Source organism: Mesorhizobium kamtschaticum (assembly GCF_056174585.1).
This window is the reverse complement of record NZ_CM149691.1, coordinates 1523030-1635434: the sequence shown is the minus strand read 5'-3', so window position 1 is coordinate 1635434 and position 112405 is coordinate 1523030. Positions and strand designations below refer to the sequence as shown.

The 112405-nt window shown below is 63.0% G+C and carries 105 protein-coding genes, 1 tRNA gene, 1 other RNA gene and 6 pseudogenes (1 of these 113 only partly in view); 39 read left to right on the top strand and 74 right to left on the bottom strand.

Translation table 11 applies throughout. From position 1 onward, the window contains the following. The first annotated feature begins 110 nt into the window (after positions 1-110). The 3 genes from AC0V7N_RS07975 to AC0V7N_RS07965 all read left to right on the top strand — a co-directional run bounded on the left by AC0V7N_RS07975 (position 111) and on the right by AC0V7N_RS07965 (position 2846). Complete coding sequence (locus tag AC0V7N_RS07975) at positions 111-1136, top strand: MotA/TolQ/ExbB proton channel family protein (protein WP_475456266.1); 1026 nt, start codon at positions 111-113, stop codon at positions 1134-1136. A 1-nt stretch (position 1137) separates the two neighbouring features. Further along, on the top strand, positions 1138-2169 hold the full coding sequence (locus tag AC0V7N_RS07970; protein ID WP_258588820.1) for a peptidoglycan -binding protein: 1032 nt from the start codon (positions 1138-1140) through the stop codon (positions 2167-2169). A 248-nt stretch (positions 2170-2417) separates the two neighbouring features. Continuing rightward, positions 2418-2846 (top strand): hypothetical protein, encoded by a 429-nt coding sequence (locus AC0V7N_RS07965; RefSeq protein WP_475456264.1) that lies wholly within the window; start codon positions 2418-2420, stop codon positions 2844-2846. A gap of 101 nt (positions 2847-2947) precedes the next feature. Here the strand turns inward: AC0V7N_RS07965 and AC0V7N_RS07960 are convergent. Then, positions 2948-3300: pseudogene (locus AC0V7N_RS07960) on the bottom strand (DUF1304 domain-containing protein). A 243-nt stretch (positions 3301-3543) separates the two neighbouring features. Here AC0V7N_RS07960 and AC0V7N_RS07955 point away from each other — a divergent pair. The 4 genes from AC0V7N_RS07955 (at position 3544) to AC0V7N_RS07940 (ending at position 8652) form a co-directional block, all read left to right on the top strand. Next, the gene (locus AC0V7N_RS07955) at positions 3544-5028 is read left to right on the top strand and encodes a carboxypeptidase M32 (protein ID WP_475456260.1); all 1485 of its coding nucleotides are present in this window, start codon (positions 3544-3546) and stop codon (positions 5026-5028) included. Positions 5029-5275: 247 nt separating this feature from the next. After that, positions 5276-7180 carry a DUF3857 domain-containing protein gene (locus AC0V7N_RS07950; RefSeq protein WP_475456258.1) on the top strand — a complete coding sequence of 635 codons (1905 nt, stop codon included), beginning with the start codon at positions 5276-5278 and terminating at the stop codon, positions 7178-7180. A 75-nt stretch (positions 7181-7255) separates the two neighbouring features. Continuing rightward, positions 7256-7834 carry a TetR/AcrR family transcriptional regulator gene (locus AC0V7N_RS07945; protein ID WP_475456256.1) on the top strand — a complete coding sequence of 193 codons (579 nt, stop codon included), beginning with the start codon at positions 7256-7258 and terminating at the stop codon, positions 7832-7834. A 74-nt stretch (positions 7835-7908) separates the two neighbouring features. Continuing rightward, positions 7909-8652: a 3-oxoacyl-ACP reductase family protein gene (locus AC0V7N_RS07940; protein ID WP_475456254.1), complete on the top strand. Its 744-nt coding sequence runs from the start codon at positions 7909-7911 to the stop codon at positions 8650-8652. 119 nt (positions 8653-8771) lie between these two features. On the opposite strand, the gene AC0V7N_RS07935 is transcribed toward AC0V7N_RS07940, so the two are convergent. Continuing rightward, positions 8772-10571, bottom strand: coding sequence for an ABC transporter transmembrane domain-containing protein (locus tag AC0V7N_RS07935; RefSeq protein WP_475456252.1), 1800 nt, complete (start codon positions 10569-10571; stop codon positions 8772-8774). Positions 10572-10776: 205 nt separating this feature from the next. Here AC0V7N_RS07935 and rpmE point away from each other — a divergent pair, with 205 nt between their 5' ends. Then, positions 10777-10998 carry a 50S ribosomal protein L31 gene (rpmE, locus tag AC0V7N_RS07930; protein ID WP_027031640.1) on the top strand — a complete coding sequence of 74 codons (222 nt, stop codon included), beginning with the start codon at positions 10777-10779 and terminating at the stop codon, positions 10996-10998. Positions 10999-11052: 54 nt separating this feature from the next. Here the strand turns inward: rpmE and AC0V7N_RS07925 are convergent, their stop codons facing one another. Beyond that, a complete protein-coding gene (locus AC0V7N_RS07925) occupies positions 11053-11760 on the bottom strand; it encodes a hypothetical protein (protein WP_475456250.1) in 708 nt (235 codons plus the stop codon). 160 nt (positions 11761-11920) lie between these two features. Between AC0V7N_RS07925 and AC0V7N_RS07920 the strand changes: the two genes are divergently transcribed. Then, the gene (locus AC0V7N_RS07920; protein ID WP_475456248.1) at positions 11921-13030 is read left to right on the top strand and encodes a helix-turn-helix domain-containing protein; all 1110 of its coding nucleotides are present in this window, start codon (positions 11921-11923) and stop codon (positions 13028-13030) included. 16 nt (positions 13031-13046) lie between these two features. On the opposite strand, the gene AC0V7N_RS07915 is transcribed toward AC0V7N_RS07920, so the two are convergent. Next, entirely contained in the window at positions 13047-13676 is a 630-nt protein-coding gene (locus AC0V7N_RS07915) for a TetR/AcrR family transcriptional regulator (RefSeq protein ID WP_475456246.1), read from the bottom strand. Between the two features lie 123 nt (positions 13677-13799). Here AC0V7N_RS07915 and AC0V7N_RS07910 point away from each other — a divergent pair, with 123 nt between their 5' ends. Both AC0V7N_RS07910 and AC0V7N_RS07905 read left to right on the top strand, forming a co-directional pair. After that, a complete protein-coding gene (locus tag AC0V7N_RS07910; RefSeq protein ID WP_475456244.1) occupies positions 13800-14633 on the top strand; it encodes an NAD(P)H-binding protein in 834 nt (277 codons plus the stop codon). 1 nt (position 14634) lies between these two features. Beyond that, a complete protein-coding gene (locus tag AC0V7N_RS07905) occupies positions 14635-15111 on the top strand; it encodes an anthrone oxygenase family protein (protein WP_475456242.1) in 477 nt (158 codons plus the stop codon). 86 nt (positions 15112-15197) lie between these two features. Here AC0V7N_RS07905 and AC0V7N_RS07900 read toward each other — a convergent pair whose 3' ends face one another. The 4 genes from AC0V7N_RS07900 to AC0V7N_RS07885 form a co-directional block, all read right to left on the bottom strand. Next, positions 15198-15503 (bottom strand): Rdx family protein, encoded by a 306-nt coding sequence (locus AC0V7N_RS07900; RefSeq protein WP_475456240.1) that lies wholly within the window; start codon positions 15501-15503, stop codon positions 15198-15200. Next, positions 15500-16300 (bottom strand): RDD family protein, encoded by an 801-nt coding sequence (locus AC0V7N_RS07895; RefSeq protein ID WP_475456238.1) that lies wholly within the window; start codon positions 16298-16300, stop codon positions 15500-15502. The genes AC0V7N_RS07900 and AC0V7N_RS07895 overlap by 4 nt, the downstream gene beginning before the upstream one ends. 83 nt (positions 16301-16383) lie before the next feature. Then, the gene (locus tag AC0V7N_RS07890; protein WP_475456236.1) at positions 16384-17133 is read right to left on the bottom strand and encodes a YebC/PmpR family DNA-binding transcriptional regulator; all 750 of its coding nucleotides are present in this window, start codon (positions 17131-17133) and stop codon (positions 16384-16386) included. 216 nt (positions 17134-17349) lie between these two features. Next, entirely contained in the window at positions 17350-17673 is a 324-nt protein-coding gene (locus AC0V7N_RS07885; RefSeq protein ID WP_475456234.1) for an ArsR/SmtB family transcription factor, read from the bottom strand. Between the two features lie 51 nt (positions 17674-17724). On the opposite strand from AC0V7N_RS07885, the gene AC0V7N_RS07880 reads away from it, so the two are divergent. Next, complete coding sequence (locus AC0V7N_RS07880; protein ID WP_475456232.1) at positions 17725-18207, top strand: SRPBCC domain-containing protein; 483 nt, start codon at positions 17725-17727, stop codon at positions 18205-18207. 7 nt (positions 18208-18214) lie between these two features. Beyond that, positions 18215-18682, top strand: coding sequence for an SRPBCC family protein (locus tag AC0V7N_RS07875; RefSeq protein ID WP_475456230.1), 468 nt, complete (start codon positions 18215-18217; stop codon positions 18680-18682). Here AC0V7N_RS07875 and AC0V7N_RS07870 read toward each other — a convergent pair. Further along, on the bottom strand, positions 18679-19572 hold the full coding sequence (locus AC0V7N_RS07870; RefSeq protein ID WP_475456228.1) for a LysR family transcriptional regulator: 894 nt from the start codon (positions 19570-19572) through the stop codon (positions 18679-18681). The genes AC0V7N_RS07875 and AC0V7N_RS07870 overlap by 4 nt on opposite strands. A gap of 100 nt (positions 19573-19672) precedes the next feature. On the opposite strand from AC0V7N_RS07870, the gene AC0V7N_RS07865 reads away from it, so the two are divergent. After that, positions 19673-20524: an oxidoreductase gene (locus tag AC0V7N_RS07865; protein ID WP_475456226.1), complete on the top strand. Its 852-nt coding sequence runs from the start codon at positions 19673-19675 to the stop codon at positions 20522-20524. Between the two features lie 45 nt (positions 20525-20569). On the opposite strand, the gene AC0V7N_RS07860 is transcribed toward AC0V7N_RS07865, so the two are convergent. From AC0V7N_RS07860 to AC0V7N_RS07830, 7 genes are all read right to left on the bottom strand, one after another. After that, complete coding sequence (locus AC0V7N_RS07860) at positions 20570-21337, bottom strand: TerC family protein (protein WP_475456224.1); 768 nt, start codon at positions 21335-21337, stop codon at positions 20570-20572. A 68-nt stretch (positions 21338-21405) separates the two neighbouring features. Then, positions 21406-22230: a TIGR00282 family metallophosphoesterase gene (locus AC0V7N_RS07855; RefSeq protein WP_475456222.1), complete on the bottom strand. Its 825-nt coding sequence runs from the start codon at positions 22228-22230 to the stop codon at positions 21406-21408. Positions 22231-22283: 53 nt separating this feature from the next. Then, the gene (locus AC0V7N_RS07850) at positions 22284-22814 is read right to left on the bottom strand and encodes a DUF3592 domain-containing protein (protein ID WP_496627779.1); all 531 of its coding nucleotides are present in this window, start codon (positions 22812-22814) and stop codon (positions 22284-22286) included. Between the two features lie 78 nt (positions 22815-22892). Then, positions 22893-23477 carry a 5-formyltetrahydrofolate cyclo-ligase gene (locus AC0V7N_RS07845; protein WP_475456219.1) on the bottom strand — a complete coding sequence of 195 codons (585 nt, stop codon included), beginning with the start codon at positions 23475-23477 and terminating at the stop codon, positions 22893-22895. A gap of 97 nt (positions 23478-23574) precedes the next feature. Then, positions 23575-23730, bottom strand: a non-coding RNA gene (ssrS, locus tag AC0V7N_RS07840) — 6S RNA. 25 nt (positions 23731-23755) lie between these two features. Continuing rightward, a complete protein-coding gene (locus AC0V7N_RS07835; RefSeq protein ID WP_496628003.1) occupies positions 23756-23968 on the bottom strand; it encodes a DUF4345 family protein in 213 nt (70 codons plus the stop codon). Then, the gene (locus tag AC0V7N_RS07830; RefSeq protein ID WP_496628052.1) at positions 23890-24234 is read right to left on the bottom strand and encodes a hypothetical protein; all 345 of its coding nucleotides are present in this window, start codon (positions 24232-24234) and stop codon (positions 23890-23892) included. Before AC0V7N_RS07830 ends, AC0V7N_RS07835 begins: the two co-directional genes overlap by 79 nt. A 91-nt stretch (positions 24235-24325) precedes the next feature. Between AC0V7N_RS07830 and AC0V7N_RS07825 the strand changes: the two genes are divergently transcribed. From AC0V7N_RS07825 to msrB, 5 genes are all read left to right on the top strand, one after another. Next, positions 24326-25165, top strand: a complete 840-nt coding sequence (locus AC0V7N_RS07825) for an AAA family ATPase (RefSeq protein ID WP_475456213.1) — start codon at positions 24326-24328, stop codon at positions 25163-25165. A 92-nt stretch (positions 25166-25257) separates the two neighbouring features. Next, positions 25258-25704 (top strand): GNAT family N-acetyltransferase, encoded by a 447-nt coding sequence (locus tag AC0V7N_RS07820; protein ID WP_475456211.1) that lies wholly within the window; start codon positions 25258-25260, stop codon positions 25702-25704. Positions 25705-25712: 8 nt separating this feature from the next. Then, entirely contained in the window at positions 25713-26903 is a 1191-nt protein-coding gene (locus AC0V7N_RS07815; RefSeq protein WP_475456209.1) for a vWA domain-containing protein, read from the top strand. 18 nt (positions 26904-26921) lie between these two features. Next, positions 26922-27719: an MBL fold metallo-hydrolase gene (locus tag AC0V7N_RS07810; RefSeq protein WP_475456207.1), complete on the top strand. Its 798-nt coding sequence runs from the start codon at positions 26922-26924 to the stop codon at positions 27717-27719. Positions 27720-27826: 107 nt separating this feature from the next. Beyond that, positions 27827-28231: a peptide-methionine (R)-S-oxide reductase MsrB gene (gene msrB, locus AC0V7N_RS07805; protein WP_013892492.1), complete on the top strand. Its 405-nt coding sequence runs from the start codon at positions 27827-27829 to the stop codon at positions 28229-28231. 75 nt (positions 28232-28306) lie between these two features. On the opposite strand, the gene AC0V7N_RS07800 is transcribed toward msrB, so the two are convergent. Continuing rightward, positions 28307-28651 carry a hypothetical protein gene (locus AC0V7N_RS07800; RefSeq protein WP_475456205.1) on the bottom strand — a complete coding sequence of 115 codons (345 nt, stop codon included), beginning with the start codon at positions 28649-28651 and terminating at the stop codon, positions 28307-28309. A 136-nt stretch (positions 28652-28787) separates the two neighbouring features. Here AC0V7N_RS07800 and AC0V7N_RS07795 point away from each other — a divergent pair, with 136 nt between their 5' ends. Continuing rightward, entirely contained in the window at positions 28788-29297 is a 510-nt protein-coding gene (locus AC0V7N_RS07795) for an arsenate reductase ArsC (protein WP_475456203.1), read from the top strand. A 270-nt stretch (positions 29298-29567) separates the two neighbouring features. Here AC0V7N_RS07795 and AC0V7N_RS07790 read toward each other — a convergent pair whose 3' ends face one another. From AC0V7N_RS07790 to AC0V7N_RS07740, 11 genes are all read right to left on the bottom strand, one after another. Then, positions 29568-32609, bottom strand: a complete 3042-nt coding sequence (locus AC0V7N_RS07790) for a phospholipase D-like domain-containing protein (protein ID WP_475456201.1) — start codon at positions 32607-32609, stop codon at positions 29568-29570. 326 nt (positions 32610-32935) lie between these two features. Then, positions 32936-33391 (bottom strand): hypothetical protein, encoded by a 456-nt coding sequence (locus tag AC0V7N_RS07785; protein ID WP_475456199.1) that lies wholly within the window; start codon positions 33389-33391, stop codon positions 32936-32938. Between the two features lie 194 nt (positions 33392-33585). Next, positions 33586-33846 (bottom strand): DUF2312 domain-containing protein, encoded by a 261-nt coding sequence (locus tag AC0V7N_RS07780; protein ID WP_010912082.1) that lies wholly within the window; start codon positions 33844-33846, stop codon positions 33586-33588. A gap of 327 nt (positions 33847-34173) precedes the next feature. Continuing rightward, positions 34174-37632 (bottom strand): pyruvate carboxylase, encoded by a 3459-nt coding sequence (gene pyc / locus AC0V7N_RS07775; RefSeq protein ID WP_496627778.1) that lies wholly within the window; start codon positions 37630-37632, stop codon positions 34174-34176. Between the two features lie 300 nt (positions 37633-37932). Next, complete coding sequence (locus AC0V7N_RS07770; RefSeq protein ID WP_475456195.1) at positions 37933-39051, bottom strand: branched-chain amino acid ABC transporter substrate-binding protein; 1119 nt, start codon at positions 39049-39051, stop codon at positions 37933-37935. A 138-nt stretch (positions 39052-39189) separates the two neighbouring features. After that, complete coding sequence (locus AC0V7N_RS07765; protein ID WP_475456193.1) at positions 39190-39537, bottom strand: DUF6867 family protein; 348 nt, start codon at positions 39535-39537, stop codon at positions 39190-39192. Positions 39538-39646: 109 nt separating this feature from the next. Further along, positions 39647-40375, bottom strand: a complete 729-nt coding sequence (locus AC0V7N_RS07760; RefSeq protein WP_475456191.1) for an ABC transporter ATP-binding protein — start codon at positions 40373-40375, stop codon at positions 39647-39649. Next, the gene (locus AC0V7N_RS07755) at positions 40375-41973 is read right to left on the bottom strand and encodes an ATP-binding cassette domain-containing protein (RefSeq protein WP_475456189.1); all 1599 of its coding nucleotides are present in this window, start codon (positions 41971-41973) and stop codon (positions 40375-40377) included. The genes AC0V7N_RS07760 and AC0V7N_RS07755 overlap by 1 nt, the downstream gene beginning before the upstream one ends. Continuing rightward, positions 41973-43568 carry a high-affinity branched-chain amino acid ABC transporter permease LivM gene (gene livM / locus AC0V7N_RS07750; protein ID WP_475456187.1) on the bottom strand — a complete coding sequence of 532 codons (1596 nt, stop codon included), beginning with the start codon at positions 43566-43568 and terminating at the stop codon, positions 41973-41975. Before livM ends, AC0V7N_RS07755 begins: the two co-directional genes overlap by 1 nt. A 4-nt stretch (positions 43569-43572) precedes the next feature. Continuing rightward, entirely contained in the window at positions 43573-44475 is a 903-nt protein-coding gene (locus tag AC0V7N_RS07745) for a branched-chain amino acid ABC transporter permease (RefSeq protein ID WP_172222691.1), read from the bottom strand. 446 nt (positions 44476-44921) lie between these two features. After that, positions 44922-45308 (bottom strand): ectoine synthase, encoded by a 387-nt coding sequence (locus AC0V7N_RS07740; protein ID WP_475460243.1) that lies wholly within the window; start codon positions 45306-45308, stop codon positions 44922-44924. 162 nt (positions 45309-45470) lie between these two features. Here AC0V7N_RS07740 and AC0V7N_RS07735 point away from each other — a divergent pair, with 162 nt between their 5' ends. Next, on the top strand, positions 45471-46373 hold the full coding sequence (locus AC0V7N_RS07735; protein WP_475456185.1) for a LysR substrate-binding domain-containing protein: 903 nt from the start codon (positions 45471-45473) through the stop codon (positions 46371-46373). Here the strand turns inward: AC0V7N_RS07735 and AC0V7N_RS07730 are convergent. Genes AC0V7N_RS07730 through AC0V7N_RS07720 form a run of 3 tightly spaced genes read right to left on the bottom strand, consistent with a single transcriptional unit; the run spans position 46366 to position 49665 of the window. Continuing rightward, positions 46366-47367 (bottom strand): 4-hydroxyproline epimerase, encoded by a 1002-nt coding sequence (locus AC0V7N_RS07730; RefSeq protein WP_475456183.1) that lies wholly within the window; start codon positions 47365-47367, stop codon positions 46366-46368. The two genes, AC0V7N_RS07735 and AC0V7N_RS07730, sit on opposite strands and share 8 nt — an antisense overlap. A gap of 34 nt (positions 47368-47401) precedes the next feature. Beyond that, a complete protein-coding gene (locus AC0V7N_RS07725; RefSeq protein WP_475456181.1) occupies positions 47402-48715 on the bottom strand; it encodes an NAD(P)/FAD-dependent oxidoreductase in 1314 nt (437 codons plus the stop codon). 14 nt (positions 48716-48729) lie between these two features. Continuing rightward, positions 48730-49665 carry a dihydrodipicolinate synthase family protein gene (locus AC0V7N_RS07720; RefSeq protein WP_475456179.1) on the bottom strand — a complete coding sequence of 312 codons (936 nt, stop codon included), beginning with the start codon at positions 49663-49665 and terminating at the stop codon, positions 48730-48732. A gap of 69 nt (positions 49666-49734) precedes the next feature. On the opposite strand from AC0V7N_RS07720, the gene AC0V7N_RS07715 reads away from it, so the two are divergent. Then, positions 49735-50427, top strand: a complete 693-nt coding sequence (locus AC0V7N_RS07715) for a GntR family transcriptional regulator (protein ID WP_475456177.1) — start codon at positions 49735-49737, stop codon at positions 50425-50427. A gap of 8 nt (positions 50428-50435) precedes the next feature. On the opposite strand, the gene AC0V7N_RS07710 is transcribed toward AC0V7N_RS07715, so the two are convergent. Continuing rightward, positions 50436-50747 (bottom strand): hypothetical protein, encoded by a 312-nt coding sequence (locus tag AC0V7N_RS07710; protein ID WP_475456175.1) that lies wholly within the window; start codon positions 50745-50747, stop codon positions 50436-50438. 228 nt (positions 50748-50975) lie between these two features. Beyond that, positions 50976-51299: a winged helix-turn-helix transcriptional regulator gene (locus tag AC0V7N_RS07705; protein WP_475460241.1), complete on the bottom strand. Its 324-nt coding sequence runs from the start codon at positions 51297-51299 to the stop codon at positions 50976-50978. 154 nt (positions 51300-51453) lie between these two features. Here AC0V7N_RS07705 and AC0V7N_RS07700 point away from each other — a divergent pair, with 154 nt between their 5' ends. Next, a complete protein-coding gene (locus AC0V7N_RS07700) occupies positions 51454-51783 on the top strand; it encodes a nuclear transport factor 2 family protein (protein ID WP_475456173.1) in 330 nt (109 codons plus the stop codon). Next, entirely contained in the window at positions 51780-52580 is an 801-nt protein-coding gene (locus AC0V7N_RS07695) for an SDR family oxidoreductase (RefSeq protein WP_475456171.1), read from the top strand. The genes AC0V7N_RS07700 and AC0V7N_RS07695 overlap by 4 nt, the downstream gene beginning before the upstream one ends. Before the next feature lie 68 nt (positions 52581-52648). Here AC0V7N_RS07695 and AC0V7N_RS07690 read toward each other — a convergent pair. After that, positions 52649-54144 (bottom strand): annotated as a pseudogene (locus AC0V7N_RS07690) (CoA-acylating methylmalonate-semialdehyde dehydrogenase). Between the two features lie 159 nt (positions 54145-54303). Here AC0V7N_RS07690 and AC0V7N_RS07685 point away from each other — a divergent pair. Then, positions 54304-55185: a LysR family transcriptional regulator gene (locus tag AC0V7N_RS07685; RefSeq protein ID WP_475456169.1), complete on the top strand. Its 882-nt coding sequence runs from the start codon at positions 54304-54306 to the stop codon at positions 55183-55185. A gap of 30 nt (positions 55186-55215) precedes the next feature. Here AC0V7N_RS07685 and AC0V7N_RS07680 read toward each other — a convergent pair whose 3' ends face one another. Continuing rightward, positions 55216-55686 carry a hypothetical protein gene (locus AC0V7N_RS07680; RefSeq protein WP_475456167.1) on the bottom strand — a complete coding sequence of 157 codons (471 nt, stop codon included), beginning with the start codon at positions 55684-55686 and terminating at the stop codon, positions 55216-55218. A 299-nt stretch (positions 55687-55985) separates the two neighbouring features. On the opposite strand from AC0V7N_RS07680, the gene AC0V7N_RS07675 reads away from it, so the two are divergent. Both AC0V7N_RS07675 and AC0V7N_RS07670 read left to right on the top strand, forming a co-directional pair. Then, positions 55986-56429 carry a phospholipase A2 family protein gene (locus tag AC0V7N_RS07675; protein WP_475456165.1) on the top strand — a complete coding sequence of 148 codons (444 nt, stop codon included), beginning with the start codon at positions 55986-55988 and terminating at the stop codon, positions 56427-56429. After that, entirely contained in the window at positions 56426-58585 is a 2160-nt protein-coding gene (locus AC0V7N_RS07670; RefSeq protein WP_475456163.1) for a phospholipase D-like domain-containing protein, read from the top strand. Before AC0V7N_RS07675 ends, AC0V7N_RS07670 begins: the two co-directional genes overlap by 4 nt. Before the next feature lie 12 nt (positions 58586-58597). Here AC0V7N_RS07670 and AC0V7N_RS07665 read toward each other — a convergent pair whose 3' ends face one another. The 3 genes from AC0V7N_RS07665 to AC0V7N_RS07655 all read right to left on the bottom strand — a co-directional run bounded on the left by AC0V7N_RS07665 (position 58598) and on the right by AC0V7N_RS07655 (position 61778). Then, positions 58598-59854: a D-amino acid dehydrogenase gene (locus AC0V7N_RS07665; protein WP_475460239.1), complete on the bottom strand. Its 1257-nt coding sequence runs from the start codon at positions 59852-59854 to the stop codon at positions 58598-58600. 94 nt (positions 59855-59948) lie between these two features. Further along, positions 59949-61085, bottom strand: a complete 1137-nt coding sequence (alr, locus tag AC0V7N_RS07660) for an alanine racemase (protein ID WP_475456162.1) — start codon at positions 61083-61085, stop codon at positions 59949-59951. Positions 61086-61259: 174 nt separating this feature from the next. Beyond that, the gene (locus tag AC0V7N_RS07655) at positions 61260-61778 is read right to left on the bottom strand and encodes an RNA pyrophosphohydrolase (RefSeq protein WP_475456160.1); all 519 of its coding nucleotides are present in this window, start codon (positions 61776-61778) and stop codon (positions 61260-61262) included. On the opposite strand from AC0V7N_RS07655, the gene AC0V7N_RS07650 reads away from it, so the two are divergent. After that, a complete protein-coding gene (locus AC0V7N_RS07650; protein ID WP_475456158.1) occupies positions 61771-62289 on the top strand; it encodes a DUF8220 family protein in 519 nt (172 codons plus the stop codon). The genes AC0V7N_RS07655 and AC0V7N_RS07650 overlap by 8 nt on opposite strands. 29 nt (positions 62290-62318) lie before the next feature. Here the strand turns inward: AC0V7N_RS07650 and AC0V7N_RS07645 are convergent, their stop codons facing one another. From AC0V7N_RS07645 to rsfS, 5 genes and pseudogenes are all read right to left on the bottom strand, one after another. Further along, entirely contained in the window at positions 62319-63506 is a 1188-nt protein-coding gene (locus AC0V7N_RS07645; RefSeq protein ID WP_475456156.1) for a divergent polysaccharide deacetylase family protein, read from the bottom strand. Positions 63507-63701: 195 nt separating this feature from the next. Next, positions 63702-65033, bottom strand: a complete 1332-nt coding sequence (locus tag AC0V7N_RS07640; RefSeq protein WP_475456154.1) for a S41 family peptidase — start codon at positions 65031-65033, stop codon at positions 63702-63704. Position 65034: 1 nt separating this feature from the next. Next, positions 65035-66392, bottom strand: a pseudogene (locus tag AC0V7N_RS07635) (murein hydrolase activator EnvC family protein). A gap of 206 nt (positions 66393-66598) precedes the next feature. Further along, complete coding sequence (rlmH, locus tag AC0V7N_RS07630) at positions 66599-67081, bottom strand: 23S rRNA (pseudouridine(1915)-N(3))-methyltransferase RlmH (RefSeq protein WP_475456152.1); 483 nt, start codon at positions 67079-67081, stop codon at positions 66599-66601. 73 nt (positions 67082-67154) lie between these two features. Continuing rightward, on the bottom strand, positions 67155-67532 hold the full coding sequence (gene rsfS / locus AC0V7N_RS07625; protein ID WP_023777607.1) for a ribosome silencing factor: 378 nt from the start codon (positions 67530-67532) through the stop codon (positions 67155-67157). A 242-nt stretch (positions 67533-67774) separates the two neighbouring features. Here rsfS and AC0V7N_RS07620 point away from each other — a divergent pair, with 242 nt between their 5' ends. Beyond that, complete coding sequence (locus AC0V7N_RS07620) at positions 67775-68626, top strand: mechanosensitive ion channel family protein (RefSeq protein WP_475456150.1); 852 nt, start codon at positions 67775-67777, stop codon at positions 68624-68626. On the opposite strand, the gene AC0V7N_RS07615 is transcribed toward AC0V7N_RS07620, so the two are convergent. The 5 genes from AC0V7N_RS07615 to obgE form a co-directional block, all read right to left on the bottom strand. After that, positions 68627-69925 carry an MFS transporter gene (locus tag AC0V7N_RS07615; protein ID WP_475456148.1) on the bottom strand — a complete coding sequence of 433 codons (1299 nt, stop codon included), beginning with the start codon at positions 69923-69925 and terminating at the stop codon, positions 68627-68629. It abuts the gene before it with no gap. A 96-nt stretch (positions 69926-70021) separates the two neighbouring features. Continuing rightward, positions 70022-70609, bottom strand: a complete 588-nt coding sequence (locus AC0V7N_RS07610) for a nicotinate-nucleotide adenylyltransferase (protein WP_475438585.1) — start codon at positions 70607-70609, stop codon at positions 70022-70024. A gap of 251 nt (positions 70610-70860) precedes the next feature. Then, positions 70861-72147, bottom strand: coding sequence for a glutamate-5-semialdehyde dehydrogenase (locus tag AC0V7N_RS07605; RefSeq protein ID WP_475456146.1), 1287 nt, complete (start codon positions 72145-72147; stop codon positions 70861-70863). Between the two features lie 3 nt (positions 72148-72150). Beyond that, positions 72151-73305, bottom strand: a complete 1155-nt coding sequence (gene proB, locus AC0V7N_RS07600) for a glutamate 5-kinase (protein WP_475456144.1) — start codon at positions 73303-73305, stop codon at positions 72151-72153. A 4-nt stretch (positions 73306-73309) separates the two neighbouring features. Then, a complete protein-coding gene (gene obgE, locus AC0V7N_RS07595) occupies positions 73310-74341 on the bottom strand; it encodes a GTPase ObgE (RefSeq protein WP_475456142.1) in 1032 nt (343 codons plus the stop codon). A gap of 132 nt (positions 74342-74473) precedes the next feature. Here obgE and AC0V7N_RS07590 point away from each other — a divergent pair, with 132 nt between their 5' ends. Continuing rightward, the gene (locus AC0V7N_RS07590) at positions 74474-75343 is read left to right on the top strand and encodes an endonuclease/exonuclease/phosphatase family protein (RefSeq protein WP_475456140.1); all 870 of its coding nucleotides are present in this window, start codon (positions 74474-74476) and stop codon (positions 75341-75343) included. Positions 75344-75350: 7 nt separating this feature from the next. Here the strand turns inward: AC0V7N_RS07590 and AC0V7N_RS07585 are convergent. The 4 genes and pseudogenes from AC0V7N_RS07585 to AC0V7N_RS07570 form a co-directional block, all read right to left on the bottom strand. Further along, a pseudogene (locus AC0V7N_RS07585) lies at positions 75351-75901 on the bottom strand (GNAT family N-acetyltransferase). Positions 75902-75904: 3 nt separating this feature from the next. Then, positions 75905-76492 (bottom strand): GNAT family N-acetyltransferase, encoded by a 588-nt coding sequence (locus AC0V7N_RS07580; protein ID WP_475456138.1) that lies wholly within the window; start codon positions 76490-76492, stop codon positions 75905-75907. Between the two features lie 117 nt (positions 76493-76609). Continuing rightward, a complete protein-coding gene (gene rpmA / locus AC0V7N_RS07575) occupies positions 76610-76879 on the bottom strand; it encodes a 50S ribosomal protein L27 (RefSeq protein ID WP_010912120.1) in 270 nt (89 codons plus the stop codon). 98 nt (positions 76880-76977) lie between these two features. Then, positions 76978-77661 carry a 50S ribosomal protein L21 gene (locus tag AC0V7N_RS07570; RefSeq protein ID WP_475456136.1) on the bottom strand — a complete coding sequence of 228 codons (684 nt, stop codon included), beginning with the start codon at positions 77659-77661 and terminating at the stop codon, positions 76978-76980. A 415-nt stretch (positions 77662-78076) separates the two neighbouring features. On the opposite strand from AC0V7N_RS07570, the gene AC0V7N_RS07565 reads away from it, so the two are divergent. From AC0V7N_RS07565 to AC0V7N_RS07555, 3 genes are all read left to right on the top strand, one after another. Next, positions 78077-78166: transfer RNA gene (locus AC0V7N_RS07565), tRNA-Ser, on the top strand. 628 nt (positions 78167-78794) lie between these two features. Beyond that, on the top strand, positions 78795-79118 hold the full coding sequence (locus AC0V7N_RS07560) for a hypothetical protein (RefSeq protein WP_475456134.1): 324 nt from the start codon (positions 78795-78797) through the stop codon (positions 79116-79118). Positions 79119-79353: 235 nt separating this feature from the next. Further along, positions 79354-79809, top strand: coding sequence for a hypothetical protein (locus AC0V7N_RS07555; RefSeq protein WP_475456132.1), 456 nt, complete (start codon positions 79354-79356; stop codon positions 79807-79809). A gap of 151 nt (positions 79810-79960) precedes the next feature. Here AC0V7N_RS07555 and AC0V7N_RS07550 read toward each other — a convergent pair whose 3' ends face one another. Both AC0V7N_RS07550 and AC0V7N_RS07545 read right to left on the bottom strand, forming a co-directional pair. After that, positions 79961-80563, bottom strand: coding sequence for a hypothetical protein (locus AC0V7N_RS07550; RefSeq protein ID WP_496627776.1), 603 nt, complete (start codon positions 80561-80563; stop codon positions 79961-79963). A gap of 478 nt (positions 80564-81041) precedes the next feature. Next, on the bottom strand, positions 81042-81305 hold the full coding sequence (locus AC0V7N_RS07545) for a PilZ domain-containing protein (protein ID WP_475456129.1): 264 nt from the start codon (positions 81303-81305) through the stop codon (positions 81042-81044). 239 nt (positions 81306-81544) lie between these two features. On the opposite strand from AC0V7N_RS07545, the gene AC0V7N_RS07540 reads away from it, so the two are divergent. Both AC0V7N_RS07540 and AC0V7N_RS07535 read left to right on the top strand, forming a co-directional pair. Next, positions 81545-81919, top strand: coding sequence for a hypothetical protein (locus AC0V7N_RS07540; protein WP_475456127.1), 375 nt, complete (start codon positions 81545-81547; stop codon positions 81917-81919). 178 nt (positions 81920-82097) lie between these two features. Next, on the top strand, positions 82098-82868 hold the full coding sequence (locus tag AC0V7N_RS07535; protein ID WP_475456125.1) for an SDR family oxidoreductase: 771 nt from the start codon (positions 82098-82100) through the stop codon (positions 82866-82868). 18 nt (positions 82869-82886) lie between these two features. On the opposite strand, the gene recQ is transcribed toward AC0V7N_RS07535, so the two are convergent. Continuing rightward, on the bottom strand, positions 82887-84722 hold the full coding sequence (recQ, locus tag AC0V7N_RS07530; RefSeq protein WP_475456123.1) for a DNA helicase RecQ: 1836 nt from the start codon (positions 84720-84722) through the stop codon (positions 82887-82889). A gap of 267 nt (positions 84723-84989) precedes the next feature. Between recQ and AC0V7N_RS07525 the strand changes: the two genes are divergently transcribed. Together AC0V7N_RS07525 and AC0V7N_RS07520 are read left to right on the top strand one after the other, a co-directional pair. After that, positions 84990-86411 carry a coniferyl aldehyde dehydrogenase gene (locus tag AC0V7N_RS07525; RefSeq protein ID WP_475456121.1) on the top strand — a complete coding sequence of 474 codons (1422 nt, stop codon included), beginning with the start codon at positions 84990-84992 and terminating at the stop codon, positions 86409-86411. A gap of 186 nt (positions 86412-86597) precedes the next feature. Next, positions 86598-87629, top strand: a complete 1032-nt coding sequence (locus AC0V7N_RS07520) for a glycosyltransferase family 9 protein (protein ID WP_475456119.1) — start codon at positions 86598-86600, stop codon at positions 87627-87629. Positions 87630-87766: 137 nt separating this feature from the next. Here AC0V7N_RS07520 and AC0V7N_RS07515 read toward each other — a convergent pair whose 3' ends face one another. The 8 genes and pseudogenes from AC0V7N_RS07515 to uxaC form a co-directional block, all read right to left on the bottom strand. Beyond that, positions 87767-88111 (bottom strand): cupin domain-containing protein, encoded by a 345-nt coding sequence (locus tag AC0V7N_RS07515; RefSeq protein WP_475456117.1) that lies wholly within the window; start codon positions 88109-88111, stop codon positions 87767-87769. 112 nt (positions 88112-88223) lie between these two features. Further along, positions 88224-88988, bottom strand: a complete 765-nt coding sequence (gene kduD, locus AC0V7N_RS07510) for a 2-dehydro-3-deoxy-D-gluconate 5-dehydrogenase KduD (protein ID WP_475456115.1) — start codon at positions 88986-88988, stop codon at positions 88224-88226. Continuing rightward, positions 88985-89836 (bottom strand): 5-dehydro-4-deoxy-D-glucuronate isomerase, encoded by an 852-nt coding sequence (gene kduI, locus AC0V7N_RS07505; RefSeq protein ID WP_475456113.1) that lies wholly within the window; start codon positions 89834-89836, stop codon positions 88985-88987. Before kduI ends, kduD begins: the two co-directional genes overlap by 4 nt. A 23-nt stretch (positions 89837-89859) precedes the next feature. Next, positions 89860-90633, bottom strand: coding sequence for a FadR/GntR family transcriptional regulator (locus AC0V7N_RS07500; RefSeq protein WP_475456111.1), 774 nt, complete (start codon positions 90631-90633; stop codon positions 89860-89862). A 24-nt stretch (positions 90634-90657) separates the two neighbouring features. Then, positions 90658-91937 (bottom strand): annotated as a pseudogene (locus AC0V7N_RS07495) (TRAP transporter large permease). Continuing rightward, entirely contained in the window at positions 91938-92522 is a 585-nt protein-coding gene (locus AC0V7N_RS07490; protein WP_475456109.1) for a TRAP transporter small permease, read from the bottom strand. A gap of 71 nt (positions 92523-92593) precedes the next feature. After that, positions 92594-93570: pseudogene (locus tag AC0V7N_RS07485) on the bottom strand (TRAP transporter substrate-binding protein). A gap of 32 nt (positions 93571-93602) precedes the next feature. Next, positions 93603-95063, bottom strand: coding sequence for a glucuronate isomerase (gene uxaC / locus AC0V7N_RS07480; protein WP_475456107.1), 1461 nt, complete (start codon positions 95061-95063; stop codon positions 93603-93605). Between the two features lie 121 nt (positions 95064-95184). On the opposite strand from uxaC, the gene AC0V7N_RS07475 reads away from it, so the two are divergent. Next, complete coding sequence (locus AC0V7N_RS07475; RefSeq protein ID WP_475456105.1) at positions 95185-96678, top strand: mannitol dehydrogenase family protein; 1494 nt, start codon at positions 95185-95187, stop codon at positions 96676-96678. 52 nt (positions 96679-96730) lie between these two features. Here AC0V7N_RS07475 and AC0V7N_RS07470 read toward each other — a convergent pair whose 3' ends face one another. From AC0V7N_RS07470 to AC0V7N_RS07435, 8 genes are all read right to left on the bottom strand, one after another. Continuing rightward, on the bottom strand, positions 96731-97138 hold the full coding sequence (locus tag AC0V7N_RS07470; protein ID WP_475456103.1) for a F0F1 ATP synthase subunit epsilon: 408 nt from the start codon (positions 97136-97138) through the stop codon (positions 96731-96733). A 60-nt stretch (positions 97139-97198) separates the two neighbouring features. Next, positions 97199-98779, bottom strand: coding sequence for a F0F1 ATP synthase subunit beta (gene atpD, locus AC0V7N_RS07465; protein WP_475456101.1), 1581 nt, complete (start codon positions 98777-98779; stop codon positions 97199-97201). 70 nt (positions 98780-98849) lie between these two features. Then, positions 98850-99734 (bottom strand): F0F1 ATP synthase subunit gamma, encoded by an 885-nt coding sequence (locus AC0V7N_RS07460; protein ID WP_475456099.1) that lies wholly within the window; start codon positions 99732-99734, stop codon positions 98850-98852. A gap of 32 nt (positions 99735-99766) precedes the next feature. After that, positions 99767-101296: a F0F1 ATP synthase subunit alpha gene (gene atpA / locus AC0V7N_RS07455; RefSeq protein ID WP_172222567.1), complete on the bottom strand. Its 1530-nt coding sequence runs from the start codon at positions 101294-101296 to the stop codon at positions 99767-99769. Then, on the bottom strand, positions 101296-101856 hold the full coding sequence (locus tag AC0V7N_RS07450; RefSeq protein WP_475456097.1) for a F0F1 ATP synthase subunit delta: 561 nt from the start codon (positions 101854-101856) through the stop codon (positions 101296-101298). Before AC0V7N_RS07450 ends, atpA begins: the two co-directional genes overlap by 1 nt. A gap of 246 nt (positions 101857-102102) precedes the next feature. Then, complete coding sequence (locus AC0V7N_RS07445; protein ID WP_069090425.1) at positions 102103-102498, bottom strand: AGROH133_08824 family phage infection protein; 396 nt, start codon at positions 102496-102498, stop codon at positions 102103-102105. A 96-nt stretch (positions 102499-102594) separates the two neighbouring features. Then, complete coding sequence (locus tag AC0V7N_RS07440) at positions 102595-103290, bottom strand: aspartate/glutamate racemase family protein (protein ID WP_475456095.1); 696 nt, start codon at positions 103288-103290, stop codon at positions 102595-102597. A gap of 50 nt (positions 103291-103340) precedes the next feature. Next, positions 103341-105524 (bottom strand): primosomal protein N', encoded by a 2184-nt coding sequence (locus tag AC0V7N_RS07435; RefSeq protein WP_475456093.1) that lies wholly within the window; start codon positions 105522-105524, stop codon positions 103341-103343. A 91-nt stretch (positions 105525-105615) separates the two neighbouring features. Here AC0V7N_RS07435 and fsa point away from each other — a divergent pair, with 91 nt between their 5' ends. Then, positions 105616-106272 (top strand): fructose-6-phosphate aldolase, encoded by a 657-nt coding sequence (fsa, locus tag AC0V7N_RS07430; protein WP_475456091.1) that lies wholly within the window; start codon positions 105616-105618, stop codon positions 106270-106272. Between the two features lie 88 nt (positions 106273-106360). Here the strand turns inward: fsa and AC0V7N_RS07425 are convergent, their stop codons facing one another. From AC0V7N_RS07425 to leuS, 3 genes are all read right to left on the bottom strand, one after another. Further along, positions 106361-108943 carry a DNA translocase FtsK gene (locus AC0V7N_RS07425; protein ID WP_475456089.1) on the bottom strand — a complete coding sequence of 861 codons (2583 nt, stop codon included), beginning with the start codon at positions 108941-108943 and terminating at the stop codon, positions 106361-106363. 254 nt (positions 108944-109197) lie between these two features. Then, the gene (locus AC0V7N_RS07420; protein WP_475456087.1) at positions 109198-109782 is read right to left on the bottom strand and encodes an LPS assembly lipoprotein LptE; all 585 of its coding nucleotides are present in this window, start codon (positions 109780-109782) and stop codon (positions 109198-109200) included. Next, on the bottom strand, positions 109769-112405 hold the 3' portion of the coding sequence (gene leuS / locus AC0V7N_RS07415; protein WP_496627775.1) for a leucine--tRNA ligase. Its footprint extends 3 nt past the window's final position; 2637 of the gene's 2640 nt are visible here — the last part of the coding sequence; its start codon lies off the right edge, out of view; the stop codon is at positions 109769-109771. The genes AC0V7N_RS07420 and leuS overlap by 14 nt, the downstream gene beginning before the upstream one ends.

Genomic DNA, 112405 nt, shown 5'->3' with positions numbered 1-112405 from the left:
GAGTCGCCAACTGCGTGATCGGCGGCGCTGGAGCAATTCCAGGGAAAGTGTGAGCGGTTTCCCGTTCGGAATTGCGTAAAGGCAAATAGAGCATCGGAAACGGGGCACGGATGGCTTTTCTCAGATCCTTCGGCATAGGCAGGCGCTCCGACGTCCTGATCTACGATCCGCATAAACTGTCGAGTCCGCAGGTCTTCCTGCTGACCATGGTTATCTTCCTGGCCATCGTCGCCTTCATTGCCGCCATCCTGACCCGCCAGATCTCGACCGCCTTTGGCAGCAATCCCGGGCTCAACGGCCTGATCGTCGGCGTGCTCGGCGTCGGTATCCTGCTTGCCTTTGCCCAGGTCGGGCGGCTGTTTCGCGAGGTGCGCTGGGTCAACTCCTTCCGTGCCGGCTCGGAGACAACAGAGCCGGTTCTGCTGGCGCCGATGAAGGCGATGATCGGCCGCTCCTCCGCGACGGCCTTTTCGACCAGTTCGATGCGCACCATGCTCGATTCCATCGCCACGCGCCTCGACGAAAGCCGCGACACCTCGCGCTACCTCGTCGGCCTGCTGGTGTTCCTCGGCCTGCTCGGCACCTTCTGGGGCCTGTTGAACACGATCGGCTCGATCCGCGAGACCATTGAATCGCTCGACCCCGGCACGGGCGACGCGGCGGCGGTGCTCGATTCGCTCAAACAAGGGCTTTCCGCGCCGCTGGCCGGCATGGGCACGGCCTTCTCGTCCTCGCTGTTCGGCCTGTCGGGCTCGCTCGTGCTCGGCTTCCTCGACCTGCAGGCGGGCCGCGCCCAGACCCGCTTCTACACCGAACTTGAGAACTGGCTGTCCTCGGTCACGGATCTGTCGTCCGACATCGTCGTCTCCGACCCGGCCAAGACCGAATCCTCCGACGAGATCCGTGTGCTGTCGGAACGGCTGCGCAGCATGCAGGAGAATGGCGGCGGCTCCAATCCGCGTGTCGCCACCGCCATGGCCAATCTCGCCGACGGCATTTCCGGCCTGGTCAAGAACATGCGCTCCGAGCAGCAGATCATGCGCGACTGGGTCGAGGCCCAGTCCGATGAACAGAAGGCGATGCGCAACACGCTGGAAAAGATCGCCGACGCCCTGAAGAAGCCCGGGGTGCATTGACATGGCGCTTGCCAGGGGCCGGCGTACCGATCGCCGCATCGACTACTGGCCGGGCTTTGTCGACGCGCTGTCGACGCTGCTGCTCGCCATCATGTTCCTGCTCACCGTCTTCGTGCTGGCGCAATTCCTGCTCGGCCGCGAACTCTCCGGCAAGGATACGGCGCTCACACGCCTCAACTCGCAGATCAATGAACTGACGCAGCTTCTGGCGCTGGAACGCTCGACGGCGCAGGACAAGGACGATTCGCTCGCCAATTTGCAGGCGTCGCTATCGGCGGCGGAGGCGGAGAAGAGCCGGCTCGAACAGTTGCTGGCGCAAGGCGCCGGTGCCGGCGATGCCGCCAACCAGCGGGCCGCGGAACTGGGCGGCGAACTCGACAGCCAGCGCCAGATCAGCCAGCAGGCGCTGAGCCAGGTCGAGATCCTCAACCAGCAGATCGCGGCCCTTCGCAAGCAGATCGGCGCGCTCGAGGATGCGCTCAACGTATCGGAAACCCGCGACCGCGATTCCAACACCAAGATCGCCGATCTCGGCCGCCGGCTGAACGTGGCGCTGGCGCAGCGCGTGCAGGAATTGAATCGCTACCGCTCCGACTTCTTCGGACGCTTGCGCGAGATCCTTGCCGACCGCGAAAACATCCGCATCGTCGGCGACCGCTTCGTCTTCCAGTCGGAAGTGCTGTTCCCGACCGGGTCCGAAGTGATCAATGATGCCGGCAAGGTCGAGATGAAGAAGCTCGCCGACGCCATCATCGAACTGCAGAAGGAAATTCCGCCCGAGATCAACTGGGTGCTGCGCGTCGACGGCCACACCGACAACAAGCCGTTGTCCGGCAATGGCCGTTACCGCGACAATTGGGAACTGTCGACGGCGCGTTCGACCTCGGTGGTGAAGTTCCTGATCGAGAACGGCGTGCCGGCCAACCGGCTGGTCGCCGCCGGCTTCGGCGAGTTCCAGCCGCTCGACCCCGCCGATACGGATGAGGCGCGCAACAAGAACCGCCGCATTGAACTGAAGCTCACCGAACGGTGATTCATCATCACGGAAAAGTCACGCGAACTTGTTCGCCGGCTCAACTCTAGGGCGCAGGCCGAGGCCGGCAAGGCCTGAAAAGATTATCTTTTTTTAATTACACTTCGCCCCGAAGCGCTCCTAGCTTGCCGCGCAGGGCCGAGAACCGCCGGCGATGCCTCCCATCGCGACGCGACGGAACCCGACGGCCCACGGCTGGAAGGCAGACGAAAGAACCGCTGCCTTCCTCTTCTGGAGGAGACGCGACGATGCGCTCTTTTAACCCCACGCTCAGAACTGCAGCATTGACCGCATTCTTTATCGCCATTCCGCTCGCCGGCGCCTATGCCGCGGGTCATCACAGGGGCGCTCTCGACGCCTCCGACCCGACCGACTTGACGGGTCCGCGTGTCGAAGCCCTCATTGAACAGGCTCAAGGCGTCCGCCAGGGCATCGTCGACGCACGGCAGGCCAACAACATCACCCCGGCCGTGGCGGAACACCTGGAAATGCGCACCAACCAGATCAGCCAGGCCGCCGAGAAGATTGCCGCGTCGGATCACGGCAGGATACCGGCGCCGCAGTATCACGACCTGCTGGCTCATCTCGACCGTGTCGACCAGCGCTTGAGGATCGATATCGGTAGCGGTTTCCTGATGGGTGACGGCGCCGACGGCGGAAACTACCCGAACGGCTGAAACTTCTGGAAAGCCTAAGGGACACCTGGCGCCTTCGGGACCCCAATCCCGCGGGCGTCCTTTTTCCTCACCAGCCCAGCCTGCCTACCAACCAAGCCTGCCTACCAACCTATCCAGACCGCGATCAGGGCGACCACCGCCGGCACGGTCTGGATGAACAGGATCTTGCGGCCGACCGTTGCCGCGCCGTAGAGGCCGGCAATCGCCACGCACAACAGGAAGAAAACCTTGACCTGAAAACCAGCGGCGCCGAATAAAGCCCCCAGATCAGGCCGGCGGCGAGAAATCCGTTGTAGAGGCCCTGATTGGCGGCCAGCACCTTCGAGGCGTTGGCGAATTCCGGCGTCAGGCGGAATGTCTTGTGCCCGCGCGGCGTGTCCCAGAGCACCATCTCGAGATAGACGATGTAGACATGGATCAAGGCCACCAGCCCGACCAGGATGTTGCCGATCATTTGCTCCCCCTTCACGCGTTGCCGGCAGCATTTCATGTGTGGCATCGCCTGCGCAAGGTGCATCCTGCCGGACGGTATCTGGAGCAATTCCAGGAAAAGTGTGAAACGGTTTTCCGTCCGGAATTGCGTCAAGCAAGGAGTCAGAGCGGTTTGCCGCTTCCGTGAAACGGTGAACCGCTCTGAGGGTTGCCAACGCTTTTGCGTTGGTGTCTTTTCGCGCCGTCCTCAATCACGGAAGCCGCCATGTCCTTTCAGAAACTCGACGACTTCGGCCACAAGCTCGAAGCACTTGAGCATGCGCTGGCCATCCTCGGCGCCGATGAAGCGACGCATATGGCCGTCGGCGGCGGCGAGAAGCGTGCCGAGGCGATGGCGGCACTGGCCGGCATGTACCACACCAGGGCAACCGCACCGGAAATCGCCGACTGGATCGCCGCCGCTGAAGGCGAGGCGCTCGACGACGAGCAGCGCGCGGCTCTCACCGAACTGCGGCGGCAGTACACCAACCTGACCTGCCTGCCGGTCGAATTCGTCGAACGCCAGACGACGGCGCGCATGCGTTGCGAGCAGCTGTGGCGCGACCTGCGCGCCAAGAACGATTGGGCGGGCTTCCAGCCGGCGCTCGAGGGCGTGGTGGCGCTGGTGCGCGAAGAGGCGGCTCTGCGCTCCGACGTGCTCGGCCTCGCCCCCTACGACGCGCTGATGGAGCAATTCGACCCCGGCAACCGCACCGCCGACATCACCCCCGTCTTCGCCGACCTGAAAGCCTTCCTCAAAGGCTTCGTGCCGGAAGCGCTGGCGATCCAGGAAGCGCGGCTGCGCAAGCATCCGCTGAAGCCGCTTTCGGGCACCTATGCGATCGACAAGCAGCGCGAGCTTGGCCTTGCCATGATGGCGGCGGTCGGTTTCGACCTGACGCACGGCTCGCTGTCGGTCTCGCACCATCCCTTCTGCGGCGGCGTGCCCAGCGACGTGCGCATCACCACCCGCTACAAGACATCGGATTTCCTGTCGGCGCTGATGGGCGTGCTGCACGAGACCGGCCATGCGCTCTACGAGCAGAACCTGCCGAAAGCATGGTCGCACTGGCCGCTCGGCAAGGCGCGCGGCATGGCCGTGCATGAAAGCCAGAGCCTGTTCGTCGAAAAGCAGATCGGCCGCAATCCCGCCTTCTGGCGCTGGGCGCTGCCGGTGGTGGAAAAGCATCTCGGCGAGGCCTGGTCGCTCGACGATCTCCTGCCGCATGTGCATCGCGTCGAACGCGGCCTGATCCGGGTCGACGCCGACGAGGTGACCTATCCGCTGCATGTCATCCTGCGCTACGAGCTGGAGCAGGAACTGGTCTCGGGCAGGCTGGAGGTGGCCGATCTCCCCGAAGCCTGGGACGCCAAGATGCGCGACTATCTCGGCCTCTCAACCATCGACAATCCGGCCGATGGCCCGATGCAGGACGTGCATTGGCCGGGCGCCGCCTTCGGCTACTTCCCGTCCTATACGCTGGGCGCGATGATGGCGGCGCAGCAATGGGCCGCGCTGACGCGTGAGCATCCTGCCGCCGACGACGAACTGGCGAAAGGGAATTTCGCTGCAATCAATGACTGGCGCCGCAAGAAGATATGGTCGCAGGGGTCGCGCTGGTCGACGCCGGACCTGCTCGAACGCGCCACCGGCGAAAAACTCAACGCCGTGTATTTCGTCAATCACCTGAAGCAACGCTACGGCGCGTGAGATCGGCCGTCATGCCATCCCGATTTCGCTGACCGTCGAGCCGCAAACAAGGCGATGACGCGGCTTGATCGGACGACGACCGAATTCCGATGTCTTGCGGGATCGCCTCTACTTTTCTATCACTGGTGGTATCCGCCGGTATCTGTCGAAGCGTGCGGATCATAAGGGCGGGTACTTTCCGGTGACATTGTCTGCGATCACACGGCTTGTCGTCTTGATTGCCTTCGCGATTTTCTGCGCGCCGGCCATGGCCGACACAGAAATCCACAAAGGCAGCCCAGGCGCCTGGATCGACCGGATCGAACTCCCCAAGGCAGACCCGCGTTTCGACAGCCAGATCAAGAACGGCATCTCCAATCTTGTCTCGGAATATCAGATCCGGCAGCAGCCCGGCGGCATCGAGGCCTTCGACCACTACGCCTACAAGATAGTCGACCGCACCGGCCTCGAGCGCGGCGCCGCCATAAATTTCGAGTTCGACCCGGCGACGTCGCAGGTGACGATGAACTGGCTGAACATCATCCGCGACGGCGTGGTCATCGACCGGCTGCCCGGAGCCACTTTCGACGTGTTCCGGCGCGAAAAGGACGCCGAGAAGGGCCTGTTCGACGGCTGGCTCACGGCCTATGTGAATGTCGACGATGTCCGTGTCGGCGACATCATCGACTATGGCCGGACCACCGTCAGGACACCGATCGTCGGTGCCGATCTGTTTTTCCATTCGGTCGCCATGGCCTGGGGCGAACCCATCGCGCTCATCCGCGAGAAGGTGACCTGGCCGGCAAACCAGCCCTTGAACATCCGCCAGGTCCGCACCGACATCCAGCCGGATGTCAAAACCGACGGCGCGTCGAAATCCTACACCTGGCAAAGCGTCAACCCTGCCCCGGTCAAATCAGAGGAAAACCTGCCGGCGGATTTCCTGACCTATCCGACGATCCAGATCTCCTCGACAGCCAAGTGGCAGGACGTCGTCGATGCGATGTTGCCCTACTATCGGCTCGACCAGGAATTGCCGGCCGCCTTCGCATCGAAGCTCGATGACATTGCCGCCAGATACGTCAGGCCGGAAGACCGGATGATCGAGGCAATGCGGCTGGTCCAGGACACCATCCGCTATGTAAGCCTGTCGATGGGCCGCGGCTCCTACATTCCCCGCAGCCCCGGCACCGTGATCGCCTCAGGCCTCGGCGACTGCAAGGACAAGGCACTGCTTCTTGCCTCCAGTCTGCGCCGGCTCGGCGTTCAGGCCGATCCGGCCCTGACCGACCTCGACGACGGACTGGCGCTTGGCGACATGCTGCCGACGATCCGCGCCTTCGACCACGTCATCGTCAAGGCAACGATCAAAAGTCAGACCTACTGGATCGATGCGACCAATTATCTGCAAGGCGGCCGGGCCGAAAACCTTGTTCCGCCCGACTATGGCTTTGCCTTGCCTGTTATCGCCGGCAAAGCGCAGATGGAGAGGATGGAGCGCAAGGAGCTTTTCCAGCCGACCACTTTCGTCAGCGAAGCGTTCGACTTTCCCAAACTCAAGGGCGAGGTGCTCAAACTGACCGTCAGCACGACCTATCGGGACGCCGATGCCGACAGCATGCGCTACAGGCTGGTTTCGCAATCGGCCACCAAGCTCGCCGACGACTATCTCCAGTATTACAACCGGCAGTATCCGGGGATGACAAGCCTGGCGCCGTTGTCGACACATGACGATCGCGACGGCAACGTCGTCACCACGGTCGAATCCTACGCGCTTCCGGCCGAGGATCTCGACGCCGATGATCTCATCAAGAATTTTCCGTTGAAGGCTGATGTCGGCATCAGCAATTTGCCGGAGCCGGACATGGTCGGCCGGGCCGGGCCGATCTGGCTCGGCAGCCCGATGTTCAAGCGCCATCAGTGCATCGTCAAAAACCTGAAGGCGGCGTTTGTCGGCCCCGAAAAGTCCGACGACGTGATCACGCCCTATGTCGCCTTCAAGGCGCGCTGGTCGAGCACGCCGACCGAATTCCAGGTCGACTGGTTTCTCAAGACGATCGCCGATCAGGTCCCCGCCAAGGATATCGGCTCGTATCTGAGGTCGCGCAGGAAGATGAGCGACAACGCCTCCTGGAGCTACAATTTCGGCTATGCCGAAACCGAGGCGAACTGAGGCCATCGCCGCCTTGCGACCGGTGGCAAAAAATAATTCTGGACAATACAGTCCGGAATACCTAAACCACTTTTCATGGCACGCCCCAAGGAATTTGACCGCGACACAGCGCTTCAGCAGGCCATCGGCGTCTTTTCGGACCATGGTTACGAAGGAACGTCGACGGACACACTGCTGGAGGCCATGCGGATCAGTCGCCAGAGCCTGTACGACACGTTTGGCGATAAGCGGCGGCTCTATCTCGAGGCCTTGCAGCGTTACAATGCCGATAGCGTCTCCGAATTGATCGGCGTCATGAGCGCGTCTTCCTCGCCCCTGGCGGGGCTGGAAGCCGCATTGCTTGCGCTTGCGGCAAGACCCCTTCCGCAAGGCGGAATCGGTTGTCTCGGCGTCAGCGCGATCTGCGAATTCGGGGTCGCGGACCGGGACGTCGCGCTGCTGGGCGAGGCGGCGGGCAGGACCTTGCTGTCGGCGCTCGAACGCCTGATCGCGCAGGCCAAGGCGGCCGGCGAGGTCGACGCGGAACTCGATACCAATGCCGCCGCGCAGTTCATCGCCGCCACCCTCTCCGGCATCAAGGTGTCGGCGCGCAGCGGTGCCTCCCCCGACACGCTGCGCGGCATCGCGCGAATGGCCATCCGCAGCTTGCGCTAGCAGGATACCGCGACAGTGCCTGTTTTCAGCTTGCTCAATTATAGACTCATCAGTCCAAAACAAGGAAACCCATCATGACGAAATCACTCTTCGGCAAGGTAGCGCTGGTCACCGGCGGTTCGCGTGGCATCGGCGCGGCCATCGTGCGCCGGCTTCATGCCGAAGGCGCGGCCGTGGCCTTCACCTATGTCAGTTCGGATGCCAAGGCTGCGGAGCTTGTCAAATCGCTTGCGACTCCCGAAGCGCGGCCGCTTGCGATCAAGGCCGACAGCGGCGATCCCGAAGCGGTCCGGCAGGCTGTCGAAAAGACAGTCAAACAGTTCGGCGGGCTGGACATACTGGTCAACAATGCCGGCATCCTGATCCACGGGATGGTCAATGACGTATCGGTCGCCGACTTCGACAGGATGGTCGCGGTCAATATGCGTTCCGTATTCTTCGCCATACAGGCCGCCGCGAAGTCCATGGGCGAAGGCGGACGCATCATCACCATTGGCAGCGTCGTTGCCGAGCGTACCGGATTTCCTGGCTCTTCGATCTATTCGATGACCAAGGCCGCGATTACCGGACTGACGCGCGGTCTTGCCCGCGATCTTGGCCCGCGTGGCATCACCGTCAACAATGTCCAACCGGGGCCGACCGCCACCGACATGACGCCAGCCGACGCGCCGGTCGCCGACATGGTCCGCTCGCTGATCGCGCTTGGACGCCTGGGTGAAGATCGTGAGATCGCCGGATTGGTCGCCTATCTTGCCGGCCCAGAATCGAGCTTCATCACCGGGTCAAGCCTGACCATCGACGGCGGTTACCTGGCCTAGAGCAATTCCAGGAAAAGTGTGAACGGTTTTCCGCCCGGAATTGCTCCAAAACAAAGAGTTAGAGCGGTTCGCCGTTTCCGTAAAACGGTGAACTGCTCTAGGCCGGACGAAGCGGCGCTCTACTCCGCCGCGCCCCTGAAGGCGCTGGCGCCGGTCTCGAACTGCAGCTTGGCCAGCCTGGCATAGATGCCGCCCTTGGCGACCAGGCTCTGATGCGTGCCTTCCTCGACGATGCGGCCGCCATCCATCACCAGGATCCGGTCGGCCTTCAGCACCGTCGCCAGCCGATGGGCGATGACGATTGTGGTGCGGCCTTGCATCAGCCGTTCCAGCGCCATCTGCACCAGCGTCTCGCTTTCGGCGTCGAGTGCCGAAGTGGCTTCGTCGAGCAGCAGGATCGGCGCGTCGCGCAGGATGGCGCGGGCGATCGCCACACGCTGGCGCTGGCCGCCGGACAGCGTCACGCCGCGCTCGCCGACCTGGCTGTCGTAGCCATTCTCGAGTTTGAGGATGAATTCGTCGGCCAGCGCATCCTTCGCCGCCGTCTCGATCTCGGCATTGCCGGCACCCGGCCGGCCAAAGCCGATATTGTCGCGTGCGCTCGCCGCGAAGATGGTGACGTCCTGCGGCACGATGGCGATGCGCTCGCGCACCGAGACAGGATCGGCCTCGCGCACGTCGACGCCATCGATCAGGATCTTGCCGGTTTCGGGGTCGTAGAAGCGCAGGATCAGCGAAAAGACCGTGCTCTTGCCGGCCCCCGAGGGGCCGACAATGGCCACCGTCTCGCCGGGCATGACCTGAAAACTCAAGCCGTGGACGGCGGCGCGGTCGGGCCTGGCCGGATAGGAGAAGGAGACATCGTCGAAGACGATCGCGCCCTTGGCGACCGCCGGCAGCGGCTTCGGGTCGGCCGGCGCCTGGATCGCCGGCTTCTCGGCCAGGATCTCGGTCAGCCGCTCGGCCGCACCTGCCGCTTGCGCAAGTTCGCCCCAGACTTCCGACAGCGCGCCGAGCGCGCCGGCGGCAAACACCGAATAGAGCAGGAACTGGCCAAGCGTGCCCGGCGATATCGCGCCTTCGAGGACGTCGCGCGAGCCGAACCACAGCACGGCGACGACGGACGAGAAGATGGTGAAAATGGCAAAGAAGGTGAGGAAGGAGCGCGCGAAGATCGAGAAGCGCGCCGCCTCGAAGGCAGCCTCCACCGCGCCCGAAAAATGACTGGTGACCAGCTTCTCGTTGGTGAAGGCCTGCAGCGTGCGTACCGCGCCGATCTGCTCGCTGGCATAGGCTGTGGCATCGGCAAGCGTGTCTTGCGCCTGCCTTGACTTGCGCCGCACCGAACGGCCGAAGGCGACCAGCGGCAGCACGATGACGGGGATGGCTGCTATGACCAGGCTGGACAGTTTCGGGCTGGTGATGACCATCATGCCCACCGCGCCGAGGCCAAGGATGACGTTGCGCAGCGCGACCGAAGCCGTGGCGCCTACAGCCGACTTGACCTGTGTGGTATCGGCGGCGAGCCGAGACACGATCTCGCCCGACTGGGCGGTGTCGAAGAAGGCAGGCGACAGCGTCGTCACATGGGCAAAGACGTCGCGCCTGATATCGGCAACGACGCGTTCGCCGAGCGTAATGACGAAATAGTAGCGGCCGGCCGATGCCGCCGCCAGCACGGCGGCCATTGCCACCAGGGCGGCGAAATATTCGGCGATGAAGGTGGTGCTGGACGATGAGAAACCATGGTCGATCATGCGCCGCACGGCCAGCGGCAGCGCCAATGTCGTTGCCGCCGCGATGGCCAGCGAGATAAGCGCGCCGACGACCAGCGTGCGATATCCGGTGATATACGGAAACAGGCGCCTGAGCGGCTTGAGCGAGCGTCGGCGCTCGTCTGCGCTGCTTGATTGCGCCATCTCGGTGTTTCCTCTAGCCGCTTCGGCGTCATGCGCCTCAATATGCGCTTGCCGCGGCCTTGTGATTCAATTCCGCCTGATGTATAGGCTCGCCGACCGTTTTAGAAGCCGTGGCTCCTCAATAGCTGCGGCTTCGAGTTTTAAAAGAGGCGCATCGACGCAGGCTTATGCCCGTCAGCCGCGCCGGCAAGCCAGGAACCGAGCCATGAAGAGCGCTATTCACCCCGACTACCACACCATCAAGGTCGTCATGACCGACGGCACCGAATACACGACCCGTTCGACCTGGGGCAAGGAAGGCGATACGATGAACCTCGATATCGACCCGAGCACCCACCCGGCCTGGACCGGCGGCCACCAGACCCTGCTCGACCGCGGCGGCCGCCTGTCGAAGTTCAAGAAGCGTTTCGAAGGTTTCGGCCTCTAAGCCATTTCGGCATTGCCGCAGATCAAAAACCCGCCTTCGAGGCGGGTTTTTTGTTCAACGAATGGTGGCACGAACAAAGTCGCCCTTGATGACAACCGAGGGCTTGGCGCCGGCAGTGCTGGCAAGCGCGCTGTCGACCAAGGACGCCGTCGCGGTGACCGAATAGCTGATCGCAACACCGCGGCCGAAGGACAGCGTGGCATCCAGCGCCTTGCCGGTGATGGCGATGTTTTCGTCCTGCCTGACGCTGCCAAAGGCGAGATTGGCTTTCAGCGCGTCACCTTTGAGGTCGACGGTCGAGGCGTGCCCGTCCAGCGAGACATCGGCCGCCTTGCTGGTTATGGCGATGGTGGAGAAATTCCCCGCCATGTCGGCCTGCAGCGCCGCCTGGTCGATCGACACCGAACTTTCGGGCTGAATGTTGGCGTTGATCTCGACCCTGCAGTCGGAGGGATCCAGCCATGAGGACGGGGAAACGTCGATACGCAATGTCGAGGCCTCCAGCTTCATGTCGCTGGCAAGGCTGCAGTCATTGGCGAACCAGCTCGAATACCAGCGCGCGAACCAGCCTTCGCGGCGGCTGCTGATCGTCGCCTGGTAAGGCGTCGAAGCCAAAGTGGTGAGCCTGACGGAACTGGCTTCGCCCGATATGACGACGGCGCTCACGCCGGCGAGATCGAGTGTCTTGCCGGCATCCCCGCTTGCCGGTGACGCAAGCACGACGCTGCCGAATGACAGCAAGGCAAGAATTGCGGATTTCATTGATATCTCCGATCATGTGTGGCGGTCCCGGTTGGACCGTGGCGCTGTCGGAATGACCCGGGACGTCGATTTCCGCGACCTCGATCGCGATCCGGGACGACCGTGAACGCAATCCGGGTCATTGTCGGTCGCTGCCAGCCTTAGAACCACGCTTGCGATCATGATCTTCATTCCCCTGCCGTTCGTCGTCGCCCTGCTGCTCGTGATCCTGCTCGTGCAGATGATCCGCGCAAACGAGGCCGATCTGCGCGAGCACATCGCCTTCATGCTGCTGATGGCGGCGTATGCCTTGCAGTCGGTGCTGATTGGCATCCGCTGGGGTTATGATGTCAGGGCCATGATGCCGGTCCAGTCGGTGCTGGCGACGCTGATCGCACCGCTTGCCTGGATCGCCTTCAGCGGCTTGACGAAGGAACGCTCGGAGCATCGCCTGGCACGGCTGTGGCCGCATCTGCTGCCGGCCTTCCTGGTTGCCTTGCTGCTGGTCTTCTGGCGCGAGCCGGTCGGCCCGGTGATCATCCTTGTGTTCCTGTCATATGGGCTCGCGCTTCTTTGGCTTGCGCTGGCTGGCCCCGATGTCCTTGTCGAATCGCGCCTCGACGGCGTCTTGCGGTCCTACCGGTCGCTGTGGGTGACGGCGTTGGCGATCCTCGCGTCGCCGGTCACCGACATCATCATCAGTTTCGACATGCAATGGACCGGCGGTGCTCATTCCGGTGCGGTGATTGCCGGCGGCAACGTGCTGGCGCTGTTGCTTCTCGGCGGTGCTGCCGCGGTCGCCAGCGAAGCCACCGCTCCGGACGAAGACGAGGAAGAAGAGGTTGAGCCTCAGCTGCAAACCGCACCGCGGATAACCAGCGAAGACTCCGCGATCGCGGCGGCGGTCGACGCGCTGATGCAGTCGAAGGAGCTCTACAAGGATGTCGATCTCAACCTTGGGCGCATCGCCAGGCGGCTCGGCCTGCCGGCACGGCAAGTGTCGTCGGCGATCAATCGCATCCACGGATCGAGCGTGTCGCAATATGTCAACAACCAGCGGATCGACGAAGCGCGCCGCCTGCTGGCGACGACGGACGAGCCGATCACCCGCATCATGTTCGACGCCGGTTTCCTCAGCAAATCGAACTTCAACCGCGAGTTCCTGCGCATCACCGGCCTGAGCCCGAAAGCCTGGCGGCTCGAGCACCAGCCGCCAGGCGGTGCGATGTCGGCCACATCCTTGTCGGGCACATCCTTGCCGGCCATATCTTTGCTGGAGGGCGGAAAATGAACACGCGCAGTGCCACTCAGTCTCCGGTCAGTTCCCGCAGCGCCATGCGCTTGTAGGCGGCGACCAGCCTGTCGCCTTCCTGCCGGTCGACCGAGATGGCCAGCCGCATGACGGCCTCGCCCATCTGCCAGACGAGAAATGCGGTCGTCTCCAGGGAGACCGGGTCGGCGCCCGGATGTAGCCGCTTCAGCACCGCCACGAGGAATTCAGCGTTAGCCCGGCTGTCGGCGAGTTCGAGCTGGCGCAGCGCCTTGTCGGCCTGGGTGCCCGACCAGATGTCGCGCATCACCGGCTCGGCCAGGAACAGCCGATAATAGATATCGACAAGTTCCGAGAAAGCCCGCCGCAGGCCTTCGGCATCGCTGACATCCTTGAGTTCGGCCGAGATGCAGGCCTGGCTCTCGGCGGTATGGCGCTCTGCCAATGCCCAGATGATCGCCCGCTTGTCGGGAAAGAACTGGTAGAGCGAGCCGATCGACACCCCTGCCCGTTCGGCGACTTCGCCCATGCGCATGGCATCACTGCCTTGCTCGGTGATCAGTGCCGAGGCGGCCGCCAGCATGCGCTCCACCCGCTCGCGACTGCGCTGCTGGCTTGGCGCCCGCCGTGGTGAAGCCATCTGCTCATTGGCCGGCGTGCCTTCCATGGACTGTCTCCAACAACGCATTCAGCAAATCGCCGAGGAAATGGCTTGACTCGCAAAATACGAGAGTTTATCACGTTTTGCAAATGTGAGGATTACTCATGTTTTAAAACAAGGAAACCAGAGATGACCAACACGACAATCAAACCAATCCTGATCCTCGGCGGCACCGGCAAGACCGGCCGCCGTCTCGCCGAGCGGCTGACGGCGCGCGGCATTCCGGTACGGATCGGTTCCCGTTCCGCCGCGCCTCGTTTCGACTGGGAAGCTCCCGCAAGCTGGGCTCCCGCACTCGAGGACGTCAGCGCGGTCTACATCAGCTACTATCCCGACATCGCCGTGCCGGGCGCCGCCGAAGTGATCGGTGCCTTCGCCCGCCTTGCCGTGCGGCATGGCGTTCGCCGGCTCGTGCTCTTATCGGGCCGCGGCGAACACGAGGCGCAGCGCGCCGAGGAGATGTTGAAGGCTTCGGGGGCCGACTGGACGATCCTGCGCTGCGCATGGTTCTCGCAGAATTTCAGCGAGGGCTTTCTCATCGAGCCGCTGCTGGCGGGCGAGGTGGCACTGCCGGTCGGACCGGTCGGCGAACCCTTTGTCGATGTCGACGACATCGCTGACGCCGCCGAAGCGGTGCTGACTGAGCCCGGTCATGTCGGCCAGCTCTATGAGCTCACGGGGCCGCGGCTGTTGAGCTTCACTGATGCGGTCGCCGAAATTGCCAAGGCGGCAGGACGCGACATCCGCTTTGTCAGAATTTCGCACGACGAGTTCACTGCCTCTGTCACGTCGCACGAACTGCCACCCGAATTCGCCTGGCTGCTCAACGAGCTGTTCACCCAGGTGCTCGACGGCCGCAACGAGTCGCTCACCGACGGCGTCCAGCGCGTGCTTGGCCGTGCGCCGAAAGACTTTTCCGCCTACGCAACCGAAACCGCCGCAACCGGCATCTGGAGTGACTGAGATGACCAAGCTTGTTCCCGCCCTCACCATCATTGCCGCAATCGGCTCGGGCGTCGTCGGCGGCGTGTTCTTCGCCTTTTCCAACTTCGTCATGGCAGCACTTGCCCGGCTGCCCGTCCCGAGCGGCATCGCCGCGATGAATTCGATCAACATAACGGTGATCACGCCGACTTTCATGACGGCGCTTTTCGGCACCGGCCTGCTCTGTCTGGTGCTTATCGCCGCCGCCATCATGGGCTGGAGCCAGTCCGGCTCGTACTGGCTGCTTGCCGGCGCGGTGATCTACCTGATCGGCAACCCGATCGTGACCATGGTCTTCAACGTGCCGCTCAACGATGCGCTTGCCGCCGTCGACCCGGCCAGCAGCAACGGCGCCGCCGTGTGGGCGAACCATCTGAGCCAATGGGTGATGTGGAACCACGTCCGCACCATCACCGCCGTCGTGGCGATGGCCTGCTTTATCTTCGCATTGCTCTAGAAAGCGGTTTTCCCGGGAAAAGCGCGTAGCGCTTTCCCTTGGGAATTGCGTCGAACAAGCAGTCGACGAAACGCAAGGGACTCCGCTCAGGCGGGGTCTTTTTGCGTGTGGCCCTTGCGGTCGGAATGACCGAGATCGCGATCCGGGTCGATCACGTCGCGCACCAGCTGCTTGAGCTTTGCCGCATCCGGAAAGCCACCGTCGCGCTTGCGGTCCCAGACCAGCACGTCGTTGCAGGAGATGGTGAAGATGCCGCCGGTGCCGGGTACCAGCGTCACTTCGCCGAGATCGGTGCCGAAGGTGGAGAGCAGCTCCTGCGCCATCCAGCCGGCGCGCAGCAGCCACTGGCACTGCGTGCAATAGGTGATGCGGATGGTGGGCAACGCTGTCATTTTACCACTACGGTCGTTTTTGCCAGCCGGTCGTAAATGGGATCGTGCTTTCTCGCAAGCGAGACCATGACCCAGATCGCCCAGGCCAGGCCCGCAAGACCGGCTATGATCATCAGCAGAAAGTAGGATTGTGAGGTCATGGTCTCGAGCCGGGCGGCGTCGCTGATGAACAGGAGTGTGCCAAACTCGAGGACCAGGAGCGGCAGAAGGCCGCCATAGGTGGCGGCCTGACGCAGCAAGGCCCGACCGAAAGGAATGCTTGCGCGGGCAGGATTCTTTGTGTCGACAACACGGATTCCTGTCGCGCGTTTGCCGAAAGTCTCTCCCGACCGCCACTCCATTCCGGCCATGTAGAGAAGCAGCGACAGGATCGCGATCCAGGTCACATCGAACACCCCATCCCTCGGCCTGCCGCTCGCATCAAGCCAATAGCCGCGAAAGACAGATGTCTTGGAGTTGCCGTCTACGGTCGTCTTCGCGACGACCAGCTCGCGCTCGGTGACAAGGCCGAAAAGGGACATCCGGCAATCCTGGATCGAATTGAAGCCTTCCGGCGGCGCGGGCTGGAGACCCTCTGGCAGCACATCGAGTGAGCTGCAGACAGTGGTCTTGAACCCAAAGCTTCCCTGGATCGCGCCGTTCGTCAGACCAAACAGGATTGCGACGACGACCTGCAGGGGAATGAGGATCAACGCGGCGTCGCACAGCAACGCACCAAGTCGCCGCCAGAACCCGGCACGCGGGCGCGCCAAAATACTGTCCCGCGGCACCCCGGCCCCAGTTTCATCAGGTGTCATCAATATCCCCCCGGTCAAGCCGAGGCGATGCTGGACAATTCAAACAAGGTTTTCAATCGCGCAAGGCGATAATGTTTCGAAACTTAGGCCGCGCTGAGCTTGGCCAAGGTCTCGTCGTCGACTTCGAAGTTGGCGTAGACGCTTTGCACGTCATCGTCGTCCTCGAGCGTGGCGACCAGCTTCATCAGCGACTGGGCCCGCTCCTCGTCGACCGGAACATTGTTCTGCGGCCGCCAGATCAGCTTCACCGACTCTGCCTCGCCGAGCGAGGCTTCCAATGCCTTCGACACCTCGCCGAGATTCTCGAAGGCGCAATAGATCGTGTGGCCTTCCTCGTCGGTTTCCACGTCGTCGGCGCCGGCTTCGATCGCCGCGTCCATCACCTTGTCGGCACCGCCGACCGATACCGGATAATAGATCTCGCCAACACGGTCCCACATGAAGGATACCGAGCCGGTTTCGCCCATCGCGCCGCCGGCCTTGGTGAAGGCAGCGCGCACATTCGACGCCGAGCGGTTGCGGTTGTCGGTCAAGGCCTCGACGATGACGGCGACGCCGCCTGGACCATAGCCTTCATAGCGCACCGCCTCGTAGTTTTCGGCATCGCCCATCGAGGCCTTGTTGACGGCGCGCTGGATGTTGTCCTTCGGCATCGACACCGCCTTGGCGTTCTGGATCGCCAGCCGCAGGCGTGGGTTCATCGATGGGTCGGGCGTGCCGCTCTTGGCGGCGACGGTGATTTCGCGCGCCAGCTTGGAAAACATTTTCGACCGCACCGCGTCCTGGCGGCCCTTGCGGTGCATGATGTTCTTGAACTGTGAATGGCCAGCCATGGCACCCCTGTCGTGTTCTCGGCTAGAACATTTTGCAGCCAGGTGGATCACCTCGCCTTGGCAAAAATGCTCGAATTCAAAATTTCAGAGCCGTCCCAGGTGCAACCCGCGGAAGCACGGCGTTCTCTGTCGGAATGGCCGGCTTATAGATAAATCAGCTCAATTCGTCCAGCCGCGCCGTGCTGCGGGACGACCAACAAGGACAGCCGCGATCACTTACGCCTCCAGATCCGACTTCAGCCGGTCGATGATGCTGAGCGCATGGCCGGCATACTGGCTGATCCAGCGGTCGTGGATCTGCTTGATCGGCAGCGAATTGAGATGGTTCCAGCGCTCGCGTCCGTCGCGGCGCGCCACGATCAGCTCCGCCTCCTCCAGCACCTTGAGATGCAGCATGACGGTGCAACGATCGATGTCGGGAAAGGCATCGCACAGCATGCCGGTGGTCTTCGGCTCGTCCTTCAGCTGATCGAGCATTTCGCGCCGGCGCGGATGCGCCAGCGCCTTGAAAACATTGTCGTCCTGGGTTCGACTTGACATGTTATATTTATATAACATATCGTTGGACCGATCAAGCAAGGAGCTGTGGATATGTCTCTTGGATTCAGGGTTTCCGGCCGCATCGGCAAACCGGTCGCCGAAGTCTTCGACGCCGTCGTCAATCCGAAAAAGCTGAGCGGCTATTTCACCACCATCGGCGGCGCCAGCGCGCCGCTGCGGACCGGGGTTGGCGTCGTCTGGTGGGGCAAGGTGCCGGTCGAGGTCGACGAAGTGGTCAAGGACAGCCGCATCGTGCTGCGCTGGGACGCCACCGACGCCGACGGCAAGCCGGCCTACAAGACCCGCATCGAGATGAATTTCGAACCGCTCGACGATGGCGGCACCTTCGTCACCATCGCCGAGAGCGGCTGGCAGGAAGGCGCGGTCGGCCTGAAGAAATCCTACCTCAATTGCGAGGGCTGGTCGCAGATGCTGGCCTGCATGAAGGCCTATGTCGAATACGGCATCAATCTGCGCGACGGCTATTACCGCAGCGAGATGAAGGGCGAACCCGCCAACGAGTCCAATGTTTGAGCATCCCATGGAAATCCGCGAAACGCCCACAGCCGAAGCCGGCATGCTGATCCGGCGGCCGGTCGCCGAAGTGTTCGAAGCTATCGTCGATCCGGCCATCACCACCAAATTCTGGTTCACCCACGGTAGCGACCGGCTGGACAGCGGCAAGGCGGTTCGCTGGGAGTGGCGCGTGTATGGCGTCTCGACGACTGCCACGGTCAGCGAGATCGTCAGCAACGAAAGGATCGTCCTGCAATGGAGCGATCCGCCGACCACGGTGGTCTGGACCTTCACCGAAATGCCAGGCGATGCGACTTTCCTCGAGGTCCGGAACTTCGGCTTCGCCGGTAATGGCGACGAGCAGGTCAGGCAAGCCATCGGTTCGACCGACGGCTTCGCGTTGGTGCTGGCGGGAGCCAAGGCCTGGCTGGAGCAGGGTCTGACGCTGGGGCTGATCGGCGACCGTTACCCGAAGGGCATCTCACCTCGTTAGAAGCGGCCGCGCACCGCCTGGATGAATGCCGCCAACACCGGACGCATCTGCCGCCGCGACGAATAGTAAAGGTGGAAGCCTGGAAAGGTTGGTGTCCACTCGGACAGCAGCCGGACAAGTCGGTCGTTCTCCAGGTAAGGCGCGACTTCGTGGGTGAGGAGATATCCGATGCCTAACCCGTCCAGCACGGCTTCGAGCATCAGTTCGGGTTCATCGAATGTGAGCGGGCCGGACACGCGCACGTCCAGGGCCTGTCCGTCGCGTTCAAATTCCCAGGCATAGATCGTCCCGGCCGTGACCATCCGGTAATTTATGCACCGGTGCTGCGTCAGATCGCTCGGGTGAGTGATAGGGGCTGAGTGGACCAGGTGATCGGGCGTCGCCACCACCGCCATGCTGAGTTCGGGCCCGACCTTGAGCGCGATCATATCCCGCTCCAGCTTTTCGCCCAAGCGGATGCCCGCATCGAACCGGTCGGCGACGATGTCACGGTAGGCGTAGTCGATCAGGACCTCGACCGTTGCGTGCGGGTGTGCGGCCGTGAAGGCGGGCAGCACCGGCCGGACCACTGCCTCATAGGCCTGCCGTGTTGTTGTGAGGCGCAGCGTTCCCGAGACGCTGTTTCGTCCCAGCTCCAACGCATCCAGCGCCCCGTCGATGCTTTCCAGCGCTGGCCCCAGCGTCCCCAGCAGCGTCTCGCCCGCTTCAGTCACAGACACGCTTCGACTGTTGCGCTGGAGCAGACGGTAACCGAGCCTCGCCTCGAGCCGGCGGATCGTATGGCTGAGATTTGAGGTGGATGTCGCAAGCATCACTGCGGCGCGCGTAAAGCTTCGGGCGCGGGCGACGGTTGCGAAGGCGGCAAGATCGTCCAGGCTGGCGCGCGTCATCATGCAATCCTGTTCAACGACCCTTGCAACCAATTCAGTCTAATCGAACGTTGTGCCGATCGCTATATCCGCCGGTATCAACGGATAGTGGAGATTGATCATGATAACGAAAGACGCCGTCTGGCTCATCACGGGCTGCTCCAAGGGCCTCGGCCGGGCGCTGGCGGAACAGGCTTTAGCCGCTGGCTACCGCGTCGTCGTCACCGCGCGGCACACCGCCGACATCGCCGACCTTGTGGCCGCCCACGGCGACGCGGCGCTCGCGGTCGAGCTCGACGTCACCGCCGCGGACCAGATCGCTGCCGCGGTCGCGGCGGCGCAGGATCGCTTCGGCGGCATCGACGTGCTCGTCAACAATGCCGGCTACGGCTATCTCGCCGCGATCGAGGAAGGCGAGGACGCCGATATCCGCGCCTTGTTCGAGACCGATCTGTTCGGGCCGGTCAATCTGGTGAAGGCGGTGCTGCCGGGAATGCGGGCGCGCCGGCGTGGGCATATCGTCAACATCAGTTCGATCGGCGGCTTGGTTACCTACCCGGGCGTTGGCTATTACCACATGGTGAAGTTCGGCATCGAGGCGATGTCGGATACGTTGGCCAAGGAACTGGCGCCGCTGGGTATCGGGGTCACGGTGGTCGCGCCGGGCGCTTTTCGCACCGACTTCCGCGGCCCCGCCTCAATCAAGCAATCGGCGACGCGCATCGACGACTATGCCGACACCGCGGGCAAAGCACGAGACGGGACATTGGCCGGCCACCGCAAGCAGGCAGGCGATCCCTCGCGCGGCGCCCGTGCGATCCTTGATGCCGTCGAGGCAGAGCGTCCTCCCGTCCATCTTCTGATCGGCGGCGATGCGTTGGATCAATTCCGCGGCAGGCTCGACGCGCTGCGACAGGAGACCGACGCCTGGGAGACGGTGAGCCGCGGCACTGACTTCGCCCCCGACAAGTGAGCCTGACAACATGCCGTGGCGGCTTCTCAAGAGGGCGCCGATGGCTCAATGCCCGTCGCCGGGCTTCGCCTTCTTGCGCCGCCGCGCCAGCATGTTGAGCCCCTCGACCAGCGCCGAAAAGCCCATCGCCGCGTAGATGTAGCCCTTGGGCACGTGGTAGCCCATGCCGTCGGCGATCAGCGTCATGCCGATCATCAACAGGAAGCCCAGCGCCAACATGACGATGCTGGGGTTCTTGGCGATGAAATTCGCCAGCGGCCCCGCCGCCAGCATCATCACGGTGACGGCCACGATCACGGCGATGTACATGATGGCGATTTCGTCGGTCATGCCGACGGCGGTGATGATGGAATCGATCGAGAAGACGAGGTCGAGCAGCAGGATCTGGAAGATTGCGCCGGCGAGGCTGATCTGCAGCGTCCCGCCCAGCATCGTGTCCTGGTGGTCGTCGGGATCGACTGTGTGATGGATTTCCTTGGTCGCCTTCCAGACCAGGAACAGGCCGCCGGCGATCAGGATCAGGTCGCGCCAGGAGAAACCGTGGCCGAAGGCGGTGAAGACCGGCGTCGTCAGCTGGACGATGATCGAGATGGTGGCGAGCAGCACCAGCCGCATGATCAGCGCCGCCGAGATGCCGAGCCGGCGGGCGCGGGCCCGCTGCGCTTCCGGCAGCTTGTTGGTCAGGATCGAGATGAAGATCAGATTGTCGATGCCGAGCACAATCTCGAGCACTATCAGCGTCAGCAAAGCGACCCATGCGGTTGGATCGGAAACAAAGTGAAAATGCGGCGCCAGAAACTCAATGAGCTGCATGGAGGTCGTCCCCTACGATCTAGAGCAGTGTCGCCGGCAATTAGGTACTGCGAACCCCTATATCAATGTCATGACCAGAAGGACGGAGCCGTTTCTTCCAATCGAGGCCCGCGACGAAACGGCGCGATCTTCTCGGTCAGTCCGGTACGATCGGAAATATCGACACCGACCCCACACAATGTCGCCGGTCCGGTCGCCGCCTCGAAGCGTCCTTTCGGCACTTTCGACAGGAACCGGTTGAGTGGTTCCTCCTTGTCCATGCCGAGCGAAGAATCGTAGTCGCCGCACATGCCGGCATCGGACAGATAGCCGGTGCCGCCATTGAGGATCTGGTGGTCGGCGGTCGGCTGGTGGGTGTGGGTGCCGACGACCAGGCTGGCGCGGCCATCGACGAAATGCGCGAAGCACATCTTTTCCGAGGTCGCCTCGGCGTGGAAGTCGATCACCACCGCATCCGCCTGTTCGCCGAGCGGACAGGCGGCGAGCTCGCGCTCGCCGGCCTGGAACGGATCGTCGAGCTCGGGATGCATGAACACCCGGCCCATGATGTTGGCGACCAGCACGCGCGCGCCGCCCCTGGAGATGTAGACCCCGGAGCCGCGCCCCGGCGTACCCTTCGGAAAATTCGACGGGCGCAGAAAACGCTCTTCGCGCGGCGCGAAGGCCAGCGCGTCGCGCTGGTCCCAGACATGGTTGCCGGTGGTGACAACATCGGCGCCGGCCGCGATGGTCTCGCGAAATATCTCTTCGGTGATGCCGAAGCCGCCGGCAGCATTCTCGCCGTTGACGATAACGAAATCGAGTTTGAAATCCGAGATCAGGCCAGGCAGTTGTTCCCAAACCGCCGTGCGTCCCGTCTTGCCAACCATGTCGCCGAGGAAAAGAAGTCTCATATCCACTTCTATCCAGAGCCATGGACGCTAGGCAAGCGGTACTACGGCTGGCCCTAACGCCGGCCGAAAGTGGCGCGCGGCGGCTGGGGCGGTTTTGCGCTCGCACCCACTGCGCCAACGGACGACGGCGTCATGGGCAATGTCGGCGGCGCGTTCCGTCGGCGTAGCCAGAAGAACCAGATGTAGAAGACGATGAAACCGCCGGTAGCGGCAAGGAGCAGCAATCCGCCGCGCCAGCCTTTCATCGCGGCTGTATCGAGCTTCGATGGATCGGCAGGGTTGTAATACATCTCTACCTTGTCGCCCACGGATGCCTTGTAAAGACCGATGATCTTTCCCTTGCCGGACCAGCTCATCGGCGCGTCGTTGGCGACATAGGTGACGGTGACATCGATGCCGTTCGTGGTGAGGCCGCTTTCCTGCTTTTCACTGTAGGGTCTGACGGAAATTACGGTTGCAACGGTCTGATGCCAGGCGGCTTGGTGATGCAGGGAGGTTCCGATGACGTGCAATGCCATCGCCAACAGCACTACCGCGATCAGGACGAACGGCATCAGCAGGAAGCGTGCAAAGACAAAAGCCATGGTTGCCATCAGCCCGGACTGTATTATGGGAATACTATCCGATATGTCTTGGAAACGCGTTAAGCAGATCGCGATATTTTAAGCGATGCCGAAGCGGCGCAACCCGCTCTCGGTGAGTATTTCCGGAATGACCACGTCGTGGTTTTCGTCTGGAACCTGCGGAACTTCCTGGCAGTCGAAGGCGATGCCGATCAATCGAGGCGCATGCCCCTTGTCGACAAGCTTCGCGATCGCGCGGTCGTAATAGCCGGCGCCATAGCCGATGCGATGACCGCGCGCATCGAAGGCGGCGAGCGGCACCAGCATCACCTCTGGATCAAGCACCTCCGCCTCTTCATGCGGCCCGACCGTGCCAAAGCCCATCTCCACCATCGGCGCGCCGCGCACCAGCTCGCGAAAGACTATGGTGGTCTTGTCGAGAATGGCGGGCAGGCAAAGCCTGGCACCCTTTTCGCGCAAGGCAAACATCAATGGCCTGACGTCGACTTCCGAACGCATCGGCCAGAAACCCGATACGATCTGACCGGGCTCGATGGTGAGATGATCGCGCGCCGTCTCGGCCATTTCGAGCGCTATTTCGACCCGCCAGAATTCATCAAGCGCGTCGCGGCGTCCAAGCGCTTCGAGCCGCAGCCGTTTTTTCAGGTCTTTGAGAGAGCTCATGCGGCCAGGATAGAAAAGGTCAGATTTGGATGGCGTTTTGGGAGCGACGTTTTCTACCACGTGATCCACCGAAATGCGTGGATACAGGGGCAAGAAGTGACGATCCACACAACCGGTGGAGAGAGCGATCCCGGGAACCTACAAAGTAGGTGGGCGCCGTATGAGAAAACCCACGGGTCTTCCCAGGGACAGCTCCCTAAGGATCGTTAAGGCCCCGGGGAAAATGTTCTCCTGCCGGGAAGCACAGACCGTCCTCTCCAATATAGGCCGCTGGTCGGCTAAGCGCCAGTGAGCCGGGCACACTCAGTGGCTTTATTCGCGACACGCCCCTGCCACCAGGCCAGCGCCGGCACCGCCAGCAGCTCGACGCAGAGGCCGGCGATGTGTCCCGCCGATGGCGCGCCGACCAGAATCAGCGAGGCAAGCCGCGCCAGTCCGCCGGTGAACGTGCAGGCGGCAAGCAGCCGGAACCGCTCGGTCTTCGTCTCGATGCCGGGAATGCAGCTGTACCAAGCAATGCCGATGGCCAGAAAAACCCGGACAGGAAGCGGAAATGGCTGTCGAGATCGACCGGCCATGGACGGATGACGTGCAGGAATTCCGGTCCGGACAGGATACCCTCGATGCCAACGAGGACCGGCGTGGCCGCCAGCACCGCGACAACGATCTGCAGTGCCGTCTTGCCTGATATCTTTTCATTCATGCCGCCGCCCTTCGGCCTGCCCAGCGGCCTCGTGTCAGCAACGGATATTTCCATGTCGGGTTTCAAGCCCATTCGTCGCAGCCGGCTCACCCTTGCACAGGCTGACCGGCGTCCTTACGCTCATGGCGTGAACCAAGGAGCAAAAATGCGTTTCGAAGGCACGGCGGCCTATGTCGCCGACAAGGATCTGATGGTGGCCGTCAACGCGGCGATCGCGCTCGAGCGGCCCTTGCTGGTCAAGGGCGAGCCCGGCACCGGCAAGACCGAACTTGCCCGCCAGGTGGCATCAGCGCTCGGCCTCGATCTCATCGAATGGCACGTCAAATCGACCACCAGGGCGCAACAGGGCCTCTATGAATACGACGCCGTGTCGCGGCTGCGCGACAGCCAGCTCGGCGACAGCAGGTTCAACGACATCAAGAACTACATCAAGCGCGGCAAGCTCTGGGAGGCCTTCGCGGCGGGCAGGAAGGTCGTGCTCCTCATCGACGAGATCGACAAGGCCGACATCGAATTCCCCAATGACCTGTTGCAGGAGCTCGATCGGATGGAGTTCTTCGTCTACGAGACCGGCGAGACCATCCGCGCTGCTATCAGGCCCATCGTCATCATCACCTCCAACAACGAGAAGGAGCTGCCGGACGCCTTCCTGCGCCGCTGCTTCTTCCACTACATCCGCTTTCCCGATGTCGACACGCTGCACAGAATTGTCGACGTCCACTATCCCGGCATCAAACAGAATTTGGTGCGGGCGGCGCTCACCCAGTTTTACGAGATCCGCGAGGTGCCGGGGCTGAAGAAGAAGCCGTCGACCTCCGAAGCGCTCGATTGGATAAGGTTGCTGGTCGCCGACGACATCGCGCCCGAGGATTTGCGCGCCGACCCGACGAACGCGCTGCCCAAACTGCATGGCGCGCTGCTGAAGAACGAACAGGATGTGCATCTGTTCGAGCGGCTGGCCTTCATGGCCAGAAGGCAGCAATAGCCAGGCAGCAATAGCGCTTTCCCCGGCTGTGGACCGTTGCTGCCGGCCGGCCAGGAAGGCAGCTTCGGCCGCAACCCTTCGGAGGAGATGAAATGTCTGAGATTATTGTCCGCCCGCTCGCGCAGTCCGACCACGCCGACTGGCGCCGGCTGTGGACCGACTATCTGACCTTCTACGAGACCAAGCTGCCGGAAGAGGTCTACGCCGTCACCTGGAAGCGGCTGTTCACGGCGGGTGAGTTCGAGCCGAAGGGTTTTATTGCCACGCTCGACGGCAAGGCGGTCGGCCTCACTCACTATCTCTACCACCGCTCAGGCTGGTCGGAGAAAAACAACTGCTATCTCCAAGACCTGTTCGCCGACCCGGACGTGCGCGGCAAGGGCATCGGTGCGGCATTGATCAAGGCGGTGAAGGACGCCGCGGAAAAAATCGGCGTCAAGAACGTTTACTGGATGACGCACGAGACCAACACAACGGCGCGCAAGCTCTATGACCACGTGGCGCGCCGCACCGGCTTCATCGAGTATGATCTGCTGTAGATAGCAAAATGTTCATCCCCTTCTTCCTCGAACTGAAGGCAGCGCGGGTTCCCGTTTCGCTCAGGGAATATCTGTCGCTGCTGGAGGGGTTGGAAGCCGGGCTGGTCGACTACGACGTCGAGGGTTTTTATTACCTTGCCCGCGCCGCTCTGGTGAAGGACGAACGCCATATCGACCGCTTCGACCAGGTGTTCGCGCATGTCTTCAAGGGCATTGAAGCGCTCGGCGGGCCGGATGCCGTTGATGTCGCCAACATCCCGGAAGAGTGGCTGCGCCGGCTCGCCGAAAAGCACCTGACCGAGGAAGAGAAAAAGCTGGTCGAGGCGCTCGGCGGTTTCGAGAAGCTGATGGAGACCTTGAAGCAGCGGCTCCAGGAGCAGAAGGGCCGACACCAGGGCGGTTCGAAATGGATCGGCACCGGCGGTACCTCGCCCTTCGGTGCTTATGGCTACAATCCCGAAGGCGTGCGCATCGGCCAGCACGAAAGCCGCAACCGCCGGGCGGTAAAGGTCTGGGACAAGCGCGAGTTCCGCAATTTCGATGATGCCGTCGAGCTCGGCACCCGCAACATCAAGATCGCGTTGAAGCGGCTGCGCCGCTGGGTACGCGAGGGCGCCGAGGAGGAGTTCGACCTGCCGGGCACCATCCACGCCACCGCCGAACACGGCTATCTCGACGTGCAGACGCGGCCCGAACGGCGCAACGCCGTGAAGCTGCTGATGTTCTTCGACGTCGGCGGCTCGATGGACGATCACATCAAGAGTGTCGAGGAGCTGTTTTCAGCGGCGCGCGCCGAATTCCGCCAGCTCGAATATTTCTATTTCCACAACTGCCTCTACGAGGGCGTGTGGAAGGACAACCGGCGCCGCCATGCCGAGACCATCCCGACCTTCGACCTCCTCCACAAATACGGCCCGGACTACAAGGTGATCGTCGTCGGTGACGCCTCGATGAGCCCTTACGAGATTGCGCACCCCGGCGGATCGGTCGAGCACTGGAATCCGGAGGCCGGCGCCGTCTGGCTCGGCCGCCTGCTGCAGCAATGGCCGAACGCCGTGTGGCTCAATCCCGAGAGCGAAAAGAACTGGGGTTATACGCATTCGATCGCGATGATCCGCGATATTTTCGGCGACCGCATGTTCCCGCTGACGCTGGCCGGGCTGGAGGCCGCGACGAAGCAGCTTTCTAGAAAACACTGAGCGATTTCCGGAGCGACCATGACCTGCTTCCTCTGCCTGCAGTGCGGCGTCCAGTTCGCGGCGACGGAGACGCCGCCGCAACACTGCCCGATCTGCGAGGACGAGCGGCAGTTTGTGCGCTGGGAGGGCCAGGCCTGGATCACACAGCAAGAGCTCTCTACCGGGCATAGACTTGTGATGAGGGACGATGCCGGCGTGCTGGCCTTCGGCATCGAGCCGCGCTTCGCCATCGGCCAGCGGGCGCAATTGGTGCAGACGCCGCACGGCAACGTGCTGTGGGACTGCGTCTCGATGGTCAGCGACGAGGCGGTGGCCGAGATCAACCGCCGCGGCGGCCTGGTGGCCATCGCCATTTCGCACTGCCATTTCTATTCGGCGATGGCCGAATGGAGTGAGGCCTTCGGCGGCGTGCCGATCTACCTCCATGCCGACGACCGCAGCTGGATCATGCGGCCGCATCCCTCGATCGTCAGTTGGGAGGGCGAAACGTTCGCCATCAATCCGTCGCTGACACTCATCCGTTGCGGCGGCCATTTTCCCGGCAGCCAGGTGCTGCACTGGCAGCGCGATGGCGGCAACGCCCTGCTGACCGGCGACACCGTGCAGGTGACGCCGACACGCCGCCATGTCAGTTTCATGTACAGCTATCCCAACCAGATACCGCTCAACTCGGCGGCCGTGCGCTGCATCGCGGCAGCACTCGAACCATTCGACTTTGACGACATCCGCGGCGCATGGTGGGACCTGAACATCATCGGCGGCGGAAAGAAGTCGTTCGCCACTTCGGTCGCCCGCTATCTCGCGGCGATCGCCTGAGGAAGACGGCACGATTGAAAATGTGGGCAAATCCCGTAACAAATGCCTATGTTGGTGCGAATATCCGGTTGCAATCAACAACGAGCCGCCAAGGCTGAGGAGATCAAATGGACACCCACACCTACCCCGTCACCCGCACCGACGCCGAATGGCGCGCCCGGCTGACGCCGGAGCAATATGCGGTCATGCGCGGCCACGGCACCGAGCGGCCGGGAAGCTGCGCCCTGCTCTACGAGAAGCGCGCCGGCACATTTTCCTGCGTCGGCTGCGACCAGCCGCTGTTCGAATCCAAGCTGAAGTTCGAGAGCGGCACCGGCTGGCCGAGCTTCAACGACCCGGTGCCCGGTTCGGTCGAGAACACCATCGACCGCAGCTACGGCATGGTCCGCACCGAATGCCACTGCGCCCGCTGCGGCAGTCATCTCGGCCACGTCTTCGAGGACGGCCCGCCACCGACCGGCCTGCGCTACTGCATCAACGGCGTGGCGCTGAAATTCGAGCCGGCGGCCTGAACGGGCCCCGATAATCGGATCATACAAAGGGCGGCTTCGGCCGCCCTTTTTCATATGCGCACGCTGAGCACCGCCTCAGGCAACAACCGTCACGATCAGCCAGAGCGCCGAACCCAGCATCATCAGCGAGGCCTTGGCGCCGCCGGATTTCTCGGCTGTCCGCCAGACAGCAATGGTGAGAAAGATGTTGTAGGGCACCGGCAGAAAATGCACGGCCAGCACCACCCATAGCGGCAGCTTCAGCCCGAGCAGCATCAAGGCCAGCGCCGAAGACGCGACGCTGAGGGCCGTGCCGACCAGCAGCATGTCACGCCAGAACAGCCGGTCGAGCGGCACCTCGCCTTGCCAGCGCGCGCGCAAAAAGCTGGCGTCGCGTTTGGCCCTATCGGGCGCCGCGCCCGTCGCATCGAGATCGTCCATAGATCGAGCCTTCGCTAACTCAACATGTAAAAAAGCACCTCGGATGGCGCAGAAATCTGCCGCCAAACCATGTATGATCACGGACCTGTGATCCGTATCGCATTCTGCCGTTTGCGCAAACATGGAGGGGTTTGGAATGAGCGATCATGTCTACAACGTTCTCTTTCTTTGCAACGCCAACTCCGCCCGCTCGATCCTGGGCGAAGCCATTTTGAACCGGATCGGGGCCGGCCGCTTCAAGGCCTATTCCGCCGGCGCGAACCCGAAGGGGACCGTCAATCCCTATGCGCTTCAGTTGCTGGAAAGCCTGAGCCACGACACATCCTTTGCCCGCTCGAAGAGCTGGGATGAGTTCTCCGGGCCCGACGCACCGCAGATGGATTTCGTCTTCACTGTTTGTGACAGCGCGGCCAATGAGAGCTGCCCCATTTGGCCGGGTCATCCGATGACCGCGCTCTGGGCGGTGCCGGATCCCGGCAAAGCGACTGGAACGGAGGCCGAGCAGCATTTCGCTTTCGCCGATGTCTATCGCATGCTCAACAACCGCATCGCATTGTTCGTCAATCTGCCGGTAGGGTCGATCGACAGGCTGGCCTTGCAGAAACATCTGGATGAAATCGGACAGGGCGAGGCGCTGCCGAACTAGACTAGACTAGGCCGTCGCGGTACCTCGCAGTCTCACCGACCGCCTAGGCACCGAGGCAACGGAAGCGTTCGTCGACTACGTGGTTTCCGGTCCCGTTTAGTCTCTGGCTGGGCTGACACTTGCACGGTCCGCTAGAATACCTACATTTCTTGCCAGCATTCCAAAGGAGGATGCTACCATGAGCTACTCGATGCTCCGTATCTCTATTGCTCTGACCATGTTTCTGATGGCGGATGGCGTTGCTCTCGCCAGCAAGATCATCGGCAACGGTTAATGCCATAAGGTGCAGGCAACGGCAGCCGCGTTTCCTGCACCAGACGCGTCCCTCACAATAGCTGGCGGCTTCAGCCTTCGCTCTTCGACGCCGACAACACGGCTGGCAGCAAGACTTCGTTCCAAGTAGGACCCTTGGAATGGCTTGCATTGCCGATCAACGCCCAGGATTTCGGAAAGCGGAACTGCGACGTAGCCAGGATGTGGCGTTGTGTCATTAGCCGCGGTCACGATGATCGGCATCGGCAGGGACTCGTCGATCTTGGCCGGACCGATTCGATTCCAGTCGTAGAGGAAGATGTCCTGATAGAACTTCGCGATGTCGCGGTCATAAAAAATCAGGCTAGCGTCGCGGTTGTATCCGGTCCCTGCGGTGGTCCAGTTGTGGCTTCCGACCAGCACCGCCTCCCCATCGACGATGATGCCTTTGGTGTGACAATTATTCTGCTTGCGAACCCTGGTCGTGTCGAAGCCGTAGTCCTTGGCGTTGCTGATAGTTTCGCGATCGTCCGGACCGAATGAACGGAAGATGATGCGGACATCGCGACCAGCCTTCTGCTGCGCCAAAAGCGCGTCGAGAAGCCTCCGGTAGTTGTCGCCCACGGTCTTGGTATTAAAGCTCTGGTTCTGAAAGAAGATCGTGCTTTTTGCGGACTGGATGAACGGCAGCACCACGTCGATGTAATTGTCGGGTGTAAGGATCGGCTGGACGTCTATCTCGCGGGTGTCCGTCAGCGGTTGGAAGTAGCGCGGCTGTGCGGTCGCTTCGTCGACAGCCAGGTCTGTGGGCACCCACACCAGCGGCTCGCCGCCTACTGCCTCCGGCGCTCCCTTCGCCTCCTCCAGATCGCGCAGGATATGCGCTTCGAAGAGTTGGCTTATCTCCTGATCCTCTAACACCACGTGCCATTCGCGGTTGTAGAGTCTGAGCGCGTTCGCATCCGCCGGGTTGGTGAGAGGCGCCACGTCGGGCTGATTTGAGCTCTGCCAGTTGCCGCTCGACAGCCACATCGCCGCGCGGTCGCGAACCGCGACCTTGATGTGGTAGGCAGAATCGAAAATGCCTGTCTTGCCTACGCTGGCGGCTGCGAAGTTGAACTTGCTGCCCTTCTCCTCTCGTATCTTGTCCACGGCCTCATAGTCGGTGAAATCACCGGTGTGCACCTTGCCGCCCATCTGCAACACGAGAGACATCGTCTCAGCTTTGTTCTTCACCGCTTCGAGAACGCCGTTCAGCACGTTGACGGCACCAAAATCGTACATCGCCACCACCAGCGACTTAGTCGTTGCAGCCAAAAATGGCCCTAGAACTGGCCAGCTTGCGTCAGGCCCGGTGTGCACCGTGAATTTTGTCGACATCTTGCGCCGCGTAAGGGGCAGATCTGGCCGTGGCTCGTAGCTGGTGTGCCAAGCGGGAGGGGCCTCGTCGCCGATACTGAGGCCCATAAGGTCCGAGGTGGAGGCAACGGTAATGTCCGTCCGAACGCCGTCGATGTAGGAAGGCAGCGGCACGACACCACGGGACTCTAGCGCGCCAAGGTCGACCTTGCGCTTGACGGCGATAACCACTGCATGCTCGTCGGTAATCTCGCCGTTCTCGAAGCGATAGCCAGGTTTGACCGCTACGACATCTTCCCGATTTGCGAGAAGTGCGCGAGCCGTGCGTACGGCCGCGAGCGTCATTTCCTTGGTCGGAGGAGGGCTGCCTGGTAGTGGCACCGAGGTGGTGGGAGCGGGCCCGGAGCCTTGCGGCGGGACCCAGAAAGATGAGCCAAAGCCGGAGCTAGGCGTTGGGCCTACCACCGGGGCGGCAGCGAATGTCGGCAACGCGGCACCGTCGATCTCGATCGTGATTCTGAGCGGCACCGTGAAGGTAACCCCAGCTCGCCCTGAATTTTGATTGCGGGCCCCGCCGTTATTGTCCGCCATGACGATTCCTCCCGTGTTTTCCATTAGGCCGCGCGCGCGGCCAAGGCAGCGCTTGAGCTGTTCCATGGGCACTGCGTCGTTCTCAATGAATTCAATCCCGCGGTAATGCAGCGCCACCACCTTCCCGGTACCGATGTCTATGACGGGCGAGCCGGAATTTCCGCCCAGCGTGGAGCACGAGTGGGTAATGTTGGCATCCCCAACGCCGAGCAGGTTGCCCACCGCTACCCGCTTCTTGTCGTAGATCCCTCCGAAAATCTTATTGGCGAGTTGCTGGTCCGAGAACCGGATGTCGCTTGCCGGATATCCGACCACAGCTACAGGCAGCTTCGCAGGAGGCGGGTCACTGGCGAGTTCCAGTTTCACCCGGCCGACAGCCGAAGAGTTCTGCGCTAGCTTTAGGAAGGCGATGTCTGGCAGGCCGTCAGGAGCCACCCAGACGATACGCTCAACCGTGACAGGGTCCGTAGCAGCGTTCCCGTATTCGTGTAGGAAGTCGATGTCGGCTCCGATCGGCGTGCGCGCGTCGAATCCCAGTTTGAAGGTGAAGCCTGCCCCGCTGGTCTGGGCAAACAGATTGGCAACATGTCGGTTCGTTACCACTAATCCGTCGTCGATGACCCAAGCGGTCCCCACGAATGGATTGTCGAAATTGCTCACGTCGACGCGGCCGATCGAGACCATGCTCCGATTGAGAAGCGGTGCGTTGGCCGTCAGGATCTGGCGCCAGGCTGTCGCCTCGGCACGGGCGCTGTTGATATCGATCGTGTTGTTCTGAACGAGAAAGACCGGCGTACCCACCGCGAACACGATCGTTTCGTCATTGGTGACCGATGGCGGGGGCTGTGTTGGTCCGCCCGCCCCGAAAGGCGGCGGTGCGCCGGGCGGGGGCGCTCCTCCGTTCGGCTTCACGCCCTCCTCGACAGGTTGAGGTGCCGTCGGTGACAAGGCCCCAAAGCGCGCGTTTATCGCTTTGGTGGCATCGGCCACCCATTGGGGGTGCTCCGCTTCTCTCTGTATTTGGCTGATATTTGCCAGCACTTCCGGCGCACTTGCATCTGTTATTTGCTTAGCTACGCTGCGCAGGCGTTGTGAGTCGGCTACGGTCATTCCTTGCTCCCCTCCCCCGATTCGATAGGGAATTGCCAAGAAATCTAAAGAAAAATACAAAATTTCTGCGCAGTTAGTCGGCGCAACTTTCCATCGGTCTTTCGTCCACAATAAGCCGTCGCTCCTGGACAGAAAAACAACTCAGACGATACATCATTTTTTTTTAAATACTAGGACGCATCATGCCGTACTGGGTGCTTCTGGAGCGCATCGAGGATGGGCTGCTGTACAGGTGGCAACCTCTCATCGGTCAAAGGAAGCACTGACCATCGTGCTAAGCTCTGACCAGAGCTAATGGCTTGATTCGCTGCGGGCGTTCGAGGCCATCAGGCCGGCGGACGGGCTTCTTCCCCGAGCACCGCGACAACAGCCTGCTCGACGCGCGAGCATTCCGTCACCAGCCAGTCGGTCATCGCGGGCCAGTTGTCCTCGGCATAACAGTTGACCCGCCACATCGAATTGATGCCGAGACCCTCGCAGCTTTGCTCAGGCCTGAGCTTCAGCCTGTCTTCGATGGCTGGCTGGAACGGCTTCAGCCGCGACCAGCTTTCCGTGGCGCCGAACTTCTCGTTGCGGCCGAAGAAGACGCCGACATGGTTCTGCGCCGGCGCGACATACATGGAAAGGACCAAGGCGAAGTCGGGCAGCCCGCGCTGCCAGAACCAGGGTCCGCGCCGCGCCAGCCGGGCTCTTTCTTCCGGATGCCGCTCAGCGAACAGCGACCAGAAGCCGCGATGGCGGAATTCCGAGGCGCGGCGACCGCCGAAGTCGAATTCGCTCATGGTTCGATGCCGCTCCAGCATCACCCAGGTTTAGATCGTTGCCGGGCCCTTAGAGGCTGTTTCGAAATTCGCTCTGGCGAGTCATATGGTGGTGGTTTCGAGAACCGGAGCGGAGCGGACATTCGGGTCCGTGAGCACCGGAAGCGCAGAAACCGCCATCAGATGGCCGCCAGAGTAGAATTTCCAAACAGTCTCTACACCATGCCGAGCGCGGCCATATACAGATCGAGGATGGCGTCCTCTTCCTGGCGCTCGGCCTGATCCTTCTTGCGCAGGCGGATGATGGTGCGGATCGCCTTGGTGTCGAAGCCGGTACCCTTGGCCTCGGCGAAGACTTCCTTGATGTCGTCGGCGATCGTCTTCTTTTCTTCCTCGAGCCGCTCGATGCGCTCGATGAGGGCACGCAGCTGGCCGGCGGCAACAGTCTGGCTCGTCTCGGTGATATCGTCGGCCATGTTTTTCTCCAAAGATTGGTTCTGTGCCGCGACTCGCGGAAAGGCAGCGGCAAATTTGAGCCGGTTCGATGCCCGACCGGCGGCGGCGGGTCAAGCTGTTATCGAACAGCTTGCCAAGGGCTGCCGACAGAAGCCGACAGCCATCTCGCCCAGATGGACCTGGGCATGTCGAGATTCAGGTCAGGCCGAGCCGAGAATGGTGGCTTCCGAGACCCGGAGCGGAGCGTACTTAAAGTACGTGAGCACAGTTCTACTGCGGCGCGGTAGAACGGGGAAGCGCAGGAAGCCGCTATTCGCAGGCCGGCATCACCTGAATATCGATATGCCCTAAGCGAACGCTATAAGCAGATCCTTCGCATCGATCTGGTCGCCGGCCTTGACCAGCACCTCGGCGACGGTGCCGTCGCGCTCGGCATGCAGCGCCGTCTCCATCTTCATCGCTTCGATGGAGAGCAGCACGTCACCGGCCTTGACCGCCTGGCCGGCGGCGACCGAAAGTGCCGAGACCACGCCCGGCATCGGTGCGCCGACATGCGCCTCGTTGCCAGGCTCGGCCTTGCGGCGGGCCTTGGCGGCGGATGCGCCATGCGCCCGGTCCGGCACCTTCACGCGACGCGGCTGGCCGTTGAGCTCGAAGAACACGGTGACCATGCCCTTGTCGTCGACATCGCCGATGGCCAGGCATCGCACCACCAGGGTCTTGCCCTTCTCGATGTCGACGAAGATCTCGTCCTCGGACTTCATGCCGTAGAAATAGGTCGGCGTCGGCAACACGCTGACCGGGCCGTAGGTCTCCTGCGCGCCGGCGAAGTCGGTAAACACCTTCGGATACATCAGCCACGAGGCGAATTCGTATTCCGAGAGCTTGCGTTCCAGCTTCTCCTCGATCTCCTTGCGGCTGGCCTTAAGATCGGCCGGCTTCAAGAGCGAGCCGGGCCGCGCCGTGATCGGCTTGTCGCCCTTCAGCGCCTTCTTCTGCAACGCCTCTGGCCACCCTCCCGGTGACTGGCCGAGATCGCCGCGCAGCATCGAGACGACCGAGTCCGGGAAGGCGATGTCCCTGGCCGGATTCTCGACATCGGCGACGGTCAGGTCCTGGCTCACCATCATCAGCGCCATGTCGCCGACGACCTTGGACGACGGCGTCACCTTGACGATGTCGCCGAACATCAGATTGACGTCGTGATAGGTCTGCGCGACCTCGTGCCAGCGTGTCTCCAGCCCGAGCGAGCGCGCCTGTTCCTTGAGATTGGTGAACTGTCCGCCGGGCATTTCGTGCAGGTAGACTTCCGAGGCCGGCCCCTTGAGATCGCTTTCGAAGGCGGCGTACTGGTTGCGCACCGCTTCCCAGTAGAACGAGATTTTGCGGATCCATTGCGGGTCGAGGCCGGGGTCGCGCTCGGTGCCCTTCAGCGCCTCGACGATCGAGCCCAGGCAAGGCTGCGACGTGTTGCCGGAGAAGGCGTCCATCGCCGCGTCGATGGCGTCGACGCCGCTCTCCACCGCCGCCAGCACGGTCGCCGCCGACAGGCCGGACGTGTCGTGGGTGTGGAAATGGATCGGCAGGTCGGTCGCCTCGCGCAGCGCCTTGAACAGCACGCGCGCCGCCGCCGGCTTCAAAAGGCCGGCCATGTCCTTGACGGCGATGATGTGGGCGCCTGCGGCCTGCAATTCGCCGGCCAGCCCGACATAATATTTCAAATCGTACTTGGCACGCGCCGGATCGAGAATGTCGCCGGTGTAGCACATCGCCGCCTCACACAGCTTGCCCTCGGCGCCGACCGCGTCCATGGCGACGCGCATGTTCTCGACCCAGTTCAGGCAGTCGAAAACGCGGAACAGATCGATGCCGCCGCTCGCCGCCTGCTTGACGAAATGCTGCACGACATTGTCGGGATAATTGGTGTAGCCGACGCCGTTGGCGCCGCGCAGCAGCATCTGCAGCAACAAATTGGGAGCCGCCTCGCGCACCAGTGACAGCCGCTCCCACGGATCCTCGGTAAGGAAGCGCATGGCGACGTCGAAGGTCGCGCCGCCCCAGCATTCAAGCGACAGAAGCTGCGGCAGGGCGCGCGCATAAGTGCCGGCAATATTGGCAATGTCGTGCGTGCGCATACGTGTCGCCAGCAGCGACTGGTGGCCGTCGCGCATCGTCGTGTCGGTGACCAGCACTTGCTTTTGCTCGCGCATCCAGCCGGCGAATTTTTCCGGGCCGAGCACGTCGAGCTTCTGCTTTCTGCCGCCGGGCACGTTGCCGTTGAGATAGGGCACGACGGGTGCGGCCGCGTCGGCCTTCGGCGTCGGCCGGCCGCGCGTCTCGGGATGGCCGTTGACGCTGACGTCGGCCAGATAGTTGATGAGCTTGGTGGCGCGGTCCTGCCGCTTGACCTGCTGGAACAGCTCCGGCGTCGTGTCGATGAACTTGGTCGTGTAGGAATTGTCGGCGAAGCTCGGGTGGTTGATGATCGCTTCGAGGAAGGTGAGGTTGGTGGCAACGCCGCGGATGCGGAACTCGCGCAGCGCCCGGTTCATGCGGGCGATGGTCTCGGCCGGCGTCGGCGCCCACGCCGTCACCTTCTCCAGCAGCGGATCGTAGAAGCGGGTGATGACGGCGCCGGAATAGGCCGTGCCGCCATCCAGCCGGATACCGAAGCCGGTGGCGCCGCGATAGGCGGTGATGCGGCCGTAATCCGGAATGAAATTGTGCTCGGGATCCTCGGTGGTGATGCGGCACTGCAAGGCATGGCCGTTCAGCCTGATGTCCTTCTGCGCCGGCACACCCGATTCAGGCGTGCCGATGGCGAAGCCGTCGAGGATGTGGATCTGCGCCTTGACGATGTCGATCCCCGTCACCTGCTCGGTAACCGTATGCTCGACCTGGATGCGCGGATTGACCTCGATGAAATAGAATTTTCCGCTGTCGGCATCCTGCAGGAACTCGACGGTGCCGGCACCGATATAATTGGTTTCACGGGCAAGCTTCAGCGCATGGCCGCAAAGCTCCTCGCGCTGCGCCATTTCAAGGTACGGCGCCGGCGCCCGTTCGACGACCTTCTGGTTGCGGCGCTGAATCGAGCAGTCGCGCTCGAACAGGTGCACGACATTGCCATGCGTGTCGCCAAGCACCTGCACCTCGACGTGGCGGGCGCGCTCGATCAGCTTTTCGAGATAGACCTCGTCCTTGCCGAAGGCGGCTTTCGCCTCGCGCTTGCCTTCCGTGACTTCGCGGGCGAGATCGGCCTCGGCGCGGATGGCGCGCATGCCGCGCCCACCACCGCCCCACGAGGCCTTCAGCATCACCGGATAGCCGACCTGCTTGGCCAGTTTCTTCACCGCCTCCATATCGTCCGGCAATGGATCGGTGGCGGGAATGACAGGCACGCCGACCTCGATGGCGAGGTTGCGCGCCGCAACCTTGTTGCCGAGGCGGCGCATCGTGTCCGGCTTCGGGCCGATGAAGGTGATGCCGGCTTGCGCACAGGCCTCGGCGAATTCGGGGCTTTCCGACAGCAGCCCGTAGCCCGGATGGATGGCATCGGCGCCCGAAAGCCTGGCGACGCGGATCACTTCCTCGATCGACAGATAACTCTCGATCGGCCCCATATCCTTGCTGAGATGCGGACCGCGCCCGACCTGGTAGCTTTCGTCGGCCTTGAAGCGGTGCAACGAATATTTGTCTTCCTCGGCCCAGATCGCCACGGTTTTGAGGCCCAGTTCGTTGGCCGCGCGAAAGACGCGGATGGCGATTTCTGACCGGTTGGCGACGAGGATCTTCGTGATGGCCAAGGACTGGGCTCCAGTAGCGGAAGGAACGGGAAATCGGTGCAATGATTAGCGTGAAAATGCTGCAGTGCAAACAAAATTGACAGATGATTCAATCGATTTAAATCGAATCTTTGCGACAAAGCCGGTCGCATTCATTCGAACGTGCAAAAAACAGCCGGTGCTGCCGTTCCAGGCGTGATCATTTTCCGGCTAAGCTACATGTCGTTCCGCCAACCTGGCGCGCTTTAGGCGACATGCATTGAAACGAAAAATGCCCGGCGCGAGGCGCCGGGCATTCCATAGTGATCGATGTCGACAGGCTTACATCTTCTGGATGTAGGTGTACTTGCCGTCGGCGCCCTTTTTCCACTCGTACATGACGTAGCCGGGCAGCGTCGGATCGCCCTTGGCGTCATAGGACAGATCGCCGAGCACGGTCTTGAACGGGCCGTTCGCATGCAGCGCCTTGGCAACTTCCTGCGGGTCGTTCGACTTGGCAGCAGTTGCTGCTTCAACAAGCGCCTGCACGGCAGCGTAGGCGTAGAGCGTATAGGCTTCCGGCTCGAAGCCCTGCGCGCGGAACTTCTCGACGAGTTCCTTGTTGGCCGGGATCAGCCGCGGATCCGGGCCGAACGTGTTGAGCGTGCCCGCAACCGCGTCGCCCGCGATCGAAGCCAGTTCGTTCGACACGATGCCGTCGCCGGAAATCAGCGTCGCCTTGAGGCCCTGGTCAGCCGCCTGGCGGATGATCAGGCCGGCTTCGGTGTGCAGACCGCCCCAATAGATGATGGTAACGCCGGCTTCCTTCATCTTGGCGATCAGCGCCGAGAAGTCCTTGTCGCCGACATTGATGCCTTCATACATGACTTCCGTCAGGCCCTTGGCGTTCATCGCCTTCTTGGTTTCGTCGGCAAGGCCCTGGCCGTAGGTGGTCTTGTCGTGCACGACGGCGATCTTGGCGTCCTTGAAGTTCGCGGCGAGATAGGCGCCGGCAATGCTACCCTGCTGGTCATCGCGTCCGCAGGTGCGGAACACGTTCCACAGGCCGCGCTCGGTGAACTTCGGGTTGGTCGCGGCCGGCGTGATCTCGACGATGTTGTTTTCAGCGTAGACTTCCGAGGCCGGGATCGACACGCCCGAGTTGAAGTGGCCGACCACGAACTTGACGCCGTCGCCGACGAACTTGTTGGCAACCGAGATGCCTTGCTTCGGATCGGAGACGTCGTCACCAACCTCGAGCTTGATCTGCTCGCCGTTGACGCCGCCCTTCGCATTGATATCGGCGACAGCCGCTTCCGCACCCTTCTGAAGCTGTGCGCCGAAGGCTGCGTTCGGACCGGTGATCGGGCCGGCGACGCCGACCAGGACGTCAGCCCACGCGGCGCCGCCAAACGCGACGAGCGCGCCCAGGGCGACAGCGGACAACAGTGATTTTCTCATGTAAAACGCTCCCATTTACGGAGTGGGCGTGGATGAAGCTTTCATGCGATGCCCACCCTTATCGCAGAAAGCATAGTTTGCCGATTTTCAGGCACTTGTCACGCCGATTCATCCCCGAAGCGGCGTTAATGATGAACGTCAACCTTTCGGTTTCCAGCTCAAGATTGAAGCTCTTTCGTAGAGCCAATTATACTGTGTGACCATCTGGTTTGTTCGTGTGTATTGATAGCCGACGAAGCCCAGTATCATCAGCACGATGGTATCTATGATATAGTAGTGCAGCGAGAACATCGTGCCGCCGAACAGCGCATGGTGGATGAAGCGGATGCCGATGCCAAGGCCCAGCAGATAGGCGAACAGGTGGATGAAGCTGCGCCAGGTCTGGGCGCTGGCCTTGCCCGTCATCCAGGCCGCCCAACCGCCAAGCAGACAGGTGACGAAGAAGAACTGCCAGATCGAGGGTTCCTCATAGAGAATGCCCTGCATGATGAAGTCTCCCTAGCACGATCCCGAAAAGTTGCAGACTTTTCGGACAAAGATCATGCGACAAACAAACTTGGAGCGGAATATCGGATGCACACGTTCCGCTCCAAACTCAGTGGTGTCCGCCTTCGAGATAGGCGGCGCGCACTTCCGGATTGGCGAGCAGTTCCTTGCCGGTGCCGCTCATCGTCACATTGCCGTTGACCATGACATAGCCGCGCGTGGCGAGTTTCAGCGCACCAAAGGCGTTCTGCTCGACCAGGAACACGGTCAGCCCCTGCGTGCGGTTCAGTTCGCGGATGGCATCGAAGATCTGCTTGACGATCAGCGGCGCCAGACCCAGCGACGGCTCGTCGAGCAAAAGCAGCTTTGGCCGCGCCATCAGCGCGCGTCCGATCGACAGCATCTGCTGCTCGCCGCCCGACAGCGTGCCGCCGCGCTGGGCGATGCGCTCCTTGAGCCGCGGGAACAGCGTGAACACCTTCTCGACGTCCTCGTCATAGTGCTTGAGGTTGTCGAGGCTGGCGCCCATCTGCAGGTTTTCCATCACTGTCATGCGCGGGAAGATACGGCGACCTTCCGGCGACTGGGCAATGCGCATGCGGGCGATCTCGTGCGTCGGCATCTGGGTGATGTCGGTGCCGGCGAAGGTGATGCTTCCCGCGCGGGCGCGCGGTGCCCCGAAAATGGTCATCATCAGCGTCGACTTGCCGGCGCCGTTGGCGCCGATCAGTGCCACGATCTCACCCTGGTTGACGGTGACATCGACGCCGTTCAGCGCCCGGATGTTACCGTAGTAGGTCTGCACGCCCTTGATATCGAGCAGCGTTGTCCCGGCCATCACTTGCCCCCTCCACGCTTGCCCGACACAGGCTTGGCCGTGCTGGCGGTCTTTGCGGAAGCATGGCTGGTCGCCACCTTGCCGGCATCGACGCGGCGCGAGAATTCCGTGTCCTTGCCCTGGCCGAGCAGCTTGGCCTGCTTGACCCACTCTTCACGCGCGATGCGTCCATCAAAGGCCAGGTAAGCTTCAGCAGCCTCGACATCGGCCTTTTTCCAGGCGCCGATCTGGTCGAAGTGGAAGATGCCGTGATCGTTGAGCTTCTTCTCGTTGACCGTACCGATGCCCTTGATGCGGGTCAGATTGTCGGCCTTGCCACCGCGGGGCGCCGCCAGCCTGTTGGAGATTTCCCCAGCCTTGCCCGCAGCAGTCTTGCCCGTCGCAGTCTTGGCCACTGGAGCCTTGGCTGCCGGTTTGGCCGGTGCAGGCGCCGCAGTCGACTTCACTGCCGTCCCGGTTGCCGCTTTTGACGCCGCTTTCGGAGCAGGCTTTGCTTTCACCGCAGGAGCGGGCTTTGCAGCCGATGCCGCCGTCAGCGCGGCCGCCTTGTTTGCCTCGGCGAGCGACCTGGCATCGACCTGGCCGGCCTTTGATGCGCCCTTGGCCACGGTAACCCGCTCTCCCGAACTGTGACCGACCGTGTCTGTTACCGGTCCGGCCAGGTATGAGGACGATGTCCCCGGGCCATGCGCGGCATCCGGCCCTATGTCGAGCTGTTCGATGACGTCCTCGTCGCCGACTTCGGTGAGGACCTGCTCGACCTCCTCGTCGTCGACGCCGAGATAGGCGGCGATGACGCGCGGATCGGTACGCACCGATTGCGGACTGCCGTCCGAGATCTTGCGGCCATATTCCAGCACCACGACATGGTCGGAGATCTGCATGACCACGGACATGTCATGCTCGATCAACAGGATCGAGGTGCCTGATGTGTTCTTGATGTCGATCAGCAGTTCGTTGAGCGCCGCCGATTCCTTTGGATTGAGGCCGGCTGCCGGCTCGTCCAGGCACAGAAGCTCCGGGCCTGTGCACATGGCACGTGCGATCTCGAGACGCCGCTGCGCGCCATAGGGCAAGTCACCGGCCGGATCGTCGGCACGGTCGACAAGGTCGGCCTTCTCCAGCCAGTGCCTGGCAAGCTCGACCGATTCGGCCGAGGCCTTGCGGTAGCCGCTGAAGCCGAACAGGCCAAGAACCGTATAGCCCGACGCCTTCATCAGCTTGTTGTGCTGGGCGACCAGCAGGTTCTCCAAGAGCGTCATACCCGAGAACAGGCGAATGTTCTGGAAGGTACGCGCCACCTTGGCGCGCGCCGGGATCTCATGGTTGGGCAGCCGTTCGAGCAGGAAGCTCGTGCCGTCGGCCCGGTTGAGGGTGATCATGCCTTCCGACGGCTTGTAGAAGCCGGTGATGCAATTGAACACGGTGGTCTTGCCGGCGCCGTTGGGGCCGATCAGCGCGGTGATCTCGCCGCGCCTGGCAGCGAAGGACAGGTCGCCGATGGCGACCAGGCCGCCGAACTTCATCGACAGATGTTCGACCTGCAGGATGGCGTCGTTCATGCCCGGATTGGTCTTCTGAATCGGGTTCGCGTTCATCAGCCGTGGCCCTCCTTGGTGAAGGAACTGGAGACAGCCCTTCGCTCCTTGAGGAAGGCCGTCGGTTCACGACTGCCGACGAAGCCGCGCGGCTTCCACAGCATGACGATGACCATGGCCATGCCGAACAGCAGCATGCGGTAGAGTTCTGGGGTGAAGTCAGGCCCGAAGATCTGCTTGAGGAAGTCGAGCTCGCGCAGCGCCTCGGTGCCGCCGATCATCACAAGTGCCGCCACCGCGATGCCGACCAGCGAGCCCATGCCGCCGAGAACGACGATGGCCAGGATGATGGCCGATTCCAGGAAGACGAAGGATTCCGGGCTGACGAAGCCTTGCCGCGCGGCGAAGAACGAGCCGGCGAAGCCGCCGAACATGGCACCCGTGGCAAAGGCGGTCAGCTTGGTTGTCGTCGTGTTGATGCCCAGGGACCGGCACGCGATCTCGTCCTCACGCAAGGCTTCCCAAGCGCGGCCGACCGGCAGACGGCGCAGCCGGATGGTGACGAAGGCGGTGAGCAGGCACAGGCCCAGGATCAGATAGTAGAGGAAAATCTTGTAGTAGGCGCCTGACTGGGCGATGTGCAGAACCTTGGCGATGTAGTTGGGGTCCGACACGTTGAACGACATCAGGCCGAAGAAGCTGACCTTGGGAATGCCGGAAATGCCGGCCGATCCGTTGGTGACCTCGCGCCAGTTGATCAGCACCAGGCGGATGATCTCACCGAAAGCCAGCGTTACGATCGCCAGGTAATCGCCACGCAGGCGCAGCACGGGGAAGCCGAGCAGCACGCCCCACAGCGCCGCCATGGCGCCGGCGGCCGGCAACAGGATCCAGAACGACAGGCCGAAATGCGTCGCAAGAAGCGCGTACGCATAGGCGCCAAGTGCATAGAAGGCGACGTAGCCGAGGTCGAGCAGGCCGGCGAGGCCGACGACGATGTTCAGGCCCCAGGCCAGCATCACATAGATCAGGATCTGGATGCCGAAATTATCGACCCATTTCAACGAACCCTGCAGCCCGCCAGTGATGGACCAGGCGTTCAGCGACAGTACCGCGACCACGAGGATCGGGTACAGCACCAGCGCCGTGATGCCCAATTTGGTGAAGTTGGCATGGATGAAGGCGCGGAAGTGGTAGATCACGCAAGCCAGCACATAGATAATCGCCAGGGCGCGCAGGAATTGCAGATAGCCGGCCGGTTCTTCTCCCACCCACCCGGCGAGAGAGCTGTTCAACACGAACAGCAGCACCGCCGCGACAACAGCCGCGATGAACCACGGCAACTGGAAGAACCGTGACGCCACGCTGGCCGGCAACAGGCCGGTGGCAACATTGGTTATCTTCTGGCTGGCCATGAAGGGCTGGCCATAGGCGACATAAAGGAAGCGTCCGACGGCCGTGGCGATCACCACGGCGGCAAGCAGGCCCCAGCGCGTCGTCACGACCAGTTCGTTGGAAATGTTCTGACCGGTCTTCAGCCCGATGAACAGCACGAACAGGCCGAGCGAAATGGCGCCGGCATAGAGCGCTTCCTTGAACGCGCGCTGCACGGGGGTGGCGACGGTGTCGCTCTCCGGAGATACGGTAACGGCCATGATCTCAGACCTTTTCGACTTCTGGCCGGCCCAGAATGCCGGAAGGCAGGAAGATCAGCACGATGGCCAGGATCGAGAACGCCGCGACGTCCTTGTAGTCGATCGAGAAATAGGCCGACCACATGCTTTCGATGAAGCCGATCATCAGCCCGCCGAGCACCGCGCCCGGCAGCGAACCGATGCCACCGAGCACCGCGGCGGTGAACGCTTTCACACCCGGCGTGAAGCCGTCGGAGAAGGCGATGACGCCGTAGTACATCAGGAACAGCGTGCCGGCGACGGCGGCAAGGGCAGCACCCATGATGAAGGTGATCGAGATGGTGCGGTCGACATCGATGCCGAGCAGCGCCGCCATCTTGCGATCCTGTTCGCAGGCGCGCTGGGCGCGGCCAAGCGAGGTCTTGTTGACCAGGTACCAGAACAGCGCCAGCAGCAGCGCGGTGACGACGACGATGATAATCTGCTTCAACGACACGCTGATGCCGCCGATGTCGTAGACTTTCGACACCATTGGCGGGATCGGCTTGTTGCGCGGCCCTTGCGTCACCTGGACGAAGTTCGACAGCGCGATCGACATGCCGATGGCGGTGATCAGCGGCGCCAGCCTGAACGAGCCGCGCAGCGGCCGGTAGGCCACCTTCTCGATCGTCCAGTTGTAGAGGCTGGTAAGCAGCATCGCCACGATCATCATGACCAGGAGAGCTACGACCACGGGCACCGAATAAAACAGAGCGCCGAGGACGAGGAAAACGATCAGCGCGGTGAAGGCGCCCACCATGAAGATGTCGCCATGGGCGAAGTTGATCATGCCGATGATGCCGTAGACCATCGTGTAGCCGATCGCGATCAGCCCATAGATCGATCCCAGCGTCAGCCCGTTGATAAGCTGCTGGACAAAGTACTGCATGTGTACATGGCTCCCCTGGAATGTCGCCCATGCAGACGCATTCCTTTTCGTATTTCCCCTAGTCGTAAAGTTTCGAGCCCGGATTGCAACGTCATTTTTCAATCGTCATGCGTGTTTTGTCGGCACGCCGTCCGATTGCCCGTTTTCTCCCATCCGACCCCTGGACTATCGCGGACCCTACCATTGGCATAACGCAATGTCTTTGACGATTCGGCCGTATCATGCGCCCCGTTTCGAAGAAATCGCCGTCAAAATTAGGTGATAAGAGGAATCGTTGCGTTCCTGACACTGTTCGTTTTTTCGCCACACTCCTTTCCGCAGGGTCAGGATTCTTCCTGCTTGACCACAAACCGTGTGTGAACGGGCTGCGGTCGTGGTCGACGATGCCATTCAATGCGGTTGTACTTGTCCGGCTACCGATCGAGGAACGATTGCCTTGCTCCGGATCAGTATGCTGAGCCGCCGTCCCCGCTCAGCGCATGCCGCTCGGTGCCCTGAAGGGGAGGGTTGAAGACACTGACCAGGATCATGTCGCTTGCAGCATCGGCCCGCAGATAATGCTCGTCATGGTCGTCGAGCACATAGATCGTGCCCGGCTCGATGCGATGCACCGCACCGGACATGTCTTCGACCTCACCAGCACCGGCGATGCAGTAGCAAGCCTCGAAATGCCGCCGGTAATGCAGGCGCGATTCGCTGCCGGCGCGCACGACGGTGTGGCAGACGGTGAACCCCACGCCGTCCTGCTGTGTCAGCAGGCGATGGCTGGTGCCATTGCCCCAATCCACGAAGAAGTCAGATTTTTCTACATCAGCCAATTGTCTGGTGAACATGCTTTCTTTCCCTGCCAATACCGTAGCGGCAAGAGAGTTCAGAGAAATAGCCGAGTTTGGCGGCATTTCCGCTGGAAACTTCCAACCGGCCACAGCAATGCCGCAGGATTTCCAGACGTTCAAATGATTGCTTCTCATCTCATATGTTAGTAAATTTGACAGATGGACTATATCCCGCTGAACGCGATACGCGCTTTCGAGGCCGCTGCACGCCATTTGAGTTTTTCGGCTGCCGGCGAAGAACTGCATGTGACGCATCCGGCCATAAGCCACCAGATCAGACGGCTGGAAGAGTGGTTGGGCGTGCCTCTGTTCCACCGGGACGCACGCAAGGTACGGCTGACGGATGCCGGCGTGATCCTGCAGGCGTCGGCGAGCGGCGCCCTTGCCGAGCTTGGCGCCACATGCCGGCGCATCCGCCGCAATGCGGCATCAGTGACACTGTCCGTAGGCTGCATACCGTCTATCGCCAGCCGCTGGCTGGTTCCTCGCCTGCCGGATTTTACATCAAGCCATCCCGGTATCGGCATGCGGGTCGCGTATGCCAAGGCCGAGGACAGGCTCGGAGATGATGAGAACGATGTGCTGATCACGCTCGGAGCCGATCCGACGCCTGGCGTCACCAGCCTCAAACTGTTTTCACGCCTCAACCGGCCGGTGTGCAGCCCGCATTATCTGGCTGGCAAAGAGCTGCGCACCCCTTCGGGGATCGCCGGCGCGGACCTGTTGCATGACGAGAACCGGCAGGGCTGGAGTGAGTGGTTCTCCGCGGCCGGACTGGCCAATGTGGATGTCGGCAACGGCCCCGTCTTCGCCGATTTCAATATCCTCGCAACCGCGGTCATCGCCGGCCATGGCGTGGCGCTTTGTCCGGTCGACGTCTTTCGTGACGAACTGAAGCGCGGCGACCTGCTGGTTCTGTCCGATCTCTCGACCAACCGCGACAAGAGCTATTTTCTGACGATGTCGGTGGATGCCTCGCCCGCCGCGCTCACCTTCGCCGACTGGTTTCGCCGTGCGGTCTCGGTCGATGCTGATGATCAGCAGCCTGCCAATATCACTTGACGACGAAACCATGCGCGAACGGATCGCGGTCGTCGATGAAGATCGTGTTCAGTCCGGTCATGCGCGCCCAGCCGCCGATCGAGGGAATGATCGCCGGCTTGCCCGCTACGGTGACCTCCTTTTCGACCTTGCCCTTGAACAGCGAACCGATGATCGATTCATGCACGAAGGCGTCGCCGGCCTTGAGCTTGCCCTTGGCATGGAGCTGCGCCATGCGCGCCGAGGTGCCGGTGCCGCATGGTGAGCGGTCGATGGCCTTGTCGCCGTAGAAGACGGCGTTGCGGGCGTCGGCCCCCTCCACCGTCGGCTTGCCGGTCCACAGCATGTGCGACAGCCTGTTGATGCCAGGATTTTCGGGATGCACGAAAGTGTATTTCTCGTTCAGCCGCTGGCGCACCACCGGGCTCAAGGCGATGAGGTCGCCGGCGGAATGATCCGCCATGTCGCGATAATTCGCCTGCGGCTCGACGATAGCGTAGAAATTGCCGCCATAGGCGACGTCGACGGTGATCTCGCCGAGCCCGGGACATTCGACCGTCAGCCCCTCGGCATGGAGGAAGGACGGCACGTTGGTGATGCGCACCTCCTCGACATACTCGCCGACCTGTTTGTACTCGGCGATGACCAGGCCGGCCGGCGTGTCGAGCCTCAGCACACCCGGCGTCTTCGGCTTGATCAGACCGTGCTCGATGGCCATCGTCACCGTGCCGATGGTGCCGTGGCCGCACATCGGCAGGCAGCCGGAGGTTTCGATGAACAGGATGGCGATGTCGCAATCCTCGCGCGTCGGCGGGTAGAGGATCGAACCCGACATCACGTCATGGCCGCGCGGCTCGAACATCAGACCGGTGCGGATCCAGTCATACTCGGCGAGGAAATGCGCACGCCGCTCCATCATTGTCGAGCCCTCAAGCAGCGGGCCGCCGCCGGCAACCAGCCGCACCGGATTGCCGCACGTGTGGCCGTCGATGCAGAAGAAGGATTTCTTGGCCATGTCGTTCCTCGAAAAATTCAAAACCGCGATGAACTCAAAAACGTTGTGGACTGAAAGGGGCGAGATCAACAGGCAGAGTCTGCCCCAGGACGATTTCCCGGATCAACCGCCCGGTTGCGGCCGCCTGGGTCAGGCCGAGATGGCCGTGGCCGAAAGCATAGACCACCGGCCGGCTTCCCGACGCCTTGCCGATGACAGGAACCGAATCCGGCAGCGAAGGCCTATACCCCATCCATTCGCGCCCGCCCGAGGGGTTGAGCCCCGGCAGGAATTTCTGCGCCTTCTGCAGCAGCGCCTTCGACCTGGCATAATTGGGCGGCCGCTCGATGCCGCCGAGTTCGACGGCACCGCCGACGCGCAGGCTCGTCTCGAGCGGCGTGATGACGAAGCCATGGCCGGAAAAGATCAGCTGCCGCTTAACGTCGAAGGCGCTCTTGGGCAAGGTCGTGTTGTAGCCGCGCTCGGTTTCCAGCGGAATGCGATCGCCAAGCTGCCGCGCCAGGAGGTGTGACCAGGCGCCGGCGGCGACGACGAGTTGCCTCGCCTGCCTGGTCGTGCCATCGGCGAGCGTCAATGTCGCGCCATGCTGGTCCGCCGCGACGCGATCGATGCGGGCCATTTCAAAGCGGGCGCCCTTGGCCTCGGCGTAAGCCCAGACCGCCTTGCCGAGCAGCTTTGGATCGGCGACCGTCTTCCAGCCCGGCACGAAGGTGCCCTTGACGAAGCGCGGAGACAGGCCCGGCTGTAACGTCGCAAGGTCCCCGCCCTCGACATGGCGAAAGCCGATGCCGAAACGTTCTCGCGCCGCCCAGCCGGACAACCCAGCCTGAAACTCTGCCTCGCTTTCGTAAAGTTCGAGCGAGCCATCTTCGCGCAGCATCGGCCGCGTGCCGGAGCGATCGAGCAGGCCCATCCATTCCGCCTCGGCAAGCTTCATCATGCCGGCCTGGGCGGCGAGGCTGGCCTCGTATTTTTCCGGCGCGCCGGCTCGCCAGAAGCGGATCAGCCAGGGCACGAGCTTCGGCAGGTAGGCCGGTGGAATGCTGAGCGGGCCGAGCGGATCGGCCAGCCATTTCGGCAGGTTCTTGATCATGCCCTTGTGCGCCAGCGGCAGCACGTCGGAGAAGGCGAAGGCGGCGGCATTGCCGGAACTCGTCTCCTCGCAGATGCCGGTGCGATCGAAGACTGTCACGCTGCGCCCTGCCTCGGCAAGGAAGGCGGCCGCGCAGATGCCGATGATGCCACCGCCGATGATGGCGATGTCCTCGCCTTCCCCCCGCGAACGGGGAGAAGGTGCCCCAGTGGCGGAGCGTTGCTCCTGTTCCGGGGATCTGGAATTTCCTGGCACGTCAGTGCTGTCCCTTACTCGGCTGCCACCAGTCTGTCCGCCGATAGAGGAGACGTCTGGAGCGACGGCAGCTTCGGCCGCACCGCCAGCGCATCCCCTATGATCTTCTCCACCGCCTTGCGGCGCTCGCCCGACAGGGGCTGGCGCGGCATGCGCACGCGGTCATTGGTATCGATTGCCAGCACTTCAGCAAGCTTGATGTTCTGTACCAGATAGGTCGAGACGTCGAGATCGAGCAGCGGCCGGAACCAGCGGTAGATGGCGAGCGCCTCCTCGCGGCGGCCCTGCTTCATCAGCTGGTAGATGGCGACGGTTTCGCGCGGGAAGGCGGTGACCAGGCCGGCCACCCAGCCAATGGCGCCGACCGACAGCGCCTCGAAGGCGAGATTGTCGACGCCGGTGAAGAGATCGTAGCGGTCGCCCAGCCGGTTGATGATCTCGGTCGAGCGCCTGATATCGTCGGAGGATTCCTTGATGGCGACGAAGCGCTTGTCCGATGCCAGCTCCTCCATCTGGTCGACGGTGACGTCGACGCGGTAGGCGAGCCGGTTGGAGTAGATCATCACCGGCAGGTCGCCGGCCTCGGCGACCGCGCGAAGTGCGGCGACCGTCTCTTCCGCGTTGGTGTGGTAGATCGGGCTCGGCACCACCATCAGGCCATCGGCGCCTTCCCTGGCGGCGCGCTTGGCGATGCTGGCGGCCTCGCGGGTGCCCGCCTCGTTGACCGTCATCAGCACCGGCTTCCCGCCGGCGACTTTCTGCGCGGTCTTCAGCACTTCGATCTTCTCGTCAGGCGACAGCATCGGCCCTTCGCCGAGCGAGCCGCAAACGATGATGCCGTCGCAACCGGCCTCCATCTGAAGATTGAAACAGCGCTCCATCTCGGCATGGTCGAGCTGGTCGTCGGCGGTGAATTTGGTCGTGACGGCGGGGAAAACTCCGGTCCACATGGTCATTTCTCCATCTGATATATCAGTCGTATATCTGTTAAGAAACGTGCTGTCAATGCGGAATCTGTTATGATATATGCAAGATATATCAGGAGATCGCCTTTGATATCCATGGAAGCAACCGCGATGTCCGAGCCGGCAGCGGCCAAGGCTTACCGCGTGCTCGAGCATATGATCGTCACGCTGGAGCTGGCGCCGTCGAGCTTTGTCACCGAAGGGGCGCTCATCGAAAAGCTGGCGCTCGGCCGCACGCCGGTGCGCGAGGCGATCCAGCGGCTGGCCTGGGAAGGGCTGCTGGATGTACGGCCACGCGCCGGCATCGCGATCGCGCCGCTGCATCCCGGCGACTGGCTGCGCGTGCTCGACGCCCGGCGCGGTGTCGAGGTGGTGCTTGCCCGTTCGGCCGCCCGCTTCGTCACTCGCGAGGCCGCCGACCTGTTTCACGAGGCCGCCCTTGCCATGCAGAAGGCGGTCATCTCGGGCAATGTGCTTGCCTTCATCCAGGCCGACAAGGCGCTCGACGAGGCCCTGGCGATGGCCGCAGACAACCCTTTCGCCGCGCGGCTGGCCGCCCCGTTGCAGACCCACAGCCGCCGCTTCTGGTTTCGCTATAAGGCCGACACCGGCCTCGCCGAATCAGCCGAGCATCACGTCGCGCTGATCCGCTCGATCCTCGACGGCGACGAGGAGGCGGCCGCCAAGGACGCCAAGCGTTTGATGGCGCTGCTGCGCGGCCACGCCGAGGTGGCCGCGACGCGCTGACCCGGCGATCAGATCCCTTGCGCCGCGGCGATGGCGGTATTCTCCCACCCGTCACCGGTCGCGAAAATGCAGCTTCGGCCCTGCACATCGGTCACCAGCATCGACCAGGTCCCACTTGCCGAAACATAGACCTCGACAATGGCGGCCTGACCAACCACACCGTAGCCGATCTGCTTTTGTTGCAGGGCCTTTGCCAATGCCGCAACAAGGTCACTGTGGCCGCCGCAGATGAACTGCGCCTGTGCCGATAGCGTCGACAGCGCCAGCGCTGCGCCGATCGCGGCTATCCTGATCCATCGAAACGAAAATTTGTGTGCCATTTGGCACCTCCTTCGCCTTCGCATTCCGGCAAAGGGAGGCACATGGGCAGCCTCAATATACCGAAACGCTCCAGGCCGGGTTCGACGTCGTCATCACGTCACTCCTTCTGGTTTCCGGTCTGTCGTCAGGGAACTTTATCATTCCCTGGAATCGATATGGTGAGGCCTCGATCTGAAAACAAGCGCCATTTCGGCTCTTGCGGTGCGTTGCCGGAACGACGATCGGCGTCAGGTTTTCGAGGGTTCCCGAAGTGCCGCCCATTTCAGCAGGGCGTCGAGGGCCGGGCACAGCGCCTGGCCCCAATCGGTCAGGCAGTACTCGACCTTGGGCGGCACCTGATGATGCACGATACGGCGCACGATGCCGTCGGCTTCCATCTGCCTGAGCTGCTGGATCAGCATCTTCTGCGAGATCGCCGGGATCGCCCGTTCGAGATCGGAAAAGCGCAGCACCTTGCCGCCGAACAGGTGAAACAGGATCACCAGTTTCCAGCGCCCTTCGAGGATGCGCAGCACATTCTCGACGCCGCTCGCCGCGGACAATGGCGTCAGCATATCGGGCTTACTTTCGGGCCGGCCCTTACCTTCAGGTAAGTACCTTACTTTTTCGTCGGTTTTTGTCATTTCACCAGCATATCGCATTTTAGAAACCGGACAAGCGCCGCCGGCTTCGACGGGCGGCGGCAACCCGCATCGGAGACAAACCATGACCGTAGAACTTCCTCAGCCGCTGGCGGACTATTTTGCCGCCAAGAACCGCCACGACATCGACGGTATGCTCGCCCCTTTCGCCTCGGACGCCAAGGTCCGGGACGAAGGCGAGACGCATCAGGGATCAGCCGCCATCCGCGACTGGATGGAGGCAACGACGCGCAAATACCGGGTGACGGTCGAAGTCGCCGACGCGACCGCCAATAGCGATACATGGCGGATCGCCGGCATCGTGTCGGGGAATTTCCCGGGCAGCCCCGCGACGCTCCACTACGTCTTCACCCTGGCCGACAACAGGATCACGCGGCTGGAGATCGGCGCATGACCATCGTTCAGAAATTTGCGGTCGACGACCGGGAATTCGCCGGCAAGCGCGTTCTGGTCACCGGCGGCACCAAGGGCGCCGGCGAAGCCATTGTTGCCAGGCTTTCGGCGGCAGGGGCGGTGGTTGCAACCACCGCTCGCTCGGCGACCGAAGCATGTCAGTCGAAGCTGTTCGTGCAGGCCGATATCAGCACTCTGGCAGGCGCCGAAAGAGTGGCGGCAGCCACCATGGACAGTCTCGGCGGCATCGACATCATCGTTCACAGCGTCGGCGGGTCGAAAAGTCCAGGCGGAGGGTTTGCCGGACTGACCGATCAGCTCTGGCAGGACGAGCTCAGCCTCAATCTGCTGGCGGCGGTGCGGCTCGATCGCCTGCTTGTCCCGCATATGATCGAGCAGTGCGCCGGCGCGATCGTCCACATCTCGTCGATCCAGCGCCGCCTGCCACTGCACGAATCCACCATCGCCTATGCCGCGGCGAAGGCCGCTCTTTCGACCTACAGCAAGGCGCTGTCCAAGGAGCTCGGGCCGAAAGGCATCCGCGTCAACACCGTGGCGCCGGGTTGGATCCACACCAGCGCATCGGAGGCCATGGTGAAGCGGCTGGCCGCCCATTCCGGTTCGGACGAGGAAACCGCCCGCCAGGGCATCATGGATGCGCTGGGCGGCATTCCCATCGGCCGGCCGGCATGGCCGCAGGAGGTTGCGGAACTTGTGGCATTCCTTGTCTCGGACCGCGCCTCGGCGATCCACGGCACCGAATACGTCATCGATGGCGGCACGATTCCGACGGTGTGAACGATGACCGTAAGAAACGAAGAAAGGCGGGTTGCCCCGCCTCTCTTGTCTCGTATGCTCTTCCGAATTCAGTTCATCGTCGGGATGACGAATTCCGCACCGTCCTTGATGCCGGACGGCCAGCGCGAGGTCACCGTCTTGGTCTTGGTGTAGAAGCGGAAGGCGTCCGGGCCGTGTTGGTTGAGGTCGCCGAAGGACGACGCTTTCCAGCCGCCGAAGGTGTAATAGGCGATCGGCACCGGGATCGGCACGTTGATGCCGACCATGCCGACCTGGACACGGCTTGCGAAGTCGCGCGCGGCGTCGCCGTCGCGGGTGAAGATGGCGACGCCATTGCCCATTTCGTGGTCGTTGGCGAGCTTGATGGCGCTCTCATAGGTCGGCGCGCGCACCACCGAGAGCACCGGCCCAAGATCTCTTCCTTGTAGATGCGCATGTCGGCCGTCACATTGTCGAACAGGCAGCCGCCCATATAGTAGCCATCCTCATAGCCCTGCATGGAGAAGCCGCGGCCGTCGACGACGAGCTTGGCGCCTTCCTTGACGCCGGTGTCGACGTAACCCTTGACGCGCTCCAGCGCCTGCGCCGTCACCAGCGGACCGAAATCGGCCGAGGAATCCGTCGACGGGCCGACCTTCAGGCTCTCGACGCGCGGGATCAGCTTTTCCATCAGCCGGTTGGCGGTGTCGTTACCGACCGGGACGGCGACCGAGATCGCCATGCAGCGCTCGCCGGCCGAGCCGTAGCCGGCGCCGATCAGCGCATCGACGGTCTGGTCCATGTCGGCGTCGGGCATGATGATCATGTGGTTCTTCGCGCCGCCGAAGCACTGCACGCGCTTGCCCGCCGCGGTGCCGCGCGAATAGATGTAGTGGGCGATCGGCGTCGAACCGACAAAGCCGATGGCCTTGATGTCGGGATCGTCCAGGATCGCATCGACCACATCCTTGTCGCCATTGACGACATTGAGGATGCCCGCCGGCAGGCCGGCCTCAAGAAACAGCTCGGCGATGCGCTTCGGTACGCCAGGGTCACGCTCCGACGGCTTCAGGATGAAAGCATTGCCGCAAGCGATCGCCGGCGCGATCTTCCACAGCGGGATCATCGCCGGGAAGTTGAACGGCGTGATGCCGGCGACGACGCCGAGCGGCTGGCGCATCGAATAGACGTCGATGCCGGGGCCGGCGCCATCGGTGAACTCGCCCTTCATCATATGCGGCGCGCCGATGCAGACTTCGACCACTTCGAGGCCGCGCTGGATGTCGCCCTTGGCGTCGGCGATCGTCTTGCCGTGCTCGCGCGCCAGGATGTCGGCCAGTTCGTCATAGTCGCGGGCGACCAGTTCGAGGAATTTCATCAGCACGCGCACGCGGCGCTGCGGGTTGGTGGCAGCCCATTTCGGCTGCGCCGCCTTGGCGTTCTCGACGGCCGCGCGCAGTTCCGCCTGCGAGGCCAGCGCCACCGTGCCGCGCACCGAGCCGTCCATCGGCTGCATGACGTCCTGCTTGCGGCCGCTGGTGCCGGCGACATGCTTGCCGCCGATGAAATGACCGTATTCGATCATGATGTCTCTCCCTTGTTTGTGATGCTGCATTGTCCGCCTTTGCAGGGGCGATGGCAACGCGAGGGAGAACGCAACCGTTGTGCGCAGAATGGATATCGATTGACGGGCGCGCATCAATTCTCGCAAATGGTGGTCACAAGCTATCTCCTGGGGATGCCCATGAACTGGGATGACGTCCGCATCTTTCTCGCCGTCGCGCGCGCCGGCCAGATCCTCGGCGCCGCCAAAAGGCTGGAGCTCAATCACGCAACCGTCTCGCGCCGCATCGCCGCGCTCGAGGACGCGCTGCGCACGAAACTCTTTCGCCGGCTGACCACCGGCAGCGAGTTGACGCCGGCCGGCGAGCGCTTCCTTGACATTGCCGAGCGCATGGAGGGCGACATGATCGCCGCGCGTTCGACCATATCGGGCGAAGGCGACGATATCTCCGGCACCGTGCGCATCGGCGCCCCGGACGGTTTTGGCGTCGCCTTCCTGGCCAGGCGTCTCGGCGAGCTGACCGCGCTGCATCGCGAGCTGACGATCCAGCTGGTGCCGGTGCCGCGTTCCTTCTCCCTGTCCCGTCGCGAAGCCGACATCGCCATCACCGTCGAGCAGCCGACAGAAGGCCGGCTGGTGGCGGGAAAGCTGGTCGATTACTCGCTCGGTCTGTTCGCCTCACGCGCCTATGCCGAGGCGCATGGCTTGCCCAAAACGGCGGCCGAACTCGGCCAACACACCCTCATCGGCTATGTGCCTGACCTGATCGTCAGCCCCTCGCTCGACTATGCCGCCGAATTCAGCGCCGACTGGCGCACCAGCTTCGCCATTTCCTCCGCGCTCGGTCAAGCCGAAGCGGTGCGCTCCGGCGCCGGCATCGGCATCCTGCACACCTTCGTCGCCCGCTCGATGCCCGAACTGGTGCCCGTCGATGTCATCGCGCCCATCCGCCGCGCCTACTGGCTGGTCTATCACGAATCGGTCAGGCCGCTGCGCCGTGTCCAGATCGTCGCCAGCTTCATCACCAAGGCGGTGGAGCGGGAGCGGGGCCTCTTTACCTGATTTCGCAAACCGGCAGCCGCAATGCGCCGTTCAAGGCGGGTCGAGAACGAATGAATTCACCACACGCTCGACCGTGTCCGCCAATGGTGCCCATCTCTGCGCGACCTCCTCTGCGCTCCCGGCCATCAACGAGCAGTTGACATAACCGTAGCGCGCACCCCGGATTGAAAACGCAATCCTGGAATGGCCGTGCAGGCTGACATTCTCGTCGCTAACGGTGAAATCCAAGTCAGCATGGCGCACTGGGTAGCCGTCTGGAAACCTTGCAAGCCGGTCATTGCTGAAATCGGCCGTGCTGAACGATTTGCCCATCATCCTCGTCCAGGTGTCCATAGACCAGTCCTCGATGAACTTGCGCGGATCGGACGGCGAACCCGGTGCGAGGGGGTTGTAGAGCGAGCCAGACACCATGCAGTCAAGGCCCTCATCAGTGGATTTTATATCCAGCAACATCGCCTCGCCAGAAGGCGGCTCAGTGGTCCATTCCTGAGGAACGGTCAACGAGACCCAGTTATCCCGGTCATGAACCGTATTGTCGGCGGCGTTTGCCCCCGCTGCGCAGGACAGAAATCCCACAGTCGTAACGAGAAGACAGATACGCATCGCCGGTGCTGGTCCTCCGAATGCCGGGCGGGTCGCCCCTTAAGCTAGACTATGCCAATATTACAACAACGCGGTAGCCACGCGCGCCGCCTTTTCCTTGCCACAAAACCGGCCAGTGTGGCATCAGGGCGTGCGATCCCGAGCCGTGGGCTATATCGCCGGGTGGGGAAATCATTCAGAAAGCTGGCGCGGAAAAAATGCGAGCCGTTCTTGCCATCCTGCCGCTGCTTTTCGTCTCGGCCTGCGCCAATCCATGGGCAAAAGTGCCGGAAGCCGAATTGCCCAAGCCGATCCGTTACGCCATGGCGCGCCCCTCGCCTTTTGTCATCGGCAATTACTGTGGCCCCGGCACCCGCACCGGCGATCTGTCGGCCCGGCCCGTCGACCGCCTCGACGCTGTCTGCCAGACCCACGACGCCTGCTACATCGCCCGTCACAACCATTGCGACTGCGACGGCGCCCTCGTCGCCTCGGCCAGGACGATCCGCGACGACAAGACGGCGCCCCGCAAGATGCGCGACGAGGCGGAACTGCTGATCGCGACTTTCGCCATCCCCATCTGCAAGGTGTTTCCGCAGGGCTTCATGCCGCCGCGCGACCCGGCGCAATTGAGCGCCATGAAGACCGGAGCCGCCGGTTGATCGGCCGCGCCTCCATCATCCTCGCTTTGTTCGGGCTGGTGCTCATCGCGCTTGTCGGCTGCGCCGGCGCAGGCCGCAATGCCTGCGACCTCCTGCCGGGACAGGAGGCCTGCACGCGGCCCTCGCTGTCGGCCAGCACGCCGGGGCCACATGTCGCGGCGTCGCAGTTTTTTGGCGATGCCGGCACCGGTGACTATGAAAGACGCTTCCTGGCCCTGCTTGCCCACAACCAGCTCGGCGCCATGGATCGCGCCAATGGCACCGGCCCGTTCGGGCGCAACCGCCGCGACGTCCAGAACAGCGACTTCCAGGCGACCTATTCGACGCTGCAGCAACTGGCCGGACCGGTTGCCAGGACGCATCTGCCGCCGGCCAATGGCGGCAGCGGCGAGGGCCATTTCGACGGTCGCTGGCGGGTGTCGCGGCAGACGCTCTACATCGATGCGGCGGCGCGGCCCTCGGCTCCCAAGGTTTTCGATTTCTCCGGCCTGCAGGCACGCAGCACCGAGATCGTCCTGCGCCAGGCGGGCCAGCAGCCTGCCGAGATCGAGGCCACCTGCGACGGTCCTCTGGCGATCCGCGCCGCCGGCACCTCGCGCACCATCGTCGCCGGCGCGGCATTTCGGTTCCGATTGTCGGGCGAGGACGACACGGTCAGCCTGTTTCCAAGCGACAGCCTGAACCGCTGCACGGCGAGGATACGTTCCAGCCTTGCGCCGGCCGGCGCGCCGCTCGCCATCCAGCGTGAAGAAACCGCCGATCCGGCGCTCGCCAGCTTCGACAGCCGCTACCAGCGCTGCCCGGTTCCCAACAGCACCGGGCTCGACGCGCTTCAGCGCGCCTTCTATGCCAGCCGCTGGCTGTCGCAGACCTGCGCCCTGCCGATCGGCGAGCCCAGGCTGCTGCGCAAATCGCGCGACGGCTTCAACGCCAAGGTCGAGGCGCTGATGGGCGCGCCGCTGTCCGATGCGGTCATAGATAAGGGCGACCCGGAACTGCCGCTCGATTTCTCCAAGGCACCACGGCTGAAGCTGATCTATCTGTCCTCGCTCGAATTCAAGGCCGACTTCTCCGGCCGCGTCATCGAGCGGCTGATCCGCCATCATGCAGCCCTTGGCACCAAGGTGCGCATCATGGTCACCGACGTGCTGGAGCGCGAAAAGGACGATGCCATGCTGCACCGGCTGGCGGCCGAATTCCCCAATGTCGAACTGCAGGAATATCGCTGGCGGGCAGACCATGGCGCGCCGATCGACGAGCAGATTTCACAATTGCACAAGGTCCTTCACATCAAGATGCTGGCGACGCTGGCGCAGGACCCCGCGCGCTCGCGCGTCATCATCGGCGGCCGCAACATCCATGACGGCTTCCTGTTCCACCAGCCGATCGACCTGTCGCGCTATCCCAACCTCGAACAATACGGCAAGACCGACGGGCTTTCGCTGAACTACTATTCAAACTGGAGCGACTTCGACATCGAGTTCGCCGACAAGGCGACGGTCGAGACGCTCGCCGCGCATCTGTCGACGATATGGCTGCGCGACGCCGACACCAATCTGGCCCGCCCCTTCTCCATCCCGGTGCGCGGAGATGGCCGCCCCCGGGGCAATGCCCGGCATTTCATTTCGGTGCCCTATGAGGACGACCAAGCGCTGGAGGACTATTTCGTCGAGTTGGTCGACGCCGCCCAGCGCCATATCCAGATCGTCAATCCCTACCTCAATCTGACGCCGAGCCTCGCCCGGGCCTTTGACCGGGCGCTCGCGCGCGGCGTCAAGATCGACGTTGTCGGCCGCATCGATCTCAAGGGCGATATTGGCGGCAAATTCCTCACCGCGCTCAACAAGCTGTTCGTCGAGAAATATGGCGATCGCATCAACATCCGCGAGTTCAAGGCGCCTGACGTGGTGCTGCATTCCAAGATCATGATGATCGACGAAAGGCTGGTCGCCATCTCCTCGGTCAACCTCAACAACCGCAGCTTCTTCCACGATTCAGAGAACGGCATGATGGTGCTCGATCCCGCCTTCTACGTCAGGATGAAGCCGGTCTATGACGACTATCTCGCCCATTCGAACCCGGTTTCCACTGAGGTGACGATCCCATGGGCCTACCGGCTGCTGTTCGACGAAGCCTGGGTCAAGCAGGCGTTCTGACCCCAACGCTGCCTACTTTAGGTAGCGTTCCTGCGCCAGGGCACGGGCATCGATGTCGGGCACCTTGTTCGACATGATGTCGGCCAGCACCTTGGCCGAGCCGCAGGCCATGGTCCAGCCGAGCGTGCCATGGCCTGTGTTGAGGAAGAGATTGGAAAGCTCGGTGCGGCCGATCAGCGGCGGCCCGTCCGGCGTCATCGGCCGCAGCCCGCACCAGAACGTCGCTTCGCGCATGGCGCCGGCGCCCGGAAAGAGATCGCCGACCGAATGTTCGAGCGTGCGGCGCCGCGATTCGTGCAGCCTGAGATCGAAGCCGGAAATCTCGGCCGTGCCACCGACGCGGATGCGGTCGCCCAGCCGGGTGATCGCCACCTTGTAGGTTTCGTCCATCACGGTCGACACCGGCGCCAGGCCGGCATCCTTGATCGGCACGGTGATCGAATAGCCCTTGACCGGATAGACCGGGATCGACCGTTTCATCCGGCGCATGAAGCCGGCCGAATAGCTGCCCAGCGCCATCACATAGGCCTCCGAGGCCTTGAAACCCTTGCTGGTGCTGAGGTTGGCAATGCGGTTGCGGCTGCGGATGACGCGCCAGATCGTCGTGTCGTATTCGAACTTCACGCCACGCGCCACGCAAAGCTCGGCCAATTTCTCGGTGAAGATCTTGCAGTCGCCGGTCTCGTCATGCGGCAGCCTGAGGCCGCCGACGAATTTCTCGCGCACGCCGGCCAGCGCCGGCTCCGCCGCGATGCAGCCGTCCTGGTCGAGGATCTCGTAGGGCACACCATATTTCTTCAGCACCTCGACATCGCCACCGGTGCCGTCGAGCTGCTTTTGCGTACGAAACAGTTGAAGCGTGCCTTGGGTCCGCTCGTCATAGCTGATGCCGGTCGCTTCGCGCAGCGCCTTCAGCGTATCGCGGCTGTATTCGGCCAGCGGCACCATGCGCGACTTGTTGATGGCATAGCGCTCGGCCGTGCAGTTGCGCAGCATCTTGACCAGCCATGTCCACATATGCGGATCGAAAGCCGGCCGCACCACCAGCGGGCCATGCTTCATCAACAACCATTTGATCGCCTTGAGCGGGATGCCAGGCCCGGCCCAGGGCGAGGCATAGCCGGGCGAAATCTCGCCGGCATTGGCGAAGCTGGTTTCCAGCGCCGGGCCCTTCTGGCGGTCGATCACCGTCACCTCGTGGCCGGCCTCGGCGAGATAATAGGCCGTGGTCACCCCGATGACACCACCACCCAGCACCATGATCTTCATCGCATCACGCTCCACGCCGCCACTGACACCGGGCATGCCACACACTGTCTGCCGGATTTTGCCGCGCCCGCCAAGGGGCTAGCCGCAAGGGGGGTTACCCCCCGACGTAGCGCCGGTGAAAGCGCGGGCCGAGACTGGCCAGGATTTCATAGCCGATGGTGCCGGCATGGCCGGCGGCATCGTCGACGCTCTGCGAAGGACCGAGCAGCTCGACCAGATCGCCCTCGCGCAGCCTGCCGGTCGGCAGGGCGGAAATGTCGAGAATGATCGAATCCATCGACACACGTCCGAGGAAGGGCAGGCGCACCCACTCGAACCACGCCGCCGAAGCGGAGCGGCGCAGCCAGCCATCCGCATAGCCGAACGAAATCGTCGCCAGGCTCAACGGACCTTCCGCGTGGTAGGTGTGGCCGTAGCCTATGCCGCTGCCCTTTTCGACACGGCGCGTCTGCGCCACCTTGGCCTGCAGCCTCACGACAGGCAGCATCGGATTGGCTTCGCCGGGCGTCGGGTTGATGCCGTAGAGCGCCGCCCCTGGCCTGGCGAGGTCGTAATGGTAGGGCTGCCCAAGAAAAATGCCGGATGAGTTGGCGAGCGAGGCAGGCGCCTCGGGAAGCATGGCGCGCAGCCGCTCGAAGGCCTGCCGCTGTTGCTCATTGGCCGGATGGCGTGGCTCGTCGGCGCAGGCCAGATGGCTCATGACATATCTGACGTCGATGCCATCGAACGCGCCGGCATCCCCGGCCAGTGCCTCGACTTCGGCCGGCGCCATGCCGAGCCGCGACATGCCGCTGTCGGCCTGAACCGCCGCCGGCAGCTTACGGCCGGCAGCGCGTGCCGCGGCACTCCAGGCTTTCAACTGTCCGACGCTGTTGATGACCGCGCTGAGGCCCGCCGCGACGGCTTCCGGTTCGGAACCCGGCGGCAGCCCGTTCAGCACGTAAATGTCGGGTCCAGCCCCGATCGCCTTGCGCAGCTTGATGCCTTCGGCCAGCAGCGCGACGAAGAAGACATCGCAGCCTTCCCTGGTCAGCGCCGATGCCACTTGGGCAGCGCCGAGGCCGTAGCCGTTGGCCTTGACCACGCCGGCGCAGCGCACGCCCCCCAACCGCGTCTTCAGTCGCCGGTAGTTTTCACGGATCGCGCCCAGATCGATGGTGAGGATGGCCCCAGCAGCCGCCTCGCTTATGGCGGCATCCTCGGGCGATGACCTCTTGGGGGCGTCGTGCATGGCGACCCTTATCGTGGCGGATAGACATCAATAGGACCGTCGGGCCGGCGCGGCAACCGCGATCGCTTCAGAGGCCGCCGCTCGCCCTGCTATCTCTTTGTTTTAACGCAATTCCCAAGGGAAAGCGCTACGCGCTTTCCCGGGAAAACCGCTCACACTTTTCCTGGAATTGCTCTATCGCGCCAGATGGCTGAACGCCGCCACCACCTCTTCATAGACCTTGCGCTTGAACGGCACGATCAGGTCGGGCAGGTCCCGCATCGGCCGCCACGACCATTCGTCGAATTCGGCGGTGTGGCCGCCCGGCGGCGGATTGATCTGGATTTCGCTGCTGTCGCCATGGAAGCGGAAGGCGAACCATTTCTGCGTCTGGCCGCGATAGCGGCCCTTGAAGGCGATGCCGACGAGGTGGTCGGGCAGATCATAGTTGATCCAGTCCGGCGCCTCGGCGAGCAGCGAGACGCTGCGCATGCCGGTCTCCTCATAGAGCTCGCGCTCCGCCGCCTGCAACGGCTCTTCGCCCTTGTCGATGCCGCCTTGCGGCATTTGCCAGAGCTGCGTCGTGCCGGCGAATTCGCTGTCGGGCTCGGCAATGCGATGCCCAACCCAGACCAGGCCGTCGCCGTTGAGGATCATCAGCCCGACACAGGGACGATAGGGCAGTGTCTCGGGATCGATTGTCTTTTTGGACATCAGTCAGGTTTCCAGCCGTTTTAAGAATTGCTCCGACGACGCGGGGCGGCGGGGGCAGTTTCGGGAACGGAGCGGAGCCTACTCAAACTGGGCTTGCATCGGAAGCGTGGAAAACTTGGAACCGATTGGCCATCATTTGGTTCAGTTGCCGCAGTTGCAGTCGAATGTCAAAATGCATCCTATGAAAAATATCCAGATCATCAATGGCGCTCTGAACGCTACCTTCAGCATATTTCAGGCGACGGAGGAGGAGTTCGCCGTCATCTTCCCCGACGGACAAGACATGGAGCTGGCTGAAGACCTCTTCGAACGGCTAGGCGACGAGGAGGCTGGCCGAATACTGGCCCCGCTTTGGAACCGCCCTATCCTTAAACGCGATGCGCTCGGAATCCATGGGTCGCTGTTCTACAATAACAATGAACATCGACACATCCCGCGGTCCAAGCGCGAGGTCGATTGGGACAGCGGGCTCAACGAGGCCCAGAGAAGACTCTTCTCTCGCTATCGCTGAAATCGTCACAAGCTGATTTGGTTACGCCATCACCCTTTTTGCGGATCTATGGCCACCGCCGAAATCGGCACGATCTCGATGCCGCGCTTCTTGGCCTCGGCAATCCAGGACGAGACGGTGTCGACCGTCAGGTCGAAGGCCGAGCCGATGCCGACGGCAGAGCCCTTGGCGCGCGCGGTGGCTTCGAGACTGTCGAGTTTCTTCAGGATGGCGCCGCGATCCTGCACCGCGTCGATCGCCATGTCGCCGGCGACGAAGGGCACGCCGTCTTTCAGCGCCAGATCGGGTGCCAGGCTGCGCGCCGACGAGCCGTCGTCGATATAGGCGAGCCCCCGTTTGCCGAGCTCGGCCATGAACGGCTCCATCGCCGCCGTGTCGGCGGAAAAGCGCGCACCCATATAGTTCATGACACCGGTATAGTTCGTCGTCCGCGACAGCGCCCAGTGCAAGTTTTTAATGTTCTCGTCCGCGCTGGCCGCCACGGTCAGCGTGTTGCGGCCGGGATTGACGTTGGGATAGTCGAACGGTTCGAGCGGCACCTGCATGACGATCTCGTGGCCGCTCTGCCTGGCGGCCTGCATCCAGCGGCCGATGCTGTTGCCTTGCGGCGCGAAGCCCAGCGTCACTTCCGGCGGCAGTTTGGCAATGGCCGCCTGGGTACCGGTCTGCGACACCGCAAGTCCACCGATGACGATCGCCACGCGCGCACCGCGCGCGCCGGACCACGGCCGCGCATAGACATCGAACGGCCGCCGCCCATCGGCGGAGCGCATCGGCAAGGGTCCGGTGTCGCTGGTCTCGATGAGCGCCTTGTCGGGAATGTGCGCGATCTTCAGGTTCTGGCTGATGCTCGAGGGGTCGCGGATGACGATGGCCGCCTGCGGAGGACCATCGCCCTCCTCCTTCTGCACATGGATGATCTGCGGACCACCGGTCTTGGTCGGCGTTTCAACCTTCGGCGCTGCTGCCGGGGCCAGTGCAGGTGCAGGCGCCGAAGCGGCGGGCTCGGCGGCCGCCGTCACTTTTGGCGTCGAAACGGCGACCTCTTGCGGCTTTCGAAACGGCTTTTCCCTGAGCGCGATCGCGGCCGAGACGCCGACCACCGCCAGCACCACTGCGCTCGCGGCAATCACGCCCGCGCTGACCTTGCCGGCAGCGCGCGGCGCCCGGACGGTCTGTCCAAGCGGGCGTTCGATGTCCTTGCCGATATCAGCCAAGCCCTGTCCCCGGGGCGCATGATTCCAAAGGTGATCCCTTCGGGAGGACATGCGCGAGTTCATCAACCTGGCGCACCCCTGGCGCCATATCTGGAGGCCTCGCCCTGCCTCCCCGAATCAAACTGCCGGAACCTTTCGGTCCCGGCAGCATCGCATTGCTTCGTTCAGGCGGCCAGACATGGCCGACCAAACCCGTTACTGGTTGAGCACGGCCTTCTCCGGATTGGGCGGGAAGGACGGGTCGGTCTTCTGGCCGCGCAGCAGCTGCTCGGCATAGATGAGCTGCAGATCGTCCTTCGGATCCGGCGGCACATAGGCTGCCGAGCCCGAGCCGGTCTTGCTCTCGTCGGCGCCCTTGATGTGGCCCTTGAGGTCGGATTCGCCGCGTGTCAGGTCCCTGCCCTGCAGTTCCGGCGGCAGCGGCTGGTCGACCTTGATGTCGGGCGTGATGCCCTTGCCCTGGATCGACTTGCCCGACGGCGTGTAATAGAGCGCCGTCGTCAGCCTGAGCGCGCCATTCTCGCCGAGCGGAATGATGGTCTGCACCGAACCCTTGCCGAAGGACTGCGTACCGACCACCGTGACGCGGCGCAGATCCTGCAGCGCGCCGGCGACGATTTCGGAAGCGCTGGCCGAGCCGCCATTGACGAGCACGATGATCGGCTTGCCGTTGACGTCGTCGACCTGCTTCGGCTTGGCGTCGAAGCGGGTGACGTCCTTCGGATCGCGTCCACGCGTCGAGACGATCTCGCCACGCTTCAGGAAGGCATCGGACACGCTCACCGCCTGGTCGAGCAGGCCGCCCGGATTGAGGCGCAGGTCGAGCACATAGCCCTTGAGCTTGTCGTCCGGCACCTGCTTCTTGATGGTGTCGATGGCATTCTCGAGGTCGTCATAGGTCTTTTCGGTGAAGGAGGTGATCTTCATGTAGCCGATGTCGTTCTCGACCCGGAACTTGACCGCCTTGACCTTGATGATGTCGCGCACCACCGTCAGCTCGATCGGCTTGTCGGCGCCCTGGCGCAGGATGGTGAGCTTGATCGGCGTGTTGACCAGGCCGCGCATCTTCTCGACCGCGTCGTTGAGCGTCAGGCCGCGAACCTCTTCGCCGTCGATCTTGGCGATATAGTCGCCAGCCAGCACGCCGGCCTTGGCGGCGGGCGTGTCGTCGATCGGTGTGATCACCTTGACCAGGTCGTTCTCCATGGTGACCTCGATGCCGAGGCCGCCGAACTCACCCTTGGTCTGCACGCGCATGTCCTGCGCCTGCTCGGCGTTCATGTAGGAGGAGTGCGGGTCGAGCGACGAAAGCATGCCGTTGATGGCGTTCTCGACCAGCGACTTGTCGTCGGGCGGCGTGACATATTGTGCCCGCACCCGCTCGAAGATGTCGCCGAAGATCGCCAGCTGCTTGTAGGTCTCCGATCCCGCAGCGTTCGCCGACGAGCCAGGAGCGCCATAGACAAGGCTCATGGCGGATGCGCCCATCAGCGCACCGGCAAACAGAAGCGACAGTTTCCGCATCATTTCACGTCCTTCCAGAAAAACGGTCCGCCCACCATGGGGCCGGATCGACGGGTTTTCCATCCTTGCGGAACTCGACATAGAGTTCCGGCGTGGCATTTCCATTCTTCGAAACCGAGGTGCTTGCCACCCGGGTCTCTCCCATCGCGCCGACCGGCTCTCCTGCGAGCACCGACTGGCCGGTCACGACGCTGATTCTGCTCATCCCCGCCAGAACGACATGATAGCCGTCCCCGGCATTGAGGATCAAGAGTTGACCATAGGAGCGAAACGGCCCCGCATAAAGCACATTCCCATCCGCCGGCGCGGTGACGATGGCTCCCGATTGTGTCGCAAGCATGTCTCCAAGCATCACCGCGCCGTTACCGTCATCGGCGCCAAACCGGCGTTTGATGCGGCCGGTAACCGGCAGCGCGATCTGCCCCTGCAACGCTGAAAAGGGAGCCGTCGCGGTGAGCCTGTTGCCTTCGGGAACCGGCAGTGACGCCAGCGATGCCGTTGTGTCGGCACCCGTCTGATCGTCACCCGCCTGGGCCGCGGCGGCCGCCTTTGCGGCATCCGCGGCCTTGCGGGTCTTGTCGGCCTGCGCTTCAAGCGACGCGATCAGGTCCTTCAGGCTGGAGGCCTTGGCCGCCAGCTGCTCGGAACGCTGCTGTTCGGCCGTCATTTGCGCCTGCGTGTCGGTCTCGAGCTTCTGCTTGGCTTCCAGCAGCATGCCGAGCCGTTTCTTTCCACCACCTGCTCGCCGACCGCTTCCGTCAGCCGCGCCCGCTCGGCCTCGATCGAGGCGGTCACCCGGGTCTGTTCCTTGAGGTCGGCCAGCAGGCTGTCGGTCTGCTGGCGCAATTCCGGCACCACGGCGCCGAGCAGGATGGCGCTGCGCACCGACGACAGGGCGTCCTCCGGCTTGACCAGGATCGCCGGCGGCGGATTGAGCCCCATGCGCTGCAGCGCGCCCAGCACTTCGGCCAGCACGTCGCGCCGCGCCATCAGCGAGGCGCGGATCTTTTGTTGCTGGCCCTTCAGCCCTTCCAGCTTGGCGCCGATGTCCTCGATGTCCTGGCCAAGCTTCTGCTCGGTCATCGCCGACTGGATCAGTGCGGCGGTGATCGAAGCATGGTCCTTCTTGACCGCGGCGATATCGGCGGCGAGCTTGGCCAGCCGTTCCGACGACAGCGTGATTTCCTTGGAAACCTGTTCGTATTCGGCGCGGCTCTGGTCGGGATCGGGCGCCATGTCGAGCGTTTTCTCGGCCCGCGCCGCATGCAGCGACAACAGGATCGCCGCCACTGCGATGCCCCAGCGCGCGCGCCAGGAGCCCGCTGTTAATAGACACAGTGTCGATTTCCAGCCTTCAGACATTCGCATCGACTCTATCCGCGGCTTCGTTAACGAACCATCAACCATGTTTGAACAGCCCGTCCCCGAATGCATGTCGCCCAAAAGTGGTCCCGGTTTTGGGAAAACGACATGCATAAAACTAGAGATTTTCGACCTTACGCGGCATTGGGGCGGAAATCCGGGCAACGGGCGACGAATCACAGCTGCAGGCAACTGTAGCGGCAGGCTCACGCGCGATGATAGGGGTGGCCGGAGAGGATCGTCGAGACCCTGTAGAGCTGCTCCCCCAGCATCACCCGCACCAATTGGTGCGGCCAGGTGAGCGCGCCGAACGACAGCACCAGATCGGCCTGGTCGCGCAATGACGGATCGTGACCGTCGGCGCCGCCTATGGCCAGCACCAGCGCCTTGCGCCCGCCATCGCGCAACTGCCCGATGCGATTGGCTAAATCCTGCGAGGAAAGGCTCTTGCCGCGCTCATCGAGCAGGATCAGCGCCGTGCCCGGCTGCAGCTGCGCCTGCAGCCGGGAGCCTTCGTCGCGCTGGCGCTCGGCAGCGCTCTGCGCGCGGCCCTCGGCGATCTCGGTTATCCCGGCGAATTCGAGCCCGACCGCAGGTCCGCTCTTGGCGAAGCGCTCGAAATAGCGGTCGGCCAACTCCCGCTCGGGGCCGGTTTTCATTCGGCCCACGGCATGAACTGAAATCTTCATCCTCGCCTCTATAAGCCGCTAATGCCTGTCACCCAAAGGAGAAATCCGATTCTGGGCAACGACACAAAGCAGCTTAATGAAGGGTCTCTTCCTCGAGATCCGGCGCCTGCCACATCTTTTCGAGATTGTAGAATTCGCGGACCTCGGGGCGGAAGACATGGACGATGATATCGCCCGAATCGATCAGGACCCAGTCGGCGCCGGACAACCCCTCGACGCGCGCCGTGCCGAGGCCGGCATCCTTGAGCGCCTTGAGGAGATGGTCGGCGACAGCCGAGACATGACGGTGCGATCGGCCCGACGCGACAACCATGTAGTCGCCGAGGCTCGATTTCCCCTGAATGTCGATTGAGACAATATTTTCGGCCTTGGAGTCTTCCAGACTGGCAAGGACTGTCTTGATGGCACGGGACACGGCGTCGTCTACGCTGATCCTGGCCGGCGAAGGCATGATATCGGCCTTCTTCCGCAGTGCTGTTCTCAGTGTATTTCCTTTCGCAGCAAGAACAACCAAATCACCCCCAAAAGCAGGTGACACCACTTAGATAGGCAGAGTTCCGTTGCAGTTTCAAGACGTGAGCCCGCCACGCACGAACGTCTTGTTGGTCCTGTGGTCCCGCCGCACCCCCGAAAAGATCGGAACTCAGGCCGCCCACATGGGTTATCGGCTCATCGACCAACCGGGATTCCGCTATGCCGATCGACCCGCAAAATGCTCTTCTCACCGTTCAGGCCAGCCTGGCCCAGCTCAGCACGCTGATCGTTTCGTACTCCTTTTCGGCCATTGGTGCCGTCATCCTGCTTGTCGTCGGCTACATCGTCGCCGGGCTTGCCGAACGCTCCATTTTCGCTGGCCTCGGCCACATCCATGGTTTCGACCAGACGCTGCGGCATTTCTTCTCCAAGATCGTCCGCTACGCCATTTTGGTGCTCGTCGTGATCATGGTGCTCGGCCAGTTCGGGGTGCAGACCGCCTCGATCATTGCGGCGATCGGCGCCATCGGTCTTGCCATCGGCCTGGCGCTGCAAGGCACGCTGCAGAACATCGCCGCCGGCATCATGCTTTTGGCGCTGCGGCCGTTCCGCATCGGCGAGTCCGTCGAGGTCGGATCCATATCAGGTTCGATCGAGGAAATCGGCCTGTTCGCCACCAAGCTCAGGACCGCCGACGGGGTCTACATCCTGGCGCCCAACTCGACGCTGTGGAACCAGCCGGTGCGCAATTTTTCGCGCAATGGCGTGCGCCGCGCCGACATCACGCTCTCGATCGGCTCGTGGAACGACATCGACCGCGCCCAGAAGACGTTGCTTGCCATTGCCGGCGCCGAGAAACGCATCCGTCGCGAACCAGCGCCGATCGCCTTCGTCGCGACCTTGGGCGACAGCACCGTCTCGATCACCTTGCGTTACTGGACATCATCAGCGGATTTCTTCGCCACCCAGACCGATCTGACCAAGCGCGCCAAGCAGGAGTTCGATAGCGAAGGCATATCGATCCCGCTGCCGCCGCCGGACGCACCGGCGCCCGAAGCGCGCCGGCAGTAATCAATCACCCTTATAGCGATCCTGTTCATCCGGGGCATAGGCGAGTTCGACCGGCAGCGGCGCCTGCGCCGTCATCGGCGCGAAGCTGCCGGTCTCGGTGGCAGGCACGGCCTGTGTGGTGAACACGCGCAACAGCACGAACAGGCAGAAGGCGCAGGCAATGACGATTGCCACATAGATGAAGGCCTGCGTGCCGAAGGCGGCCGACAGTGCGGTGACGATGCCCGGCACGATGAAACCCGACAGCGACCAGGCAAACAGAAGCGAGCTGGACAGCGCCACCATGTCGTCCTTGCCGGCACGGTCGGCGGCGTGCGCGCTGGACAGCGAATAAATCGATTCCGACGCGCCGTCCCACAAGACATAGATCACCAGCAGCGCCGGCAGCGCGCCACCATCGAAGCCGAGCGCGAACATGCCTGCCAACGCGGCAATCGCGGATGCCCCGATCAGCACGTAGCGGCGATCGGTGCGGTCGGAAATCCAGCCGAACGGAAGCTGCAGGATCAGCGTGCCGAGCGGCATCACCGATAGCAGCAGCGCCACATCGGCCTGGCTATAGCCCTTGGCGGTGGCATGGATCGGCGCAAAGCCGGCAATCGACATCGACAGGCCGCCGACCGCCAGCATGCCGGCAACGCCGACCGGCGAAATCCGCCAGGCCCGGCGCAGCGCCACCGAGGCCGCCTGCGGCGCCGGCGGCTGCGCCAGCCGTGTCATGCCGACGGGCAGGATCGACAGGGCAGTAAAGACGATGCCGATCAACGGCGCATCCGCGGTTCTGATGTCGACCAGTGCCAGCGTCGCGTAGCCGACGCCCAGCCCGGCGACATAGGCGACGTAGAAGAAAGCCATCACCCGGCCGCGTATGGCATTGGCGATAGCATCGTTCAGCCAGCTCTGGGCGACGATAAACAGGCCGCATATGGCGAAACCGTAGAGGGCGCGGGCGGCGATCCATAAAATTGGATGCGGCCCGGCGCCGACGGCTGCATTGGCCAACGCAATCAGCGCCGACAGCACCATGAAGGCACGGGCATGGCCAACCCGCCGCACCAAGGGTCCGGTCAGGATACAGCCAGCGAGGCCGCCAGCGGACAGGCCGGTGATGATCAGCCCGGCCCAGGTCGGATCGAAGCCTTCGGCGCCGAGGCGGACCGGGATGTAGGCAAACATCAGCCCATTGCCGATGGCGATCAGCGCCATCGACACGATGACGCTGGCAATCGCGATCAGTGGCGTCGGCGCGCTGCCATGCTCTGGGTCGGCTGCGAGTTGGGTTTTGGTTTGAGTTGCCATATCCGGTCAGCATCGCCGATCGGCTGGACAAGCGCCGCTGTAAAAACGACATGGCCGGGCGGCCGAAACGCAGCCACTTCCCGTGGCGGAGAGGCCCTACCCCTTGGCCATTTTCCGGATCGCGCTCGACGACAGCGAGGAGCGCGGGCCGTGGATGAAGGTCCAGGCCGGCGCCTTCATGCGGGCGAGCAGCGGCGCGTCACCTTCATCGATGCGGGCATAGTCGAAGGTCTTGGCGACGACCGATGACAGGAACGACAGTGTCGCGCCCGGCCGGTCGATGACCGCAATCGGGAAGGTCAGCACGATCTCGCGCCAGCGCTGCCAGCGGTGGAAATCGCGCAAACTGTCCGCGCCCATGATCCAGACGAACTCGACGCCGGGATTGCGCGCCTTGACCAGCGCCAGCGTGTCGGCGGTGTAGCGCACATGATGCGCCGCCTCGAAGGCGGTGACCTTGATCTTCGGATTCCTGGCGATCTTCTCCGACAGCTGCAGCCGCTCGGCCAACGGCGCCAATTCGCGCGTGCTCTTCAGCGGATTGCCCGGCGTCACCATCCACCACAACTGGTCGAGCGCCAGACGCCGCAGCGCAATCTCGGCGACCAGCGCATGGCCGGCATGGGGCGGGTTGAACGAGCCGCCGAACAGGCCGACGGCGAGGCCCTTTTCGGCATGCGGCATCTTCAGGTAGCGCGAGGGGACGGTGTGCTCGGGCTGCGAAAGCATGGTGCTAGGCGCCCCCCTCTGTCCTGCCGGACATCTCCCCCTCAAGGGGGGAGATTGGCAACTTCACCGACGGCAGAGACTCTGCAGCGGCAGCGATTGGCGAAACCGGAAACAACAGCCGATCTCCCCCCTTGAGGGGGAGATGCCCGGCAGGACAGAGAGGGGTCCACGCGCACAAGACCCTCAGGCCCTAGCGACGAAAAGCGTCAAGGCCTCACCTGTCCCGACCCGCGCACGCGGTATTTGAACGAGGTCAGCTGCTCGACGCCGACCGGCCCGCGCGCATGCATCTTGCCGGTGGCGATGCCGATCTCGGCGCCCATGCCGAACTCGCCGCCATCGGCAAACTGCGTCGAGGCATTGTGCAGCAGGATCGCCGAATCGATCTCGTTGAAGAACCGCTCCACGGTCTTCGCGTCCTCGGCAATGATCGCCTCGGTGTGATGCGAGGAGAACGTCTCGATATGCTCGATCGCACCATCGATGCCGTCGACCAGCTTCACCGCGATAATGGCGTCGAGATATTCGGTCACCCAGTCGGCATCGGTCGCTGGTTTGGCGTCGAAAAACACTTTCAGCACCTCGGCATCGGCATGGATCTCGCAGCCGGCGGCGCGCAGTGCGTCGAGGATCGGCACCAGATGGGTTGATGCAACCGCACGGTCGACCAGCAGCGTCTCGGCCGCGCCGCAGACGCCGGTGCGCCGCATCTTGGCGTTGACGGCGGTCTTCACTGCCATGTCGAGATCGGCGGAGCGATCGATATAGAGATGGCAGATGCCTTCGAGATGGGCGAAGACCGGCACGCGCGCCTCGCTCTGCACCCGCCCGACCAGGCTTTTGCCGCCGCGCGGGATGATGACGTCGAGCGTGCCGCCGAGGCCCTTCAGCATCTCGCCGACGGCGGCGCGGTCGGTGGTCGGCACCAGCTGGATGGCGTCTTGCGGCAAGCCGGCAGCCTTCAGCCCCTCGACCAGGCAGGCATGGATGGCGGAGGACGAATTGAGCGAGTCCGAGCCGCCGCGCAGGATCACCGGATTGCCGGCCTTGAGACAGAGCGCGCCGGCATCCGCCGTCACATTGGGGCGGCTCTCATAGATGACGCCGACGACGCCGAGCGGCGTGCGCACGCGCTCGATCTGCAAGCCGTTCGGCCGCTCCCATGCAGCGATGACATCGCCGACCGGATCGCGCAATTCAGCGATTTCGCGGATGCCATCAGCCATGGCGCGGATACGAGCCGGATTGAGCTTCAGCCGGTCCATGAAGGATGCGGAAAGCCCGGACTCGTGGCCATTAGACACATCGATGGCATTGGCGTCGAGAATGTCCTGCTCACGGGAAATGATCGCGTCGGCCATGGCAAGGAGCGCAGCGTTCTTGGCGGCGGTGGTGGCGATGGCCAGCGGTCGAGCGGCGGCGCGGGCGCGGCGGCCGATATCGGCCATCAGCGCCACGGTGTCGTCCCCGGATTTTTCATGCAGCTTCAGCATGGCTCATCCTCCGCTTATGTCGCTTCCAGCCCGTACTTGTTCATCGGAATGACTCACCACGAGATCATCGCGGTGGATCATCGCCGAACGCGCTTCGTAACCGAGCACGGTTTCGATCTCGGCCGTCTTCAAGCCTGCGATCCTTACGGCATCGGCGGCATCATAGGCAACCAGCCCGCGCGCGATCTCGCGGCCCTCGGGCGACAGGATCGCCACCGTGTCGCCGCGCGAAAAATTGCCGCTGACCAGCTTCACGCCGGCCGGCAACAGCGATTTTCCCGACGTAAGCGCGCCGACGGCGCCGGCATCGACCGTCAGCCGGCCGGCCGGTTCGAGCTGGCCGGCGATCCAGGTCTTGTAACCCTTGACCGGATTGGTGCTCGGGCGGAAGAAGGTGGCACGCTCGCCGCGTTCGATCGCCATCAGCGGCGACAACCGCGTGCCCGATGTGATGATCATGGCCGTGCCGGCGGCAGTGGCGATCTTGCCGGCATCGAGCTTGGTGCGCATGCCGCCTCGCGACAGCTCGGACGCGGCCGCTCCCGCCATCGCCTCGATATCAGGCGTGATGCGGTCGACAACCGGAATGAATTTGGCTTGCGGGTCACGCGCCGGCGGCGCGGTGTAGAGCCCATCGATGTCGGAGAGCAGGACCAAAAGGTCGGCGCCCATCATCGTCGCCACCCGCGCGGCCAGCCGGTCATTGTCGCCATAGCGGATTTCGGAGGTGGCCACCGTGTCGTTCTCGTTGATGACCGGCACCGCCTTCATCTTCAAAAGCGTCGAGATCGTCGCCCGCGCATTGAGGTAGCGGCGGCGCTCCTCGGTGTCGCCGAGGGTCAAAAGAATCTGGCCCGATTTCAGCGCACCCTTGCCGAGCGCATCCGACCAGGCGCCGGCGAGCGCGATCTGGCCGACAGCGGCGGCGGCCTGGCTTTCCTCGAGTTTGAGCGCCCGCTTGCCCAACCCAAGGATGGTGCGGCCAAGCGCGATGGCGCCGGAGGACACCACGAGGATTTCAGCGCCGCCCTGGGCCAGCACGGCGATGTCGTCGGCAAGCGACGCCAGCCAATCACGCTTCAGGCCACTCGCGCGGTCGACAAGCAACGCCGAGCCGATCTTGACGGTGATGCGCCGGTATTTCCTGAGCGACTGCATGGCCTTACTTTTCCCAGCGCGTCTCGACCACGGGCGCGGCCTCCGCGCGCGCTTCGGCAATCACCCGCATCAGCGCCCGCAGCACCGCCTCGACACCTTCGCCGGTGACAGCGGACAGAAGCATCGGCGCGCGGCCGGCGGCGCGCTTCAGCGAAGCGACCTTCTTCTTGCGCGCATCGGCATCGAGCGTGTCGACCTGGGAAAGCGCCACGATCTCGACCTTGTCGGTCAGGCCGTTGCCATAGGCATCGAGCTCGGCGCGGACGGTCTTGTAGGCCTTGCCCGGATTTTCCTCCTGCGCCGAAACCAGGTGCAGCAGCACGCGCGTGCGCTCGACATGGCCGAGGAAACGGTCGCCGATGCCGACGCCTTCATGCGCGCCTTCGATGAGGCCGGGAATGTCGGCAATGACGAATTCGCGCGCATCGATGCGGGCGACGCCGAGGCCGGGATGCAGCGTCGTGAACGGATAGTCGGCGATTTTCGGCTTGGCCGCGGTGACGGCGGCGAGAAATGTCGACTTGCCGGCATTGGGCAGCCCGACCAGCCCGGCATCGGCGATCAGCTTCAGCCGCAGCCAGATGTTGAGCTCTTCGCCGGGAAGGCCGGGATTGGCGCGGCGCGGCGCCTGGTTGGTCGAGGTCTTGAAATGCTGGTTGCCGAAGCCGCCATTGCCGCCCTTGGCGAGCAGGAAGCGCTGGCCGACCACGGTGAGGTCGCAGATCAGCGTCTCATTGTCTTCCTCGAACACTTGCGTTCCGGCCGGCACCTTCAGCGTGACGTCGGCACCCTTGGCGCCGGTCATGTTGCGGCCCATGCCGTGAACGCCGGTCTTGGCCTTGAAATGCTGCTGGTAGCGATAGTCGATCAGCGTGTTCAGGCCGTTCACCGCTTCCAGCCAGACATCGCCGCCACGGCCGCCATCGCCGCCGTCCGGCCCGCCAAACTCGATGAATTTCTCGCGCCGGAACGACACCGAACCGGCGCCCCCGTCACCAGAGCGGACATAGACCTTGGCTTGATCGAGAAATTTCATGGGATTGCAGTTTCTTTTATTGGCCTTGCGGCATTGCTCTAAACCTTGGGCCTTGCTCTAAACCAAGGCGCGGCCAAGGGCGAGGCCGTTTTGTGACAATGGCCGCTTGGGGTCGGCCGGAGAAATGTTGGTATGAAGCTTGTAACCTACAACATCCAGTACGGCATCGGTCTTGATGGGCAGTACGATGTCGGGCGGATCACTGATGCCGTGCGCGGCGCCGACGTGATCGCGCTGCAGGAGGTCACCCGCAACAATCCGAGAAACGGCAGCCGTGACATGGTCGCCGAGATCGGCGAGGCGCTGCCCGACTATTTCGCCGTCTACGGCAGCAATTTCGAGGCCAATATCGGCTCGCGCATCGAGAACGGCCGCGCCATCACCACGACCTTCCAGCTCGGCAACATGATGCTGTCGAAAACGCCCATTCATCTGTCGCGCAACCTGCTTTTGCCGCGCAGCCGCAGTTTCGAGATGATGAACTTCCAGCGCGGCGCGCTGGAGGCACTGATCGAGACGCCGCTTGGCTTCATCCGCTTCTATTCCATCCATCTCGATCACCGCAGTCCGGTCGAACGCGCCAGCCAGATCCAGTTCCTGCGCCGGCGCCTGTTGAACTATGCGCTTGAGGGCGGCGCGCTGTCCGGCGTCGCCGAGATCGGCCTGCCGGAATTGCCGCACCCCGAGGCGTTTGTGGCCTTGGGCGATTTCAACATGCTGGCCGGCTCGCCCGAATATGTCGAACTCGCCGGCCGGCCGGACCATCAATTCGGCATGCCGCTGACCGCCGACTTCGCCGTCGATGCCGCTGTGCGCCTGAACGTCACCGGCGACGATCTCGTCAGCTGGGTCGATCCCAAGGACCCTGCCAACGCCGGCCGCCACAAGCGCATCGACTACGTCTTCACCAGCGCCTCGCTTGCCCGATCGCTGCAGCGCCTGTGGGTCGACGACAAGGCAACCGGTTCGGACCATCTGCCGGTGTGGGCCGAACTGGGCTGATGGCTCTTCATCCGGCTGCGTTTTCGCGTTCGACGATCGCCATCATGATCGCATCGCGATATTCCCCATCGATATAGACCGCGTCGCGCTGCACTCCCTCCCTGACAAATCCGACCTTGTCGTAAAGCGTGATGGCGCGGGCATTGTCGGAATGCACGAAAAGCTCGATACGGACAAAGCCGTCCTTGCGCGCTGGCGCCACGGTTGCATTGATGAGCTTCCGTCCAGGCCACGCCCCCGATAAGACGGGACAATGCCCATCCCAAGCATGCCGCGATGAGCGTGTATGGGCCGATCATGGCGAGTGATGTCGCACCAGCCGACAACCTCGCCACGAACAGCTGCTACATAGCCTGGATCGCCTCTTGCGATTCGGTCCATCACAAATCTTCTGGCTTGATCCAGCGGCGGCGCCTCAAGAAAGGACAAGTACTTTCGCTCACGCGAAACGACATCCAGCGCGTGATGAAAGCTTTCGATATGCCCAAGTGCTAGCGGCACGATCTCGACCGATTCAATATCGCTGCTGTCATCAACCATTGGCTTCACCGGCGCCATGCATCAGAAATGAACCCAGTTCCTGAGGCTGATCCACGTCTTCCTGTCGAGCCTGTAGCGTTCGACCGGCACCTGGCCGGCGACGATCGAGTTCAGCATGCCCTGGCCGGCATACTGGAAGCCGCACTTGTGGATCACCCGGCGCGAGGCCGGATTGATGACCCGCGTCGAGGCATGCAGCACCTGGACCGATGTCTTCTGGAAGGCGAGGTCGACCAGCGCGTGGGCGGCTTCCGTCGCATAGCCGCGCTTCCAGTGGGGTTCGCCGATCCAGTAGCCGAGCTCCAGCCCGCGATCGGTGGTGTTCAAGCCCGCGCAGCCGACGAAGGTGTCGGTGCCGGCCAGCGTCAGCGCATAGACAATGCCGGCGCGGCGCGACTTGGTCATGGCCAGGAAGGCCCGCGCCTCGGCCTCGCCATAGGGGTGCGGCATGCGCGCCAGCATTTCGGCGACATGGCGGTTGTCGGCAAGCTCGACCAGTTGCGCGATGTCGCTTTCGCGCGGCGCCCGCATCACCAGCCGCTCGGTGACCAGCACCGGGCAGTCTATCGCGTAACTTTCGTCTTCTGAGTCTCCCGCTTCGGCAACCATTTGCAGTCCTCCAGGCAAAGAAAAAGGGAGATGGAAACCCATCTCCCCTGATCCTTTTCCTGGCTTTGCCAGACACCGGTCCCCGAGATGGGCGCCGGTGTTCTAGTGCGGAACCGGCTACTCCGCGGCTTTGGTAATCGGGTTGACCGATACGTAGGTTCGGCCATTGGCTTTTTTGTTGAACGTCACGGCGCCGGATTCGAGCGCGAAAAGGGTGTGGTCCGTGCCCATGCCGACATTGACGCCGGGATGCCAGGTCGTGCCGCGTTGACGAATGATGATGTTGCCCGGGATGACGGCTTCGCCGCCGAACTTCTTCACGCCCAGACGCTTGGAATGCGAGTCGCGACCGTTGCGCGACGAGCCGCCAGCTTTCTTGTGTGCCATCTAACTAACTCCGTTGCGCCGCAAGGCGCCTAAAAGGCCTTATGAACGCGTTCGCGTTCCGTTTCAAGTCCGATCCGGCGACCTGATCGCCGGAAAAATTACTTCTTCGCCAGTTCCTTGGCCTGTTCGCGCCAGTCCTTGATCTGGTCGGGGCTGAACGGCATGTGCTCGTCGATCTTGGCGACATCCTTGTCGGTCAGCTTGGCCAGCTGCGCGAAGGTGATGATGCCCTGCTCGGCGAGATCCTTGGCGGCGACCGGGCCGATGCCCTTGATCACGGTCAGGTCGTCCGGCTCGCCCTTCGGCGCCTTGAACAACGGTGCGGCGGCCGTCTCGGCCGTCACTTCTGCCTTGGGGGCAGCTTCCTTCTTGGCCTTGGCCTCCTTCGGCGCGGCTTCGGCCTTCGCCTCGGCAGAAACCTCAGCCTTGGCTTCCGCCTTCACGGCGGCCTTCTTGGCCGGCTTGGCGCCACCCAGCAGGATCTCGGCGATCCGCACGGTGGTCAGAAGCTGGCGATGGCCGATCTTGCGGCGCGAATTCTGGCGGCGGCGCTTCTTGAAAGCGATGACCGTGCGGTTCTTGCCCTGCTCGACGACTTCGGCGGTGACCAGAGCGCCATCGACGAACGGCGCACCGAACGTGACATTCTCGCCCTCGCCATGCGCGAGCACGTGGCCGATTTCGACGATATCGCCAACATTGGCTTCGACTTTTTCGATCTTCAGGAGATCGTTGGCGGCAACGCGATACTGCTTACCGCCCGTTTTAATGACTGCGAACATTTTTTGCCTTTCGCTGTTCGGTCGGCCTCGATGAACCGCCTGAGGCGGTTCGGCCGTCTTTTTGTCAGTCTGCGGGTTCAAAAAACAAGCGGCGTGGAAGAACCCTCCACGCCGATTGCGCGCTGTCCCTAACCGAAGGTTCGCTGTGAGTCAAGGCAAACAGCCGTTGCCGAGACTGTTATTGGCCGGCAAAGACCGGGCGTGTCAACATGACTGCCCAGCGTTACCGTCGCCTGGCGACGACAATGCATGGCTGGCCGTGAAACTGTATGGGATCGACCGATAACACCGCCTTGAATCCGCTGCTTGCCCGGCAGGCCAGATGACATGCCAAATATCGGTGGATTTGGCCTTGTAACCTGCCCGTTCAGCCGTTATCTAGTGCGCCGCGCCGGCAACGGCCGACCATGACCGCGGAGAGGTGGCAGAGTGGTCGAATGCACCGCACTCGAAATGCGGCATGGGTGCAAGCCCATCGGGGGTTCGAATCCCTCCCTCTCCGCCATTCCGCTAATCGCACCCCACCGTCCACAGTCGTCCAGCATCGTCCAGAATTCCCAGCGATTCCGGGCTTTTAAGCCGGTAGTGGCCGTCCGATAGTGATGCGGCCTCGTACGCGGCCCTGTGGCGGCGGGAAGGCCCGAATCGGTCGTTGATGCTTGGAGGTAGCGGACGGTTTAGCGGCCGACTAGACTGGGGCTACTGGGGCCAATATCCGCCTCAACGGGAGAACGGCTCTTGGTACAACGCGACATCGAGATTGGTGATGCGATTGCTTGCCGCGATCAGACTACCGGGCAGGCAGGCGTTCTGCACGTGGAGGCAGATCGCGTTTGGGCAGAATTCGTTGGATTCAGTAGCCGGCCGAACGTCAACGCGGAAGCACCTATCTACCTGCATACAGCGAAGGCATGGGTTGTATCTCTCTTCCGCAATGTTGAGTTCGGTCCCACGGGACCGTTCTGGCGGCGCGGTGAGGTGGGGCATGTCTACCACCAACGCATTGTCGCAAACCTTGCCATCTCGGGCGAGACTGCATGGGCTGCTGGTAGCCGGGCTCGATCAGTGTCGTTTCGCGTTGGACCCGATAGTGATTTCCTGTGGCCAAAGATCGGGCGCGGGAGATCGCGGACTTGTCGGTCGATGACATGCCGGATCGAACAATCTTCGAAATGAACATAGCGGGCGGCAAACTCACTCTGGACTTTGCACTGTTGGGTGATCCCATACGAGATAAGTGGACCCCGACCGAGCCGTGGTTGGCGCTTCATTTCGATGAGGGTGCGGAGCCGGACGAGTGCATCGATCAGGTGATGTATTTGGTATCGCTATTCTCGCTTCTAAGCTGGCGCGACCTACGCATCGAGGAGATGACTATCAGGCACATGGATGCGCCTCCCAAGACTCATTCGCATCGTGTGTTATTGGCAGGACCAGCGGACATCGGGACAGCATAGCGGCAATCCTATCGCTATCTCGGTGGACAATGAGGCGGATCGCGATGCGTTTCAGTCTGTCCTGCGCGTCTGGCTTGAGCGCCAAAGTGGCTGGGATGGATCTACTGGGCTGATGCTGGCCGCATTGAGGCGCTTTAGCAGCGTTACCGCTGAGCGGGCTCTCGATGCATGCCGATGGTATGAGGTTATAGAGCGAGCAGCGCCCGGAGACCGGAACGACGAACGACCTTCCAAGATGGAAGAAGTCGTTAACGCAGCTGTCGCGAAGGCGAGGGAGTGCAATCTCGAAGAATATGAAAGCTGGATCAAAGGCCAGCTACGGAGCGTGCGGGGCGAGCCTCGCAAGATGCGGGTCAGCAGATTGGCCAAGGGGATCAATGAGTGGTTCGGCGATGACCTCTTCGATGAGACCGGCATCGAGATGATCATGGCAGCATATGCGGCACGCCACAGGACAGGCCACGGTACGCTTGGTCCTATAGGAGAAACTGGCGTCCGTGAACTTTGGGGTAACATCGTCGCGATGGAGACATTCTGCACCCTGAGAACCACCGCAGACCTGCCGCTGTCAGACGGTGGCTTGAAGTGGCTCAGGACGCATCCCCTTATCCGAGCGTTCAAGGAGTTGCGCAAAGAGAGGACGGCGGCGGATCAAGGCAAGGAAACTGATGCCCTTGGTCTGTGGGATTAGTTCATGGGCGAATAGGCAGTGTCTGTGACAGTGGCCGTGCCGGCCGCACACGCGGCCATGTGACGGCGAGAAGGCCGGGACGTGTACGCTTGGAAAGCTGGGGTCGAAGGTAACGGAAGGTTAGACCCCGCCGTGACCTTCTGCGGGGGAGTCAGAAGCGGCTTCTGATCTCCTCTAGCTCGACACGGATGCCAAGCAACTCGTAGCGCTCCTTGTAGATCGGCTGCATCACGAACAGAATCCACAGGCCGACTTGGCCGACAGTCTTCAGGGCGAAGTCGAGGGGCAGGCCGTCACCCTGCAGATAGACCGTGTCGAAATGGACGTTCCCACTGTCCCTGCGGATAGCGGAGTTCAACGAGAAGCCCTGCTCGTTTGGGTGCGCGCCGAAGTCGATCAGCCGCTCGTAGAGTTGCTCTAAGTGCTCCCCCAGCCTCTTCGCTTGCCCGGTGATGTAGGTCTTGATCTTGCCGTACTGAAACTCGTCGCGAACCACCTTCTTCGCCGCAGCATTGTCATTCCGATTCATCCACCGCTTCCATCGCTCCTCGTCACCGCCGATGTAGAAGCCGTAGGCAGCATGCTCCAAGCAGAGCCGCATCTGCCCCTGCGCCTCGTAGAGCTGTCCCGCCATGACTGCGCCGACTGCTGCTCGGTAGGCAGCGTGCGCCCGCAGCATGAACGTCATCGGCACAAAGGGCTTCGGGTTGATCGCGCCATTCAACAGCTTCAGCAGCAACCCGTCGATCTTCATAAGGTCGGCCACCCTCTCGGGCTTGTTGGCGAAGGTCGCGATCTGATTATCCCGATAGTTGTCAAGGTATACAGTCAGCGGGTCGTCGCCCAGCCACTGGGGACGGGCTTCGTCTGCATCTTGCTCTGGACGGCGCGGACGGTGGTGGTGGTCATGCGGCCTATTTAACCGAGTCGCGCCCCCCGGCACCAACGTTCCCGCCGGCCTCCTGATGGCGCACGTGGCCGCAGTCCGTGCAATAGGTATGTGCTGACGTATGTGCCGGCAAACTACCCACCTCAACCCCGCAGAACTCCGGGCTTGTGTCCTGACTCCCTCTCCGCCACTCTTACGACGGAAGCTACGAAGTAGCGTAGGGGGATCTGCTTCACCGGTCACTTCCCGCACAGCCTTCAACAGCACTCATGCAGGGTCATGACGCGATAAGTTCGGCCAGTTGCCTAGGTTCTGGCGTCCGGTTCGCCAACGGCATCCTGCTTCAATAGATCTGTACGCCAAGCCGCTCGTTCTTCCTCCACCGCACCACGGCACGATATTCGACACCATCCGCATGGACGTGCAGGACGAACCGTTCGGGAACAACCACGCCCGGCTCCACCCGTAGCTCCGCACCATGAGCGTGCTGATTTCTGACGGAGCAAGCGATTGTCATATCCTCGGTGATAATGGTTCCATCCTTTAGAACGGCCGTCCTGGGATGTGAGCGTCTTTCGATTGGTGGATCATCGGGGTTGCCGCTCATCTTGTCATTCCTCCCGAAAATCGTGCAGCGAAGCGCATGAACTGACCGCGACAATCGCGGTTCAATTAGCATGCGCTAAAATGGTTCCGAAACTTTTACGGAGGCGGCGGCTCTGGAGACCTCGGAACGGGTGACGCCTCCGATGACCATCCGGATTCAGGCCACCGCGCCTAGTGGCAATGACAACGGATCTCTAAGCCTTCGCTGCTATTGCTTGCCGGCGGACGGAGTTCCCGGCAGTGACCCAGCGCGCGTTCATAACCTTGCTTATCCTGCTGGCGGTGGCCGTCGCACTGTCGGCGACAGCGTTTCCTGGCTCGATGATCGGCTTCCTGTTCGCGATCACGGGAGTTTTCTTCGTGGCGGTACCGGGAGCCGCCATCGGCGATGCGCTCAAACACGGCGGCATCCCGGTAACCGGCGAACAGCTCCTGTGGGCGCTGGCCGGCCTCTATGCCTTGCTGGCTCTTGGCGCCGCCGTGCAGGCATGGTTGAGGCTCCGGCGAAGTGATTTCGATGGAGCCCGATCGGCAGGGCTGCGCCTGGCACTCCTGCTGGCGCTGCCGCTGATTGCCTGGCTGTCGGTCAATTCCATGCAACATGCCTGGCCATGAGGGTTGGCCTGGGCTGCCGCGCTTTATCGGAAAATCGACCGCTGGCCGACTTTGAGCCATTCATTTTCGGGGCGCCCGCGCATTAAGTTTATTTTCACCGGCTTCGATGGAACACTAAGCTGAGCCGCCGATTGCCGCATGGGGTCGGTGTTGCCGTCCTATGCGCATAGAGGCCAGCTTGAGCATTTTCGAAAGATTTTCCCTGCAGGGACGCGTGGCGCTGATCACCGGCGGCGGACGAGGCCTCGGTTTCGAGATTGCGCGCGCCTTTGCCGAAGCCGGAGCCCATGTCGTGGTGACCGGACGCACCGCCGCGACGCTCGACGGCGCTGTCTCCGCCATCACCGGAAATGGCGGCAGTGCGCAGGCGGCGGTCTTCGACGTGGCCGATATCGGGGCGGGCCGCGCAATGATCGCCGAGATCAGCAAGACCAAAGGCCGGCTCGATATCCTCGTCAACAATGTCGGCGCCCGCGACAGGCGGCCACTGGCTGCGTTCAACGACGACGACATCCTCGATCTGATCAGGACGGATCTTTTGTCGGCGATCTCACTGTCGCGCGATGCGGCGGAGATCATGAAGGCCCAGGGCCATGGCCGGCTGATCGCAGTGACTTCGATCGTCGGTGAGATGGCGCGGCCCGGCGACGCCATCTATCCCGCCGCCAAGCAGGGGCTGACCGGGCTGATGCGCAGCATGGCCGTCGAATATGGCGCCCATGGCGTGACCAGCAACGCCATCGCGCCGGGAATGTTTGCCACCGAGACCAATGCCGCGATGGCGGCAAACCCCGATCTGGTTGCCTTCGCCCGCCAGCGGGTCCCGCTGCAGCGCTGGGGCCGGCCGCAGGAGATCGCCGGCGCCGCGCTTTTCCTCGCCAGCGACGCGGCCTCCTTCGTCAACGGACATGTCCTGACCGTCGATGGCGGCATGTCGATACAGATGTGACGATTGCGCGGGCGGTCTTCAGGCCGATCCGTTGGGTTGATGCGTGGCAATCGCCTTCAGAAAAATTGCCCCGAACTCCTTGAGCTTCGCCCCTCCGACACCATTCACTTCGGCGAAAGCATCAAGGTCACGTGGACGCCGTTCGGCCATGTCGATCAGCGTGCGGTCGGAGAACACCACATAGGCCGGCACCTGACGCTCCTTGGCCAGCCGCAGCCGCAGTGATTTGAGCGTGGCCAGCAGCGAAGCATCGACGCCTTCGGCACCAGAAGCCTCGGCCGCTCGCATCTTGCGCAAGGCACGGCTGCGCATCTCGACACGGTAGTGGAACGGGATCTCGCCGCGGCCAAGCGCATGCCCCTTCTCCGCAATGGCGAGCCCGCCATGGCCGCTCGGGTCCGGCTCCAGGAAACCGTTCGCGACCAGCTGCCGGATCAGCGACATCCAGAAATCCTTCTTCTGCGCCGCGCCACTGCCGAAGCAGGCGAGCCTCTGATGGCTCCTGGCCAGCACCTTTTCGGTTTCATGGCCGAGCAGGATGTCGATGACATGGGCGGCGCCGAAGCGCTCGCCGCTCTGGGCGACGGCCACCAGGATGATGCGCGCCTCGGCCGCACCATCGGCGCGCGGCACCTGGTCGAGGCAGTTGTCGCAATTGCCGCAAGGCTGCGCCTCCTCGCCGAAATAGCCAAGCAGCACCTGACGGCGGCACTGCGCCGTCTCGCAATAGCCGATCAAGGTGTTGAGTCGCTGATGCGATCGTTTTTTGTGCTCGGCCGATGCATCCTCGTCGTCGATGAACAGCCGCCGCATGCGGATATCGCCGAGGCCAAACAGCATATGCGCCTCGGCATCCCGCCCATCGCGGCCGGCACGCCCGATTTCCTGATAATAGGCCTCCAGACTGCCTGGCATGTCGGTGTGGAAGACATAGGCGACGTCGGGCTTGTCGATGCCCATGCCGAAGGCGATGGTCGCCACCATGACGACGCCTGACAGCGTCATGAAAGCGTTTTGATTCGCCTCACGCGCCTCCTTGCTCATGCCGGCATGATAAGCGAGCGCGGTGACGCCGTTCTTCTCGAGGAAGGCCGCCATCTCCTCCGTCTTCTTGCGCGACAGGCAGTAGACAATGCCGCTCTTGCCGGCGTGACGCTCGATGAAACGCAGCAATTGCCGCTTGCTGTCCTGCTTGGATTCGATCGCCAGCTTGATGTTGGGCCGGTCGAAACCCAGCACCAGCGTTTCGACCTGCTCGGCGAACAGCCGGGCGGCGATGTCGCTGCGCGTGCTCTCGTCCGCCGTCGCCGTCACCGCGATGATCGGCGCGTTGGGGAAGATGTGCCGCAACCGCGACAGGTCTTCATATTCGGGCCGGAACGCCGGCCCCCATTGCGAGATGCAATGCGCCTCGTCGATGGCGATCAGGCTGACGTCGAGCCTCGACAACGCCTCGAGCATGCGCTCGGTCATCAGCCGCTCCGGCGCCAGGTAAAGCAGCCGCGTCTGGCCGGAAGCCACGCGCCGCCAGGCCGCGACATTGGCCTCGCGGTCGATCGAGGAATTGATCGTATCGGCGCCAACCCCCGCCAGCCGCAAAGCCGCGACCTGATCCTGCATCAGCGCCACCAGCGGCGAAACGACGAGGGTGAGCCCGCCTAGAACCAGCGCCGGCACCTGGTAGCAGAGCGATTTGCCCGCACCCGTCGGCATCACGGCCAACACATGGCGCCCGCCGAGCAGCGCGTCCATGACATCGGCCTGGCCAGGGCGGAAATCGTCGAAGCCGAACACGTCCTTCAGGACGCGCCGCTTGGGATCCTCGGCCCGAAGGCTCGCTGTCTGTGCCGACATCAGACGGACACCGGACGGGAAGCGATTTTGCGTGGATTGGAGAGGATGTGGAAACCGGTCAAGAGACTCTCCGCGTGATGCTTCGGAGTAGCGCAGCTGTCCTCGGAACACAACCGGAACGATCACTCCATGTTGGTGGTAGAAGAATTTGCGAACTGATTGGCCGTGCCTAACCAAGGCTCACCTTCCCCGGCGACACCTGCACCCCCGCTGGATTCCTTCACGCGCTAGGATGTAAGCTTGGCCAGACGAGCCAGGGAGGGCACGATGCTGCAGGTGAGACAGGACGTCCTCGGCGAACGGTTCCAGCTGCAGCGCGCCGCCTTCGAGAAGCAGCCCTTTCCGGACCTCAGCGTTCGGAAGGACCGCCTGAAGCGCCTGCTGGCGCTGACCGAGCGGCATGAGGCGGACATTTGCGCCGCGATCAATGCCGACTTCGGCAGCCGCTCGACACACGAGACGCGCCTTGCCGAGCTGTTTGTCGTGCGTGCCGGCATCCGCCACACGCTGTCCCACCTGAAAGGCTGGATGCGGGAGCGTCGTGTCGCCACCACCTTGCCGTTCCTGCCGGGCCGCAATCGCCTCTTGCCGCAGCCGCTTGGTGTCGTCGGCATCGTCTCGCCGTGGAATTACCCGTTCCAGCTCGCCGTCGCGCCGGTCACGGCAGCGCTTGCCGCTGGCAATCGCGTGCTGGTCAAGCCGTCCGAACTGACACCGGCTTTCTCGGAGCTGCTCGCAAAACTCGCCAGCGAGCATTTTTCGCTCGACGAGTTGAGCGTCATCACCGGGGATGCCGAGATGGGCAAGGCCTTCGTGTCGATGCCATTCGATCATCTGCTGTTCACCGGTTCGACAGCTGTCGGCCGCCATGTCGCGATGGCCGCTGCCGCCAACCTGACCCCGGTCACGCTCGAGCTCGGCGGCAAGTCGCCGGCGATCTTCGACCCCTCCTGCGATCTCGATGCGGCAATAGCCAGCATCGCCTACGGCAAACTGCTCAATGCCGGGCAGACCTGTATCGCACCGGACTATCTGTTGGTGCCCAAAGGACAGGCCGGTACGGTTGCCGCCAAGCTCGCAACCGCGGTGGCGCGGCTCTACCCGACGCTCCGCGACAATCCCGACTATACCGCCATCATCAGCGACCGGCACTTTCAGCGGCTGCGCGCCATGATCGCGGAAGCCCGCGATGCCGGCGCCGATGTCACCGAAATCAACCCGGCCGGCGAAGAATTCGGCACCACGAGCCGGAAGCTGTTGCCGACCTTGGTCCGCAATGCCGGGCCGGACCTGCGGCTGATGCGCGAAGAGATTTTCGGCCCGGTGCTGCCGATCGTCGAATACGCCACCGTCGACGACGCTATCGACCATGTGAACCGGGCGGACCGGCCACTGGCGCTCTACTGGTTCGGCAACGACAGCGGCAACCGCCAGCGCATCCTGCGCGAGACCGTCGCCGGTGGCGTCACCATCAACGACTGCATGCTGCATCTGGTGCAGGAGAACCAGCCTTTCGGCGGTGTCGGCGCCAGCGGCATGGGCGCATATCACGGTGAATGGGGCTTCCGCACTTTCAGCAAGGAGAAGCCGGTTTTCCTGCAGTCGCGCCTGAGCGCCGGCGCCCTGCTGCGCCCGCCCTACGGCAAGACGTTCGAGCGGCTCTTCGGCCTGCTCCGGCACATCACCTGACCAACGTCGCCGCCTCAATGCCGAAATGACGAGGCGGGGCGGCGGCCATGTGGTTCTGTACCGCCCGCATTATTACCTTTGGCGCATATTCCCTCTGGATTCAGCGGGAATTTGCTGTCTTCTAGGGTCATCTTCTCAGAAGCTGGCTCCCCTCTCGACGCCATACCCTAACGGATCCGCCTGGCCATGGATTTGCCCGCGCCGCTGCTGATTTTCTACGTCCGCAACGACGCCCTCGGCGACGGGTTGCTGAGGATACCGGCCTTGCGGGCGGCAAGAACGGCCTTTCCGCGAAGCCATATCGTCTATGGCTGCCAGGGCAAGTCTTCGCTCATGGGCATGTTGCACAAGCATGCCGCTCCCCTGGTCGACGACTTCAGGATGAAGCCGCTTGCCGACATTCTCGCTGAATTCGCACAGCCTGGCAGACAGAAGACGGTCGTCGACTTCCGGACGGGCGTCCCCGGCCTGATGGTGACCGGATTGCAGCTTCTCGGCCGCGGCGTTCACTACGAACCCAATTTTGCCGGCTATCTGCTGTCGCTGCGTTGGGGCACCAGATGGACCTTGCGGCCCGAACACAATGCCTGGCGCTACCATCGGCTGATCGAACGCCTGGTCGGCCGGCACTTGCCATTCGACCACAGGCTCGATGTTCCGCACTCCGCCCGGACCCTGGCGCGCCGGCTCGTCGGCGCCGACAACCGTCCGCTGATCCTGCTTGGCGGCAACGCCAGGGGCAACAAATTCATGAGCGAGGACCAGATATCAGCCATATCAGGAAACCTCATCGATGCCGGCTACCGGGTGCTGTATCTGGTCACCCCGGGCAAAGGACCGACGCCACAGAGCCTGGCCGCCAGGGAAAGCCGGCTCGCGATGATCGGTCCTGATCTTGGGCTCGATGTCGAGGCATTCGGTGACCTGCTGCTGGCACTCGGCGAGGTGGCTGCCGCCTATGTCGGCATGGAAGGCGGCCTGGGGCATTTGTTCGCCACGGTCATGACACCGACGGTGATCGTCAACAACGGCGCCAATCTGGAGCGGTGGCGGCCGCTGTCGAACATGGTCGAGGTGGTGACGGCGCCGAGACGCGGACGGAGGGCTAACGTCGCAGACACACCGGTCGAGGCCATTCTCGAGGCCACGCATCGCTTGCTTGCCGCTGGCCGCCGGGACCATGCGGACGCTCGCGCATTAAGTTTATCTTCACCATGATCCGGCAGGTTTCCGATCCTGCGGTGATGTTTTGAGTACCGCGGCGCGACAAGCGCCCAGGCAATAAACCCGCGCCTTCTCTTGAGGCGCGGGTTTTTCATTTTCGGAGATGGTCGCAAAATTGGCAGCGGCTTACCTTAGGTGAGGAAATCAACCCGGTGCGGCGTAAAACTGTCGACCAGCCGCCCCGCTTCCAGCGCCTTGACGCCGTGCACCAGACCGGACGGCACGATGAAGCTGCCGCCGGTTTCAAGGACTTCCATCCGGCCGTCGATGGTCACTTCGAAACGGCCCTCGGCGACATAGCTTGACTGGACATGCGGATGCGAATGCAGGACGCCGACACCGCCCTTGTCGAAACCGAATTCGACCAGCATCAATTCATCGGTGGAGAGGAGAACCCGCCGCCTGTTGCCGTCAGGCGTCGGCGTCCAGTCGCCCTCGCCGGCGTGGGCGAAAATCTTCGGCTTCGTCGTTGTCATCGTCATCTCCTTCGAGCAATTCCAGGAAAAGTGTGAAACGGTTTTCCGTCCGGAATTGCGTCAAAACAACGAGATAGCGCAGTTCGGCGTTTCCGTGAAACGATGAACTGCGCTAGCGCGCCAGCCAGCCGCCATCCACCGGCACCACCGCGCCATGCATGTAGTCCGAAGCCGGCGCCAGCAGGAAGACGGCGGCGTCGCCGATGTCTGATGGCTCGCCCCAGCGCCCCGCGGGAATGCGCCCCAGTATGGCGGCACTGCGGTCGGGATCGGCGCGCAGCGCCTGTGTGTTGTTGGTTTCGATATAGCCCGGCGCGATGGCGTTGACGTTGACGCCCTTTGCCGCCCACTCGCAGGCGAGCAACCGGGTGATGCCGAGCACGCCATGCTTCGAGGCGGTGTAGGAGGCGACACGGATGCCGCCCTGGAAACTCAACACCGAGGCGATGTTGACGATCTTGCCCCGGCGACCGCCGGCAAAGGCGCGCCTGGCGAAGGACTGGCAGAGCAGGAAGGCCGTCTTCAGATTGACGTCCATGACGTCGTCCCAGTCGGTCTCGGTCAGATCGACGGCGTCGGCGCGCCGGATGATGCCGGCATTGTTGACCAGCCCGTCGAGCGGCCCGTTTTCGTCCCAGACCCGGTCCAGCATCGGACCGGCGGCCGCCGTGTCGGCAAGATCGGCGCTCACCGCCTCGAACCGGCCACCGACGGCCGCGACCTTGCCTGCCGTGTCGTCCATCGACGAACGGCCGACGCCGATCACCGCGCCGCCGGCACGGGCAATCGAAATCGCGATGCCCTGGCCGATGCCGGTGTTGGCGCCGGTGACGAGAATGCGCTTGCCGGCCAGGCTGAAGGCGGAAAGGTTGCTCACCGCAATTCGCCCATCGCCACCGGATCGACGTCGGTGTAGTCGACATTGTCGCCGGCCATCGCCCAGATGAAGGCGTAGTTCGAGGTGCCTGCGCCCGAGTGGATCGACCAGCCCGGCGACAGCACCGCCTCCTCATTGCGCATGACGATATGGCGCGTTTCGTCCGGCTCGCCCATGAAATGGAAGACTCGGGCCGAATCGGTCAGGTCGAAATAGAGATAGGCCTCCATGCGTCGGTCATGCACATGGCACGGCATGGTGTTCCAGATCGAGCCGGGTGCCAGCTGCGTCATGCCGACGACCAGCTGGCAGGTCTTTGTGCCCTCGGCATGAATGAACTGAAAGATCGAGCGTTCGTTACAAGCGTCCTTGCTGCCGAGATCGAGACGTTTGGCGTCACTGAGGCGGATCAGCCGGTTGGGATGGGCCTGATGCGCCGGCGCGCTGAGCAGATAGAATTTGGCCGGCTCGTTGGAATTTGCGGAGGCAAACGACACATCCGTCGTGCCCATGCCGAGATAGAGCATGTCGCGCGCCTGCAATTCGAAGGATTGGCCACCTGCGTTCACACTGCCAGCACCGCCGATGTTGACCGCGATCAGTTCGCGCCGGTCGAGAAAATTCTTTGTTCCCGTCGGCTTAATCGCTTCCAGTGGCAGTGCTGCCGCCACCGGCACGGCACCACCGACAATCATACGATCATAATGGGTATAGGTCAGGCTGACGCGGCCGGGCTGGAACAGGTCTTCGATATGGAAATTGTGCCGAAGCTCATCGGTTCCCATCGCCGCGGCGGCAGCCGGATCGATAGCAAAGCGGGAGGTGACGTCGGTGTGGCTCTGGCTCATGGCTGTCCTGACTTGAGATGGGATCAATCACCGGCGGCCTTGACCGAACGGGCATAATAAACCTGCCTTGCATGCAGGCGTTCGCGGTAGCGCTGCTGGCTGGCCGAGAGATGCGCGCGCATCGCCTCGCGCGCGGCCTCGGCGTCGCCTGACGTAATCGCATTGAGGATCACCAGATGCTCACGCTGCAGGCCGCGCTGGTAGCTGTCGGACTGCACCAGTTCGGTCGACCAGGGCGAGGTCACGTCGCACGGAATGGCGCGCCGGCCGAGCACGTCGAGCATTTCGACATAGAACGGGTTGTTGGTGGCGCTGGCGATCGCCCGGTGGAAGGCAAGATCGGCCGGCCCGGTCGGCTCGCTGGCGAGCAGCAGCCGCTCGAACTCGAAGAAGGCCTCCTGGATCGCCGCTTCCTGTGCGGCGTTGCGGCGTATGGCGGCAAGCCCGGCCGATTCGATCTCGATCGCCAGGCGCACCTCGAGCACGTTGAGCGCGATCGAATCCTTGCTGCCCATGTCGGCTGCCAGCGCGCCGAACATCGTCGAGATGTGCTCGGTGACGAAGACGCCGGCGCCCTGCCGCGGCTCGACCAGGCCGTCGGCGGCGAGCTTGGCCAGGGCCTCGCGGATGACGGTGCGGCTGACCCCAAAAGTTTCGGTCAGTTGGCCCTCGGTCGGCAGTTTGTGGCCGGGCGGGATCTCGCCCGCCTGCAGCTGCTTGCGGATCGCCGCGACGACGGTCTCCGACAGTTTTGGTTTTCTTTCGACCCTGAGGTCGGTTGCGGTATCCGATGCCATATCGTCCCCTATTTGAACACGCCCCTATTTGAAGACACTCGGCAACCAGAGCGAAATGGCGGGAATATACGTCACCAGCCCGAGCACCACGATACCCGCGCCATAGAACGGCCAGATCGAGCGCATCGCCTCCCACACCGTGATCTTGCCGACCGCGCAAGCGACGAACTGCACCGTCCCACAGGCGGCGTGTTCAACCCGATGCCAAGGTTGAGGATGGTGACGACGCCGAAATGCACGGGGTCGACGCCATAATGCGTGACCAGCGGCAGGAAGATCGGCGTGCAGATGATGATCATCGGCCCCATATCCATGAAGGTGCCGAGCAGGAGCATCAGGACGTTGAGCAAAAGCAGCACGACCAGCGGGTCGGTGGAGATGGCGTTCATGCCGGCGATCAGCAGCACCGGCACCTTGAGATAGGCCATCAGCCAGTTGAAAGAAGCCGCCGTGCCGATGATCAGCAGCACCATCGACGTAGTGCGCACGGCACCCTTGGTGGCATGGACGAAATCGCTCCAGCCCATCGAACGGTAGACGAAAACGGTGACCAGCAAGGCGTAGAGAATGGCAATGCAGGAGCTTTCCGTCGCCGTGAAAATGCCCGAGCGGACGCCACCGAAGATGATGCCGATGAGCAGAAGTCCAGGAATGGCGATGACCGCCAGTTGGCCGACTCGTGAGAAACCGGGGAAAGCCTCGACCGGGTAACCGCGGCTGCGGGCGACGAAATAGGCTGTAACCATCAGCGAAGCCGCGAACAACAGGCCGGGCAGGATGCCGGCGGTGAACAGGTCGGCGATCGAGATCTTGCCGCCGCCGGCGATCGAATAGATGATCATGTTTTGCGACGGCGGCAGAAGCAGCGCGATGAGCGCCGCCATTGAGGTGACGTTGACGGCATAGTCGGCGCCATAGCCGCGTGCCTTCATCTGCGGGATCATCAACCCGCCGACGGCCGCTGCCTCCGCCACTGCCGACCCGGAAATGCCGCCGAACAGCGTGGCGGCAATGATGTTGACCTGGCCGAGCCCACCCCTGACATGCCCCACAAGTGAGCCGGCAAAGGAAACGATGCGCTGCGCGATGCCGCCGCGCACCATCAGGTCGCCGGCGAAGATGAAGAACGGGATCGCCATCAGCGAAAACGCCGACATGCCCGACTTCAGCTGCTGGAACACCACCACCGGCGGCAGGCCGAGATAGATCACCGTCGCGAAGGACGCTGCCCCCAGGCAGAAGGCGATCGGCGTCCCGGCAAACATCAACAGCGTGAAGACGCCGAACAGGATCCAGAGTTCCATCTAGGCCTCCTGCACCGCCGGCATCTCCGGCACGTCTTCGAGATTGATGTCCTTGTCGATGTCGACGCCCGACCAGCGCAGCGCGATACGTTCGGCCGAGAACAGGCAGATCAGCACGCCGCCGGCGACCAGCGGCAGATAGTCGAAGCCGCCAGGCAGTTCGAGCGCCGGGATGATGGTGTGCCAGGTCAGCCCGACCAGCTTGCAGCCGTACCAGACCATGCCGAAGCCGAAGCCGAGCGCGATCAGGTCGGACAGAGTGCGCAGCGCCCATTTGCTGCCTTTCGGCAGGATATAGAGCAGCACGTCGAAGCCCATATGGTAGTTTTCGCGCACGCCGACCGCCGCACCCAGGAAGATGAACCAGTTCATCAGCATGATGGCGGTGACTTCCGTCCAGCTTGGCGAGTTGTTGAGCACGAAGCGGAAGAAGACCTGATAGGCGACGAGCGCGGTCATCGCGACCAGCCCGATGCAGGCGAGATAGAGCGCGCCATCGCATATCCTCGACAGCACCACACTGAACCGTGGCGGCGCCCCGCTTCTGGTCATTCCCGCCCCGCTCTTGTCCATTCCGGAAGCCATCCGATCCTCCCGATCTTCAGCCTGTCAAAAAAAGCGCGGGACGGGACGCAAGGCCCGTCCCGCAGCCGACATCACTTGGTCGCCTGGATACGGGCGGCGAGGTCTTTGAGTTCGGGCGTCGACAGATATTTGTCGTAGACCGGCTTCATCGCATCGATCAGCGGCTGCTTGTCGATCTCGCTGACCTTGACGCCGGCCTTTTCGACGAGATCACGCGACTTCTTCTCCTGTGCGTCCCACAATTCGCGCATCTTGACGACGCTGTCCTTGGCCGCTTGCCGCACGATCGCCTGGTCTTCCGGCGCGAGCTTGTCCCAGCTCGATTTCAACATCACCAGCACCTCCGGTACGATCTGATGCTCGTCGGTGGTGTAGTGCTTGGCGACCTCATAGTGCTTGGCGGATTCGAAGCTCGGCCAGTTGTTCTCCGCACCGTCGATGACGCCGGTCTCGAGCGCCGAATAGACCTCGCCATAGGCCATCGGTGTGGCGTTGGCGCCGAGTGCATTGACCATGTCGACGAACACGTCGCACTGGATGACGCGGAACTTCATGCCCTTCAAATCGGCAATCGAGGTGATGTCCTTCTTGGTGTTGTAGAAGGAGCGGGCACCGGAATCGTAGAAGGCGAGACCGACCAAATCATGCGCCTCGAATGCCTTCAGGATGTCGTCGCCGATCGGCCCGTCCATGACGTGACGCATCTGCTCGACCGAGCGGAACATATAGGGCAGCGACGGCATCGCGGTTTCCGGCACGATGCCGTTGAACGGTCCCATCGAGACGCGGTTGAGATCGATGACGCCGGTCTGCGTCTGTTCGATCGTGTCCTTCTCCTCGCCGAGCTGCGCCGAATGATAGACCTCGACCGAATAGCGCCCATTGGTGCGCTGCTTGATCAGGTCGCCCATGTATTTCACTGCCTCGACCGTCGGAAACCGTCGGGGTGCGTGTCGGCCGAGCGCAGCACGGTTTGCGCGTTGGCAATGCCGATCATCAGCGAACTGAAAGCGAATGTGGCTGCCGTCAATTTCGAAAAATGCAACATGACTTCCTCCCTTTAAAATCAAGGCGCCCGGCTCAGAGCCGGTACGCCTTCTTGGCAAGCGTGTAGGCAAGCTCCTTGGCCAGTTCATGCGCCTCTTCCTCGCGCAGCCTGTGCTCGGCGACGAGGCGGGCGAGGAAGGCGCAGTCGACCCGTCGTGCCACATCGTGACGCGCCGGGATCGACGGAAAGGCGCGGGTGTCGTCGTTGAAGCCGACGGTATTGTAGAAGCCTGCCGTCTCCGTCGTCATCTCGCGGAAGCGGCGCATGCCTTCCGGACTGTCGTGAAACCACCAGGCCGGCCCGAGCTTCAGCGCCGGGTAGACGCCGGCGAGCGGCGCCAGTTCGCGCGCATAGCTGGTTTCGTCGAGCGTGAAGAGGATGACGGTGAGATCGCGTTCCAGTCCAACGCAGTCGAGCAGCGGCTTCAGCGCCGTCACATAGTCGGTCCGGGTCGGGATATCGAAACCCTTGTCGCGGCCGAATTTCCGGAAGATGTCAGGCGAATGGTTGCGCCAGGAGCCGGGATGGATCTGCATCACCAGCCCGTCATCCCGGCTCATCTTGGCCATCTCGGTCAGCATCTGGGCGCGAAACAGCTTTCGCTCGCGCTCATCATCCGAGCCGTGGCGGATGCGGTTGAACAGCTCCTGCGCCGCCGCGTCGGAAAGATTGGCGGTCTCCGCCGTCGGATGGCCGTGGTCGGACGAGGTCGCGCCAAAACTCTTGAAGAAAGCGCGCCGCTGGCGATGTGCGTCGAGATAACCGGCCCAGCTACCGGTGTCGCAGCCGGTGATTTCGCCCAGCCGGTCGAGATTGGCCGAAAAACCATCGAAGTCGGGATCGACAACCGCGTCTGGCCGGTACGCCGTGATAACGCGGCCCTCCCAGCCGCTGTCGCGGATCATCTTGTGCCATTTGAGATCGTCGAGCGCGCCTTCGGTCGTCGCGATGACCTCGATGTTGAAACGCTCGAACAGAGCGCGGGGCCGGAAATTCTCCCACTGCAGCACCGTCGCGATCGTGTCGTAATGGTGGTCGGCCGTCTCGGCGCTCAATGGCTCTTCGATGCCGAACAGATGCGCCAGCACATGGTCGAACCAGAGCCGGGTCGGCGTGCCGCGAAACAGATAGTAGTGCTCGGCAAAGCGCCGCCAGATCGTCCTGCCGTCGGTCTCGACCAGCGCGCCGTCCAGGGTCGCCACGCCGAGATCCTCCAGCCGCACACCCTGGCTGAACAGCATGCGGAAAATGTAGTGGTCAGGTACGATGAGCAATTGCGCCGGATCGGGGAACGGCTCGTTCAGCGCATACCAGCGCGGATCGGTGTGGCCGTGCGGGCAGACGAGCGGCAGGTCCTTGATGCCGGCATAGAGATCGCGGGCGAGCGAGCGCGTCTGAGGTTCGGCGGGAAACAGCAAATCCGCATTGGTCAGTGCCACGATAATCCTCCCAGGGTTGCTATCGGTAGGGTTGGCAAGAAATAATGTCAACATACAAAAATTGGATTGTTGTATGATGATTTTTAGCCGACATCAGGTCATTGTGCCGTGCAAGAGCCGATGTTACGCCGTTCTCACCGATCCAGCCGACAAATCGAGCCCAACAAGCCAAGCCATGACAAGCAGACGCCTTTGCAACGACACGGTTCAGGCATTGCCGGCCTCGGCCACGGTCCCCGCCTATGACCGCAGCCGCATCACCCCGGGCATCGTGCATTTGGGTGTCGGCGCCTTCCATCGCGCCCACCAGGCCGCCTATGTCGACGACTGCCTGGCGGCGGGCGAAACGGACTGGGGCATCATCGGCGTCTCGTTGCGCAGCGCCGACACGCGTGATGCGCTCTCGCCGCAGCACGGGCTCTACACGCTGGCGGTCCGCAGCAGTGGCGAGGAGGAGCTGCGCGTCATCGGCTCGATTCAGTCGCTGCTGGTGGCGCCGGAAAACCCCGGCGCGGTGCTGGCCGCGCTGACCGATCCGCGCACCCGCATCGTCACGCTGACGATCACCGAGAAGGCCTATCTCAGGGCGGCGGGCGGCGGACTGGACGCCACCCATCCCGACGTCATCCACGATCTGGCCAATCCGCGGATGCCGAAGACCGCGCATGGTTTTCTGGCCGAAGCGCTTGCCCGAAGGCTGGTCGCGGGAACACCGCCCTTTACCGTGCTGTGTTGCGACAACCTGCCAGCCAATGGCGCCACACTGCACCGGCTGTTGACCGAATTCGCCGCGTTGCGCGATGCCAGGCCCGCTACAACGGGCGATGCCAACCTCGCCGATCACATCGCAAACCAGGTCGCCTTTCCGTCGAGCATGGTCGACCGCATCGTACCGGCGACCACGGACGCCGACCGGGCGCGGATCGCCGATGAGCTTGGCGTCGAGGATGCCTGGCCCGTGATGACCGAGCCGTTTCGCCAATGGGTGGTCGAGGACAATTTCCCGGCGGGCCGGCCTGCCTGGGAAAAATTCGGCGTCACCATGGTTGGCGATGTCGGCCCGTTCGAGGACATGAAGCTGCGGCTGCTCAACGGCGCGCATTCAGGCATCGCCTATCTCGGCCTGCTCAGCGGCCATGCCACGGTTGACCGCGCTTTCGCCGATCCGGCGATCCGGAAGTTTGTCGATGCGCTCTGGGGAGAGGCCATATCGACATTGCCGGAGGATGCCGGGCTCGATACATCAACCTACACAGCCGAGCTTACCGAGCGTTTTTCAAACACCGCGCTCGCCCACTGCACGGCACAAATTGCCAATGATGGCAGCCAGAAACTGCCGCAGCGCATCATCGCGTCCGCCATCGAATGCCTCGAAGCCGGTACTGAGTTCGTCCATCTCACCCTGGTGGTGGCGGCCTGGATCGCCGCCTGCGCCGCGCGCGGAAACACCTTGCCGGAGAACCATTTCACCGATCCGCTCGATGCCGCACTGACGGCGCTTTTGAGCCAGCAGCTACCGGCGAACGAAACGGTGACGGCAGTGTTCGACCTTGCCGGCTTTGCCAGGGATCATGCCGAGCGCCAGACGCTGATTGAACTCGTCGCCGTGCATCTCGTCCACCTGCGACGGGATGGTCCGACACTGGCCTTCGCCGCCTTGGGCATCTAAACAAAAAAGCGAGGCAAGGCCCCGCTTTTTAACAAGTCATTCGATGCGGACTTCAAGCCGGGAGAAGCGCGCCTTCCAGCGTGGTGAGCTGGCTAAGGAACTGCTCCGCCTTGCTGCGCGCCTGGTCGTCCTTGGCGTCGGCGGCATCTTCCTTGGCTTCCTGGATCCGGCGCGTGAGATCCGCACGGTCGACATCCTTGACCGCAACAGCCGATTCCGCCAGCAGCGTGCAGCCGGCCGGGACGATGTCGGCGAAGCCGCCGAACACGACATAGCGTTCTTCGCCGCCCGACGCGGTCTTCACCGTGACGACACCCGGCTTGATCGTGGTCATGACCGGCGCGTGATGCGCCATCACCGTCATCTCGCCTTCGGCACCCGGAATGACGACGGATTCGACCTGCTCGGAAACCAGCAGGCGTTCCGGCGAGACCAGTTCGAACTTGAAAGCTTCAGCCATGGTGTCTCACAAACGCTTGGATCGAAAGCAGCGCGGCTGAACCGCGCTGCCGAATGGGAATTAAGCCGCTTCAGCCGCCAGGCGCTGTGCCTTCTCGACCGCTTCCTCGATGCCGCCGACCATGTAGAAGGCAGCTTCCGGCAAGTGATCATAGTCGCCGTTGCAGAGGCCCTTGAAGCCCTTGATGGTGTCGGCGAGGTCGACCAGCTTGCCCGGCGCGCCGGTGAACACTTCGGCGACGAAGAAGGGCTGCGACAGGAAACGCTCGATCTTGCGGGCGCGGGCCACGGTCTGCTTGTCCTCTTCCGACAGCTCGTCCATGCCCAGGATGGCGATGATGTCCTGCAGCGACTTGTAGCGCTGGAGGATCGACTGCACCTGACGGGCGACGCCGTAATGCTCTTCGCCGACGACCAGCGGGTCGAGCATGCGCGAGGTCGAATCCAGCGGATCGACAGCCGGGTAGATGCCCTTTTCGGCGATGGCGCGGTTGAGCGTCGTGGTCGCGTCAAGGTGAGCGAACGAGGTTGCCGGCGCCGGGTCGGTCAAGTCGTCGGCCGGCACGTAGATGGCCTGCACCGAGGTGATCGAGCCCTTGGTGGTGGTGGTGATGCGTTCCTGCAGCGCGCCCATGTCGGTGGCGAGCGTCGGCTGATAGCCGACGGCCGATGGGATACGGCCGAGCAGAGCCGACACTTCCGAACCCGCCTGCGTGAAGCGGAAGATGTTGTCGACGAAGAACAGCACGTCCTGGCCCTGGTCGCGGAAATATTCCGCAACCGTCAGGCCGGTCAGGCCGACGCGGGCGCGCGCGCCCGGCGGCTCGTTCATCTGGCCGTAGACGAGCGCGGCCTTGGAGCCTTCGCCGCCGCCCTTCTTGTTGACGCCGGATTCGATGAACTCGTGGTAGAGATCGTTGCCTTCGCGGGTGCGCTCGCCGACGCCGGCGAACACCGAATAACCACCATGCGCCTTGGCGATGTTGTTGATCAGCTCCTGGATCAGCACGGTCTTGCCGACGCCGGCGCCGCCGAACAGGCCGATCTTGCCGCCCTTGGCGTAAGGTGCCAGCAGGTCGAGCACCTTGATGCCGGTGATCAGGATCTGGGCTTCCGTCGACTGCTCGACATAGGTCGGAGCCGGCTGGTGGATGGAGCGCATTTCGGTCGCATCGACCGGGCCCTCTTCGTCGACCGGCTCGCCGATGACGTTGATGATGCGGCCGAGCATGCCCGGACCGACCGGAACGGTGATCGGCGCGCCGGTGTCGCGCACTTCCTGGCCGCGCACCAGACCTTCGGTCGAGTCCATGGCGATGCAGCGCACGGTGTTTTCACCGAGATGCTGGGCCACTTCGAGCACCAGGCGGTTGCCGACATTGGTCGTCTCGAGCGCGTTCAGGATCGCCGGCAGGTGATCGCCGAACTGCACGTCCACGACGGCGCCGATGACCTGGCGGACCTTGCCGACAACGCCGGTTGCCTTAGTGGCAACAGCCGAAGTCTTGGCGGCCGCGGCCTTGGCCGGCGCTGCCGCCGTCTTTGCCGGAGCTGCCTTCGCGGCCGCTGCCGGAGCCTTTGCCGCCTTCGCGGGCGCTGCGGCCTTGGGGGCCGCCGTCTTGGGGGTCGCTGCTTTCGCCATCGTCTTTACCCTTTTTCGTCCTTTGTTTCTCACGCGGTCCGGTAGCGGGTCGATGACCCGCGAACCGCGCCTAGAGCGCTTCGGCGCCCGAAATGATTTCGATCAGTTCCTTGGTGATCTGCGCCTGCCGCTGGCGGTTGTAGGTGATCGACAGCTTGTTGATCATCTCGCCGGCGTTGCGCGTCGCATTGTCCATGGCGCTCATCTTGGCGCCCATTTCGCCGGCGGCGTTTTCGAGCAACGCCCGGAAAACCTGCACGGAAATGTTGCGCGGGATGAGGTCGGAGAGGATTTCGCCCGGCTCCGGTTCATACTCGTAGACCGCGTTGCCGCCATCCACCGCCTCGGCTGGAGCGGAAGCTACGCCGGCCGGGATGATCTGCTGCGCGGTCGGGATCTGGCTGATCACCGATTTGAACTGCGAATAGAACAGCGTGCAGATGTCGAAGCCACCCTCGTTGAAGAGGTGGATAACCTTTTTTGCGATGGCATCGGCGTTGACGAAACGGAGCGTCTTGACCTCACGCAGATCGACACGGTCGATGATCATCGATGCATAGTCGCGGCGCAGGATGTCGAAACCCTTCTTGCCGACGCAGATGATCTTGACCTGCTTGCCGTCGGCCAAAAGCCGGCGGATGTGGTCGCGGGCAAGACGGGCGATCTGCGAATTGAAACCGCCGCACAGACCGCGTTCAGCGGTGCAGACGACCAGCAGATGCACGGCATCCTTGCCGGTGCCGGTCATCAGCGCCGGGGCATCGCCGCCGCCGCCGATGGCCTGGGTGATGTTGGCCAGCACGGAACCCATGCGTTCCGAATAGGGGCGCGCCGCTTCCGCAGCCTCTTGCGCACGGCGCAGCTTCGCCGCAGCGACCATCTGCATCGCCTTGGTGATCTTCTGCGTCGCCTTGACCGAGGCGATACGGTTACGAAGGTCTTTTAATGAAGGCATGCTTCAAACCTGATCCCGTCTTGTCGCTTCGCTCAGGCGAAGGTCTTGGCGAAAGCGTCGATCTCGGCCTTCAGCTTGGCGCGCAGATCGTCCGACAGTGCCTTTTCCTTGCGGATGGCGTCGAGGACGTCCTTGCCGGCCGCACGCATGTGGCTGAGCAGGCCATGCTCGAACTTGCCGACCTGGTTGACCGGCAGCTTGTCGAGATAGCCATTGACGCCGGCGAAGATCACCGCGACCTGCTCTTCCGTCTTCAGCGGCGAGAATTGCGGCTGCTTCAGAAGCTCGGTCAGGCGCGATCCGCGGTTGAGCAGGCGCTGGGTGGCGGCGTCGAGATCGGAGCCGAACTGCGCGAAGGCAGCCATTTCGCGGTACTGCGCGAGCTCGCCCTTGATCGAACCGGCAACCTGCTTCATCGCCTTGATCTGCGCGGCCGAACCGACGCGCGACACCGACAAGCCGACGTTCACCGCAGGGCGGATACCTTGGAAGAACAGGTTGGTTTCGAGGAAGATCTGGCCGTCGGTGATCGAGATCACGTTGGTCGGGATGTAGGCCGACACGTCGTTGGCCTGCGTCTCGATGATCGGCAAAGCGGTCAGCGATCCGCCGCCCAGATCGTCATTGAGCTTGGCGGCGCGCTCGAGCAGGCGCGAGTGCAGGTAGAAGACGTCGCCAGGATAGGCTTCGCGGCCCGGCGGGCGGCGCAGCAGCAGCGACATCTGGCGATAGGCGACGGCCTGCTTCGACAGATCGTCGTAGCTGATCAGCGCGTGCATGCCGTTGTCGCGGAAATATTCGCCCATGGTGGCGCCGGCGAACGGCGCCAGGAACTGCATCGGCGCTGGGTCGGAAGCGGTTGCGGCGACGATGATCGAATATTCGAGCGCGCCGCGCTCTTCCAGAACCTTGACGAACTGCGCGACGGTCGAGCGCTTCTGGCCGACGGCGACATAGACGCAGTACAGCTTCTCCTTCTCGGGACCGTTGTCGTGCACCGACTTCTGGTTGAGCATCGTGTCGAGAATGATGGCGGTCTTGCCGGTCTGGCGATCGCCGATGACCAGTTCGCGTTGGCCGCGGCCGACCGGGATCAGCGCATCGATGGCCTTGAGGCCGGTCGACATCGGCTCGTTCACCGATTTGCGCGGGATGATGCCGGGTGCCTTGACGTCGACGCGCTTGCGTTCGGTCGCCTTGATCGGGCCCTTGCCGTCGATCGGGTTGCCGAGCGCGTCGACGACGCGGCCGAGCAGGCCCGGACCGACCGGAACGTCGACGATGGCGCCGGTGCGCTTGACGATGTCGCCTTCCTTGATGTCGCGGTCGGCGCCGAAGATGACGACGCCGACATTGTCGGCTTCGAGGTTGAGCGCCATGCCGCGGATGCCGCCGGGGAATTCGACCATCTCGCCGGCCTGGACATTGTCGAGGCCGTAGACACGGGCGATGCCGTCACCGACGGACAGCACCTGTCCAACTTCGGAGACCTCGGCCTCCTTGCCGAAATTCTTGATCTGGTCTTTCAGAATTGCGGAAATTTCCGCGGCGCGGATGTCCATCAGCCGACCTCTTTCAGTGCAAGCTTGAGCGAATTGAGTTTGGTTTTGAGCGACGTATCGATCTGGCGCGAGCCCATCTTGACCACCAGCCCGCCGAGCAGCGACGGATCGACGGTGACGGAGATGGCCACATCCTTGCCGGCAACGCTTTTCAGCGCGGCCTTCAGTTCTGTTTGCTGGGCCGCCGTCAGCTCATGTGCCGACGTGACATCAGCAGTGGTCTCACCACGCGCTTCGGCGGCAATCTGACGGAACGCCTTGATCATGCCGGGAATGGCGAACAGCCGCCGGTTCTGGGCGACGACGCGCAGGAAATTGCCGGCGAGGCCGGTAATCCCCGCCTTGTCGGCGATCGCAGCGATAGCCTTGGCCTGGTCCTCGCTGGAGAACACCGGGCTGTTGATCAGGCGGGTAAGGTCGGCACTGCCTTCGAGCATAGCTTCGAAACTGTTGAGGTCGGCCTCGACCTTGGCGACCGAATTTGCCTGCCGGGCGAGTTCGAACAGCGAACCCGCATAGCGTTCTGCAACACCTGAGATTGGCGATGACGATTGAGCCACGGACCGTCTTTTCTCTTGTCTGACAGGCCGCAGATTGTTGGCGCGAGCAAAAACTCTGGCTAAATCTTTGACCTTACTGCATTTTTTCAAGCACGGAGGCGCGGCTTCCGCTATCCCCGGCCGAAAGTCGATTGCCGTCTAGCACAGGCATTTTAAGACCGCAATGCGTCGTTCCGCATGGTTTTCAGGCACTATTGTCGCATCCGGCAAAAGAGTCTCGTCTCGCGCCCCGGAATAGCTAAGGATTCAGGGCACAAAGCCGAAGGCAAAGGCAAGCGGCAACGCCGCCAAGACCAATTCCACCACAATGGAAACCCAATTGAAAGGTGTGTTGGCGCCATCCGACATCATCGACAGCAGCCGGCCGAAGGCGGTGAACAGCCAGGAGAAGCCGAGCGCCATGTAAACCAGCGGCTGCGCCAAGAGGATGCAGCACAGGCCGACGCCGAGATAAAAGCCCGACATCCTGCCCCGCCCCTCGGCAATCGCCGCTGCTTTCTCGGGCTTGGCCTGCAAACGCAGGATGCGGAAGGCGAGGCCAGGTGCCAGAAAAAACAGAAGGCCGAGCAGCACGGTGAAGACGGCGCTCGACCAGGCCAGCCATTCGCCCTGGCTCGTCGGCCACGGAAGCGCAAAATCCATACTGTCCCCTCGAAATGCCTGATTTTGAAATTGCGGGCATTCTAGCGGAGGAAAAACGCCGCGCCAGATGGCATCAGGCACTTTAGGAGCGGCGCATTAGCCGAGCGCGAATTCGACCGCCGCCTCGGCGTGGATGCGAGTCGTGTCAAAGACCGGAATGTCGAAATCGCCCTGTCCGATCAGCATGGTGATCTCGGTGCAGCCCATGATGATACTGTCGGCGGCCTCTTCGCGGCGCAGGCGTTCGGCCTCTTCTATATAGGCCGTCTTCGAAGCATCCGTGACGATACCCTGGCAGAGTTCGTCATAGATGACGCGATGCACCATGTCGCGCCCAGCAGCGTCAGGCACCACCGGCGACAAGCCGTATTTATCGGCAAGCCGGCCCTTGTAGAAATCCTGCTCCATGGTGAAGCGCGTCGCCAGCAATGCCGGACGCTGCATGCCGGCACGCTTGATCGCGGCCGCCGTGGCATCGGCGATGTGGATCAGCGGGATGGAGACGGACGCCTGCACCTGGTCGGCCAGTTTGTGCATGGTGTTGGTGCACAGAAGCAGACCTCCCGCACCACCCGCCTCGAGCTTGCGCGCGGCTTCGACAAGCATCACGCCGGCGCCCTCCCAATCGCCGTGATGCTGCCGCTCGGCGATCTCGGCGAAATCGAACGACCACAGCAGCAATTTCGCCGAATGCAGCCCGCCGAGACGCTCGCGCACGATCTCGTTGAGCAGCTGATAATAGATGGCGGTCGATTCCCAGCTCATGCCGCCCAGAAGGCCAAGGGTTTTCATGTGATCTTCCGTTTCTCGCTGGCCTGCACCGTATCGCCGATATGGCGACCTTACAAAAAGCTCTGGGGGTCGATATCGACCTGCACCCTGACCGAGCCGCGCTGTTTCGGCCCATTAGCCAGCATGGCGCGGATAAACCCTTGCATATCGGCGCGCCGTTCGCCCTGGATCAGCAGGCGGAAACGGTGACGTCCGCCGAGCAGGGACAGTGGCGCCTCGGCCGGCCCCAGCACGAACAGGTCTGACGCCTCGGGCGCGGCGCGGCGCAGGCCGCGTGCATGGCCCTCGGCCTCAGCCCGCGTCACCGCGCTGACGATGACGCCGGCCAGGCGGCCGAAGGGTGGCAAGGCCGCCCGCTCGCGCTCGGCGATCTCGCGCTCGTAAAAAGCCTCGGCGTCGCCGGAGACGATCGCCCGCATCACCGGATGGTCAGGCTGGAAAGTCTGCAGCAGGCCAAGGCTCTTCTTGCCGGTACGGCCGGCGCGGCCGGTCACCTGGCTGAGCAACTGGAAGGTGCGCTCGGCGGCGCGCGGATCGCCATTGGCGAGGCCAAGGTCGGCATCGACGACGCCGACCAGGGTCATATTGGGAAAATTGTGCCCCTTGGCGACGAGCTGCGTGCCGATGACGATATCGGCCTCGCCATCGGCGATCGCCTCCAGTTCCAGCCGCAGCCGCCGCACCCCACCCATCAGATCGGATGACAAAACGATGGTGCGCGCATCGGGAAAATGCGTGACGACCTCCTCGGCGATGCGCTCGACGCCCGGTCCGCAAGCGACCAGATGATCGAGCGTGCCGCATTCCGGGCAGGCTTCGGGGCGGCGCTCATTGTGGCCGCAATGATGGCAGACCAGCTGGCCGCGAAAACGATGCTCGACCAGCCAGGCCGAACAGACCGGACAGCCGAAGCGGTGGCCGCAGACCCGGCACAGCGTCAGCGGCGCATAGCCGCGCCGGTTGAGGAACAGCAGCGACTGTTCCTTCCTTTCCAGCGTCTTGCGCATATGGTCGATCAGCACCGGCGACAGGAAACCGCCGCGCGCCGGCGGCGCGCGCCGCATGTCGATCGACTTCAATTGCGGCAGCGCCGCCTCGGCGAAACGGGCGGAGAGAACGGCTCTGTTGTATTTGCCTTGGCTCGCATTGACCCGGCTCTCGACCGATGGTGTCGCCGATGCCAGCACGACCGGAAAACTACCGATGTGACCGCGCACCACCGCCATGTCGCGCGCATTGTAGAAGACGCGGTCCTCCTGCTTGTAGGCCGGGTCGTGCTCCTCATCGACGACGATCAGGCCGAGCTCCTTAAATGGCAGGAACAGCGCCGAGCGGGCGCCGGCAACGACGCGCACTGTGCCTTCCGCCACTTGCCGCCAGACTTTTTCGCGCATCCTTGGCGGCAGATCCGAATGCCATTCGCCCGGCTTGGCGCCGAAGCGCTGCTGGAAACGTTCGAGGAAAGCATGGGTCAGCGCGATTTCCGGCAGCAGGATCAGCACCTGCTTGCCCTGGTCGAGCGCGGCCGCCACCGCTTCGAAATAGACCTCGGTCTTGCCTGAGCCGGTGACGCCGTCGAGCAGCGCGACATTGAACACGCCGGCCGCGACATTGGCGCGCAACATCGATGCGGCGTCACTCTGATCCGGCATCAATTCCGGTATGGCGTAGCTGGAGTCAGGCGCGGCCACCACCGGGCGTGGCGGGATCATCACCGTCTCGAACACGCCTTGCGCCTTCAGCCCCTCGATCACCGTCGACGACACGCCTGCCGCATGCGCCAGGCCGGATCGCGTCCAGGCCAGCCCACCCTCGGCCGTCTCCAGCACGCGCGCTCGTGCATCCGTCATCCGGTCGGGAACGATGAGCGTTCGCTGTAGTCCCTCGATCCAGGGTTCCGGGTCAAAGGCCTCCGGCGCACGCAGCAGCATGCGCGCCACCATTCCGGGTGGTGACAGCGTGTACTGCGCCACCCAGTCGACGAAGCGGCGCATCGAACGGTCGATCGGCGGGCAGTCGAAAACCTGTTGGATCGGGCGCAGCTTTTTCGCGTCGATGTTCTCGACTGCGCCATCCCAGACGATGCCGGCAACCTGGCGCGGCCCGAGCGGCACGCGCACGATCGAGCCCGGCACAACGCGCATGCCGGCCGGCACGGCATAGGTGTAGGGGCGTTCGGCAGGCATCGGCACCAGCACCGGTGCGGCTGCGACAAAGGGCGAATCTTCGATCATGAGGCGTGACCTTGCCCCGACTTTGGTCTAGATCAAAGAGCAACGCTGAACGTGCCTTCCCAAGCACGACGAAATCGTCAGGAGACCCGCCATGAAATTTTTTGTCGACACCGCCGATATCAAGGATATCCGTGAGCTCAACGATCTGGGGCTGCTCGACGGCGTCACCACCAATCCGTCGCTGATCCTCAAATCCGGCGGCAAGATCGCCGACGTCACCAAGCAGATCTGCGATATCGTCGCCGGCCCGGTCTCGGCCGAAGTCGTGGCGAGTGAGTACAAGGACATGATGGTGGAGGCCGAAGTGCTGGCCAAGATCGCACCCAATGTCTGTATCAAGGTGCCGCTGACGCTGGACGGCCTGAGGGCCTGCAAGACGATCCGCACCCAGATGAACCGCATGGTCAACGTCACGCTGTGCTTCTCGGCCAACCAGGCGCTGCTCGCCGCCAAGGCCGGCGCCTCGTTCATCTCGCCCTTCGTCGGCCGCGTCGACGACACCGGCTCGGATGGCATGGAGCTGATCCAGGAGATCCGGCAGATCTACGACAATTACGATTTCCAGACCGAGATCCTCGTCGCCTCGGTGCGCACGGTAAACCATGTCAAGCAGGCGGCCCTGATCGGCGCCGACGTCGTGACCGCACCGCCGGCGACGCTGAAGGCGCTGGTCAAGCACCCGCTGACCGACAAGGGCCTGGACCAGTTCACCGCCGACTGGGCCAAGACTGGCCAGAAGATCGGCTGAGGTCGCATCGCTTCAATGAGAAAAGGCCGGGCAACCGGCCTTTTTTATTGCGCTTCGGACGAAGCCTTATCGCCGAAAAGGCTGCCGTTCAATCCGCGCCGTCGTCATCAGGCGCGGCTGCCGACGGGCGCCGACCCATGATGATCTCGCGCTTGCCGACATGGTTGGGCGCGCCGACCAGCCCTTCCTTCTCCATGCGTTCGACCAGGGATGCGGCGCGGTTGTAGCCGATGCCGAGGCGGCGCTGGATGTAGGACGTCGAGCATTTCTTGTCGCGCACCACCACCTTGACCGCCTCGTCATAGGCGGCATCACTGTCCTCGGCGGCGACGGAGCCCTTGTCGAAGACCGCTCCCTGGTCGTCTTCGATCTCTTCCTCGTCCTCGTCGGCCGTCACGGTTTCCAGATATTCCGGACGGCCCTGCGCCTTCAGATGCGCCACGACATGTTCGACCTCCGCGTCGGAAACGAAGGGGCCGTGCACGCGCGAAATCCGCCCGCCACCCATCATGTGCAGCATATCGCCCTGGCCCAGCAGCTGTTCGGCGCCCTGCTCGCCCAGAATGGTGCGGCTGTCGATCTTGGAGGTGACCTGGAAGGAGATGCGGGTCGGGAAGTTGGCCTTGATCGTGCCGGTGATGACATCGACCGAGGGTCGCTGCGTCGCCATGATCAAATGGATGCCGGCCGCGCGCGCCATCTGCGCCAGGCGCTGGATGGCGCCTTCGATCTCCTTGCCGGCGACCATCATCAGGTCGGCCATCTCGTCGACGATGACGACGATGTATGGCATCGGCGCAAGATCGATTTCCTGCTGCTCGAACAGCGGCTCGCCGGTGCCCTTTTCGAAGCCGGCCTGCACCGTCATGACGACCGCCTCGCCCTTGTCGCGGGCTTGGGCGGCGCGCTCATTGTAGCCGTCGATGTTGCGCACGCCGAGCCGCGCCATCTTGCGATAGCGGTCCTCCATCTCGCGCACCGCCCATTTGAGCGCGGTGACCGCCTTCTTGGGATCGGTGACGACGGGCGTCAGAAGATGCGGGATGCCGTCATAGACGGAGAGCTCGAGCATTTTGGGATCGACCATGATCAGCCGGCATTCTTCCGGCTTCAGCCGGTAGAGCAGCGACAGGATCATGGTGTTGATGGCAACCGATTTTCCGGAGCCGGTGGTGCCGGCGACGAGCAGATGCGGCATCTTCGCCAGTTCGGCGATAACCGGCTCGCCGCCGATCGTCTTGCCGAGGCAGAGCGCCAGCTTGCAGCTGGTCTTGCGGAAACCTTGCGATTCGATCAGTTCGCGGAAATAGACGGTCTCGCGCGTCTCGTTGGGAAGCTCGATGCCGATGACGTTGCGGCCGGGCACGACGGCGACGCGTGCCGAGATCGCCGACATGGAGCGGGCGATGTCGTCGGCGAGACCGATGACGCGGGAGGATTTGACGCCAGGCGCCGGTTCGAATTCATAGAGGGTGACGACCGGGCCGGGGCGAACGTGGATGATCTCGCCGCGCACGCCGAAATCCTCGAGCACGCTTTCCAGAAGATCGGCATTCTGCTCGAGCCGCTCCTGCGACATGTAGAAGCCCTGCCCTTCCGGCGGCTGCTGCAGCAGCTCTTCCGAGGGAAGTTCATACGCCTCGCCTGTCGTGGCGGGCACGATCTTGCCGACCAGAGGCAGTGGCGCGGACACGCGCATGGCCGGAGCCTGCACGGCCTCCTCCGCGGCTTGCGCGACCTGTTCCGGAACGCCGTTGCTGGCAGCAGACGGAATTGCAACCTTCACCCGGGTCCGTTGCGGTGCGCTGCTCGCTGCCGGTTGAACCACGGCTTCGTTCGAGTTGGCCGGGCGGACTTCCGGCAAGGTCGACGGAGCCTGCTGGCCCGGAAGGCATTCAATGATCCGGAACAACGCGGTCGGATCGGCCGTGGCGGAGCGGATGTCGACCCGTGGGGAGACGACCGGCGCTGCCGGCCGCGAAGCCGGAACCGCCCGCGGCGCCGGCAACGGGCTCTCGATCATGTAAGGCGCCATGAGTTCGAAGAAGACGTGATTAGACAGATAGGGCCAGCGTACGGTTTCGCGGCCTGGTGTTTTGACCGGCGCCGCCATCGCCTGGGCAGGAGCTGCCGGTGCGGATGCACGTGCCGTCACGGCTGTCCTCGCACCCGCCGGCGCAGCAGCCCGTGCATTTTCGCCAACATGCCTTGGCGGAACGGCTGCCGCGCCCGGTGCTGGCGGCCTCTCATGCGTCGCGGCTCTGTTGCCGGCAGGCGGCTGAGTGGTCTCCGAAGCGGAGTTCCGGCTTTTCATCGTCGCCGACAATGACGAGGACGAGACCGCGGAGGATGTCGCAGCCGCAGCAGGCTGTGCGACGGCTTGTCGCGCCGGCAGCGGCTGCGATTCGCCTTGGTCAGAGGCGATCTGGCGCGGCTGGCGTGTGCTGGCTTCATAGTCCGGCGTGCGCGTGAACCGCACATTGGGCGCCAGGAAGAAATAGTCCTGCCAGGCCGGGCTTTCGTTGCCGCCGAGATCAACAGATGGCGGCGGATTGCCGGCCTTGGCCGCGCCGGCCCTCTGGCCATCCGCTCTGTTGTTCAAACGCTCACCCTCGGGATTATCGGGCGAAACTGTCACTGAATTGACCCGAGGAAAACGCTTGGATTCCATTCTCAAGACTCACGCTGAACCGTCTGCTGAGCAATAGGGAGCGAGTGGTTAACAGTTGCTTCCCATCAGCACCGTTGGAGCGACCGAAGCGTATCTTTTGCAGCGATGACGGACGAGCCGGATTCGGGCCGATGATCGTCACCCACGATCATCCACTCATCGACATGCATAGGGCTGAAGAGAGAGCTCTCGGCCAGCGCAAAGCGGGCCGAGTATCAAGATCGAAAGGGCGTTTCCGTGAAAGGAAAGCGGCGCTAGCCAGCCTTCTTGCCGTGCCGGACCAGATCCTGGGCGATGGACAGCTGCAGGGCTTCGGCCAGTTCACGCGCGGCGCGATTTTCGGCGTCGATCTGCGCCCGATACGAGGCGAATTCCTGGCGTGGCCTGTCGAAGGACGAGGTGATCGCGCGCTTGCCGACCGTGACGACGGCGCCGGTTTGCATATCGGTCAGCGTATAGCTGGCAGTCAGCGTCACCGAACCGGCGGTCGGCTCGTCCTGATCGGTTTGGACCTGCACGAGAGCCGAGGATTCGACGGCTTCGGTCACGGTGAGATCGAGCGAATAAACCGGCGATGCCGGTTCGCCGGCGCCCCGGCCGAAGCCGAAGATCAGATTGTTGCGCACCTGCTGGGCATAACGCGTCTTGACCGGCTTGATGGCGATCGACGCCAGCTCGGAATTGGCTGTCGCGTTCGAGCCGGGCGACAGCGGCGCGTTGGAATAAAGCGGCCGCACCGTGCAAGCCGAAACCAGCGCCAGCGCGCCGATCAGGCCGGCAAGCGCGGCGCGGCGCAGCAGACGGCTCAGCTCTGTCTTTTCCCGATCAGGCAACGACATTGACGATCCTCTGCGGCACGATGATCACCTTGCGCGGAGCCTTACCTTCGAGCGCTTTCTGCACGAAGTCGAGAGCCAATACCGCTTTTTCGACCGCACCTTGGTCCGCGTCGCGGGCAATTGTCAAATCCCCCCGCTTCTTGCCGTTGACCTGCACCGGATAGGTCACTTCATTGTCGACGACCAGCGCCGGATCGAAGACCGGCCACGGCCGTTCGGCGACCAGATCGGTGCCGCCGAGCGTCTCCCAGCACTCTTCGGCCAGATGCGGCATGACCGGCGCGACCAGATGCACCAGGATCTCCACCGCCTGGCGGCAGGCGCCTTTGAGTGTCGCATCGGCCTTGCCTTCCGCCACCTGGTTGAGCGGCGTGGTCAGCACGTTGGCCAGTTCATAGATGCGGGCGATGGCGCGGTTGAAGCCGAGCCGTTCAATGTCCTCGCCTATCGCTTTCAGGATCTTGTGCACGGCCCTTGAAACGGCACCGGCCTCGCCTTCCTTCGCCGCTTGCGGCTTGACGCCACCGAGCGTCTCGGCGGCGATCGACACCAGGCGCCAGATGCGCTGGATGAAGCGATGCGCGCCGGCGGCGCCATCGTCGGTCCATTCGACGTCGCCCTCGGGCGGCGAGTCCGACAGCATGCACCAGCGCGCCGTGTCGGCGCCATAGCCATCGGTGATGTCTTCCGGGCTCACCGTGTTCTTCTTCGACTTCGACATTTTTTCGAGCGGGCCGATGGTGACCGCCTCGCCGGTGGCGATCTCGAAGGCGCGGCGTTCGCCGTCGATGCCCTCCAGCCGCACCTCGGTCGGCGCCAGCCAGCGGCCGTTCGATGCCGAGCCGACACGATAGGTCTCGTGCACCACCATGCCTTGCGTGAACAGGCCCTTGAACGGCTCGGCCAGGTCGACATGGCCGGTCTCGCGCATTGCACGGGTGAAGAAGCGCGAATAGAGCAGATGCAGGATCGCATGCTCGATGCCGCCAATATACTGGTCGACCGGCAGCCATTCATTGGCCGCCTTGGGATCGGTCGGCTCATGCGCCCAGGGCGCGGTGAAGCGGGCGAAATACCACGACGAATCGACGAACGTGTCCATGGTGTCGGTTTCGCGCCGCGCATCCCCACCGCATTGCGGGCACTTCACATGCCGCCAGGTCGGATGCCGATCGAGCGGATTGCCCGGCCGGTCGAAATCGACATCGTCGGGCAGCTTGACCGGCAGGTCGGCCTTCGGCACCGGCACCACGCCGCAAGCCTCGCAATGGATCATCGGGATCGGGCAGCCCCAGTAGCGCTGGCGCGAAATGCCCCAGTCGCGCAGGCGGAAATTCACCTTGCGCTCAGCCATCGGCCGGTTGCCGATCGTCTTCTGCTCCAGCAGCTTCGCGACCTCGTCGAAAGCCTGCCTCGGCTTCATGCCGTCGAGGAAACGCGAATTGATCATCGCGCCATCGTCGCCATACGCCACGTCGATGATCTGGAAGGTCGCCAGATTCTCGCCCTCCGGCATCACCACCGGCACCACCGTCAGGCCGTATTTGTTGGCGAAGTCGAGGTCGCGCTGGTCGTGCGCCGGGCAGCCGAAAATGGCGCCGGTGCCGTACTCCATCAGCACGAAATTGGCGACGTAGACAGGCAGCGTCCAGCTGTCGTCGAACGGATGGACAACGCGGATGCCGGTGTCGAAACCCTTCTTCTCGGCCGTCTCAAGTACGGCCACCGAGGTGCCCATATGGCGGACCTCGTCGATGAACTTCGCCAGTTCTGGATTGGTCTCGGCGGCCTTCTTGGCCAGCGGGTGGTCGGCGGCGACGGCCATGAAAGACGCGCCGAAAATAGTGTCGGGCCGCGTCGTATAGACTTCCAGCTCATGCTCGCCGTCGCCAATTTTGCCAGCATCCGGAATAGCCAGAGGCCAGCGGATCAGCAGGCCTTCCGAACGGCCGATCCAGTTCTGCTGCATCAGCTTCACTTTTTCGGGCCATTCGTCGAGGCCGTCGAGCGAATCCAGCAGGTCCTGCGCGAAATCGGTGATCTTGAAGAACCACTGCGTCAGCTCACGCTGTTCGACCAGCGCGCCCGAGCGCCAGCCGCGCCCGTCGATGACCTGCTCGTTGGCGAGCACCGTCATGTCTTCCGGGTCCCAGTTGACCTTGGAGGATTTGCGCGTCACCAGCCCCTTCTCGACGAAATCGAGGAACAGCATCTGCTGGCGGTGGTAATAATCGACATCGCAGGTGGCGAATTCGCGCGCCCAGTCCAGCGACAGGCCCATGACCTTGAGCTGCTCGCGCATGGTGGCGATGTTCTGGTAGGTCCATTCCTTGGGATGGACCTTGTTCTGCATCGCCGCGTTCTCTGCCGGCATGCCGAAGGCGTCCCAGCCCATCGGGTGCAGCACGTTGAACCCCTTGGCCCGCTTGTAGCGCGCCACCACGTCACCCATCGTGTAGTTGCGGGTATGGCCGATATGGATGCGCCCCGACGGATACGGAAACATCTCCAGCACGTAGTATTTCGGCTTCGGGTCGTCATTGTGCGCTTCGAACAGCTTCTTCTCGGCCCAGGCCTTCTGCCATTTGGGCTCTGACGCGCGCGGATTGTATCGTTCGGTTGC

Coding starts and splice junctions, on each gene's coding strand:
- AC0V7N_RS07975 (WP_475456266.1), top strand. CDS start 111: ATGGCTTTTCTCAGATCCTTCGGCATAGGCAGGCGCTCCGACGTCCTG.
- AC0V7N_RS07970 (WP_258588820.1), top strand. CDS start 1,138: ATGGCGCTTGCCAGGGGCCGGCGTACCGATCGCCGCATCGACTACTGG.
- AC0V7N_RS07965 (WP_475456264.1), top strand. CDS start 2,418: ATGCGCTCTTTTAACCCCACGCTCAGAACTGCAGCATTGACCGCATTC.
- AC0V7N_RS07955 (WP_475456260.1), top strand. CDS start 3,544: ATGTCCTTTCAGAAACTCGACGACTTCGGCCACAAGCTCGAAGCACTT.
- AC0V7N_RS07950 (WP_475456258.1), top strand. CDS start 5,276: ATGGCCGACACAGAAATCCACAAAGGCAGCCCAGGCGCCTGGATCGAC.
- AC0V7N_RS07945 (WP_475456256.1), top strand. CDS start 7,256: ATGGCACGCCCCAAGGAATTTGACCGCGACACAGCGCTTCAGCAGGCC.
- AC0V7N_RS07940 (WP_475456254.1), top strand. CDS start 7,909: ATGACGAAATCACTCTTCGGCAAGGTAGCGCTGGTCACCGGCGGTTCG.
- AC0V7N_RS07935 (WP_475456252.1), bottom strand. CDS start 10,571: ATGGCGCAATCAAGCAGCGCAGACGAGCGCCGACGCTCGCTCAAGCCG.
- rpmE (WP_027031640.1), top strand. CDS start 10,777: ATGAAGAGCGCTATTCACCCCGACTACCACACCATCAAGGTCGTCATG.
- AC0V7N_RS07925 (WP_475456250.1), bottom strand. CDS start 11,760: ATGAAATCCGCAATTCTTGCCTTGCTGTCATTCGGCAGCGTCGTGCTT.
- AC0V7N_RS07920 (WP_475456248.1), top strand. CDS start 11,921: ATGATCTTCATTCCCCTGCCGTTCGTCGTCGCCCTGCTGCTCGTGATC.
- AC0V7N_RS07915 (WP_475456246.1), bottom strand. CDS start 13,676: ATGGAAGGCACGCCGGCCAATGAGCAGATGGCTTCACCACGGCGGGCG.
- AC0V7N_RS07910 (WP_475456244.1), top strand. CDS start 13,800: ATGACCAACACGACAATCAAACCAATCCTGATCCTCGGCGGCACCGGC.
- AC0V7N_RS07905 (WP_475456242.1), top strand. CDS start 14,635: ATGACCAAGCTTGTTCCCGCCCTCACCATCATTGCCGCAATCGGCTCG.
- AC0V7N_RS07900 (WP_475456240.1), bottom strand. CDS start 15,503: ATGACAGCGTTGCCCACCATCCGCATCACCTATTGCACGCAGTGCCAG.
- AC0V7N_RS07895 (WP_475456238.1), bottom strand. CDS start 16,300: ATGACACCTGATGAAACTGGGGCCGGGGTGCCGCGGGACAGTATTTTG.
- AC0V7N_RS07890 (WP_475456236.1), bottom strand. CDS start 17,133: ATGGCTGGCCATTCACAGTTCAAGAACATCATGCACCGCAAGGGCCGC.
- AC0V7N_RS07885 (WP_475456234.1), bottom strand. CDS start 17,673: ATGTCAAGTCGAACCCAGGACGACAATGTTTTCAAGGCGCTGGCGCAT.
- AC0V7N_RS07880 (WP_475456232.1), top strand. CDS start 17,725: ATGTCTCTTGGATTCAGGGTTTCCGGCCGCATCGGCAAACCGGTCGCC.
- AC0V7N_RS07875 (WP_475456230.1), top strand. CDS start 18,215: ATGGAAATCCGCGAAACGCCCACAGCCGAAGCCGGCATGCTGATCCGG.
- AC0V7N_RS07870 (WP_475456228.1), bottom strand. CDS start 19,572: ATGACGCGCGCCAGCCTGGACGATCTTGCCGCCTTCGCAACCGTCGCC.
- AC0V7N_RS07865 (WP_475456226.1), top strand. CDS start 19,673: ATGATAACGAAAGACGCCGTCTGGCTCATCACGGGCTGCTCCAAGGGC.
- AC0V7N_RS07860 (WP_475456224.1), bottom strand. CDS start 21,337: ATGCAGCTCATTGAGTTTCTGGCGCCGCATTTTCACTTTGTTTCCGAT.
- AC0V7N_RS07855 (WP_475456222.1), bottom strand. CDS start 22,230: ATGAGACTTCTTTTCCTCGGCGACATGGTTGGCAAGACGGGACGCACG.
- AC0V7N_RS07850 (WP_496627779.1), bottom strand. CDS start 22,814: ATGGCTTTTGTCTTTGCACGCTTCCTGCTGATGCCGTTCGTCCTGATC.
- AC0V7N_RS07845 (WP_475456219.1), bottom strand. CDS start 23,477: ATGAGCTCTCTCAAAGACCTGAAAAAACGGCTGCGGCTCGAAGCGCTT.
- AC0V7N_RS07830 (WP_496628052.1), bottom strand. CDS start 24,234: ATGGAAATATCCGTTGCTGACACGAGGCCGCTGGGCAGGCCGAAGGGC.
- AC0V7N_RS07825 (WP_475456213.1), top strand. CDS start 24,326: ATGCGTTTCGAAGGCACGGCGGCCTATGTCGCCGACAAGGATCTGATG.
- AC0V7N_RS07820 (WP_475456211.1), top strand. CDS start 25,258: ATGTCTGAGATTATTGTCCGCCCGCTCGCGCAGTCCGACCACGCCGAC.
- AC0V7N_RS07815 (WP_475456209.1), top strand. CDS start 25,713: ATGTTCATCCCCTTCTTCCTCGAACTGAAGGCAGCGCGGGTTCCCGTT.
- AC0V7N_RS07810 (WP_475456207.1), top strand. CDS start 26,922: ATGACCTGCTTCCTCTGCCTGCAGTGCGGCGTCCAGTTCGCGGCGACG.
- msrB (WP_013892492.1), top strand. CDS start 27,827: ATGGACACCCACACCTACCCCGTCACCCGCACCGACGCCGAATGGCGC.
- AC0V7N_RS07800 (WP_475456205.1), bottom strand. CDS start 28,651: ATGGACGATCTCGATGCGACGGGCGCGGCGCCCGATAGGGCCAAACGC.
- AC0V7N_RS07795 (WP_475456203.1), top strand. CDS start 28,788: ATGAGCGATCATGTCTACAACGTTCTCTTTCTTTGCAACGCCAACTCC.
- AC0V7N_RS07790 (WP_475456201.1), bottom strand. CDS start 32,609: ATGACCGTAGCCGACTCACAACGCCTGCGCAGCGTAGCTAAGCAAATA.
- AC0V7N_RS07785 (WP_475456199.1), bottom strand. CDS start 33,391: ATGAGCGAATTCGACTTCGGCGGTCGCCGCGCCTCGGAATTCCGCCAT.
- AC0V7N_RS07780 (WP_010912082.1), bottom strand. CDS start 33,846: ATGGCCGACGATATCACCGAGACGAGCCAGACTGTTGCCGCCGGCCAG.
- AC0V7N_RS07770 (WP_475456195.1), bottom strand. CDS start 39,051: ATGAGAAAATCACTGTTGTCCGCTGTCGCCCTGGGCGCGCTCGTCGCG.
- AC0V7N_RS07765 (WP_475456193.1), bottom strand. CDS start 39,537: ATGCAGGGCATTCTCTATGAGGAACCCTCGATCTGGCAGTTCTTCTTC.
- AC0V7N_RS07760 (WP_475456191.1), bottom strand. CDS start 40,375: ATGGCCGGGACAACGCTGCTCGATATCAAGGGCGTGCAGACCTACTAC.
- AC0V7N_RS07755 (WP_475456189.1), bottom strand. CDS start 41,973: ATGAACGCGAACCCGATTCAGAAGACCAATCCGGGCATGAACGACGCC.
- livM (WP_475456187.1), bottom strand. CDS start 43,568: ATGGCCGTTACCGTATCTCCGGAGAGCGACACCGTCGCCACCCCCGTG.
- AC0V7N_RS07745 (WP_172222691.1), bottom strand. CDS start 44,475: ATGCAGTACTTTGTCCAGCAGCTTATCAACGGGCTGACGCTGGGATCG.
- AC0V7N_RS07740 (WP_475460243.1), bottom strand. CDS start 45,308: ATGTTCACCAGACAATTGGCTGATGTAGAAAAATCTGACTTCTTCGTG.
- AC0V7N_RS07735 (WP_475456185.1), top strand. CDS start 45,471: ATGGACTATATCCCGCTGAACGCGATACGCGCTTTCGAGGCCGCTGCA.
- AC0V7N_RS07730 (WP_475456183.1), bottom strand. CDS start 47,367: ATGGCCAAGAAATCCTTCTTCTGCATCGACGGCCACACGTGCGGCAAT.
- AC0V7N_RS07720 (WP_475456179.1), bottom strand. CDS start 49,665: ATGTGGACCGGAGTTTTCCCCGCCGTCACGACCAAATTCACCGCCGAC.
- AC0V7N_RS07715 (WP_475456177.1), top strand. CDS start 49,735: ATGATATATGCAAGATATATCAGGAGATCGCCTTTGATATCCATGGAA.
- AC0V7N_RS07710 (WP_475456175.1), bottom strand. CDS start 50,747: ATGGCACACAAATTTTCGTTTCGATGGATCAGGATAGCCGCGATCGGC.
- AC0V7N_RS07700 (WP_475456173.1), top strand. CDS start 51,454: ATGACCGTAGAACTTCCTCAGCCGCTGGCGGACTATTTTGCCGCCAAG.
- AC0V7N_RS07695 (WP_475456171.1), top strand. CDS start 51,780: ATGACCATCGTTCAGAAATTTGCGGTCGACGACCGGGAATTCGCCGGC.
- AC0V7N_RS07685 (WP_475456169.1), top strand. CDS start 54,304: ATGAACTGGGATGACGTCCGCATCTTTCTCGCCGTCGCGCGCGCCGGC.
- AC0V7N_RS07675 (WP_475456165.1), top strand. CDS start 55,986: ATGCGAGCCGTTCTTGCCATCCTGCCGCTGCTTTTCGTCTCGGCCTGC.
- AC0V7N_RS07665 (WP_475460239.1), bottom strand. CDS start 59,854: ATGAAGATCATGGTGCTGGGTGGTGGTGTCATCGGGGTGACCACGGCC.
- alr (WP_475456162.1), bottom strand. CDS start 61,085: ATGCACGACGCCCCCAAGAGGTCATCGCCCGAGGATGCCGCCATAAGC.
- AC0V7N_RS07655 (WP_475456160.1), bottom strand. CDS start 61,778: ATGTCCAAAAAGACAATCGATCCCGAGACACTGCCCTATCGTCCCTGT.
- AC0V7N_RS07640 (WP_475456154.1), bottom strand. CDS start 65,033: ATGATGCGGAAACTGTCGCTTCTGTTTGCCGGTGCGCTGATGGGCGCA.
- rlmH (WP_475456152.1), bottom strand. CDS start 67,081: ATGAAGATTTCAGTTCATGCCGTGGGCCGAATGAAAACCGGCCCCGAG.
- rsfS (WP_023777607.1), bottom strand. CDS start 67,532: ATGCCTTCGCCGGCCAGGATCAGCGTAGACGACGCCGTGTCCCGTGCC.
- AC0V7N_RS07620 (WP_475456150.1), top strand. CDS start 67,775: ATGCCGATCGACCCGCAAAATGCTCTTCTCACCGTTCAGGCCAGCCTG.
- AC0V7N_RS07615 (WP_475456148.1), bottom strand. CDS start 69,925: ATGGCAACTCAAACCAAAACCCAACTCGCAGCCGACCCAGAGCATGGC.
- AC0V7N_RS07610 (WP_475438585.1), bottom strand. CDS start 70,609: ATGCCGCATGCCGAAAAGGGCCTCGCCGTCGGCCTGTTCGGCGGCTCG.
- AC0V7N_RS07605 (WP_475456146.1), bottom strand. CDS start 72,147: ATGCTGAAGCTGCATGAAAAATCCGGGGACGACACCGTGGCGCTGATG.
- proB (WP_475456144.1), bottom strand. CDS start 73,305: ATGCAGTCGCTCAGGAAATACCGGCGCATCACCGTCAAGATCGGCTCG.
- obgE (WP_475456142.1), bottom strand. CDS start 74,341: ATGAAATTTCTCGATCAAGCCAAGGTCTATGTCCGCTCTGGTGACGGG.
- AC0V7N_RS07590 (WP_475456140.1), top strand. CDS start 74,474: ATGAAGCTTGTAACCTACAACATCCAGTACGGCATCGGTCTTGATGGG.
- AC0V7N_RS07580 (WP_475456138.1), bottom strand. CDS start 76,492: ATGGTTGCCGAAGCGGGAGACTCAGAAGACGAAAGTTACGCGATAGAC.
- rpmA (WP_010912120.1), bottom strand. CDS start 76,879: ATGGCACACAAGAAAGCTGGCGGCTCGTCGCGCAACGGTCGCGACTCG.
- AC0V7N_RS07570 (WP_475456136.1), bottom strand. CDS start 77,661: ATGTTCGCAGTCATTAAAACGGGCGGTAAGCAGTATCGCGTTGCCGCC.
- AC0V7N_RS07555 (WP_475456132.1), top strand. CDS start 79,354: ATGGAAGAAGTCGTTAACGCAGCTGTCGCGAAGGCGAGGGAGTGCAAT.
- AC0V7N_RS07550 (WP_496627776.1), bottom strand. CDS start 80,563: ATGAAGATCGACGGGTTGCTGCTGAAGCTGTTGAATGGCGCGATCAAC.
- AC0V7N_RS07545 (WP_475456129.1), bottom strand. CDS start 81,305: ATGAGCGGCAACCCCGATGATCCACCAATCGAAAGACGCTCACATCCC.
- recQ (WP_475456123.1), bottom strand. CDS start 84,722: ATGTCGGCACAGACAGCGAGCCTTCGGGCCGAGGATCCCAAGCGGCGC.
- AC0V7N_RS07525 (WP_475456121.1), top strand. CDS start 84,990: ATGCTGCAGGTGAGACAGGACGTCCTCGGCGAACGGTTCCAGCTGCAG.
- AC0V7N_RS07520 (WP_475456119.1), top strand. CDS start 86,598: ATGGATTTGCCCGCGCCGCTGCTGATTTTCTACGTCCGCAACGACGCC.
- AC0V7N_RS07515 (WP_475456117.1), bottom strand. CDS start 88,111: ATGACAACGACGAAGCCGAAGATTTTCGCCCACGCCGGCGAGGGCGAC.
- kduI (WP_475456113.1), bottom strand. CDS start 89,836: ATGAGCCAGAGCCACACCGACGTCACCTCCCGCTTTGCTATCGATCCG.
- AC0V7N_RS07500 (WP_475456111.1), bottom strand. CDS start 90,633: ATGGCATCGGATACCGCAACCGACCTCAGGGTCGAAAGAAAACCAAAA.
- AC0V7N_RS07490 (WP_475456109.1), bottom strand. CDS start 92,522: ATGGCTTCCGGAATGGACAAGAGCGGGGCGGGAATGACCAGAAGCGGG.
- uxaC (WP_475456107.1), bottom strand. CDS start 95,063: ATGTTGACATTATTTCTTGCCAACCCTACCGATAGCAACCCTGGGAGG.
- AC0V7N_RS07475 (WP_475456105.1), top strand. CDS start 95,185: ATGACAAGCAGACGCCTTTGCAACGACACGGTTCAGGCATTGCCGGCC.
- AC0V7N_RS07470 (WP_475456103.1), bottom strand. CDS start 97,138: ATGGCTGAAGCTTTCAAGTTCGAACTGGTCTCGCCGGAACGCCTGCTG.
- atpD (WP_475456101.1), bottom strand. CDS start 98,779: ATGGCGAAAGCAGCGACCCCCAAGACGGCGGCCCCCAAGGCCGCAGCG.
- AC0V7N_RS07460 (WP_475456099.1), bottom strand. CDS start 99,734: ATGCCTTCATTAAAAGACCTTCGTAACCGTATCGCCTCGGTCAAGGCG.
- atpA (WP_172222567.1), bottom strand. CDS start 101,296: ATGGACATCCGCGCCGCGGAAATTTCCGCAATTCTGAAAGACCAGATC.
- AC0V7N_RS07445 (WP_069090425.1), bottom strand. CDS start 102,498: ATGGATTTTGCGCTTCCGTGGCCGACGAGCCAGGGCGAATGGCTGGCC.
- AC0V7N_RS07440 (WP_475456095.1), bottom strand. CDS start 103,290: ATGAAAACCCTTGGCCTTCTGGGCGGCATGAGCTGGGAATCGACCGCC.
- AC0V7N_RS07435 (WP_475456093.1), bottom strand. CDS start 105,524: ATGATCGAAGATTCGCCCTTTGTCGCAGCCGCACCGGTGCTGGTGCCG.
- fsa (WP_475456091.1), top strand. CDS start 105,616: ATGAAATTTTTTGTCGACACCGCCGATATCAAGGATATCCGTGAGCTC.
- AC0V7N_RS07425 (WP_475456089.1), bottom strand. CDS start 108,943: ATGGAATCCAAGCGTTTTCCTCGGGTCAATTCAGTGACAGTTTCGCCC.
- AC0V7N_RS07420 (WP_475456087.1), bottom strand. CDS start 109,782: ATGTCGTTGCCTGATCGGGAAAAGACAGAGCTGAGCCGTCTGCTGCGC.